At 67.5% G+C, this 114,439-nt stretch carries 101 protein-coding genes and 2 tRNA genes (2 of these 103 running past the window's edge); 65 read left to right on the plus strand and 38 right to left on the minus strand.

Annotation, left to right across the window (positions count from 1 at the left end; all coding sequences use genetic code 11):
* The 3 genes from U4Y91_RS09350 to U4Y91_RS09360 form a co-directional block, all read right to left on the minus strand.
* A protein-coding gene (locus U4Y91_RS09350; RefSeq protein WP_321804830.1) for an ABC transporter permease crosses the window boundary here: on the minus strand, positions 1-290 show its start. Its footprint begins 535 nt before the window's first position; only the first 290 of its 825 coding nucleotides appear in the window; it begins with the start codon at positions 288-290; its stop codon lies off the left edge, out of view.
* 16 nt (positions 291-306) lie between these two features.
* Positions 307-1,335 carry an ABC transporter substrate-binding protein gene (locus tag U4Y91_RS09355; RefSeq protein ID WP_124487543.1) on the minus strand — a complete coding sequence of 343 codons (1,029 nt, stop codon included), beginning with the start codon at positions 1,333-1,335 and terminating at the stop codon, positions 307-309.
* A 65-nt stretch (positions 1,336-1,400) separates the two neighbouring features.
* A complete protein-coding gene (locus U4Y91_RS09360) occupies positions 1,401-2,426 on the minus strand; it encodes a substrate-binding domain-containing protein (protein ID WP_321804831.1) in 1,026 nt (341 codons plus the stop codon).
* Positions 2,427-3,492: 1,066 nt separating this feature from the next.
* Here U4Y91_RS09360 and U4Y91_RS09365 point away from each other — a divergent pair.
* From U4Y91_RS09365 to U4Y91_RS09405, 9 genes are all read left to right on the plus strand, one after another.
* The gene (locus tag U4Y91_RS09365) at positions 3,493-4,641 is read left to right on the plus strand and encodes a porin (RefSeq protein WP_321804832.1); all 1,149 of its coding nucleotides are present in this window, start codon (positions 3,493-3,495) and stop codon (positions 4,639-4,641) included.
* 224 nt (positions 4,642-4,865) lie between these two features.
* The gene (locus U4Y91_RS09370) at positions 4,866-5,492 is read left to right on the plus strand and encodes a flavin reductase family protein (protein WP_321804833.1); all 627 of its coding nucleotides are present in this window, start codon (positions 4,866-4,868) and stop codon (positions 5,490-5,492) included.
* A 435-nt stretch (positions 5,493-5,927) separates the two neighbouring features.
* On the plus strand, positions 5,928-7,160 hold the full coding sequence (locus U4Y91_RS09375) for a 3-methyl-2-oxobutanoate dehydrogenase (2-methylpropanoyl-transferring) subunit alpha (protein ID WP_257775381.1): 1,233 nt from the start codon (positions 5,928-5,930) through the stop codon (positions 7,158-7,160).
* 2 nt (positions 7,161-7,162) lie between these two features.
* Positions 7,163-8,206 (plus strand): alpha-ketoacid dehydrogenase subunit beta, encoded by a 1,044-nt coding sequence (locus U4Y91_RS09380; protein WP_321804834.1) that lies wholly within the window; start codon positions 7,163-7,165, stop codon positions 8,204-8,206.
* Position 8,207: 1 nt separating this feature from the next.
* Positions 8,208-9,545, plus strand: a complete 1,338-nt coding sequence (locus U4Y91_RS09385; protein ID WP_321804835.1) for a dihydrolipoamide acetyltransferase family protein — start codon at positions 8,208-8,210, stop codon at positions 9,543-9,545.
* Positions 9,546-9,550: 5 nt separating this feature from the next.
* On the plus strand, positions 9,551-10,942 hold the full coding sequence (gene lpdA, locus U4Y91_RS09390) for a dihydrolipoyl dehydrogenase (protein ID WP_321804836.1): 1,392 nt from the start codon (positions 9,551-9,553) through the stop codon (positions 10,940-10,942).
* A 402-nt stretch (positions 10,943-11,344) separates the two neighbouring features.
* The gene (locus U4Y91_RS09395) at positions 11,345-12,022 is read left to right on the plus strand and encodes an SOS response-associated peptidase family protein (protein WP_321805078.1); all 678 of its coding nucleotides are present in this window, start codon (positions 11,345-11,347) and stop codon (positions 12,020-12,022) included.
* A 316-nt stretch (positions 12,023-12,338) separates the two neighbouring features.
* Positions 12,339-13,769, plus strand: a complete 1,431-nt coding sequence (locus U4Y91_RS09400; RefSeq protein WP_321804837.1) for a cytosine permease — start codon at positions 12,339-12,341, stop codon at positions 13,767-13,769.
* 177 nt (positions 13,770-13,946) lie between these two features.
* A complete protein-coding gene (locus U4Y91_RS09405; protein WP_257775375.1) occupies positions 13,947-15,005 on the plus strand; it encodes a porin in 1,059 nt (352 codons plus the stop codon).
* A gap of 97 nt (positions 15,006-15,102) precedes the next feature.
* Here the strand turns inward: U4Y91_RS09405 and U4Y91_RS09410 are convergent, their stop codons facing one another.
* On the minus strand, positions 15,103-16,059 hold the full coding sequence (locus tag U4Y91_RS09410; protein ID WP_321805079.1) for a LysR family transcriptional regulator: 957 nt from the start codon (positions 16,057-16,059) through the stop codon (positions 15,103-15,105).
* 166 nt (positions 16,060-16,225) lie between these two features.
* Here U4Y91_RS09410 and U4Y91_RS09415 point away from each other — a divergent pair, with 166 nt between their 5' ends.
* Genes U4Y91_RS09415 through U4Y91_RS09425 form a run of 3 tightly spaced genes read left to right on the plus strand, consistent with a single transcriptional unit; the run spans position 16,226 to position 19,880 of the window.
* Positions 16,226-17,536: an MFS transporter gene (locus U4Y91_RS09415; RefSeq protein WP_321804838.1), complete on the plus strand. Its 1,311-nt coding sequence runs from the start codon at positions 16,226-16,228 to the stop codon at positions 17,534-17,536.
* 30 nt (positions 17,537-17,566) lie between these two features.
* Positions 17,567-18,832 (plus strand): Zn-dependent hydrolase, encoded by a 1,266-nt coding sequence (locus U4Y91_RS09420; protein WP_321804839.1) that lies wholly within the window; start codon positions 17,567-17,569, stop codon positions 18,830-18,832.
* Between the two features lie 25 nt (positions 18,833-18,857).
* The gene (locus U4Y91_RS09425; RefSeq protein WP_321804840.1) at positions 18,858-19,880 is read left to right on the plus strand and encodes a histone deacetylase family protein; all 1,023 of its coding nucleotides are present in this window, start codon (positions 18,858-18,860) and stop codon (positions 19,878-19,880) included.
* Positions 19,881-20,065: 185 nt separating this feature from the next.
* Here the strand turns inward: U4Y91_RS09425 and U4Y91_RS09430 are convergent, their stop codons facing one another.
* Together U4Y91_RS09430 and U4Y91_RS09435 are read right to left on the minus strand one after the other, a co-directional pair.
* Entirely contained in the window at positions 20,066-21,271 is a 1,206-nt protein-coding gene (locus U4Y91_RS09430; RefSeq protein ID WP_321801378.1) for an MFS transporter, read from the minus strand.
* Between the two features lie 791 nt (positions 21,272-22,062).
* Positions 22,063-22,974 (minus strand): LysR family transcriptional regulator, encoded by a 912-nt coding sequence (locus U4Y91_RS09435; RefSeq protein WP_321804841.1) that lies wholly within the window; start codon positions 22,972-22,974, stop codon positions 22,063-22,065.
* Positions 22,975-23,151: 177 nt separating this feature from the next.
* On the opposite strand from U4Y91_RS09435, the gene U4Y91_RS09440 reads away from it, so the two are divergent.
* Positions 23,152-24,072 carry a pyridoxal-phosphate dependent enzyme gene (locus tag U4Y91_RS09440; RefSeq protein ID WP_321805080.1) on the plus strand — a complete coding sequence of 307 codons (921 nt, stop codon included), beginning with the start codon at positions 23,152-23,154 and terminating at the stop codon, positions 24,070-24,072.
* A 265-nt stretch (positions 24,073-24,337) separates the two neighbouring features.
* On the opposite strand, the gene U4Y91_RS09445 is transcribed toward U4Y91_RS09440, so the two are convergent.
* Together U4Y91_RS09445 and U4Y91_RS09450 are read right to left on the minus strand one after the other, a co-directional pair.
* Positions 24,338-25,345 (minus strand): DUF2242 domain-containing protein, encoded by a 1,008-nt coding sequence (locus tag U4Y91_RS09445; RefSeq protein ID WP_321804842.1) that lies wholly within the window; start codon positions 25,343-25,345, stop codon positions 24,338-24,340.
* A 138-nt stretch (positions 25,346-25,483) separates the two neighbouring features.
* Positions 25,484-26,377 (minus strand): LysR family transcriptional regulator, encoded by an 894-nt coding sequence (locus tag U4Y91_RS09450; RefSeq protein ID WP_321804843.1) that lies wholly within the window; start codon positions 26,375-26,377, stop codon positions 25,484-25,486.
* Between the two features lie 108 nt (positions 26,378-26,485).
* Between U4Y91_RS09450 and U4Y91_RS09455 the strand changes: the two genes are divergently transcribed.
* Both U4Y91_RS09455 and U4Y91_RS09460 read left to right on the plus strand, forming a co-directional pair.
* Positions 26,486-27,241: a TerC family protein gene (locus U4Y91_RS09455; protein ID WP_321804844.1), complete on the plus strand. Its 756-nt coding sequence runs from the start codon at positions 26,486-26,488 to the stop codon at positions 27,239-27,241.
* 61 nt (positions 27,242-27,302) lie between these two features.
* On the plus strand, positions 27,303-27,605 hold the full coding sequence (locus tag U4Y91_RS09460; RefSeq protein WP_321804845.1) for a zf-TFIIB domain-containing protein: 303 nt from the start codon (positions 27,303-27,305) through the stop codon (positions 27,603-27,605).
* A 113-nt stretch (positions 27,606-27,718) separates the two neighbouring features.
* Here the strand turns inward: U4Y91_RS09460 and U4Y91_RS09465 are convergent, their stop codons facing one another.
* Positions 27,719-28,132, minus strand: coding sequence for an Hsp20/alpha crystallin family protein (locus U4Y91_RS09465; protein ID WP_321804846.1), 414 nt, complete (start codon positions 28,130-28,132; stop codon positions 27,719-27,721).
* 16 nt (positions 28,133-28,148) lie between these two features.
* Positions 28,149-28,589: an Hsp20/alpha crystallin family protein gene (locus U4Y91_RS09470; protein ID WP_321804847.1), complete on the minus strand. Its 441-nt coding sequence runs from the start codon at positions 28,587-28,589 to the stop codon at positions 28,149-28,151.
* A 245-nt stretch (positions 28,590-28,834) separates the two neighbouring features.
* On the opposite strand from U4Y91_RS09470, the gene U4Y91_RS09475 reads away from it, so the two are divergent.
* Positions 28,835-29,752: a 3-hydroxyacyl-CoA dehydrogenase NAD-binding domain-containing protein gene (locus tag U4Y91_RS09475; protein ID WP_321804848.1), complete on the plus strand. Its 918-nt coding sequence runs from the start codon at positions 28,835-28,837 to the stop codon at positions 29,750-29,752.
* A gap of 39 nt (positions 29,753-29,791) precedes the next feature.
* On the opposite strand, the gene U4Y91_RS09480 is transcribed toward U4Y91_RS09475, so the two are convergent.
* The gene (locus U4Y91_RS09480; protein ID WP_321804849.1) at positions 29,792-30,070 is read right to left on the minus strand and encodes a DUF4148 domain-containing protein; all 279 of its coding nucleotides are present in this window, start codon (positions 30,068-30,070) and stop codon (positions 29,792-29,794) included.
* A 193-nt stretch (positions 30,071-30,263) separates the two neighbouring features.
* Positions 30,264-31,112: a LysR substrate-binding domain-containing protein gene (locus tag U4Y91_RS09485; protein ID WP_321804850.1), complete on the minus strand. Its 849-nt coding sequence runs from the start codon at positions 31,110-31,112 to the stop codon at positions 30,264-30,266.
* A 337-nt stretch (positions 31,113-31,449) separates the two neighbouring features.
* Here U4Y91_RS09485 and madL point away from each other — a divergent pair, with 337 nt between their 5' ends.
* From madL to U4Y91_RS09540, 11 genes are all read left to right on the plus strand, one after another.
* Positions 31,450-31,845: a malonate transporter subunit MadL gene (gene madL, locus U4Y91_RS09490; protein ID WP_044844919.1), complete on the plus strand. Its 396-nt coding sequence runs from the start codon at positions 31,450-31,452 to the stop codon at positions 31,843-31,845.
* Positions 31,846-31,856: 11 nt separating this feature from the next.
* Complete coding sequence (gene madM, locus U4Y91_RS09495; protein WP_044844918.1) at positions 31,857-32,624, plus strand: malonate transporter subunit MadM; 768 nt, start codon at positions 31,857-31,859, stop codon at positions 32,622-32,624.
* 168 nt (positions 32,625-32,792) lie between these two features.
* Positions 32,793-34,466, plus strand: coding sequence for a malonate decarboxylase subunit alpha (mdcA, locus tag U4Y91_RS09500; protein ID WP_321804851.1), 1,674 nt, complete (start codon positions 32,793-32,795; stop codon positions 34,464-34,466).
* A 10-nt stretch (positions 34,467-34,476) separates the two neighbouring features.
* Positions 34,477-34,791, plus strand: coding sequence for a malonate decarboxylase acyl carrier protein (gene mdcC, locus U4Y91_RS09505; RefSeq protein ID WP_321804852.1), 315 nt, complete (start codon positions 34,477-34,479; stop codon positions 34,789-34,791).
* Positions 34,788-35,723 (plus strand): biotin-independent malonate decarboxylase subunit beta, encoded by a 936-nt coding sequence (locus tag U4Y91_RS09510; RefSeq protein WP_321804853.1) that lies wholly within the window; start codon positions 34,788-34,790, stop codon positions 35,721-35,723. Before mdcC ends, U4Y91_RS09510 begins: the two co-directional genes overlap by 4 nt.
* Positions 35,710-36,417, plus strand: a complete 708-nt coding sequence (gene mdcE / locus U4Y91_RS09515; protein ID WP_321804854.1) for a biotin-independent malonate decarboxylase subunit gamma — start codon at positions 35,710-35,712, stop codon at positions 36,415-36,417. The genes U4Y91_RS09510 and mdcE overlap by 14 nt, the downstream gene beginning before the upstream one ends.
* On the plus strand, positions 36,404-37,072 hold the full coding sequence (gene mdcG, locus U4Y91_RS09520; RefSeq protein ID WP_321804855.1) for a malonate decarboxylase holo-[acyl-carrier-protein] synthase: 669 nt from the start codon (positions 36,404-36,406) through the stop codon (positions 37,070-37,072). Before mdcE ends, mdcG begins: the two co-directional genes overlap by 14 nt.
* Complete coding sequence (mdcB, locus tag U4Y91_RS09525; RefSeq protein ID WP_321804856.1) at positions 37,069-37,971, plus strand: triphosphoribosyl-dephospho-CoA synthase MdcB; 903 nt, start codon at positions 37,069-37,071, stop codon at positions 37,969-37,971. Before mdcG ends, mdcB begins: the two co-directional genes overlap by 4 nt.
* A complete protein-coding gene (locus U4Y91_RS09530) occupies positions 37,968-38,900 on the plus strand; it encodes an acyltransferase domain-containing protein (protein WP_321804857.1) in 933 nt (310 codons plus the stop codon). The genes mdcB and U4Y91_RS09530 overlap by 4 nt, the downstream gene beginning before the upstream one ends.
* Before the next feature lie 194 nt (positions 38,901-39,094).
* Positions 39,095-39,616, plus strand: coding sequence for a phospholipase D-like domain-containing protein (locus U4Y91_RS09535; protein ID WP_321804858.1), 522 nt, complete (start codon positions 39,095-39,097; stop codon positions 39,614-39,616).
* Between the two features lie 174 nt (positions 39,617-39,790).
* The gene (locus U4Y91_RS09540; protein ID WP_321804859.1) at positions 39,791-40,459 is read left to right on the plus strand and encodes a phosphoribosyltransferase; all 669 of its coding nucleotides are present in this window, start codon (positions 39,791-39,793) and stop codon (positions 40,457-40,459) included.
* Here U4Y91_RS09540 and phaZ read toward each other — a convergent pair.
* A complete protein-coding gene (phaZ, locus tag U4Y91_RS09545) occupies positions 40,446-41,669 on the minus strand; it encodes a polyhydroxyalkanoate depolymerase (protein WP_321804860.1) in 1,224 nt (407 codons plus the stop codon). The genes U4Y91_RS09540 and phaZ overlap by 14 nt on opposite strands.
* A gap of 170 nt (positions 41,670-41,839) precedes the next feature.
* Between phaZ and U4Y91_RS09550 the strand changes: the two genes are divergently transcribed.
* Both U4Y91_RS09550 and U4Y91_RS09555 read left to right on the plus strand, forming a co-directional pair.
* Complete coding sequence (locus U4Y91_RS09550) at positions 41,840-42,469, plus strand: glutathione S-transferase (protein WP_321804861.1); 630 nt, start codon at positions 41,840-41,842, stop codon at positions 42,467-42,469.
* Between the two features lie 343 nt (positions 42,470-42,812).
* Positions 42,813-43,010: a hypothetical protein gene (locus U4Y91_RS09555; RefSeq protein WP_044844954.1), complete on the plus strand. Its 198-nt coding sequence runs from the start codon at positions 42,813-42,815 to the stop codon at positions 43,008-43,010.
* A 117-nt stretch (positions 43,011-43,127) separates the two neighbouring features.
* Here U4Y91_RS09555 and proP read toward each other — a convergent pair whose 3' ends face one another.
* Entirely contained in the window at positions 43,128-44,612 is a 1,485-nt protein-coding gene (proP, locus tag U4Y91_RS09560) for a glycine betaine/L-proline transporter ProP (RefSeq protein ID WP_321804862.1), read from the minus strand.
* A 539-nt stretch (positions 44,613-45,151) separates the two neighbouring features.
* Here proP and U4Y91_RS09565 point away from each other — a divergent pair.
* Positions 45,152-45,484 carry a YnfA family protein gene (locus tag U4Y91_RS09565; RefSeq protein WP_044844907.1) on the plus strand — a complete coding sequence of 111 codons (333 nt, stop codon included), beginning with the start codon at positions 45,152-45,154 and terminating at the stop codon, positions 45,482-45,484.
* Positions 45,485-45,524: 40 nt separating this feature from the next.
* Here the strand turns inward: U4Y91_RS09565 and dnaQ are convergent, their stop codons facing one another.
* From dnaQ to U4Y91_RS09580, 3 genes are read right to left on the minus strand one after another with little or no spacing between them, the layout of a single operon-like run.
* Positions 45,525-46,259 (minus strand): DNA polymerase III subunit epsilon, encoded by a 735-nt coding sequence (gene dnaQ, locus U4Y91_RS09570; protein WP_321804863.1) that lies wholly within the window; start codon positions 46,257-46,259, stop codon positions 45,525-45,527.
* 50 nt (positions 46,260-46,309) lie between these two features.
* A complete protein-coding gene (gene rnhA / locus U4Y91_RS09575; protein WP_044844905.1) occupies positions 46,310-46,753 on the minus strand; it encodes a ribonuclease HI in 444 nt (147 codons plus the stop codon).
* Entirely contained in the window at positions 46,750-47,562 is an 813-nt protein-coding gene (locus U4Y91_RS09580) for a class I SAM-dependent methyltransferase (RefSeq protein ID WP_321804864.1), read from the minus strand. The genes rnhA and U4Y91_RS09580 overlap by 4 nt, the downstream gene beginning before the upstream one ends.
* 18 nt (positions 47,563-47,580) lie before the next feature.
* Here U4Y91_RS09580 and gloB point away from each other — a divergent pair, with 18 nt between their 5' ends.
* The 8 genes from gloB (at position 47,581) to U4Y91_RS09620 (ending at position 58,099) form a co-directional block, all read left to right on the plus strand.
* The gene (gene gloB / locus U4Y91_RS09585) at positions 47,581-48,387 is read left to right on the plus strand and encodes a hydroxyacylglutathione hydrolase (RefSeq protein WP_321804865.1); all 807 of its coding nucleotides are present in this window, start codon (positions 47,581-47,583) and stop codon (positions 48,385-48,387) included.
* 151 nt (positions 48,388-48,538) lie between these two features.
* The gene (locus U4Y91_RS09590; RefSeq protein ID WP_321804866.1) at positions 48,539-50,107 is read left to right on the plus strand and encodes a transglycosylase SLT domain-containing protein; all 1,569 of its coding nucleotides are present in this window, start codon (positions 48,539-48,541) and stop codon (positions 50,105-50,107) included.
* A 159-nt stretch (positions 50,108-50,266) separates the two neighbouring features.
* Positions 50,267-51,499, plus strand: coding sequence for an MFS transporter (locus U4Y91_RS09595; RefSeq protein ID WP_321804867.1), 1,233 nt, complete (start codon positions 50,267-50,269; stop codon positions 51,497-51,499).
* A gap of 362 nt (positions 51,500-51,861) precedes the next feature.
* Positions 51,862-53,007, plus strand: coding sequence for a glutamine-hydrolyzing carbamoyl-phosphate synthase small subunit (gene carA, locus U4Y91_RS09600; RefSeq protein WP_321804868.1), 1,146 nt, complete (start codon positions 51,862-51,864; stop codon positions 53,005-53,007).
* Positions 53,008-53,044: 37 nt separating this feature from the next.
* Complete coding sequence (gene leuE / locus U4Y91_RS09605) at positions 53,045-53,716, plus strand: leucine efflux protein LeuE (RefSeq protein ID WP_321804869.1); 672 nt, start codon at positions 53,045-53,047, stop codon at positions 53,714-53,716.
* A 60-nt stretch (positions 53,717-53,776) separates the two neighbouring features.
* Positions 53,777-57,031, plus strand: a complete 3,255-nt coding sequence (gene carB, locus U4Y91_RS09610) for a carbamoyl-phosphate synthase large subunit (protein ID WP_321804870.1) — start codon at positions 53,777-53,779, stop codon at positions 57,029-57,031.
* A gap of 118 nt (positions 57,032-57,149) precedes the next feature.
* The gene (gene greA / locus U4Y91_RS09615) at positions 57,150-57,626 is read left to right on the plus strand and encodes a transcription elongation factor GreA (RefSeq protein ID WP_014897431.1); all 477 of its coding nucleotides are present in this window, start codon (positions 57,150-57,152) and stop codon (positions 57,624-57,626) included.
* Positions 57,627-57,640: 14 nt separating this feature from the next.
* The gene (locus U4Y91_RS09620) at positions 57,641-58,099 is read left to right on the plus strand and encodes a DUF4149 domain-containing protein (protein WP_321805081.1); all 459 of its coding nucleotides are present in this window, start codon (positions 57,641-57,643) and stop codon (positions 58,097-58,099) included.
* Positions 58,100-58,157: 58 nt separating this feature from the next.
* Here the strand turns inward: U4Y91_RS09620 and U4Y91_RS09625 are convergent, their stop codons facing one another.
* Positions 58,158-58,685 (minus strand): YhbY family RNA-binding protein, encoded by a 528-nt coding sequence (locus U4Y91_RS09625; protein WP_321804871.1) that lies wholly within the window; start codon positions 58,683-58,685, stop codon positions 58,158-58,160.
* A gap of 193 nt (positions 58,686-58,878) precedes the next feature.
* On the opposite strand from U4Y91_RS09625, the gene U4Y91_RS09630 reads away from it, so the two are divergent.
* The 11 genes from U4Y91_RS09630 (at position 58,879) to phoR (ending at position 71,115) form a co-directional block, all read left to right on the plus strand.
* A complete protein-coding gene (locus U4Y91_RS09630) occupies positions 58,879-59,541 on the plus strand; it encodes an RlmE family RNA methyltransferase (RefSeq protein ID WP_321804872.1) in 663 nt (220 codons plus the stop codon).
* A 166-nt stretch (positions 59,542-59,707) separates the two neighbouring features.
* Positions 59,708-61,603, plus strand: a complete 1,896-nt coding sequence (ftsH, locus tag U4Y91_RS09635; protein ID WP_321804873.1) for an ATP-dependent zinc metalloprotease FtsH — start codon at positions 59,708-59,710, stop codon at positions 61,601-61,603.
* A 28-nt stretch (positions 61,604-61,631) separates the two neighbouring features.
* A complete protein-coding gene (folP, locus tag U4Y91_RS09640; protein WP_321804874.1) occupies positions 61,632-62,573 on the plus strand; it encodes a dihydropteroate synthase in 942 nt (313 codons plus the stop codon).
* Positions 62,574-62,602: 29 nt separating this feature from the next.
* Positions 62,603-63,958 carry a phosphoglucosamine mutase gene (gene glmM, locus U4Y91_RS09645; protein ID WP_321804875.1) on the plus strand — a complete coding sequence of 452 codons (1,356 nt, stop codon included), beginning with the start codon at positions 62,603-62,605 and terminating at the stop codon, positions 63,956-63,958.
* Between the two features lie 455 nt (positions 63,959-64,413).
* Positions 64,414-65,448 (plus strand): phosphate ABC transporter substrate-binding protein PstS, encoded by a 1,035-nt coding sequence (gene pstS / locus U4Y91_RS09650; protein WP_321804876.1) that lies wholly within the window; start codon positions 64,414-64,416, stop codon positions 65,446-65,448.
* A 94-nt stretch (positions 65,449-65,542) separates the two neighbouring features.
* On the plus strand, positions 65,543-66,529 hold the full coding sequence (pstC, locus tag U4Y91_RS09655; protein ID WP_321804877.1) for a phosphate ABC transporter permease PstC: 987 nt from the start codon (positions 65,543-65,545) through the stop codon (positions 66,527-66,529).
* Positions 66,526-67,419 carry a phosphate ABC transporter permease PstA gene (gene pstA / locus U4Y91_RS09660; protein ID WP_321801445.1) on the plus strand — a complete coding sequence of 298 codons (894 nt, stop codon included), beginning with the start codon at positions 66,526-66,528 and terminating at the stop codon, positions 67,417-67,419. The genes pstC and pstA overlap by 4 nt, the downstream gene beginning before the upstream one ends.
* Before the next feature lie 15 nt (positions 67,420-67,434).
* Positions 67,435-68,283 (plus strand): phosphate ABC transporter ATP-binding protein PstB, encoded by an 849-nt coding sequence (gene pstB, locus U4Y91_RS09665; RefSeq protein WP_039319486.1) that lies wholly within the window; start codon positions 67,435-67,437, stop codon positions 68,281-68,283.
* A gap of 18 nt (positions 68,284-68,301) precedes the next feature.
* Positions 68,302-69,006, plus strand: a complete 705-nt coding sequence (phoU, locus tag U4Y91_RS09670; protein ID WP_321804878.1) for a phosphate signaling complex protein PhoU — start codon at positions 68,302-68,304, stop codon at positions 69,004-69,006.
* A gap of 30 nt (positions 69,007-69,036) precedes the next feature.
* The gene (phoB, locus tag U4Y91_RS09675; RefSeq protein ID WP_006750313.1) at positions 69,037-69,738 is read left to right on the plus strand and encodes a phosphate regulon transcriptional regulator PhoB; all 702 of its coding nucleotides are present in this window, start codon (positions 69,037-69,039) and stop codon (positions 69,736-69,738) included.
* Positions 69,739-69,795: 57 nt separating this feature from the next.
* On the plus strand, positions 69,796-71,115 hold the full coding sequence (gene phoR, locus U4Y91_RS09680; protein WP_321804879.1) for a phosphate regulon sensor histidine kinase PhoR: 1,320 nt from the start codon (positions 69,796-69,798) through the stop codon (positions 71,113-71,115).
* A gap of 115 nt (positions 71,116-71,230) precedes the next feature.
* On the opposite strand, the gene ppk1 is transcribed toward phoR, so the two are convergent.
* The gene (ppk1, locus tag U4Y91_RS09685; RefSeq protein WP_321804880.1) at positions 71,231-73,294 is read right to left on the minus strand and encodes a polyphosphate kinase 1; all 2,064 of its coding nucleotides are present in this window, start codon (positions 73,292-73,294) and stop codon (positions 71,231-71,233) included.
* A gap of 279 nt (positions 73,295-73,573) precedes the next feature.
* Between ppk1 and ppx the strand changes: the two genes are divergently transcribed.
* A complete protein-coding gene (gene ppx / locus U4Y91_RS09690; protein ID WP_321804881.1) occupies positions 73,574-75,091 on the plus strand; it encodes an exopolyphosphatase in 1,518 nt (505 codons plus the stop codon).
* 52 nt (positions 75,092-75,143) lie between these two features.
* Here ppx and U4Y91_RS09695 read toward each other — a convergent pair whose 3' ends face one another.
* Positions 75,144-75,593, minus strand: coding sequence for a hypothetical protein (locus U4Y91_RS09695; RefSeq protein WP_321804882.1), 450 nt, complete (start codon positions 75,591-75,593; stop codon positions 75,144-75,146).
* Positions 75,594-75,750: 157 nt separating this feature from the next.
* Positions 75,751-75,827, minus strand: a tRNA-Pro gene (locus tag U4Y91_RS09700).
* A 163-nt stretch (positions 75,828-75,990) separates the two neighbouring features.
* On the opposite strand from U4Y91_RS09700, the gene sixA reads away from it, so the two are divergent.
* Both sixA and U4Y91_RS09710 read left to right on the plus strand, forming a co-directional pair.
* Entirely contained in the window at positions 75,991-76,452 is a 462-nt protein-coding gene (gene sixA, locus U4Y91_RS09705) for a phosphohistidine phosphatase SixA (protein WP_321804883.1), read from the plus strand.
* Positions 76,453-76,611: 159 nt separating this feature from the next.
* Entirely contained in the window at positions 76,612-77,418 is an 807-nt protein-coding gene (locus U4Y91_RS09710; RefSeq protein WP_257775169.1) for a GNAT family N-acetyltransferase, read from the plus strand.
* Between the two features lie 206 nt (positions 77,419-77,624).
* Here U4Y91_RS09710 and U4Y91_RS09715 read toward each other — a convergent pair whose 3' ends face one another.
* A complete protein-coding gene (locus U4Y91_RS09715) occupies positions 77,625-77,795 on the minus strand; it encodes a hypothetical protein (RefSeq protein ID WP_014897413.1) in 171 nt (56 codons plus the stop codon).
* Between the two features lie 135 nt (positions 77,796-77,930).
* Here U4Y91_RS09715 and U4Y91_RS09720 point away from each other — a divergent pair, with 135 nt between their 5' ends.
* Positions 77,931-78,116 carry a hypothetical protein gene (locus U4Y91_RS09720; RefSeq protein WP_321804884.1) on the plus strand — a complete coding sequence of 62 codons (186 nt, stop codon included), beginning with the start codon at positions 77,931-77,933 and terminating at the stop codon, positions 78,114-78,116.
* A gap of 25 nt (positions 78,117-78,141) precedes the next feature.
* Here the strand turns inward: U4Y91_RS09720 and U4Y91_RS09725 are convergent, their stop codons facing one another.
* From U4Y91_RS09725 to U4Y91_RS09745, 5 genes are all read right to left on the minus strand, one after another.
* A complete protein-coding gene (locus U4Y91_RS09725) occupies positions 78,142-79,512 on the minus strand; it encodes an MATE family efflux transporter (protein ID WP_321804885.1) in 1,371 nt (456 codons plus the stop codon).
* 10 nt (positions 79,513-79,522) lie between these two features.
* Positions 79,523-79,849 (minus strand): DUF2288 domain-containing protein, encoded by a 327-nt coding sequence (locus U4Y91_RS09730; RefSeq protein WP_124501004.1) that lies wholly within the window; start codon positions 79,847-79,849, stop codon positions 79,523-79,525.
* A gap of 83 nt (positions 79,850-79,932) precedes the next feature.
* Positions 79,933-81,552: an acyl-CoA synthetase gene (locus U4Y91_RS09735; protein WP_321804886.1), complete on the minus strand. Its 1,620-nt coding sequence runs from the start codon at positions 81,550-81,552 to the stop codon at positions 79,933-79,935.
* Between the two features lie 384 nt (positions 81,553-81,936).
* Positions 81,937-82,638 (minus strand): peptidoglycan DD-metalloendopeptidase family protein, encoded by a 702-nt coding sequence (locus tag U4Y91_RS09740; RefSeq protein ID WP_321804887.1) that lies wholly within the window; start codon positions 82,636-82,638, stop codon positions 81,937-81,939.
* 133 nt (positions 82,639-82,771) lie between these two features.
* Positions 82,772-83,683: an aldose epimerase gene (locus tag U4Y91_RS09745; RefSeq protein WP_321804888.1), complete on the minus strand. Its 912-nt coding sequence runs from the start codon at positions 83,681-83,683 to the stop codon at positions 82,772-82,774.
* Positions 83,684-84,169: 486 nt separating this feature from the next.
* Here U4Y91_RS09745 and U4Y91_RS09750 point away from each other — a divergent pair, with 486 nt between their 5' ends.
* Positions 84,170-85,000 carry an undecaprenyl-diphosphate phosphatase gene (locus tag U4Y91_RS09750; RefSeq protein WP_124487597.1) on the plus strand — a complete coding sequence of 277 codons (831 nt, stop codon included), beginning with the start codon at positions 84,170-84,172 and terminating at the stop codon, positions 84,998-85,000.
* A 186-nt stretch (positions 85,001-85,186) separates the two neighbouring features.
* A tRNA-Arg gene (locus U4Y91_RS09755) sits at positions 85,187-85,263 on the plus strand.
* An 84-nt stretch (positions 85,264-85,347) separates the two neighbouring features.
* Here the strand turns inward: U4Y91_RS09755 and U4Y91_RS09760 are convergent.
* From U4Y91_RS09760 to U4Y91_RS09805, 10 genes are all read right to left on the minus strand, one after another.
* Positions 85,348-85,812 (minus strand): phage terminase small subunit P27 family, encoded by a 465-nt coding sequence (locus U4Y91_RS09760; protein WP_027787855.1) that lies wholly within the window; start codon positions 85,810-85,812, stop codon positions 85,348-85,350.
* Between the two features lie 240 nt (positions 85,813-86,052).
* Complete coding sequence (locus tag U4Y91_RS09765; protein WP_321804889.1) at positions 86,053-87,096, minus strand: hypothetical protein; 1,044 nt, start codon at positions 87,094-87,096, stop codon at positions 86,053-86,055.
* A gap of 121 nt (positions 87,097-87,217) precedes the next feature.
* Positions 87,218-87,913 carry a hypothetical protein gene (locus U4Y91_RS09770; RefSeq protein ID WP_321801469.1) on the minus strand — a complete coding sequence of 232 codons (696 nt, stop codon included), beginning with the start codon at positions 87,911-87,913 and terminating at the stop codon, positions 87,218-87,220.
* 58 nt (positions 87,914-87,971) lie between these two features.
* Positions 87,972-88,403, minus strand: coding sequence for a single-stranded DNA-binding protein (locus U4Y91_RS09775; protein ID WP_321801471.1), 432 nt, complete (start codon positions 88,401-88,403; stop codon positions 87,972-87,974).
* A gap of 143 nt (positions 88,404-88,546) precedes the next feature.
* Entirely contained in the window at positions 88,547-89,659 is a 1,113-nt protein-coding gene (locus U4Y91_RS09780) for a helicase RepA family protein (RefSeq protein ID WP_321804890.1), read from the minus strand.
* Complete coding sequence (locus U4Y91_RS09785) at positions 89,646-90,458, minus strand: toprim domain-containing protein (RefSeq protein WP_321804891.1); 813 nt, start codon at positions 90,456-90,458, stop codon at positions 89,646-89,648. The genes U4Y91_RS09780 and U4Y91_RS09785 overlap by 14 nt, the downstream gene beginning before the upstream one ends.
* Positions 90,455-90,784: a hypothetical protein gene (locus U4Y91_RS09790; protein WP_321801477.1), complete on the minus strand. Its 330-nt coding sequence runs from the start codon at positions 90,782-90,784 to the stop codon at positions 90,455-90,457. Before U4Y91_RS09790 ends, U4Y91_RS09785 begins: the two co-directional genes overlap by 4 nt.
* 1 nt (position 90,785) lies before the next feature.
* Entirely contained in the window at positions 90,786-90,992 is a 207-nt protein-coding gene (locus U4Y91_RS09795; protein ID WP_321801479.1) for a DNA-binding protein, read from the minus strand.
* Positions 90,993-91,084: 92 nt separating this feature from the next.
* Positions 91,085-91,948, minus strand: a complete 864-nt coding sequence (locus U4Y91_RS09800) for a hypothetical protein (RefSeq protein WP_321804892.1) — start codon at positions 91,946-91,948, stop codon at positions 91,085-91,087.
* Positions 91,949-92,036: 88 nt separating this feature from the next.
* Entirely contained in the window at positions 92,037-93,398 is a 1,362-nt protein-coding gene (locus U4Y91_RS09805) for an integrase family protein (RefSeq protein WP_321804893.1), read from the minus strand.
* 799 nt (positions 93,399-94,197) lie between these two features.
* Between U4Y91_RS09805 and U4Y91_RS09810 the strand changes: the two genes are divergently transcribed.
* The 3 genes from U4Y91_RS09810 to U4Y91_RS09820 all read left to right on the plus strand — a co-directional run bounded on the left by U4Y91_RS09810 (position 94,198) and on the right by U4Y91_RS09820 (position 98,358).
* The gene (locus U4Y91_RS09810) at positions 94,198-95,208 is read left to right on the plus strand and encodes a zinc-binding dehydrogenase (protein ID WP_321804894.1); all 1,011 of its coding nucleotides are present in this window, start codon (positions 94,198-94,200) and stop codon (positions 95,206-95,208) included.
* Positions 95,209-95,575: 367 nt separating this feature from the next.
* On the plus strand, positions 95,576-96,037 hold the full coding sequence (locus U4Y91_RS09815; protein ID WP_321804895.1) for a (2Fe-2S)-binding protein: 462 nt from the start codon (positions 95,576-95,578) through the stop codon (positions 96,035-96,037).
* The gene (locus U4Y91_RS09820; protein WP_321804896.1) at positions 96,034-98,358 is read left to right on the plus strand and encodes a xanthine dehydrogenase family protein molybdopterin-binding subunit; all 2,325 of its coding nucleotides are present in this window, start codon (positions 96,034-96,036) and stop codon (positions 98,356-98,358) included. Before U4Y91_RS09815 ends, U4Y91_RS09820 begins: the two co-directional genes overlap by 4 nt.
* Positions 98,359-98,571: 213 nt before the next feature.
* Here U4Y91_RS09820 and U4Y91_RS09825 read toward each other — a convergent pair whose 3' ends face one another.
* Positions 98,572-98,808 (minus strand): hypothetical protein, encoded by a 237-nt coding sequence (locus U4Y91_RS09825; RefSeq protein WP_321804897.1) that lies wholly within the window; start codon positions 98,806-98,808, stop codon positions 98,572-98,574.
* Positions 98,809-99,160: 352 nt separating this feature from the next.
* On the opposite strand from U4Y91_RS09825, the gene U4Y91_RS09830 reads away from it, so the two are divergent.
* The 7 genes from U4Y91_RS09830 to U4Y91_RS09860 form a co-directional block, all read left to right on the plus strand.
* Entirely contained in the window at positions 99,161-99,355 is a 195-nt protein-coding gene (locus tag U4Y91_RS09830; protein WP_321804898.1) for a hypothetical protein, read from the plus strand.
* 149 nt (positions 99,356-99,504) lie between these two features.
* Positions 99,505-100,782 (plus strand): HlyD family secretion protein, encoded by a 1,278-nt coding sequence (locus tag U4Y91_RS09835; protein WP_321804899.1) that lies wholly within the window; start codon positions 99,505-99,507, stop codon positions 100,780-100,782.
* An 11-nt stretch (positions 100,783-100,793) separates the two neighbouring features.
* A complete protein-coding gene (locus U4Y91_RS09840; RefSeq protein ID WP_321804900.1) occupies positions 100,794-103,016 on the plus strand; it encodes a peptidase domain-containing ABC transporter in 2,223 nt (740 codons plus the stop codon).
* A gap of 3 nt (positions 103,017-103,019) precedes the next feature.
* A complete protein-coding gene (locus U4Y91_RS09845; RefSeq protein WP_321804901.1) occupies positions 103,020-104,447 on the plus strand; it encodes a TolC family protein in 1,428 nt (475 codons plus the stop codon).
* The gene (locus U4Y91_RS09850) at positions 104,429-106,027 is read left to right on the plus strand and encodes an acyltransferase domain-containing protein (protein ID WP_321804902.1); all 1,599 of its coding nucleotides are present in this window, start codon (positions 104,429-104,431) and stop codon (positions 106,025-106,027) included. The genes U4Y91_RS09845 and U4Y91_RS09850 overlap by 19 nt, the downstream gene beginning before the upstream one ends.
* A 75-nt stretch (positions 106,028-106,102) precedes the next feature.
* Entirely contained in the window at positions 106,103-112,138 is a 6,036-nt protein-coding gene (locus U4Y91_RS09855) for an SDR family oxidoreductase (protein WP_321804903.1), read from the plus strand.
* Positions 112,135-114,439, plus strand: the 5' portion of a protein-coding gene (locus tag U4Y91_RS09860; RefSeq protein ID WP_321804904.1) for a cytochrome P450. The gene runs 1,880 nt beyond the window's last position; only the first 2,305 of its 4,185 coding nucleotides appear in the window; its start codon is at positions 112,135-112,137; its stop codon lies beyond the right edge, outside the window. The genes U4Y91_RS09855 and U4Y91_RS09860 overlap by 4 nt, the downstream gene beginning before the upstream one ends.

A 114,439-nucleotide genomic window follows, 5' to 3' on the forward strand; every position in this document is an offset into this window, starting at 1 on the left:
GCGAGCAGCACGCGCTTGCCGGCGAATTCGCGGCGCGCGAGCAGCAGGCCCGAGATCGTCGACAGGGCCAGCGTCGCGAGCGTGACGCCGGCCGACAACGCGATCGTTTCACCGAGGCTCGCCATGTAACGCGTGTTGCCGAGCAGCGCCGCGTATTGCGTGAAGAACGCGCCGTCGGCGGACACCCGCGCGAGCGCCGCCATCGGCAGCAGCCAGAACGCGGCGAACACCGCGAGCGCCGGCGCGACGAGGGCGACGCGCCAGCGCAGCGGGAAAGTCAGGTCGAGCATGGCGTGGGTCCGGCGCTTACTGCATCACTTGCAGGTATTGCTGGCCGAACGCTTGCTGGCCGGCCGCCATCTTGCCGAAGTCGACCGATTTCGCCCGGGCGTATTCGCTCGCCGGCAGGAACTTCGCGGCGACGTCGGCGCCGAGCGTCTGCGCGCGCACTGGGCGCAGGTACGCATTGGCCCACAGCTTCTGGCCTTCGTCGGACAGCACGAAGTCGAGCACCTTCCTGCCGTTCGCATCGTGCGGCGCACCCTTCACGAGGCTCATCACGTAGGGCACCGCGATCGTGCCTTCCTTCGGAATCACGAACTCGACGTTCGCGTGATCCTTGTACTTCGCGCGATACGCGTCGAAGTCGTAGTCGAGCAGGATCGGAATCTCGCCGGACAGCACGCGCGCATACGCGGTCTGCTTCGGCACGATCGGCGCGTTCGCCTTCAGCTTGCGGAACCAGTCGAGCCCCGGCTTGAAGTCGTCGAGGCTGCCGCCGAGCGCCTGGTTGACGGCCACCGCGCCCGCATAGCCGACGAACGCGCTCGACGGATCGAGGTAGCCGACCATGCCCTTGTATTCGGGTTTCAGCAGGTCGGCCCACGAGCGCGGGACCGGCTTGCCGTCGAGCGCGTCCTTGTTCACGAAGAAGCCGAGCGTGCCCGAGTGGATCGCGAACCAGTAGCCCTGCGGGTCCTTCAGGTTCGCGGGGATGTCGTTCCAGTGCGCGGGCTTGTACGGCGCGATCACGCCCTTGTCCTTCGCCTGGAACGCCGACGACACGCCGAGATAGACGACGTCGGCGACCGGGCTTTTCTGCTCGGCGATCAGCTGCGCGATCGCCTGGCCCGAGTTCTTGTTGTCGAACGGCACGCGAATGCCGGTCTTCTGCTTGATCGCCGCGATCTGCGCGGCCCAGTCGGCCCATTCGGGCGGGCAGTTGTAGCAGATCGCGGATTCGTCGGCATGGGCCGCGGGTGCGAACGCGACGAGCGCGGCGCAGGCGACGGGGGCTGCGAGCACGCGCAGCAGCGAGGTCAGGCGAAAGGACACGGTGGATCTCCGGGCGGGGTCGGGGTAGCTTGCGCGCGCCGCGCGCGACGGCGCGGCGCGCGCGTTCAGGCTTGGTGCAACTGCAGGTCGGCGGCCGGCGGTGCGACCGTCGCGCCGTCGCGCACCGTATGCGGCAGGATCAGCGACGTGCGCTCGATCGTCGCGCCGCCGATGCATTCGACGAGGCGCCGCCATGCATGACGGCCGATGTCCTGGTTCGGCGTCGCGACGCTCGCGAGCGGCGGCGCGAGCAGCTCGCCGATCGCGATGCCGTCGAAGCCGAGCACCGACAGGTCGTCGGGAATCGAGAAGCCCGCGCGGCGCAGGCCGCGCATCACGACCATCGCGAGCAGGTCGTTGCTGCAGAAGAGGGCGGTCGGGCGCGTGGCTCGCGCGGTGAGGTGCGCGAGCACCGCGTCGGGCAGCTCGGCCGCGTTGAAGTCGACCTCGACCGGCGGCAGCGTCGCGACGCCGGCCTCCTCGAGCGCCTGCGCGTAGCCGAGATGGCGCTGGCGTGCGCGATCCGACGCGGCGAGCGAACCGGCGAGCATCAGCACGCGGCGATGACCGCGTGCCGTCAGCATGCGCACGCCGTCGTAGGCGGCGCTGCGGTTGTCGACCGACACCGACGGGCGGCGTTGCGTGTCGTTGTGCATCAGCACGTAGTGCGGGCCGTCGCGGTCGAGCATGTCGAGCAGCGGATGCGTGTCCGCATCGGCGACGGTCAGGATCAGCCCCTCGACGCGCTGCTCGCGCAGCGTCTCGATCGCGTGGCGCTCGCGCGCCGCGTCGTATTCGGTCGTCATCAGGATCAGCTTGAAGCCGGCCGCGGTCGCGAGTTCGTCGATGCCCTGCAGGCAGTCGGCGAATACCGGGTTCGACAGCGTCGGCAGGACGACGCCGACAAGCCGCGTGCGCTCGCCGCGCAACTGCCGGCCGAGCGGGCTCGGGCGGAACTGCAGCGTGTCGATGGCGGTGCGGATGGTCGCCAGCGTGGCGGGGCTGACGGTATGCGGCGCGTTGATCGCACGCGAGACGGTGGCGATCGAGAAGCCGGCGAGCGCGGCGACGTCCTTGATGGTCGGGGGCATGGAGTTACGCGATGTAAACGTTTTCGGCAGGAGAATTATCGAAAACGTTTGTGACTTCGCGATGACTCACGAGACGTCTGTTTCGTAAAAAATGCGATACAAACATCAGACGGTTGGCGCCCGGCGAGCGGGGCGGATTCGATTGTATCGGCGGATGCTGCGGCGCGGGACGAAATCGACGGCGGCGTCGTATCGATGTCGATTGCGGTGATTGAATTCGGTTATGGACAGGGGCAGGCCGACATGCTGCGTCGCGATGCAATGCGCGCGAATCAGCTAACGCATGCGTCAAGCAATGGTAGAATCGCGTCCGCCCTTTTGCCGGGGTGATGAAATTGGTAAACATAGCGGACTTAAACGATTGAGTGCCCGGCCGGAAACGGCCGGTGCAGAACCCTTCAAATTCGGTGAAACCCCTGACGCGCGCCGTGCGTCGAGGCAACGCCGAGCCAAGCCTCGCGGTACGACTGCGGCGAGGAAGGTGTAGAGACTAGACGGGGGGCGCCTAAGGCGCACGGGCGGCGACACCGCCCGCGCGCGACGGCGAAGGCATAGTCCAGCGCACGAACGGCGTCGTTTCGACGACGCCGGCTTTGAAAGAAGCAGTGTGACGAAAATCCGCCGCCTTAACTGGCTTGCCGGTTCGAGTCCGGTCCCCGGCACCAAAATCGCCTCCGTGCGATTCCATGAAGTTCCGAAAACCCGCGAGAAATAAGCCGCTCGCGGGTTTTTTGTTTTCAGGTCGTGCTTCGATGGCGGCGACCTGTTCCTGCAGATCACCCGCGCTGGCCAAACGTACCGGCGATTGAAATATCGATTCCCCGCGATTTGCTTCAGGCGTCCGCTCGTCACCCGAATGAAGCGCGCTTCAACACCCGGCTATCCGCTTTCTGCGCCGAAAAATAGTCTGCGTTCTGGAGAGCACCTTTCCGCTGCAGGCCGCTAACAGCAGAAAAACGGCTCATTACACTGCGCCCGTCGCATCGCCGGGAAACATCGACGCGACGCACCTTCGCAGCACGCAACCGTTGCGACCAGCAAACGAAAGACCTGGGGGTAAATCGTCATGAACATGCGTTTGGGGATCATCGCACCCGCCGCGTTGCTTGCTGCCGCGGCGCATGCACAAAGCAGCGTGACGCTGTACGGCAAGATCGAGGACGGTATCAACTACACGAGCAACGCGCGCGGCCACGGAACCGTGCAACTGCAAAGCGGCTACGACTACGGCAGCCGCTGGGGTATCAAGGGCACCGAAGACCTCGGCGCAGGCTACCAGGCGATTTTCACGCTCGAGAGCGGCTTCGACGTCAACAACGGAAAAATGAGCCAGGGCGGCCGGGGATTCGGCCGTCAGGCTTTCGTCGGCATCGCGTCGGATCGTTACGGCACCCTGACGTTCGGTCGCCAGTACGATCCGAGCGTCGACATCTTCTCGCCGCTCACCGCCAACGGCAACTGGACCGGCTACCTGTTCTCGCATCCGTACGACAACGACAACACCGACTACTCGTTTCGCGTGAACAACGCGGTCAAGTACGTGTCGCCCGCGTGGCACGGTGTTACCGCGGAGGCGATGTATGGATTCAGCAATCAGGCGGGCGGCTTCGCGAACAACCGTCTATACGGCGCCGCGCTGCAATACCAGCAGGGCGGGCTGACGGTCGGCGCGTCGTATCTGAAGATCAACAACGCACGCAATGCCGATTCGACCGGGGCGATCACCGGCGACAACACGTTCGATGCGTCGTCGCAGCAGAACATCGGCATCGGCGTGAATTATGCGTTCTCGAATGCGCTGGTGGGATTCACGTATTCGCACGTCGACGTCTACGATCCGACTTCGAACGCGTATTTCACCGGTACGACGCAGCCGGCGGGCGGTGCATGGCGGTCGTGGAAATTCGACAACTTCGAGGTGAACGGCCTCTATCACTTCACGACCGCGTTCTACATCGGCGCGGCATACACGTACACCCAGGCCCGCGTCGCGTCGACGGTCGGCGCATTCAATCCGAAGTGGCATCAACTGAGCGCGAAGTTGAACTACGACTTGTCGAAACGCACGTCGGTATTCGTCGAAGGTGTCTATCAGCATGCGCTGAACGCGCACACTGGAACCGACTTCGACTACGCGTACATTCCGGGCGCCGCCGATATCTCGTCAGGCCCGAATCAATACGTCGCGCGTATCGCGCTGCTGCATCATTTCTGACGCTGCTCTCGGGGCGGTTGGTCATGTGTGGGTAAAGAATTCTGAATTTCGGGCTTGAAGGGAAATGTCGGCTCGACGGGCCATGGCGGGTCACTTCGCTGCGACGAAAGCGCCGCCATGTGATACTTGGCACGCACGTCACACTCGACGCCGTCACCGCCATCGCCGCACGTGACGCGGCCGATGGAATCAAACGACGTTTCCCTCCCGCAAGACCACCCGCCATGACCGATTCGAACTACCACTATTACGAACCGTCGCAAGGCCACGGGCTGCCGCACGATCCTTTGAACGCGATCGTGGGCCCGCGCCCGATCGGCTGGATTTCCTCCCGCGGCAACGACGGCACGCTCAACCTCGCGCCGTACAGTTTCTTCAACGCATTCAACTATCGTCCGCCGATCATCGGCTTTTCGAGCACCGCCGCGAAGGACAGCCTGCGCAACGTGCAGGAAACCGGCGAGTTCGTCTGGAACCTCGCGACGCGCGACCTTGCCGACCGGATGAACCAGACCTGTGCCGCCGTGCCGTACGACGTCGACGAATTCGAACTCGGCGGCCTGACCGCGATTCCGTCGCGCCTCGTCAGCGTGCCGCGCGTGGCGGAAAGCGGCGTCAACTTCGAATGCAAGGTGACCGACGTGATCCGGCTGCGCGATCACCGCGGCGTCGAGACGCCGGCCACGCTGGTGCTGGGCGAGGTCGTCGCCGTGCATATCCGTCACGACCTGCTGAAGGACGGCCTCTTCGACACGTTCGGCGCGGGCATCATTCTGCGCGCGGGCGGCCCGTCTGCCTACGTGCACGTGACGCCCGACAGCCGCTTCGACATCGCGCGCCCCGACGCGTGACGCATCGCATCATCGACGCATTGCGCCATCGGGCCATCGCGCGCCGGAACGATCCGGCGCGCGAGCGCTGAAGCACGCGGACGCGCACCGGCAAAGACAAAGACCCCGCCGAAATCCCAGGATTTCGCGGGGTCTTTCCCTTCGTACCCTCCGACAGGCGTGACAGGCGCGCATCGATTCCGCACTCCCGGCGCGTTGACGCATCGCAGCACATGCAAGCGTCCTTCAAAGCCGCCGGCAACACCGATCGCCTATCGTCGCCGCCATGGCAAATCTGCTCACCCCGAACGAGCGGGTTGGGCATCGACGTCCGGCACTGCAAGGCATACATTCCCAAGGTTGGCGTGCTTATCCGCGCGCCAACCCGCGCGTGAGCCGGCAACCGGCCGCGCGTTTCAATCAGCGTGAGACACAATCGAGCGTGGAGACGACACGATGAGCCTGTCAGAGCCATTGCGTCTGCATGTGCCGGAGCCCACCGGGCGCCCGGGCTGCAAGACGGATTTTTCCTATCTGCATCTATCGCCGGCCGGCGCGGTTCGCCGCCCGCCGATCGACGTAGCGCCGGCGGACACCGCCCATCTCGCCCGCAGCCTGGTGCGCGTGCTCGACGATCACGGCGAAGCCCTCGGACCGTGGGCGCCGGATCTCGACGATGCGCGCCTGATCGCCGGGATGCGCGCGATGCTGAAGACCCGCATCTTCGACGCGCGCATGATGATCGCGCAGCGTCAGAAGAAAATCTCCTTCTACATGTTGAGCCTCGGCGAAGAGGCGATCGGCGCCGCGCATGCGATGGCGCTGCGTCACGGCGACATGTGCTTCCCGACCTACCGCCAGCAAAGCATCCTGATCGCGCGCGACGTGCCGCTCGAACGGATGATCTGCCAGCTGATGTCGAACGAAGGCGACCCGCTGAAGGGGCGCCAGCTTCCGGTGATGTACTCGGACCGCGAAGCCGGCTTCTTCTCGATCTCCGGCAATCTCGCGACGCAGTTCATCCAGGCGGTCGGCTGGGCGATGGCGTCGGCGATCAAGGGCGACACGAAGATCTCGTCCGCGTGGATCGGCGACGGTGCGACCGCGGAAGCCGACTTCCACACCGCGCTGACGTTCGCGCACGTGTATCGCGCGCCGGTCGTGCTGAACGTCGTCAACAACCAGTGGGCGATCTCGACGTTCCAGGCGATCGCGGGCGGCGAGGGGACGACGTTCGCCGGGCGCGGCGTCGGCTGCGGCATCGCTTCGCTGCGCGTCGACGGCAACGACTTCCTCGCGATCTACGCGGCGTCGACCTGGGCCGCCGAACGCGCGCGCCGCAATCTCGGCCCGACGCTGATCGAGTGGGTCACCTATCGCGCCGGCGCGCATTCGACGTCGGACGATCCGACGAAATACCGGCCGGCCGACGACTGGGCCCATTTCCCGCTCGGCGATCCGATCGCCCGCTTCAAGCAGCACCTGATCGCGAAGGGCATCTGGTCGGACAGCGCGCACGACGCGCTCACGGCCGAACTGGAAGCCGAGGTGATCGCCGCGCAGAAGGAAGCGGAGAAGTTCGGGACGCTGGCCGACGACCGGATTCCGTCGCCGGCCTCGATGTTCGACGACGTGTACAAGGAGCTGCCCGCGCATCTGCGCCGTCAGCGCCAGGAACTGGGAGCGTGATCATGGCGCAACATGAAACAACGACGGCGTCGGCCCAGCCGATGACGATGATCCAGGCGCTGCGCTCCGCGATGGACGTGATGCTCGGCCGCGACGACGACGTGGTCGTTTTCGGGCAAGACGTCGGCTACTTCGGCGGCGTGTTCCGCTGCACCGAGGGGCTGCAGGCCAAGTACGGCAAGTCGCGCGTGTTCGATGCGCCGATCTCGGAAGGCGGGATCGTGGGCGCTGCGGTCGGGATGGGCGCGTATGGCTTGCGGCCGGTCTGCGAGATCCAGTTCGCGGACTACTTCTACCCGGCCTCCGACCAGATCGTGTCGGAAGGCGCGCGGCTGCGCTATCGCTCGGCGGGCCAGTTCATCGCGCCGATGACGATCCGGATGCCGTGCGGCGGCGGCATCTACGGCGGCCAGACGCACAGCCAGAGCCCGGAGGCGATGTTCACGCAGGTCTGCGGACTGCGCACGGTGATGCCGTCGAATCCGTACGACGCGAAAGGACTCCTGATCGCCTCGATCGAGAACGACGATCCGGTGATCTTCCTCGAGCCGAAACGCCTGTACAACGGGCCGTTCGACGGCCATCACGAGCGTCCGGTCACGTCGTGGCTCAAGCATCCGGGCAGCGCGGTGCCGGAAGGCTATTACACGGTGCCGCTCGACACGGCCGCCGTCGTGCGGCCCGGCAACGACGTGACGGTGCTGACGTACGGCACGACCGTCCACGTGTCGCTGGCGGCTGCCGAGGAGACCGGCATCGATGCGGAAGTGATCGACCTGCGCACGCTGTGGCCGGTCGATCTCGATACGATCGTCGCGTCGGTGCGCAAGACCGGCCGCTGCGTGGTGGTGCACGAGGCGACGCGCACCTGCGGCTACGGCGCGGAGCTGGTGTCGCTCGTCCAGGAGCATTGCTTCTACCATCTGGAGGCACCGGTCGAGCGGACGACGGGCTGGGACACGCCGTATCCGCACGCGCAGGAATGGGCGTATTTCCCCGGGCCGGCCCGGGTCGGCGAAGCGTTGCGACGCGTGATGGAGGCCTGAGATGGGGATTCATGTCATCAAGATGCCGGATATCGGCGAAGGGATCGCCGAGGTCGAGCTGGTGGCCTGGCACGTGCAACCAGGGCAGACGATCGCCGAAGACCAGCCGCTCGCCGATGTGATGACCGACAAGGCGGCGGTGGAGATTCCGTCGCCGGTGGCGGGCAAGGTACTGGAGCTCGGCGGCCGGATCGGCGAGATGATGGCGGTCGGCAGCGAGCTGATTCGTCTCGAAGTCGAAGGCGACGGCAACCTGAAATCGAGCGCGAAAGCACACGATGCAGGCCCGGATGCGGCGCAGCGAGCGGCGGCGGTCGATGTGCCTGCCGAGTCATCTTCCGTCGCTGAGGGATCCGAAACACATGCATCGTCGAAGGCGGCGACGCACGCCGCGTCCCGCGCGCCGGCCGAGCCGCGCCGTGCGGAACACGCGGCGCCGCCGCGCGCGGCGCTCGCGCCGGGCGAGCGGCCGCTCGCATCGCCGGCGGTGCGCCAGCGCGCCTGGGACATGGGCATCGAGCTGCGCTACGTGCGCGGCACCGGCGAGGCCGGGCGGATCCTGCATGCGGACCTCGACGCGTATGCACGCACGGGCGGCGGCGCGGCGCGCGGATCGCAAGCGCACGGCTACGCCGAGCGCAACGACGCAACCGAGGTGCCGGTGATCGGCCTGCGGCGCGCGATCGCGCGCAAGATGCAGGAAGCGAAGCGCCGCATTCCGCACTTCAGCTACGTCGAGGAGATCGACGTCACCGAGCTCGAAGCGCTGCGCGCCGAGCTGAACCGACGCCACGGCGACACGCGCGGCCGGCTCACGCCGCTGCCGCTGCTGATCCGCGCAATGGTGATCGCGCTGCGCGACTTCCCGCAGATCAACGCGCGCTACGACGACGAAGCCGGTGTCGTCACGCAATACGGCGCGGTGCACATGGGCGTCGCGACGCAGACGGACGGCGGCCTCACGGTGCCGGTGCTGCGTCATGCGGAAGCGCGCGACGTATGGTCGATCTCGGCGGAAATCGCGCGGCTCGCCGACGCGGTGCGCGCGAACCGCGCGCAGCGTGACGAGCTGACCGGCTCGACGATCACGATCTCGAGCCTCGGCGCGCTCGGCGGCATCGTGTCGACGCCGGTCATCAACCATCCCGAGGTCGGCATCGTCGGCGTGAACCGGATCGTCGAGCGGCCGATGATCCGCGACGGCGCGATCGTCGCGCGCAAGATGATGAACCTGTCGTCGTCGTTCGACCATCGTGTCGTCGACGGCGCAGACGCGGCCGAATTCATCCAGGCCGTGCGCGAGGTGCTCGAGCGCCCGGCGCTGCTGTTCGTGGAGTGAGCCCGATGAAGAACGAACACACCACGTTGCTCGTGATCGGCGGCGGGCCGGGCGGTTACGTCGCCGCGATTCGTGCGGGGCAGCTCGGCATTCCGACGGTGCTCGTCGAGCGCGACCGGCTCGGCGGCACGTGCCTGAACATCGGCTGCATTCCGTCGAAGGCGCTGATCCACGTCGCGGACGCGTTCGAGCAGGCGCGCGGGCAGGCCGGCGAGGGGATGCTCGGGATTCGCGTGCGCGCGGCGGAGATCGACATCGCGAAAAGCGTCGCATGGAAGGACGGCATCGTCGAGCGGCTCACGCGCGGCGTCGGCGCGCTGCTGAAGAAGCACGGCGTGCGCGTGCTGCACGGCGACGCGCGCGTCGTCGACGGCAAGACGGTCGACGTCGTCGCCGGCGACCACACGACGCGGATCGCATGCGAGCACCTGTTGCTCGCGACGGGCTCGGAGCCGGTCGCGCTGGCGTCGATGCCGTTCGGCGGGCACGTCGTCTCGTCGACCGAGGCGCTGTCGCCCGCGTCGTTGCCGAAGCGGCTGGTCGTCGTCGGTGCCGGGTACATCGGGCTCGAACTCGGATTCGTCTATCGCAAGCTCGGCGTCGACGTCAGCATCGTCGAGGCGGCCGAGCGCGTGCTGCCCGCATACGACGCGGAACTCGCGAAGCCGGTCGCCGATTCGCTCGCGCGGCTCGGCGTCGGGCTATGGACGGGCCACAAGGTGCTGGGCCTCGCGAGCGACGGCGCGGTGCGCGTGCAGGCGCCCGACGGCGCGGAGAAAACGCTGCCGGCCGACCGCGTGCTGGTCGCGGTCGGCCGCCGGCCGCGCGTCGACGGCTTCGGGCTCGAATCGCTGTCGCTCGATCGCAACGGCCGCGCGCTGCGCATCGACGACGAATGTCGAACGTCGATGCGCAACGTATGGTCGATCGGCGACGTCGCCGGCGAGCCGATGCTCGCGCATCGCGCGATGGCGCAAGGCGAGATGGTGGCCGAGCTGATCGCGGGACGGCGCCGCAAGTTCACGCCGGCCTCGATCCCTGCCGTGTGCTTCACCGATCCCGAGGTCGTCACGTCCGGCTGGTCGCCCGACGACGCGAAGGCGGCCGGCGCAGACTGCATCAGCGCGTCGTTCCCGTTCGCGGCGAACGGCCGCGCGATGACGCTGCAGGCGACCGACGGTTTCGTGCGCGTCGTCGCGCGGCGCGATACGCACCTGATCGTCGGCTGGCAGGCGGTGGGGCGCGGCGTGTCGGAACTGGCCGCCGCGTTTTCGCAGTCGCTCGAGATGGGCGCGCGGCTCGAGGACATCGGCGGCACGATCCACGCGCATCCGACACTCGGCGAAGCGATGCAGGAGGCGGCGTTGCGCGCGCTGGGACATGCGCTGCATGTGTGAGCATGTGCCGGCATGCATGGCCGATCGAACCCCGCCGCGGCGGGGCTTCTTGTTTGTGTCGATCGCGGGCGTCGGCTTCGTGTCTCCCGCGCCGGATTCGACACGACGCTTCGCGCTTCGAATATCCGCATTGCCGACGACCGGTCAAGGCGGCGCCGCGGTCGATGCGCGCCCGGGCGTGCAGGTGATCGGATCGGAACGGTTGGCCTGAACCGGAACGGGCGACGACGTGCTGCCGGCGGCACAGCTGAACGAACCGACGGCCTGCGCCGGCGGTTCGCGCACGACGCCATCAAGCGGGCCGACCCGTTGCAAGACTGTTTCGTCACACCAGGCAATAGCGGACATGTCGCGTGCAGGCTGACCTACGATGAAGACATCGCGTCCATCGTCCGCCCAACCATGTGCACCCACTACCGCGCCCCCGATGAAGACCCGGGCATCAGCGAACTGAGGATCGGCATCGGCGACCTGTTTCGCCGCGATCCGTGGGAACCCGACGTGTATCCGGATTATGCGGCGCCCATCGCGCGTGCCGACGGCGACGGTCTCGCGGTCGTCAGCGCTGTGTTCGGCTTCTGGCCGAAGTTCATGCAGCCCGAGCGTCTCGACGAGCACGGCCGCAAGCGAAAGAAGCTCGATACGGTGAACGCGCGCGCGGAAACGGTCGGCGCGTCGCGGCTCTACGGCAACGCCTGGCGCAACGGCCAGCGCTGCCTGATTCCGGTGCGCTGGATCTTCGAGCCGTGCTACGAGACGGGGCGCAACGTGTGGCACCGGATCGGCGTCGACGGCTGGCAACCGTGCTGCGTCGCCGGCATCTGGCGGCGCTACGAAGCGGCCGACGGCCACGAGCGGATCGGCATGACGATGCTCACGGTCAATGCCGACGATCATCCGGTGTTCGCGCGCATGCACCGGCCCGGCGACGAGAAGCGGGGCGTCGTGATCCTGCGTCGCGACGACTACGACGAATGGCTGCACGCGCGCGACGTCGAGGCTGTGCGGCGCATGCTGACACTCCTTCCTGCCGGCGACATGGTCACCGCACCCGATCAGGCGTCGCCCGCCAGCGCCTGAGCTTTCGTTTTTCATACGCCTTTCATACGCGCAACCGACTGCTCCGCAGGTCGGACGTGTCCCGTTTTCTCAGACGATTTTCAAAATTGCCGGATACCGGGTAATTACCGATATCACCCAAGTTGTATATACAAGATCATCCGCTGGCAATGTCGGCACACGTCGTGCCCATTGCGCGCCAGCGTGCAGACCGTGCGTGCGTGGCGCATGCCGGCGATCCACGGCGCCCCGCACCCGACGAGCCGAAAGGGCGGCTCGGCACGTTTTCCGTCTCGTCCCGACCATTTGTGGTCCTCAGTATCTTGGAGATTTACCCGTGTCAACGAATCCCAGTGGAAAAGCCGGCGGTCTGATCGAGGTACGCTCGATCGATTTCATTCCCGATGCCGAACGCCACGGCGGACTGCTGAGCCAGTTCACGCTGTGGCTGTCGGCGAACATGCAGATCACGGCCATCGTCACGGGCGCGCTGGCGGTCGTGCTCGGCGGCGACGTGTTCTGGTCGCTGATCGCGCTGCTGCTCGGCCAGTTCATCGGCGGCGCGGTGATGGCGCTGCACGGCGCGCAGGGGCCGCAGCTCGGGTTGCCGCAGATGATCTCGAGCCGCGTGCAGTTCGGCGTCTACGGCGCGATGATCCCGATCGTGCTCGTGTGCCTGATGTACATCGGTTTTTCCGCGAGCGGCTCGGTGCTCGCCGGGCAGGCCGTCGCGCAACTGCTGCATGTCGACGACGCGGCCGGCATCCTGTTGTTCGCGGCCGTGATCGTCGTGCTGACGGTGTTCGGCTATCGCGCGATCCACTTCGTCGGCCGGATCGCGAGCGTGATCGGCATCGTCGCGTTCGTCTACATGTTCACGCAGCTGTTCGCGAACCACGACGTCGGCGCGCTGCTCGCGAACCGGCACTTCTCGCTCGCGAGCTTCCTGCTGTCGATGTCGCTGTCCGCGTCGTGGCAGATCGCGTTCGGCCCGTATGTCGCCGACTACTCGCGCTACCTGCCGCGCTCGACGTCGTCGGTCGCCACGTTCCTCGCGGTCGGCCTCGGCTCGGTGATCGGCGCGCAGGCGGCGATGGTGTTCGGCGTATTCGCGGCCGCGCTGGCCGGCAGCCAGTTCGCGCACCACGAGGTGTCGTATATCGTCGGCCTCGGCTCGACGGGCGCCGTGGCCGCGCTGCTGTACTTCAGCATCGCGTTCGGCAAGGTGACGGTGACCGCGCTCAACGCCTACGGCAGCTTCATGTCGATGGCGACGATCGTCAGCGGTTTCCGCGGCAAGGGCGCGGTGTCGTCGAAGAGCCGTCTCGTCTACATCTTCGGGATGATCTGCGTGTCGACGCTGATCGCGCTCGCCGGCCGCCATTCGTTCCTGAAGGAATTCACCGCGTTCATCCTGTTCCTGCTCGCGTTCTTCACGCCGTGGAGCGCGATCAACCTGGTCGACTACTACTGCTTCACGCGCTCGCGCTACGACGTGCCCGCGCTGTCCGATCCGGACGGCCGCTATGGCCGCTGGAACGTGATGGCGATCACGATCTATGTGGTCGGCATCCTGGTGCAGCTGCCGTTCATGTCGACGCACATCTACACGGGCCCGCTCGTCGACGCGCTCGGCGGCACCGACATCTCGTGGATCCTCGGCCTCATCGTGCCGGCCGTGCTGTACTACGTCGGCGCGCGTGCGTCGCGGCGCAGCATCCCCGAGCGCCTGATCCTGCCGCTCGAACGCGGCGAGGTTCATCACTGACGCATCGCGTCGTCCGTCGGGCCGGCCTGCAGCCGGCCTGAGCGGCCCGCCGCGCCGAACCGGGCGCGACCGGCAGCCGCGCTACACCTCATCTTCGTTATCCGCGATGCCGGCATGGCAGATCACCGTGCCCGGCATCGTTCCATTCTCCCTTCATTGAATAGTAGGACTAAGCAGATGAACGCACGAGACAATCGTTCCCGGGCGCGATCGGCGCATGCCGGTCTTCGCATGGCCGTTACGGCCGCATGCCTGGGTGGGTCGGGCGCCGCGCTCGCGCAGGACGGCGTCACGCTGTACGGCGTGATCGACGAATTCGCGCAGTACGTGAATACCGGCAACGGCTACACGGCGGCGATCGGCTCGGGCGGCCAGTGGGGCAGCCGCTTCGGGCTGAAGGGCGGCGAGGACATCGGCGGCGGCCAGAAGATCGAGTTCGCGCTCGAGAACGGCTTCAACCCGAACGACGGTTCGCTCGCGAGCTCGGGCAGCATGTTCAACCGGCAGGCGTGGGTCGGCATCGCGGGGCAGTGGGGCAAGGTGCGCGCGGGCCGCCAGAATTCGCCGCTGTTCAACGACCAGGGCGGGCAGGACGCGTTCGGCGGCGTCACGCAGGCGTCCGGCATGGACAACCTGACCGTGTTCGCGTTCCGCACCAGCAATACGCTGTCGTACCAGAGCCCCGAGATCGCCGGTTTCCAGGCCGGACTGTATTTCGGCTTCGGCGACGCGGGCGGCGTGCGCTCGGCAGGCTCGAGCCAGCAGTTCGACGTGACCTACGAGCACGGGCCGTTCGCGGCATTCGTCGCGGGCCAGTGGCTGAAGAACAAAACCGCGACCACGACCGATCGCACGATCATGGCCGGCGCGTCGTACGCAATCGGCAAGGCGACCGTGTACGGCGGCTTCTCCGCGGTGAAGTGGGCCGATCTGGGGATCGATTCGCGCGTGTACGGGCTGTCGGTCAAGTACCAGCTCAACCCGGCGAACTACGTCGCGCTCGGCTATGCGTACCTGCACGACCAGACGTCGCAGGGCGACAACGCGGACCAGTTCGGGCTGATGTACGAATACGACCTGTCGAAGCGCACGAGCTTCTACGGCGCGCTGTCGTACCTGCGCAACCGCAACCAGGCCGGCTACACGCTCGCCGGCGCGGCGAACCCGGGCCTGCCGCTCGCGTATCCGGGCGCGAATGCGCGCGGCGTGCAGCTCGGCATCGTGCATCGCTTCTGACGGTGCATCGGGCGCCGGGCCGCGCGGGCCGGCGCCTGTTTCCCGTCACGGGTGCGCGCAATCGCGCGCCTGCATGCGCGCGCCTACATGCGTACGCCTACATCCCCAGCCGTTCCGCGAGCGAATGACGCTGCATGCAGCGCTCCATCGCGTCGAGGAACGCCTGCTCCGCCGCGTTCATCTTGCGGTCGCGATGCCACAGCAGGAACACGTCGACGTCGACGAGGCCGTCGTCGGGCGGCAGCCGCCACAGGCGTTGCTGCGCGATGTCGTCGCGCACGATGTGCTCGGGCAGGCAACCGATCCCGTAACCGGCGAAGATCAGCCGCCGCACTTCCTCGAGGCTCGGCGACGACGCGACGATGCGTCCGGTGAAACCCTTCTGGTCGCGGAACACGGTGAGCGGCGACAGGCTGTCGCCGATCTGGTCGCTCGTAAACGACACGAAGTTTTCCGCGAGCAGGTCGTCCATCCGCAACTGCGTCTGCCCGAACAGCCGGTGATGGCGGCCGCAGTAGATCGCGTAGCGCTGCCGCAGGAAGCAGCGCATCTCCAGCTTGTCGTGCGGCGTGCGGCACAGGCCGAGCCCGGCGGTGGCCGTCTTCTGCAGCAGAGACGACAGGATGTCCGACGAGCGCATCACCTCGATCTGCAGATCGATGCGCGGATACGCGCGATGGAAGTCGGCGAGGAATTCGTCGTAGACGGGCGACTCGATGCGGCTCACCGTCAGCAGCCGGATCGAGCCGGTGAGGTCGGCCGTGCTGGCGTCGAGCTCGGTTTCGAGCCGCGACACGCCGCCGTAGATGTCGCTCGCGATCCGGTACACGGCTTCGCCGGCCGGCGTCGGGGCGAAGTGCGCGCCGCGCCGCTCGATCAGCTTGCGCTCGAGGGCCTCCTCGAGCCGCCGCAGCGCCTGGCTCACGGCCGGCTGCGTCACGTGCAGGCGCGCGGCCGCGCGGCTCACGCTGCGCTCCTGCATGATCACCAGGTAGGTGCGCAGCAGGTTCCAGTCGAGGCGGTCGTTGAGGAAGGGGGCAAGGTCGGCGCGCATCGGGTCAGTCATTAGCTGAATTTATACGCGAAATAATAACTTGAAATTTGACTAATGATGTGCGGTCGCCGATAAAGGAGGGGCGCCGCACCGTGCGGCGCGAGGCCGCGACAGACGGCCGGCCATCACGATATCGCGCGTGCCGCGGCGCGCGCCAGGAGCCAGCATGACCCAGTCCCTTCCTTCCGCCCGCCAGCCGGCGCGTGCCGCGACGGCCGCGTTCATCGGCACGATGATCGAGTGGTACGACTTCTACATCTACGCGACCGCCGCCGCGCTCGTGTTCGGCGAACTCTATTTCCCGTCGCATGACCGCTTCGTCAGCACGATGGCGTCGTTCGCGACGTTCGCGGTCGGCTTCTTCGCGCGCCCGCTCGGCGGCATCGTGTTCGGCCACCTCGGCGATCGCATCGGCCGCAAGAAGGCGCTGATGACGACGCTGATGATGATGGGCGTCGCGACCGTCTGCGTCGGGCTGCTGCCCGACTATTCGACGGTCGGCATGCTCGCGCCGGTGCTGCTGGTCGCGCTGCGCGTCGTGCAGGGGATCGCGGTCGGCGGCGAGTGGGGCGGCGCGGTGCTGATGGCGGGCGAACACGCGCCGCAGGGCCGCCGCACCTTCTTCGCGTCGTTCGCGCAGCTCGGCAGCCCGGCCGGGCTGATCCTGTCGCTGGTCGCGTTCCGCGCGGTCACGTCGATGGACAAGGCCGACTTCCTCGCCTGGGGCTGGCGCTTGCCGTTCCTCGCGAGCTCGGTGCTGCTCGTCGTCGGCATCCTGATCCGGCTCGGCGTGAACGAGTCGCCGGAGTTCGCGCGCGTGAAGGAGACGAACCGTACCGTGAAGCTGCCGGTCGCCGAAGTGTTCCGCTCCGCATCGGGGCTCGTGCTGCTCTGCATCGGCGCGAACACGATCGGGATCGCGGGCGTCTATTTCACCAACACGTTCATGATCGCGTACACGACGCAGTACGTCGGCATGTCGCGCGCGCTGATCCTCGACAGCCTGTTCGCGGTCGCGATCATCCAGTTCATCGCGCAACCGATCGCCGCGTGGATCGCCGAGCGCATCGGCGGCGCGCGTTTCCTGAAGATCGCCGCGCTGCTCGCGATGCTGTCGCCGTACCCGATGTTCATGCTCGTGCAGGGCGGCACGTCCGCGTCGCTCGTCGCGGGCATCGCGCTCGCGGTCGTCTGCATGGCCGGTTTCTATTCGGTGATCGCGGGCTTCGTCAGCGACGTGTTTCCCGCGCACGTGCGCTATTCGGCGATCTCGCTCGCTTATCAAATCTGCGGCGCGATCGCGGGCGGCCTGACGCCGCTCGTCGGCACCTGGCTCGCGCATCGCTTCGCGGGCCAGTGGTGGCCGCTCGCGGTGTTCTACACGGGTCTCGCCGGCGTCTCGCTGCTTTGTATCGTCGCGCTCGACGCGCGCCGCGCGGCCCGGCCGGCCGCCGCCGAAGCGCTCGGCTCGCGCTGAACCTCGACGAATGAATTCATCGGAGTGCAAATGAAAGACCTGCTGGAAATCGACGGTGCCCGCCTGTGGCAGAGCCTGGCCGACATGGCATGCATCGGCGCGACGCCGCGCGGCGGCGTGCGACGCCTTGCGCTGACCGACGACGATCGGCGCGGGCGCGACCTGTTCGCGCAGTGGTGCCGCGACGCGGGAATGACGGTGAGCGTCGACGCGGTCGGCAACCTGTTCGCGCGGCGCGCCGGCACCGATGCGCAGGCCGCGCCGGTGCTGATCGGCAGCCATCTCGATACGCAGCCCGAAGGCGGGCGCTTCGACGGCGTGTACGGCGTGCTCGCCGCACTGGAGCTCGTGCGCACGCTGAACGACGCGGGCATCGCGACCGACAAGCCGCTCGAGATCGTGTCGTGGACCAACGAGGAAGGCGCGCGTTTCGCACCGGCGATGCTCGGCTCGGCGGTGTTCACGGGCGCGCTGCCGCTCGACGACGCGCTCGCGAAGCAGGATGCCGACGGTGTCACGCTCGGCGCCGCGCTGGACGCATGCGGCTGCCGCGCCACGCGCGCGCCGGGCGGCGCGGTCGACGCGTATTTCGAAGCGCATATCGAACAGGGCCCGGTGCTCGAGGCGAACGGCACGACCATCGGCGTCGTCACGGGCGGGCAGGCGATCCGCTGGCTGGACGTGAGCGTGACGGGCGTGGCCGCGCACGCGGGCACGACGCCGATGCCGTATCGCAAGGACGCGTATTTCGCGAGCGCGCAGATCGCGCTCGAACTGGAACGGATCGTCGCGGGCTACGCGCCGCGCGGGCTCGCGACGATCGGGCAGGTCGGCATCCGCAACGCGTCGCGCAACACGATCGCAGGCGAAGTGACGTTCACGGTCGACCTGCGCCATCACGACGATGCGCAAGTCGATGCGATGGAGCGCGACCTGCGCGATGCCTGCGCGCGCGTGGCCGCCGCACGCGGCGTTCAGGTGTCGATCGAGACCTGCTGGCGCAGCCCGGCGACGCCGTTCGACCGCGCCTGCGTCGAACTGGTCGCGCAGGCGGCGGACGCATTCGGCTACACGAACGAGCGGATCGTCAGCGGCGCCGGTCACGATGCGATCCTGCTCGCGCGCCGCGTGCCGACCGCGATGGTGTTCATCCCGTGCGTCGACGGGCTGTCGCACAACGAGGCCGAAGACGCATTGCCCGACGACGTGACGCGCGGCACGAACGTGCTGCTCAACGCGGTGCTCGCGCGCGCGGGCATCGCGACGCGCGTGGCCGCGGCGGCGCACGACGCATGACACGGCGAATCGACGAGGACCCACGATGAAAACCTATTTCCACCCCGAACAGTTGCTGCACCATCCGCGCACCTACCTGTCGCGCGGCAGGATGCGCGAGCCGCAGGAGGTGCCCGAGCGCGCGGCGCGGCTGGTCGCGGCGGTGCATGCGCTCGACTTCGACGTGCGCGAGCCGGCCGCCCGCGGCACCGCGCCGATCGCGGCCGTGCACGACATGAACTACCTGCGTTTTCTCGAGGAGGCGCACCGCGACTGGAAGCGGATGCCCGACGACTGGGGTGACGAAGTGATGTCGAACGTGTTCGTGCGCGATCCGAATCCGCTGCGCGGCGTGCTCGCGAAGGCCGCGCGCTATCTCGCCGACGGCAGCTGCCCGGTCGGCGCGAACACGTGGCGCGCCGCGTACTGGTCCGCGCAGAGCGCGCTTGCGGCCGCGGCGGACGTGAACGACGGCGCGCGCGATGCGTACGCACTGTGCCGGCCGCCCGGCCATCACGCGCGCCGCGATGCGGCCGGCGGCTTCTGCTACCTGAACAATGCGGCGATCGCCGCGCAGGCGCTGCTCGGCCGCCATCGCCGGGTCGCGATCCTCGACACCGACATGCATCATGGGCAAGGCGTGCAGGAGATCTTCTACGGCCGCGACGACGTGCTGTACGTATCGATCCACGGCGACCCGACCAATTTCTATCCGGTCGTCGCCGGTTACGAGGACGAGACGGGCGCGGGCGCCGGCGACGGCTACAACCTGAACCTGCCGATGCCGCACGGCGCGCCCGAGTCGGCGTTCTTCGAGCGGCTCGACGATGCGCTGCGCGCGCTCGCGCGGTTCCAGCCCGACGCGCTCGTGCTCGCGCTCGGCTTCGACATCTACAAGGACGACCCGCAATCGCAGGTGGCCGTCACGACCGGCGGGTTCGGCCGGCTCGGCGGCGCGATCGGTGCGCTCGGCTTGCCGACGGTGATCGTGCAGGAAGGCGGTTATCACCTCGAGAGCCTCGACGCGAATGCGCGCACGTTCTTCGGCGGGTTCGCCGCCGCGCGCTGAGGCGCTGAGACGTCGATACGTCGATACGTCGATGTGTCGATGTGTCGATGCGTCGAAGCGTCGAAGCAGCGAAGCAGCGGCGCGCGATGCGCGGGCCGCCAACGAGAATGCCCGCGTCGGAATCCCGACGCGGGCATTTTTCAATCGCGGTGCCGCGTATTGGCACCATGCGGATCACCAGGCGCTCACGAATTCGCGGCGACCGGCGCGCGGCGGCGCTGGATCATCTGCAGCGCGACGAGCGCGAGCCCTGCCGCCGCGATCAGCCCGCCGACGAGCGGCACCGCCGCGTAGCCGAAGCCGGCCGAGATCGCCGCGCCGCCCGCTGCCGCGCCGACTGCGTTGCCGAGATTGAACGCGCCGATGTTGACGGCCGAGGCGAGGCCCGGGGCTTCGTGTGCGGCACGCATCACGCGCATCTGCAGCGGCGGGACCACCGCGAACGTTGCGACACCCCAGACCAGCAGCGTGACCGCGGCGCCGGCATGGGTGCGCGCGAGCAGCGGGAACGCGGCCATCGTCACGATCAGCAGCACCAGGAAGCCGATCAGCGTGCCGTCGAGCGAGCGGTCGGCGAGACGGCCGCCGGCGATGTTGCCGATCGAGAAGCCGACGCCGATCAGCACGAGCATCGCGGTGACGAAGCCGGGCGTCGCACCGGTCAGGTGTTCGAGCGTCGGGGCGACATACGTGTACAGCGTGAACATCGCGCCGGCGCCGAGCACCGTGGTCCCGAGCGCGCCGAGCACGACCGGGCGCGTCAGCACCGACAGTTCGGCACGCAGGTTCGGCATCCTGCCGGCTGCGCCCTTCGGCAGCGCGGCGAACAGGCCGGCGATCGCGATCAGGCCGAGCACTGCGGTCGCCGCGAACGACATGCGCCAGCCGATCATCTGGCCGAGCCAGGTCGCGGCCGGCACGCCGCCGACGTTCGCGATCGTGAGGCCCATGAACATCGTCGCGACCGCGCTGGCCTGCTTTTCACGCGGCACGAGGCTGGCCGCGACCACCGAGCCGAGCCCGAAGAACGCGCCATGGTTCAGGCTCGTGACGAGTCGCGCAAGCAGCAGCGTCGTGTAGTCGGGCGCGACGGCCGACAGCAGGTTACCGATCGTGAAGATCGACATCAGCGCGATCAGCGCCGAGCGGCGCGACCAGCGCGCGAGCAGCAGCGTCATCAGCGGCGCGCCGACCATCACGCCGATCGCATACGCGCTGATCAGCATGCCGGCCTGCGGAATCGACACGTGCACGCCGTCGGCGATCACGGGCAAGAGGCCCATCGGCGAGAACTCGGTCGTGCCGATGCCGAACGCACCGGCGGCGAGCGCCAGCAGCGGCAGCGCGGCGCTGCCGCCCGGGCGGGAAGGAGAAGAAGTCGTGGTGTTCACGCGATGCGCTCCGGTAAGCATGGGGCAACGGCACCGGGCCGTTGTGGACAGGGTGAAGTGTGCCTGCGTTACTTTTGCGGAAAAAGCCGCGCTCGGGCGAAATTATCTTGATTTCATGTCAACAATGCGCGATTGGGGCGGCACGCGCGTACGGCCCGCCGGGCGGGGCTTCCCGCGATGCGACGGCCGGCCGCCGGCCGTGCGGACGATCGAACCGTGTCCGGAGCAAGGTTTTCGTCGTCGGACGGAACGCGGTGTCGGGGCAGGTGCGCGATCCGCTTGCGCGTCGCGCTCGATACGCGGCAGGTGTTCGACGTGATGCGGGCGCCAGGCGCGCGCGCGCGGGCGGGCCGGCGCGCGGTGTCGTCAGGCCGGGCGGGCGACGGGCCGGCGCAGCCGGCGGGGCCCGGCGCGAGCGCGTCATCCTTCCCGCCAACCCTTTACCGGCGCGGCTTGCCGCCAAAAAAATCCCCGGTCACAGGGGGACCGTGACCGGGGCGGAAAGGCATCCTCTCTTTGGCACGAGGGTGGGATGCGGGCGCAGTATATTTCGGGGCATAACGTTTCGAAGTGATGTTAAACAGCCCTTTTTGGCGCCAATTTGAAAATTCCGGCGTGATGGCGTCGATCGTCACCCATTCGAAAGATTTGTCGTGCGCTCGGACGGATGTTCTGGGTGCGCGATGACGGCAATGCCGGCCGTCGTCCGAAGCGGCCGCGCGCAGGCGGCCGAATCCGCTGCCGCGCGACGAGGCGGAATCCGTCGGCGTCGCGCGTGCCAGGCCGGTTGGTCAGTCCGCCTGTCCGGCCGTGTCGCGCACCGCCTCGAGAAACCGCGCGACGACGGGCGAAGCCGGCGCCGCTGCATCGTCGAACACGAACTCGATGTCGAAGCGGCTCGCGAGTTCGTCGAGTGCGACGAGCCGGACCGTGCGCGGGCACGTCGGCGACGCGCTTTCCGGCACGAATGCGCAGCCCATGCCGGCCGCGACGAGACCGATCAGCGTCGGGATGTCGCTGCCGACCTGCGCGATGCGCGGCGTGAAACCCGCCCGGTCGCACTGGGCCATCAGGAAGCGGTGGTGCGCGGCGGAGCGCTGCGCGTCGAACCAGACGAACGGTTCGTGCGCGACGTCGGCGAGCGTGCGCGGCGCGTGGAAGCGGCCGCCGGGCGGCGCGGGCATCGCGAGCACGAAGCGGTCGCTCAGCAGCCGCACGCCCGACAGATGCGGCGCCTCGTCGCGGCGCCACGCCATGATGCCGCCGTCGAGCTGGCCGCGCGTCAGCGCCGCCGCCTGTTCGGCCGACAGCATCGGCGCGATCGACAGTTTCACGTCCGGACACGCGTCGCGAAACGCCTTCAGCACGTTCGCGACGACCGGCAGCGGCAGGCAGTTCGGCAGCGCGCCGAGGCGCAGTTCGCCGAGCTGCCCGGCCGCGCTGCGCAACGCGCGTTCGCGGCTGTCCTGCAATGTCGCGAGCAGGCCCGTCGCATCCTGCAGGAAACTCGCGCCGGCCGCGGTGAGCGTGACGCCCGTCGCGCGGCGGATCAGCAGCGGCGTGCCGATCGCATCCTCGAGCTCGCGGATCTGCCGCGACAGCGCAGGCTGGACGATGCCGGCCGCGCGGGCGCCGGCCATCACGCTGCCGGCTTGCGCGACGGCCACGAAGTAACGCAGGTGACGCAGTTCGATCTGGCGCATGCGGTGTCGGCTCCGGTGTTCGGTCTCGATTCGGTGGATATGCCTGTCAAGCATAGCAAGTGCCATCCGATGGTATTGGAAAGCATGGCGGGCGTGCCGTACGATGGTCGTCGTTGCCGGGCCGGTTCAACGGTCCGTGCGTTCTCCTTGCCCCGATTCCCGACCGTGTCCCGCACCATGCCGCTTCATATCCAGACCCCCTATATCCGCTCGCAAATCGCGTCGCGCCGTCTTGGCAAGAACATCCGGCTGAAGCTCGACGCGCTGCAGCCGTCCGGCTCGTTCAAATTGCGCGGCATCGGCGCGGCGTGCGAAGCGCGGCATGCGGCCGGCGCGCGCCGGTTCGTGTCGTCGTCGGGCGGCAATGCGGGCATCGCGGTCGCGTATTGCGGCCGCGAACTCGGCGTGCCGGTGCTCGTCGTCGTGCCGGAAACCGCGTCGGCCCGCGCGCGCGAGCTGATCCGCGTCGAGGGGGCAGAGGTGGTCGTGCACGGTGCGAGCTGGGCCGAGGCGAATGCGTTCGCGCTGTCGACCGTCGGTACGCAGGACGCGTTCGTGCATCCGTTCGACGATCCCGTGTTGTGGCGCGGGCACGCGACGATGATCGACGAGATGGCGGCGGTCGGCCCGAAGCCCGACGCGGTGGTGCTCGCGGTCGGCGGCGGCGGGCTGCTGTGCGGCGTGCTCGAGGGGCTCGCGCGCAACGGCTGGCACGACGTGCCGGTCGTCGCGGTCGGGACGGAAGGCGCCGACAGCTACGCGCGCTCGGTCGCGCACGGGCATCCGGTCGAATTGCCGGCGATCACGAGTATCGCGACGTCGCTCGGCGCGAAGCGGCCGTGCGACGCGGCGGTCGAATGGGCGAAGCGGCACGCGATCCATCCGGTCGTCGTGTCGGATGCGCAGGCGGTGGCTGCGTCGCTGCGGTTCCTGGACGAGCACCGGATCGTCGTCGAGCCGGCGTGCGGTGCTGCGCTGGCCGCGCTCGAACAACCGGTGCCGGTGCTGGCTTCGGCGTCGGATATCGCGGTGATCGTGTGCGGCGGCGTGACGGCGACGGCCGAGCAGATGCGGGCGCTGAACGCGACGCTGCGGTAACGCGCTCGGGCATGTGACGCAGCGCAGCCGGATCGTGATGCGGACGAAGACGTCACGGTGAAGTGACGGCGGGGCGGGACCGATCGCGGGCATCCGCGGAATCGGGGGCGTGTCGTCTGTCGCGACGGACTGTTTCCGCTCGCCGGTTACGTCACGCCGGGCGCGCGCAGCCGGTGGCCGGGTGCAAGATCCTTGGAGGGTGACGGGGCGGGGATCGGCTGGCGCGCCGCGCGGACGGCGCACGGCGCGACGAGGGCGCGCGCGGTCAGTTCGCGGACGGCGCGCTGGCGCCGGTCGGTGCGGACGAGGCGACGGGGTCGGCAGCAGCGGGTGCGGACGTCTTGCCTGCCGGCGTCGGAGCAGCGTTCGAGGGCGTCGGCGCGGACGCCGCCGGCGCAGGCACCACGGCCGATGCCGGCGTGGCAGCGGCAGACGTCGATGTGGCCGGCGTCGAAGCGGAAGCGGGCGCGGCACCCGCCGCAGCCCCCGACCCGACGGCCCGCATCGTCCCCGGCGCGACCACGGCCGATGCCGCCGCAGGCACGGCCGGCACGACCGACGTGCCCGACGTCGGCGCGACGCTCGGCACGGACAGCGGCACCGGCGCTGCCGGCGGCGTCGGCACGACCGGCGTCGTCATCTTCATCGGCTCGCCCTGCGGCGTCGGCGCAGGCTCGGGCAGCGGCGTCACGGGCTCCTTCTCGGCCGCCTTTACGGTCGCGCGATCGCGACGGGCCGGATCGATCTTCAGGAAGTGCTCGACGAGATTGAAGAAGCGCTCGTAGAACACGCCGGCGGGAATCGTCTCGCTCGCGGTCTTCACGAGCGCGTCGTCGCTCGACCCGATCGGCAGCGACAGCGAACCGAACACGCTGAGCCCGACGCTCGCCGACGTATTCGACTTCTTCAGCGTGTAGCGGTCCTGCACCGCGTTCACGTACGCGATGCTCGACGAGCCGTCGGCAGTCGCGTCCGCGCACACGACGTGAAACTCGATCACGACGTGCATGTCGTTGCTCGGCTGGAAATTCTTGCTGCCGTCGACCGCATCGTTGCGCGACGACGACACAACATAGCCCTGGCTCAGCAGCGCGCGCCGCGCGGCTTCGCAGGACGCGTCGGATTTCGAGCGGAACGTGTGCGCATACGGGCTGCTCGTCGCGTCGAACTGCTCCTGCTGGTAGATCGGCTTGGGCGGCGACGAGCACGCTGCCAGCACGGTCGCGGCCGCGAGCGCGCACGAAACGGAAAACAGGCGAAATCGGTTGTGCATGGCGTCTTTCAATAGGCTCGGCGAGATGCCGCGCGGGGCTGCGGGCGCAACGCACGCGGCGGCGGGGCCGGTGCGATGCGCGTGGCAATCTCGTATGGCCGGGGCGTCATTATAGTTTCGTTTGATGTCGCGCTCGCTTCAGCCGGCCGGCGCCGGCCGCGCGGCGGCGAGCAATCGCGACGCCAGCGGGTGGTGTTCGCCGCGCCGCGAGCGGATCGCATGGATCTCCTCGGTCACGTCGCCCGCGCGGCCGAGCCGGCGCAGCCCGCGCAGCAGCGATGCGTCGTTCGCGCCGAGTTCGCTGAGCGGAAACACGCCGAGGCCGCGCGCCGCGAACACGGCCATCAGCGCGCTGTCCTCGAATTCGCCGGCGATGCGGGGCACGATCCGTTCGCGCTCCAGCCACAGGTCCAGGCGCGCGCGCAGCGCCGAATGGGCGGTCGGCAGCAGCACCGGCAGCTCGGCGAGGCACAGCGGAAAGCGCTGCCGCGCGCCCGCCGTGACGAGCGCCGCGGGGCCATACCAGTCGACCGGCGACGCGACGAGCCGCTCGCTCGTCACCCGCAGATTCGACCCCGACGGCGCGCCCTGGCCGGCCAGCACCAGATCGAGGTGATGCAGCGCCAGTTCCGCGAGCAGCGCGTCGTGCTCGCCTTCGTGGCACAGCAGCCGCAGCGTGGGCGTGTCGAGCACCGGCGCGAGGAGCGCATGCGCGGCGAGCTTCGAGATCCCGTCCGCGAGGCCGACCGCGAGCCGCACGGTCGGCTGGCTGGCCGCCGCGCGCACTTCGTCGGGAATCAGCCGGCCCATCTCGAAGATGACCTCCGCACGCGCATACGCGGCCTGACCCGCGTCGGTCATCGCGACACCGCGCCCGGCCGGGCGCAGCAACTGGTGGCCAAGCGACTTTTCCAGCTCGCGGACCTGCGCGCTGATCGTCTGCACGGCCATGTCGAGCCGCTCGGCGGCCCGCGCGAAGCCGCCTTCCTTTACCACGACCCAGAAATAGTACAGGTGTCGAAAATTCAGCATCGGATCATCATTTCGTAAAAACCGAACCAAATATCAGATTCTCTCTGATTTTTTCGAAGTCATGGGGTGGCTATCATCGGGCTTTCCACCTTCGAATCGGCCCTTTTCATGGACTCCCTGCTGACACTTGCCGCCGACCCCGCCGTCTGGGCCGCGCTCCTGACGCTCGTCGTGATGGAAGTCGTGCTCGGCATCGACAACCTGATCTTCATCTCGATCCTCAGCAACAAGCTGCCCGAAGCGCAGCGCGCCCGCACGCAGCGCCTCGGCATCGCGCTCGCGCTCGTGATGCGCCTCGCGCTGCTCGGCAGCGTCGCGTGGATCGCGAGCCTGACCCAACCCGTGTTCATGCTGTTCGATCACGCGTTCTCGTGGCGCGACATGATCCTGCTGTCGGGCGGCCTGTTCCTCGTGTGGAAGGCGACCACCGAGATCCATCACCACGTGTCGCATGACGGCGACGGCGCGGGCGCGTCCGGCGGCGCGGCCGGCCTGACGATGTGGGCCGCGATCGGCCAGATCGTGATGCTCGACATCGTGTTCTCGATCGACAGCATCGTGACCGCGATCGGCATGACCGAGCACGTCCCGATCATGTTCGTCGCGGTGATCGTCGCTGTGTCCGTGATGCTGTTCGCCGCCCAGCCGCTCGCACGTTTCATCGACCGCAACCCGACCATCGTGATGCTCGCGCTGTCGTTCCTCGTCGTGATCGGCATGACGCTGATCGCGGAAGGCTTCGGGTCGCATGTACCGAAGGGCTATATCTACGCGGCCATGGCGTTCTCGGCGTTCGTCGAGGGCATGAACATGCTGGCGCGGCGCGCGAAGGCGAAGCGCGTGGCGCGCGGCGAAGGTCGCTGAGCCGAGCGGGCGGGCCGTGGCCCGCCCTCGATTCGGAATGTCCGACGAAAGGAGAAACGCGATGAAATGTCCGGTCTGCAAGACACCCGACCTGCTGATGGCCGAGCGGCAGTCGATCGAGATCGACTACTGTCCGACGTGCCGCGGCGTGTGGCTCGATCGCGGCGAACTCGACAAGCTGATCGCGCGCGAAACCGGCGATGGGCCGGCGCGCCGCGACGAGGTGCCGGTGCGGCACGATGCGCAGGCGCTGCGCGGGCGTGACGACGGCTGGGGGCGCGACGGCCGCGCGCACGACGACCGTTACCGGCACGACGGCCGGCGTCGCAAGAAGTCGGTGTTCGACCTGTTCGATTTCGATTGAACGCGACGGCGAGCGTGTACTGCTCAGCACGTCGAAAAAAGCCCCGCCGGGCGTCATGCTCGGCGGGGCTTCGTCATTCGTCATGCGCGTCGCGTGATGAACACGCGCCGGCATTACGCGTTGCCGGCCGTCACGTCGATGCGGCGCGGGCGCGTTTCCTCGCGGCGCGGAATCGTCAGCGTGAGCACGCCGTCGCGCAGGCTCGCATCGATCCGTGACGTGTCGAGATCGGGGCTCAGCACGAACGTGCGCACGTAGCGCGGCGCGCGGACTTCGGCATGACGCACGCGCAGGTCGGCCGGCGTGTCGATGCGCGTGTCGGCTTCGATCGTCAGCGTGTTGTCGTGCACCTTCACGTCGAGGTTTTCGCGCGGCACGCCGGGCAGGTCGGCACGCAGCGTGACGCGCTGCCTGTCTTCGACGATGTCGACGGCCGGCGTGATCGCGGGCCGGCGCACGGCTTCGGCTGCTGCTGCTGCCTGCGCGGCACCGGTCTGGCGTTCGGTCAGGGTCTGGCTCGTATTCATGTCGTTCTCCTGAAGGTTACTGAACGGTGATCGCACGCGGCTTCGAGGCCTCGCGCCGGCCGACGCGAATCAGCAGGCAGCCGTTTTCATAGCGGGCGCTGACGTTGTCGGCGTCCGCGTTCTGCGGCAGCTCGACGACCCGGCGGAACGCGCCGTGAAAGCGCTCCTGCGCATAGGTGCGCACGTCGTCGCCGGCATCGTGCGGCAGGCGCTTGCGCTCGCCGCTGATCGTCAGCAGGTCCTTGTCGATCGAGACGTCGAAGTCGGCCGCGGCCATGCCGGGGGCGAACGCGACGATCTCGATCGCGTCGTCGGTCGCGCCGACGTTCAGCGCGGGGAACGCGCTCGGCCGCACCGCGCGGATGCCGGTCGGGGGCTCGCCGAACAGGCTCGCCATCTGCCGCTGCACGCGGGCGAATTCGTCGAACAGGTCGTGACCGAAATGAATACCGCTCATGAGGATCCTCCGGAACATGAAACGCGAAAGACACGATGCCGCGACGCCGATGGCGAGTGCGACGCACGGTTTTTCGCTGAGTCGAAACGGGGGCAGTGCGCGTGACGGGCACTGCCTTGCAACGGGTAATTAGAGGTCGCCGCAGCGGTTTTCAAGAGGGAAAGTGCAACCGGCATCGACGCGTCGTCACGGGGATCGATGCGACAATCGTCGCGCTATCCACAGACCACGGAGACGGAACGGACATGGACATTCAACGCATCGCGATCGTCGGGGCCGGCGTGATCGGCGCGAGCTGGGCGGCTTTCTATCTGTCGAAGGGCTTCGACGTCGTCGCGACCGATCCCGCGCCGCAGGCCGACGCGCGGCTGCGCGACGCGCTCGCCGCCTTCCTCGGCGAGCGGGCCGCCGAACTTTCCGCGCGGCTGTCGTTCGATGCCGATCTCGTGCGCGCGCTCGACGGCGTCGATTTCGTGCAGGAAAACGGCCCCGAGCGGCTCGACCTGAAGCGCGCGCTGTACCGGCAGATGGACGACGTGCTGCCCGCGCGCGTGCCGATCGCGTCGAGTTCGTCGGGCCTGAAGATGTCCGAGATCCAGACCGCGTGCGACAAGCATCCGGAACGCTGCCTGATCGCGCATCCGTTCAACCCGCCGCACCTGATTCCGCTCGTCGAGCTGGTCGGCGGCGATGCGACCGACTCGAGCGTGATCGCGCGCGTGAAGGATTTCTACGACGCACTCGGCAAGCAGACGATCGTGCTCAACAAGGAAATGACCGGCCATGTCGCGAACCGGCTCGCGGCCGCGCTGTTTCGCGAGGTCTATCACCTCGTCGGCGAGGGCGTGGTGAGCGTCGCCGATGCGGACAAGGCGGTCGCGTGGGGCCCGGGCTTGCGCTGGGGACTGATGGGGCAGTGCCTGACCTATCACCTCGGCGGCGGCGCGGGCGGCATCGCGCACTTCCTCGAACACCTGTCGGGGCCGATCACGACGTGGTGGGACGACCTCGGCACGCCGTCGTTCGATCCGGCCGTCGATCGCAAGCTGAACGACGAACTGCGCGCGATCCAGGGCGAGCGTTCGATGCAGGAACTGGCGGCCGAGCGCGACCGGCTGCTCGTCGAGCTGATCGACGCGCGGCGCCGCAGCTTCCTGCCCTGAGCGCGCCGCCGCGCGGCGTTCCGGTCGCGCCGTGAAAGGCTATTGCTGCACGGCCGTTTGCGGTGCCCGCGGCGTCTGCGCGAGCCACGCGGGCTGTGCTTCCTGCACCAGTTCGCGATTGCGCGCGCGCGTCGCGGCATTCGGCGGATAGTTGCCGTCGTTGGTCGGCAGTTCGCCGTCGAGGTAGGCCTGCTTCAACTGGGCGACGACTTCCGCGCGCGTCAGGCCCTGCGCGGGGGCGGCGGCATCGGTTTGCGCAAAGGCGGGGGACAGCAGCGCGGCTGCGGCGGCCGCGACGGCGAATCGCACGACGTTCATGGTGTGCTCCGATCAAGGGGACGGGACAGCGGACGCGCGGCACACTGCCGTGCGTTCCGATGGGGCCCATTGTCGCGAGCGGGGACTGCGCGGACGATGACGCGTTCCGGGCAAGACTGTCAGTTGCGCGCGAACACCGCGCCGCGGCGGGGCGGCATCGGCATCGGCATCGGCCTGACGGCGGCAGCGATCGCTACAGCTCGGCCGCCGCCGCGATCAGCGTCGCTTCGAGCGCGAGCGTCGAGCGCGACGCGGCCGCGGGCCGGTCGATCACGTATTCGAGTTCGCCGAGTTCGGGGAGCCCCGCGTCGAGCCGCGCGAGCCCGGCCGGAATCACGTAGCCGGCGAACGCGCTGACGCCGAGCCCCGCGCTCGCGGCCGCGCGCAGCACCGCGATGCTGCTGCTCACGACGGCGATCCGGTAAGGGCGGCCGACCGCCTCGAGCGACTCGAGCACGCGGCGGCGCGATACGCTCGGCTCCGGATGCATCGCGAGCGGCAGCACGGCCTCGTGACCGGTGATCCGCGAATCGGGGCCGGTGCACCAGTACAGCGGTTCGCTGCGGATCACGCGGCCGCGCCGGCTGCCCGCGACGCGTTTCGCGAACACCAGGTCGTGACGGCCTTCGTCGAGCGCATCGAACAGGTCGCCCGACAGCCCGGTCGAGATCGCGAGCTCGACTTCCGGATTGCGCTGTACGAAGCTCGCGAGCGCGGCCGTCAGGTGCGCGGACGCGAAATCCTCCGACATCGCGAGCCGCACCTTGCCCGACAGCGGCGGGCCGCACACCGACGTGACGGCCTCGTCCATCAGCTCGAGGATGCGCACCGCGTAGCGGAACAGCGCGTCGCCGTGCTGCGACAGGTGCACGTTGCGCGTGTCGCGCTCGAACAGCGGCCGGTCGAGCAGCTCCTCGAGGCGGCGGATGTGCTGGCTGACGGTCGACTGCGACAGGTTTACGCGTTCGGACGCGGCGGTGAAGCTGCCGGACTGGGCGACGGCGACGAAGCTGCGCAGCAGCTCGGGCGGTAATGGACGCATTGCTAAATCCACTGAATCGGTTTCGACAACTTCATAAATGGCCGGATGGTGCGGCGCTAGTATCGGATCACGCCCTGGTGCGGCCCATGCAAACGGCAGGGGCGCACCGGACGCGTAGCCCGTGTCGCGCCGCCGGCTCCATCGGTCAGTCTAAGCCATCCGGCGTCCGGCCCGAAACCGCATCATCCCATCGACCGCCCGAGAACGCGCTCGCACGACGAGCCGCCGGGCCGCGGCGCCCCGCCGCAGGAGACAGATCGTCCGCGCCCGGGACCGCCGCGCGGGCCTGGCTCCCGCACGCGTCAGGCGCCCGTCACGAAGAGACTGGAGACGACTCATGATCATCTACGGAACCGCGCTGCTGGCGTTCTGCCATCTGGCCGGACTGTTCCTCGGCGACCTGCTGGGCGCCGCGATCGGCGTGAAGACCAACGTCGGTGGCGTCGGCATCGCGATGCTGCTGCTGATCTGCCTGCGCCTGTGGCTGCACCGGCGCGGCTGGCTGCCGAAGGAGACCGAGGCCGGCGTCGGTTTCTGGGGCGCGATGTACATCCCGGTCGTCGTCGCGATGGCCGCGAACCAGAACGTCGTCGCCGCGCTGAAGGGCGGGCCGGTCGCGCTGCTTGCGGCCATCGGCGCGGTCGCGATCTGCGCATGCTGCATTGCGGTACTCGTGCGCACCGGGCGCGACGACACGGCCTTCGCGGGCGTGCCGCAATTCGAAGAACAGTAACGGAGGCCGCCATGCTGCAGATGCTCGAAAAAACCGTCGCCCACAACGGGCTCGTCGCGTCGTTCGCGCTGGTCGGCCTGATCATGTGGCTGTCGTCGCTCGCGTCGCGCAAGCTCACCTTCGGCCGCGTGCACGGCTCCGCGATCGCGATCGTGATCGGCCTCGTGCTTGCGTATGTCGGCGGCGCGTTCACCGGCGGCGAGAAGGGGCTGGCCGACGTCAAGCTGTTCGCCGGCGTCGGCCTGATGGGCGGCGCGATGCTGCGCGATTTCGCGATCGTCGCGACCGCGTTCGAAGTGCAGCCGACCGAGGCGCGCAAGGCCGGCCTGGTCGGCGTCGTGTCGCTGCTGCTCGGCACCGTGCTGCCGTTCATCGTCGGCGCGTGCATCGCGCGCGCGTTCGGTTATACCGATGCGGTCAGCATGACGACCATCGGCGCGGGCGCCGTCACCTACATCGTCGGGCCCGTCACGGGCGCGGCGATCGGCGCGAGCTCCGACGTGATCGCGCTCAGCATCGCGACGGGCCTCGTGAAGGCGATCATCGTGATGATCGGCACGCCGGTCGCGGCCAACTTCATGGGCCTGAAGACGCCGCGCTCCGCGATGATCTTCGGCGGCCTCGCCGGCACCGTCAGCGGCGTGAGCGCGGGCCTTGCTGCGACCGATCGCCGGCTCGTACCGTACGGCGCGCTGGTCGCGACGTTCCATACCGGCGTCGGCTGCCTGCTCGGGCCGTCGGTGCTGTTCTTCACGACGCGCGCGCTGGTCGGCGCCTAGCCGCCAGGTGTGCGATCCGGGCGACCGATGCGCCAGCGCCGGCGTGCGCGGGCCGCGGCGGGGCCGCATCCATCGCGGCGTCCTCTGAGTCGCATTCGTCAACATCATCAATCGGCGGCGGCGCCAGGCTTAGAATGCCGCTGAACCATCGAAGCGGGAGAACTGTTCATGACGGGATGGAATCACGCGCGGCAGGCGCGCGATGCACGCCTCGCGGCCGGCGCGGCCTTCGCGTGGCCCAAGGCCACTTCCTCCGGGGCGCGCGGCAAGCGGGTCGATGCGCGCGACACCGTCGCGTTGCTCGAAGCGGTGCTGCGGCCCGGCGACCGCGTTTGCCTCGAAGGCGACAACCAGAAGCAGGCCGACCTGCTCGCCACCGCGCTCGCCGACGTCGACAGCGCGAAGATCCACGACCTGCACATGGTGCAGTCGGGCGTCGTGCTGCCCGAGCATCTCGACGTGTTCGAGCGCGGCATCGCGAAGCGGCTCGACTTCGCGTATTCGGGCCCGCAGTCGCAGCGCATCGCGAAGCTGCTGTTCGGCGGCAAGATCGCGCTCGGCGCGGTGCACACGTATCTCGAGTTGTTCGCCCGCTACTTCATCGATCTCACGCCGCAGGTCGCGCTGATCGCGGCGGTCAGCGCCGATGCCGACGGCAACCTGTACACCGGCCCGAACACGGAAGACACGCCGACCGTCGTCGAGGCCACCGCGTTCAAGGACGGCATCGTGATCGCGCAGGTCGACCGCATCGTCGACAAGGTGCCGCGCGTCGACATTCCGGGCGACCGCGTGCATTTCGTCGTCGAGGCCGGCCGGCCGTTCTACGTCGAGCCGCTGTTCACGCGCGACCCGGCCGCGATCACCGAGACCCAGATCCTGACCGCGATGCTCGCGATCAAGGGCATCTACGAACCGTACGGGATCAAGCGCCTGAACCACGGGATCGGTTTCAACACGGCCGCGATCGAGCTGCTGCTGCCGACCTACGGCGCGAAGCTCGGGCTGAAGGGCAAGGTCTGCACGCACTGGGCGCTCAATCCGCACCCGACCCTGATTCCCGCGATCGAATCGGGCTGGGTCGAGCAGGTTCACTGCTTCGGCTCCGAAGTCGGGATGGACGACTACATCCGCGCGCGCTCCGACGTGTGGTTCACGGGCCCCGACGGGTCGCTGCGCTCGAATCGCGCGTTCTGCCAGACCGCCGGCCTCTACGCATGCGACATGTTCATCGGCTCGACGCTGCAGATCGACCTGTCCGGCCATTCGTCGACGGTCACGGCCGAGCGGATCGCCGGGTTCGGCGGCGCGCCGAACATGGGCAGCGACGCGCGCGGTCGGCGCCATCCGAGCGAACCGTGGCTGAAGGCCGGTGCGGAGGCCGACCCCGGCACGCCGGCGGCGCTCAGGCGCGGCCGCAAGCTGGTCGTGCAGATCGGCGAGACGTTCGGCGACAAGAACGTGCCGATGTTCGTCGAGAAGCTCGACGCGCTGAAGCTCGCCGACAAGCTGCAGCTCGACCTCGCGCCGATCATGGTCTACGGCGACGACGTTACGCACATCGTCACCGAGGAAGGGATCGCGAACCTGCTGATGTGCCGCGACAAGGACGAACGCGAGCATGCGATCCGCGGCGTGGCCGGCTATACGGAAGTCGGCCGCGGCCGCGATCGCAGGCTGGTCGAACGGCTGCGCGAGCGCGGCGTGATCCGCCGCCCGGAGGATCTCGGTATCGATCCGCTCGACGCCGACCGCCGCTGGCTTGCCGCGCGCTCGATCAAGGATCTCGTGCACTGGTCGGGCGGCCTGTATGCGCCGCCGGCCCGGTTCCGCAACTGGTGAGGAAGAGGGCATGGAACAGTTGAACTATCGCTTCACCGCGCGCGAACGTGCGAAGGGCGAGCAGGCCACGGCGCTCGTCGGCGTGGTCGCGTCCGGCAATCTCGAGGTGCTCGTCGAGCGCGTGCTGCCGGGCAACGAATGTGAGATCGACATCCGCACCGCGGCGGTCGGTTTCGGCGCGGTGTGGCAGGCCGTCGTGTCGGACTTCGTCGAACGGCGCGCGCCGGGCGGCCTGAAGCTGTCGATCAACGACGGCGGCGCGCGGCCCGACATGGTGTCGCTGCGGCTCGCGCAGGCCGTGCGCGCGATCGAGGGGGACGCATGACGAACGACGTGATCCACGACGCACCCGCGTTCGTCGCGAACCGCGCGAGCTGGTACGAAGCGTCGGCGCGCCAGCGCGTAGACGGGCTGCTCGACGCGGGCAGCTTCACCGAATTTCTCGGGCCGGGCGAACGCGTGACGAGCCCGCACCTGCCGCTGTTCGACCTGCCGCAGCAGTTCGACGACGGGATGGTGGTCGGCCACGGCCGGCTCGACGGCAAGCCGGTGTTCGTCGCCGCGCAGGAGGGCCGCTTCATGGGCGGCGCGTTCGGCGAAGTGCACGGCGCGAAGCTCACGGGGCTGCTGCGTGCGGCGCGCGACCTCGGCACGCCGGTGCTGATCCTGTTCGATACGGGTGGCGTGCGGCTGCAGGAAGCGAATGCGGGCGAACTGGCGATCGCCGAGATCATGCGTGCGCTCGTCGAGGCGCGCGCGGCCGGCGTGCCGGTGATCGGGCTGATCGGCGGGCGTGCGGGCTGCTACGGCGGCGGCGGCCTGCTCGCCGCGTGCTGTTCGGCGCTCGCGGTGTCCGAGCAGGGGCGCATCAGCGTGTCGGGGCCCGAGGTGATCGAGACCAATCGCGGCGTCGAGGAATTCGATGCGAAGGACCGCGCGCTGATCTGGCGCACGATGGGCGGCAAGCATCGCCGGCTGATCGGCGGCGCGGACCGCTACTTGGCCGATACGCCCGACGCGTTTCGCGCGGCCGCGCTCGACCTGATCGGCCGTGCGCCGAAATTCGACGCAGCGATGCTGCGCGCGGAGCAGTCGCGCCTCGAAGCGCGCGTCGAACGGTTCGACGCATGCAAGGACGCGCTCGACGTGTGGCGCGCGCTCGGCGCGAGCGAGCCGGAAGCGATTCCCGGCATGCCCGACGATGAATTCGCGAAGCTCGCCGATCAACTGCAGGAGTCGCAGCATGACGCTCGATGAAGTACTGACCTCGCTGTTCCCGAACGGCCACTCGATCACGCGAACCGGCGGCTTGCTGGCGGGCCACGCTGATCTGACCGGCACGCGCGTCGACGTGATCGGCGTCGCCGACCGGCTGCCGTTCGGCATCGACGAAGCCGTGACGCTCGCGTCGCACGTGCTCGACACAATCAGGCGCGGCGGCGACATGCCGATTCTCGTGCTCGTCGACAGCGACAGCCAGCGGATGAGCAAGCGCGACGAACTGCTCGGCCTGAACGAAGGCTTGTCGCATCTCGCGAAATGCCTGATGCACGCGGAGCTCGCCGGGCACCGGACGATCGGCCTGCTGTACGGCCATACGGCCGCCGGCGCGTTCATCGCGACCGCGCTGGCGACGCGCACGCTGCTCGCGGTGCCGGGCGCGGAGCCGGAAGTGATGGACCTGCCGTCGATGTCGCGCGTGACGAAGCTGCCGATCGACGTGCTGAAGGAGATGGCGCGCTCGACGCCGGTGTTCGCGCCGGGGCTCGACAACCTCGTGAAGATGGGCGCCGTCGACGCCGTGCTCGACCCGGCCCGCGCGCTCGACGCGCAGGTCGGCGAGTGGCTCGGCAAGCCGGCTGATCGCGACGACGTGCGTGCGGCGCGCGGCCGGCCGGTCGCGGCCGACGTCGCGCGGCGCGTCGAGGCACTCGCGCGTGCCGCACGCTGACACGCCGCTGCGCCGCCACACGCTCGTCACGCTGACGGCGGCCGGGTGGGGCGCGGCCTGCGCGCGCGATCCCGCGCTGGCGGCCGATCCGCTCGCGCAGGCGTGGGCCGCGCACGGCTGGCCGCTGATCGTGCGCCGCGCGTCGCCCGACGAGGCCGATGCGGGGCGCATTCCGCTCGGCTTGCCGCTGCCGCCTTCGGCGGGCAAGCGGCGCATTGCACTGAACGTCGCCGCCGACGCGCTCGCGTCGGTCGGTCCGCTGCCCACGCTCGCCGATGTGCTCGCTGTCGCACCCGACGCATGGCATGCGACGCTGCGCGAACTGGCTGCGCTCGGCGCCCGCTGCGGCGTGCAGGGCCGCGTATTCGGCAGCCTCGCATGGCAGGCGCTGACGGGCGAGCGCTTCCTGAGCGCGTCGTCCGATCTCGACCTGGTGTTTCCGCTGCCGGACGCCGGATCGCTCGCCGCGCTGCTCGATGGCCTGGCGGCACTCGACGCACGCGCGCCGATGCGCATCGACGGCGAACTGCTGCGCGACGACGGCGCGGGCGTGAACTGGCGCGAGCTGCATGCGCGGCTGCCTGAAGTCGCGGTCAAGACGGCGATCGCCGTCGAATTGATGCCTGCCGACGCATTCACCGGAGGCACGCGATGAGTGCGTGGGCCGCCTGCCGCGCGCCGGTGCCGTCCGATGCCGAGCGCATCGCCGAACTCGCCGAGCGCAGCCTCGTGCTGGAAATCGACACCTATCCGAAGCCGGGCCTCGTCAGTCACGTCGACACCGGCAGTCACGCGGACATGGATGCCATGATGTTCGTGCGCAGCGCGGCCGTGCTGCGGCCGTACTTCGCGGAGCTCGCCGAAGCCGGCGCGCGTGACGCGGACATGGCCGTGCTGCGCAAGATCGGGCTGCGTGCGGAACACGCGATGCTTGCCGCGACCGGCGGCGTCAACACGCATCGCGGCGCGATCTTCGGGCTCGGGCTGCTGTGCGCGGCCGCCGGCCACCGCACGGTGCCGGGCACCGCGGCACGCGCGATGACGCTCGGTGCGTTCGTCGCGCGGCGCTGGGGCACCGAGATCCTCGGCGGTCCGCGTCTGCCCGACAGTCACGGCGAGCGCGCGAGCCGCCGCTACGGTGTCGGCGGCGCGCGTCGCGAGGCGGCCGACGGGTTCACGACCGTGTACGACGTCGGGCTGCCGGCCCTGCGCCGCGCGCAGCGCTGCATGCCGGACGATCCGGAGGCCGCGCGCGTCGACGCCTGCTTCGCGCTGATCGCCGCGCTCGACGATACGAACCTGCTGCACCGGGGCGGGCAGGCCGGCCTCGATTTCGCGCGCGCCACGGCACGCGCATTCGTTGCCCGCGGCGGCATCCGCGCCCGCGACTGGCGACTGCGCGCGGCCGCCGCGCACCGCGCGTTCGTCGCGCGCCGGCTGAGCCCGGGCGGCGCGGCCGACCTGCTGGCGATGAGCGTGTTCGTCGATGCGCTCGAGACGGACGAAACGGGCGAGACGGACGAGACGGACGAGACGAACGAGGAGGGACGATGACGCTGGCGATCCTCTGTTCGGGGCAAGGTGCGCAGCGTGCAGACATGTTCGAGCTGACCGGCGCGGTGCCGCAAGCCGATGCGCTGTTCGCGCACGCCGGCCGGCTCCTCGGCGACGATCCGCGCGACTGGGTGCGACACGCCGAACCGGATGCGCTGCGTGAGAACCGCGCTGCGCAGATCCTCTGCACGGTGCAGGCGCTTGCGGCGACGATGTTGCTCGAGGCGATGTGGCCCCGGCGTCGTTGCGTCGCGGGGTACAGCGTCGGCGAAGTCGCATCGTGGAGCGTCGCGGGGATGATCGATCCGCACGACGCGCTGGCGCTGGCCGATGCGCGCGCGCGCGCCATGGATGCCGCGAGCGGCGGCGATGAACGGATGGCGTTCGTGCGCGGGCTGACGCGTGCGCGGCTCGCGCAACTCTGCGACGGCCGCGATGCCGCGATCGCGATCGCCAATCCCGGCGATGCGTTCGTGCTGGCCGGGCGGCAGGCCGACGTCGCCGCGGTGGCCGACGCCGCCGCACGCGACGGTGCGCTGCGTGTCGCGCCCGTGTGCGTGCGGATTGCGTCGCACACGCGCCGGCTCGCGGCGGCGGTGCCCGCGTTTCGCGCATCGCTGGCCGCTGTGAACGTGCACCGGCCGCTGCCCGGCACGCGACTGTTTTCGGGGATCGACGGCGCGTCGGTGCTCGATGTCGACGCCGGGCTCGACAAGCTCGCGCGCCAGATCGCGGAGCCGGTCGAGTGGGCGGCCTGCCTGGCCGCGTGCGTCGAGGCCGGCGCGACCGCGTTTCTCGAACTCGGCCCGGGCCGCGCACTGGCCGAGATGGCGGGTGGCGCGTATCCGGCGCTGCCGGCACGCAGCGTCGCGGATTTCCGTTCCGTCGATGGTATCGCGAGCTGGCTCGCGCGCGTCGCGGCCGGCTGACCGGCGGCGTGCAAGCGGCCGGATCACGCGCCGGAACCGCTTCAAATCCGCTTCGAAATCCGGTTCAAATCCAGTTCGAATCCGCTTCGAATCCGGTCCGAATTCCGCCTGCCGACCGGTCGTTCCGCGCCGGGTGTTGCGCCGGCGCAGCAGTGCTGCAGCAGGCGCTTGTCATGCGAATTGGCGTCGCTACAATGGCGCCCGCCATGAGACCAGCCGCCTTCCTCGTCGCCGCGCTTTGCTGTGCGGCGACCGCCCACGCCAGCCCGATTCCGTCCGACGCCGCATCGGTCGGCAGGTACTTTTCGTATGACAATGCGGCGGCCGACGCGACCGTCGACCTGATCGGTCAGGCACAGCGCCGCGTGCTGCTCGCCGGCTACGCCTACGTGCCGCCCGCGGTCGCGGCGGCGCTGCGCGCGGCGCGTTCGCGCGGGGTCGACGTGCGGGTCGTGCTGGTGCGCTCGTCGCGTGCGGGCAAGTACAGCGGCGCGGGCTTTCTGAAATCGGCCGGCATCGACGTCGCGATCGATTCGCGGCACGGCGACCCCGCACCCCGCTTCGTGATCGTCGACGACAGCGTCGCGCTGACGACGTTGTCCGACGACGCGGCCGCGCACGCGGAAACGGTCAACGTGTTCCAGCGCGCGCCGGAACTCGCGCAGTCGTACGCGCAGTCGTTCTGGCGGCTGTATCGGCAGGCCGGCGGGCTCTGAGCGCTTGACGGCGGCCCGCCCGGGCGAACGCCACCGATCCTTTTTCGAGCCGCGATTGACCTGCCGCGCAGGCCGGTATGACCCCGCTTGCATCGGCGTGTCCGATGAACCATGCTCGTTGAACAGGTGCCGGCGCGCAGGTCGCGCATCCGGCACAACGGCAGGGAGCCGATCTTGACCGAGTGTTTTGCCGATCGCGCCGACGCGGGTCGTCAGCTTGCGCACGCGCTGCACGACTATGCGGGGCGTCGCGACGTCGTCGTGCTCGCGCTGCCGCGCGGCGGCGTACCGGTCGCATTCCCGATCGCGCAGGCGCTGCGCGCGCCGCTCGACGTGCTGGTCGTGCGCAAGCTCGGCATGCCCTCCGATCCCGAATTCGCGATCGGCGCGATCGCGACCGGCGGGGCGATCCACCTGCAGCACGCGGCGATCCGCTCGATGGGCGTGTCCGATGCCCAACTGGCCGACGTGATCGTGCGCGAGACCGCCGAACTGCAGCGCCGCGACACGCTGTATCGCGGCGCGCGGCCGCCGCTGCCGGTCGACGGCCGCATCGCGATCGTCGTCGACGACGGCATCGCGACCGGCGCGTCGATGCGCGTCGCACTGCAGGCGCTGCGCGAGCGCCATCCCGCGCGCATCGTGGCCGCCGCACCCGTCGCGCCGGCCGGTGCCCTGCATGCGTTCGACGATCTGGCCGATGCGTTCGTGACGGTGTCGCAGCCGCTGCGCTTCTTCGGGATCAGCCAGTTCTACGCGCGTTTCGACCAGACCGGGGACGACGAGGTGCGTGCGCTCCTCGATGCGGCCCGCGGGCCGGACGACGACCTCACGTCCGCCTGATCCGGCGCCGGCGCGATCCCGGGCGAACGGCTTCGGCCTGCGCGAACTCGCGCTGCAGCGCCGGATGGACGTTGCCGTGCCAGCGCGCGCCCGTGAACAGCCCGTAGTGATCGCAATCGTCGATATCGAGACGCTGACGCTCGCCGGCCTTGAGGCCGCGACACATGTCGAGTGCCGCATGCGTCTGGCCGGCGCCGGTGACGGCGTCGCAACCGCCTTCGACCGTCAGCAGCGCGACGCCGCGCAGCGCGGCCGGCTCCACGCGCTGGCCGCCGACTTCCCACGTGCCGTTCGCGAGGCACATCCGCTGGAACACGATATCGACGGTATCCAGGAAGTATTCGGCCGGCATGTCGAGCAGCGCCGTGTATTCGCGCAGCGCGCGCCGCGCGTTCGCCAGCGCCGTCAGGTCGAAGTGCGACGCGGCGCGCGCGTAGTCCTCGATCAGCGTCAGGAAGCGTTGCGGATACAGCAGCGCGATCTCGCCCTGCTGAAGATAGGTCGGGAACACGTGCCGGCCACGGCCGGGGAAGCGGGGCGGCACGATGTCGATCAGGTGGCGGCGGTACCACGTGAGCGAACGGGACGCGGCCGTGGTGCCGAGCGTGGTCGGGTTGATGCGTGCGTCGAGCGGCCCGCCGATCAGCGTGACGCTCGCGGGCGGTGCGTGGCCGCGCGCGGCGCGCAGCGCAAGTGCGCCGAGCGCGGGAACGGTGGCCTGGCACACGGCGACGACGTGCAGCGGCCGGTCGTCGCGGGTGAGGGCGTCGACGAAGCCGTCGAGCGTCGCCACGTACTCGTCGAGCCCGAAGCGGCCCGCCGCGAGCGGCACGTCGCGCGCATTGACCCAGTCGGTCACGCAGACGTCGCCGTCGGCGAGCAGCGCCTCGACGGTTTCCCGCATCATCACGGCCGCGTGCCCCGCGAGCGGCGCACACAGCAGCACCGAGCGCCGCGCATCGTCGCGTGCGAAGCGCCGCAACTGGCAGAACGGCGTGCGCGCGATGATCCGCTCGTCGACGGCCGGCCGCCGGATCTCGAAGCGCGGCGGCCCGGCGGCCGGCCCGAGGAGCGGCTCGAACAGGTCGTCGTAGCATGACGACGCGGCGTGCGGCAGCGTCGCGGCGGGCCACACGTCGAACGCGTGGCGCGTCGCGGCGCGCCACGCGCGCATCCATTCCCGCTGCTGCTCGACGACGTCGTACCACATGGCGAACCTCGAGGCGGAAGGGGGGTGAATCTGCATTATGGTCACTCTCGCCGCCAAGCGGGTGTCGGAATCGTGACCGGGTGACGCGCATCAGGCATGCGCGGCGCTAGGCACCGACGCACGGCGCTGCTACAGTCGTCGGTCCCATTCCCCCAAGCGGAGCGTTTGCGATGAAGCTGATCGGCATGCTGGATTCCCCGTTCGTGCGCCGTGTCGCCATTTCGGCGAAGCTGCTCGACCTGCCGTTCGAACACGAGTCGATCTCGGTGTTTCGTCAGTTCGACCGGTTCCGGTCGTTCAGCCCGGTCGTGAAGGCGCCGACGCTCGTGACCGACGACGGTGCGACGCTGCTCGATTCGTCGCTGATCGTCGACTACCTCGACCATCGCGTCGCGCCGGAGCGGCGCCTGTTGCCCGACGCCGCCGACGCGCGGCTGCGCACGCTGGTGCCGGTCGGCCTTGCGCTGGCGGCGGCCGAGAAGACGGTGCAGGTTGTGTACGAGCACGCTTTGCGGCCGACCGACAAGCAGCACGCGCCTTGGCTCGAGCGCGTGCTGAGCCAGCTCGAAGCCGCGTACGGCGAACTCGAGCCGCTCGTCGCGGCCGCGAACGGCTGGTTCGGCGGCGCGCGGCTGCTGCAGTCCGACGTGACCGTCGCCGTCGCCTGGCGCTTCACGCAATTCATGGCCGCCGATTACCCGGCGCTCGCACGGATCGATCCGGCCCGGTATCCGGCGCTGGCCGCGCATTCGGCGCGTGCGGAAGCGCTGCCGGCGTTTGTCGAGACGCCGCTCGCCTGAACCCGGCGTCGATCCCGGCGGCACCGAAACGACGGCGGGCGAGGGCGGCGCGACCGGCCCCGCCGCGTCGGAACCGGGCTGGCATTCGGCGCGTATCGACCCAACCGCAGTCCGCGGCGCGTCCGACCGCGCGTTATTGTTCGGCGCGACGTGCTGAAAACCACGTCGCGCCGCTGCGTTTTACGCGCCCGGGCGACCGCGCGCCACCCGCTCGGCCCCGTCCGGCAAGGACGAGCCGATTGTTCTCCGCCGCTGACAAGTGACTTCGCATTCGCGCTGTTTATCCGGATGCGGGCCGTCCCTAGAATCCACTCCATCGAATATGCATTGCCTGATGGAGCCGATGATGAGAGCGCTGATCGAATCGAGTCTGTACCACCCGTCCGTCGTGTTGCCGCTTGCCGCGCTGACGCAGCTGATGGTCGAGCGCGACTTCAATCTCGGCCAGGTTGGCCTGATCGTCGCCGCGCGGGGCGCGCAGGCAGCCGTGTCGCGTTCGCGTGCGCTGATCTTCTGCCGCCACTGCGAAGCGCACGCATGAACCCGCGTCACATCGACGGATAAAAAAACGCCCGGCCGGCGCAAGCCGGTCGGGCAGATCGGATTCGATCGGGCCCCGGCTTCGGCCGGGGCTTTTTCATGGGCGAGCGGGCGACGCTCAGGCTCGCGCGGGCGACACGACGCCGTAGATTTCCGCGTCGTCTTCCTCGCGCAGCTGGCGCACCAGCTGGTGCGCCTCGCGGCGCGACGCGACGGCCGGCGGCGAGCCCTTGAGCGGCTGGCGCGCGGTTTCGGCGAGTGCGACGACCGACACGATGCCGATCACGGCCGCGCCCATCATGTAGTACGCGGGCATCATCAGGTTGTGGGTCATGTCGACGAGCCACGCGGTGACGAGCGGCGTCGTGCCGCCGAACAGCGACACCGACACGTTGAAGCCGATCGCGAGCGCGCCGTAGCGGATCTCGGTCGGGAACAGCGCCGGCAGCGCCGACGGCATCACGCCGGTGAAGCACGACAGCAGCACGCCGAGGATCAGGAGGCCGCTGAACACCGACGCGGTGGTGCCCGCATGGATCAGCATCATCGACGGGATCGACAGCGCGAGCAGGCCGACGCAGCCGGCCAGCATCACGGGCTTGCGGCCGACCTTGTCGGACAGGCGGCCGGCGGCGAGCGTCAGCGGCATCATCAGCACCATCACGATCAGCACCAGCACGAGGCTGTGCGACTCGTCGAAGTGCAGCGTCGACGACATGAAGCTCGGCAGGTATGACAGCACCATGTAGTCGGTCACGTTGAAGATCAGCACGAGGCCGACGCAGAGCAGCAGCGCGCGCCAGTTGCGCATCAGCGTCTCGCGGAAGCGCGCCTTCGGCACGGCCTTGTCCTGCGCTTCGCGCTCCTCGGCCTGGCGCTTGAACGCCGGCGTTTCCTCGAGCTTCATCCGGATGTACAGGCCGATCAGGCCGAGCGGGCCCGCGATCAGGAACGGCACGCGCCAGCCCCACGACAGCAGCGCTTCCTGCGACAGCGACGCGGTGAGCAGCGCGACGACGCCGGCGCCCATCACATAGCCGATCAGCGTGCCGAACTCGAGGAAGCTGCCCATGAAGCCGCGGCGCTTGTCGGTCGAGAACTCGGCGATGAAGGTGGCGGCGCCGCCATATTCGCCGCCGGTCGAGAAGCCCTGCACGAGGCGGGCGACGAGCAGCAGCACGGGCGCCATGATGCCGATCGACGCGTAGCTGGGGATCAGGCCGATCGCGAAGGTGCCGACGGCCATCATGATCATGGTGGCGGCGAGCACGCGCTGGCGGCCGATGCGATCGCCGAGCGGGCCGAACACCATGCCGCCGAGCGGGCGCACGAGGAACGCGGCCGCGAACGTGCCGAAGGTCGCGAGCAGCTGCGCGGACGGGCTGCTGGACGGGAAGAACACTTTACCGAGCGTGACGGCGATATAGCTGTAGACGCCGAAGTCGAACCATTCCATCGCATTGCCGATGGCCATCGCGCTGACGGCGCGCTTGAGCAGGCTCTGGTCGACGACGGTAATGTCGTCCGCGGCGCGCGTAGCCTCGCCGGACGACGTGGAGGAAGAAGCAGCGGTCGGGCTGACGTGTGTTGCGGTCAAGGTCATGCACTCCTTTGACTGCGCCGGAACGGGCGGGCCGTCCGACACGGTTTGCCGGCGAGCGCGATGTCGTGTGCTGCGCGTCGGGGCAGGCCATTTAAGCGCTTACTGCACATGGGGCGGTAAAGGGCCGTAAGGGACTGCTTCGACGCGGGCCCGATGGGCCGTCGCGACGGTGCGCTCATGAAGAATGGGCCGCGTGATGCGAGCGGCAGATGCCGGCGCGGACGGAGTCCGGCGTTCCGGCAAGTGCCCCGGAGGGGCAACGAAACGAGAAAAGCGGGCCTGTCGGGCGGGCTTTCCTGTGGATGCAATTTCGGTCGAAGCGCCGGCCCGCAATACGCGGACGGACTTCTTGCGAAATCGAATAGACAGAGATTGAATGTTGAAACAGGTGACATGATAGCACGATGACAGACGATCGTGCAAATTGCCCGGAATCGCCCGTCTGGCGGCGGTTCCGGCGGGGCCGGCTCCGGTATGATCGGCGGCGCGCGGCGGGGTCGCGCGGCCCGCCGGATGGGGCCGAATCTGCGAGGAACCGGATGACCGAACTGATCAGGATTGCGGCGTTGTTCGCCGTCACTGCACTGGCCGAGATCGTCGGCTGCTACCTGCCGTGGCTCGTGCTGAAAGGGGGAAGGCCCGTCTGGCTGCTGGTGCCTGCCGCGCTGTCGCTCGCGTTGTTCGCGTGGCTGCTGACGCTGCACCCGAGCGCGGCGGGGCGCACGTATGCGGCGTACGGCGGCGTGTATATCGCGGTGGCGCTGATCTGGCTGCGGGCGGTCGACGGCATCGCGCTGACCCGCTGGGACGTGGCGGGTGCGATGCTCGCGCTCGGCGGGATGGCCGTCATCGCACTGCAGCCGCGCGCTTGAGCGCGGCTGCAGGCACGGCTTCGGCTTGTGAGACGCCGCGTCAGGCGGCTTCGGCAGCGTCCGCGTCGGCGGACTTGCGCCATACGCAGGTGCCCTTGACCGACTTGTCGAGTTCGTCGAGCTGGGTCTGGTGAGCGGCCAGTTCGTCGTCGCTCGCCGCGAGCACCGGCAGGTCGAGCGACGCGAGCGCCACGCGCTGGCCGTTCGCCGCGCCGCCGTCGGCGCCTGCGTCGTCGAGCATGTCGATCACGAGGCTGTCCTGGCCGCGTGTCATCGCGAGATAGACTTCGGCGAGCAGTTCCGAGTCGAGCAGTGCGCCGTGCAGCGTGCGGTGCGCGTTGCTGATGCCGAACCGGTCGCACAGCGCGTCGAGCGAGTTGCGCTTGCCGGGGAACATCTGCTTCGCCTGCACGAGCGTGTCGATCACGCCGCCGCAATGCTCGGTGAACGGCGGCAGGTCGAGCCGCGCGAATTCGGCGTCGAGAAACCCGAGGTCGAACGGCGCGTTATGGATGATCAGCTCGGCGTCCTTCACGAAGTCGCGGATCTGGTCGACGACTTCCGCGAACTTCGGCTTGTCGCTCAGGAATTCGGTCGTGAGGCCGTGCACGGCCAGCGCGCCCGGATCGCTGTCGCGCTCGGGGTTCACGTAGATATGCAGGTTGTTGCCGGTGAGCCGCCGGTTCAGCAGCTCGACGCAGCCGATTTCGATCAGGCGGTCGCCCGTGCGGGGGTTCAGGCCGGTGGTTTCGGTATCGAGAATGATCTGGCGCATGTCGGATAAATCGGGAAAGACAGTAGGGCGGCCTGCGTTCAGGCTGCGATTCAGGCGGCGAGCGATGCGACGCCGCGGTTCGCGAGCGCGTCCGCGCGTTCGTTTTCGGGATGGCCCGCGTGGCCCTTCACCCAGCGCCACTCGACCTCGTGCTGCGCGACGAGCGCGTCGAGCCGCTTCCACAGGTCGGCGTTCTTCACGGGGGTTTTCGCCGCGGTGACCCAGCCCTTCTTCTTCCAGCCGTGGATCCACTCGCTGATGCCTTTCTGCACGTACTGCGAGTCGGTATGGACGATCACGCGGCATGGCCGCTTCAGCGCCTCGAGCGCGGCGATCACGCCCATCAGCTCCATGCGGTTGTTGGTCGTGTTGGGTTCGCCGCCGAACAGCTCCTTTTCGCGGTCGCCGTAGCGCAGCAGTGCGCCCCAGCCGCCGGGGCCGGGGTTGCCCTTGCAGGCGCCGTCGGTATAGATGTCGATGGTGTCGGTGGTCATGAGTGTTCTTGATGGGTGGTCGGGGTGGCTGCCGGCGTCAGGCCCGGCGCGAGCACGGGCTTCTTCATCTTGATCGGGCCGACGAGACGCATGCCGCGCACGCGCTTGACGGCCGTGACCATGTAGACGGCGCCGAAGATCGGCCACCAGCGGTCGCCGGCGGCTTCCATGAAGCCGTAGCGGGCAAGCCATTTGTCGGTGACGAGCGGCGGCCGGTAGCAGCCGAAGCGGCCGCGCTCGAGATCGAAGCCGAGCAGCTTGATCCAGTCCTTGAGCCGGATGAACGCGATCTGGTCGCGTGCGGCCGGCACGAACGGGCGGTTGGCCATGCGCCCGAACGACTGCCGCATGCCCCACAGGCTCAGCGAATTGAAGCCGGTGATCACGAGCTGGCCTTCCGGCATCAGCACGCGTTCGGCCTCGCGCAGCAGGCGGTGCGGGTCGGACGTGAATTCGAGCGTATGCGGCATCACGATCAGGTCGACGCTCTGCGAGTCGAACGGCAGGTCGAGCAGGTCGCACCAGGTCGTGCTGCGATCGGCCGGCGCATGGTCGGGCGCGTGCGCCTCGCGCGCCCACGGATACTGGAAGGGCGCGCTCGCGCCGCTTGCCGGGTCGAGCACGAGGCCGCGATACGGCATGCGGTTCTCGCGCAGCGCGTCGAGCTGCGGCAGGCCGAGCTGCAGCGCGTGGAACCCGAAGACGTCGGACACGATCCGGTCGAGCTGCGCCTGCTCCCAGTCCAGCACGTAGCGGCCGGGTGGCGAGTCGGTCCAGGCGGGCCAGTCTATAATTTGACGATCGGACATAACGATGATTGCGCGCCCATGAACGAGCTGGAATATGTGCCGGTGCCGGCATTCGAAGACAACTATATCTGGCTCGTCTCGGACGGCCGCGATGCGATCGCCGTCGACCCGGGTGAAGCCGCGCCGGTACGCCGTGTTCTTGCCGAACGCGGCTGGCGCTTGACCGCTATTTTACTCACGCACCATCACGCCGACCACGTCGGCGGTGTTGCGGCGCTGCGAGATGGCCAACCGGACGATGTGCCGCTGGTCGTTTATGGCCCGGCGGAAGAATCGATCGACGTGGTCACGCGCCCGCTCGCAGGCGGCGATCGCGTGACGCTCGGCGCACCGGCGCTTGCGTTCGACGTGCTCGACGTGCCGGGTCATACGCGCGGCCACATCGCGTATTTCCAGGCGGCCGGGCAGGGCGCGGCCACGCCTCACGTGTTCTGCGGCGATACACTGTTCTCATGCGGCTGCGGCCGCCTGTTCGAGGGCACGCCCGCACAGATGCTCGCGTCGCTCGACGCGCTCGCGGCGCTGCCCGGCGACACGCGCGTGCATTGCGCACACGAATACACGCTGTCGAACATCCGCTTCGCGCTCGCGTGCGAACCGGGCAATGCCGCGCTCACCGCGTGGCGCGACGATGCACAGGCGCTGCGCGCGCGCGGCGTGCCGACGCTGCCCACGACGATCGCGCACGAACGTGCCGTCAACCCGTTCATGCGGTCGGACAGCGCGGCCATTCATGCGACGCTCGAGGCCGAGCTGCACGAAACGGTGCCGGATCGACTGGCGGCATTCACGCTGATGCGCGAGTGGAAAAACCGGTTCCGATGACGATTTCCGGAGGACTCCAAACCTCAGGTAGCGTCTGTAAAAATTGCTGCAAATGTAGGATTTCGCTGAGTTTTCGGTGTTTTTATTGACGTGAAGCACGCACTTCCGTAGTATCGCCAGCAATTTCCAGCCGTCGGAAGCCGAGATTTTCATGCGACTTATATTGAGTGCGATGGTGGTCCTGCTGCTCGCCGCTTGCGCGAGCCAGGCCCCTGTCGCCAACAACGCCGCCGATTCGCAGGCGACGTCCAACTTTCTCCGTAAATCAGCCACCGCCAAAGAAACTGTCGACGTCGACAAGCAATCCGTCGGCGACCTGACCAGTGCCGACTCCGATCTCTGGGGCCGCATTCGCCGCGGCTTCCAGATGCCCGACCTGCAGACCGACCTCGTCGACATGCAGACGACCTGGTACACGCAACGTCCCGATTACGTGCAGCGCATGACCGAGCGCTCGCAGAAGTACCTCTATCACATCGTCGAGGAACTCGAGGCGCGCCACATGCCGACCGAGCTCGCGCTGCTGCCGTTCATCGAATCCGCATTCAATCCGCAGGCGCTGTCGGTCGCGAAGGCGGCCGGCATGTGGCAGTTCATGCCGGGCACGGGCCGCACGTACAACCTGAAGCGCAACATGTGGCAGGACGAGCGTCGCGACGTGCTCGCGTCGACGAGCGCCGCGCTCGACTACCTGTCGCGCCTGCATGACATGTTCGGCGACTGGTACCTGGCACTGGCCGCGTACAACTGGGGCGAAGGCAACGTGCAGCGCGCGATCGCGCGCAACCAGGCGGCCGGCCTGCCGACCGACTACCAGAGCCTGCGGATGCCGAACGAGACGCGCAACTACGTGCCGAAGCTGCAGGCGGTGAAGAACATCATCGCGAATCCGCAGCAGTTCGGCCTGACGCTGCCGGAGATCCCCAACCACCCGTATTTCGTGACGGTCACGACGGCGCGCGACATCGACGTGGCGGTGGCCGCGAAGCTCGCGAACCTGTCGCTCGACGAGTTCCGCTCGCTGAACCCGTCGTTCGCGAAGCCGGTGATCCTCGGCGCGACCGAGCCGCAGATCCTGCTGCCGTTCGACAACGCGGCGGCGTTCGAGAAGAACCTGAAGGCCTACAACGGCCAGTTGTCGACGTGGACCACCTATACGGTCAGCGAGCGCGCGCGCCCGGCCGCGATCGCCGAGAAGATCGGCGTGGACGCCGACACGCTGATGTCGGTCAACAAGATTCCGGCCGGCATGCGCCTGAAGCCGGGCTCGACGATCGTCGTGCCGCGCGGCGATGACGACGACGAGGACATCAGCGCGGACGTCGCGGAAAACGGCGTGCTCGCGATGGAGCCCGACGTGCCCGACACGCGCAAGATGCTGATCCGCGTGCGCCGCAAGCAATCGATGGCGGCGATCGCCGGCCGCTACGGCGTGTCGGTCGCGCAGCTGAAGGCATGGAACCGCACGCATCGCGATCTCGCGATGCCGGGCCAGGCGCTCGTGCTGCACGTGCCGGTCGGCCGCGCGGTGCCGGCCGAGCCGGGCCCGGAGCGGATCGCGACGTCGACCGCCGGCGCGCATATCGAGCGCGCGAGCCTGTCCGTCGGCGGCAAGTCGCGCGGCGCGAAGCACGGTGCCGCGAAGCCGGCGGCCCGCGCGGCCAAGGCCGCGCCCGCGAAGGCTGCACCGAAGGCCGCTGCGCACAAGGGCAAGAAGTAACGCGGCCGCGATCGTAGCGCGGCGGCCCGGCCGGGCCGCGCGATTGCGTTATCATCTGACGAAACGCGTAGCAACGCCGTCACCGAGGTGACGGCGTTTTCGTTTGTGCGCGGCAGCGCAGCCGCTGCTTCGCGGGGCCCGCAGTCACAAGGAGAAGCGATGTCGTCGGTGCAGGTGAGGGTGCTCGCGCTGTTTGCGGTCGGGTATTTCGTGTCGTACGTGTTCCGCGGCGTCAATCTCGGCTTCGCGCCGTTCGTCACGCACGAGCTCGGGCTGTCGGCCGCCGATCTCGGGCTGCTCACCAGTCTCTATTTCCTTGGCTTCGCCGGCGCGCAGATCCCGGCCGGCGTGCTGCTCGACCATTTCGGCCCGCGCCGCGTGACGGCCGGGATGCTGCTGTTCGCGGCAGCCGGCGCCGCCGTGTTCGGCATCGCGCACGACCTCGGCACGATGATGGTCGGCCGGCTCCTGATCGGCGTCGGCGTATCGGTGTGTCTCGGCGCGGCGTTCAAGGCGCTCGCGCAGCATTTTCCGGTCGGCCGGCTGCCGCTCGTCAACGGTCTCGTGATGGCCGTCGGCGGCCTCGGCGGCGTCGCGGTCGGCTCGCCGCTGACCTGGCTGCTCGGCGTGACGAGCTGGCGCGTGATCTGCGGCGGCCTCGCGGGCCTGACGATCGTCGTCGCGGCCGCGATCGGCTTCGGTGCGCCGGAAGTCGAGCGGCCGCGTCACCAGGGCGGGCTCGTCAGCCAATTCAAGGGCACGTGGCACATCCTGGGCAGCCGTGCGTTCTGGAAGATTTCGTCGTTCTCGATCGTCACGCAGGGCGTGTTCTACGCGATGCAGTCGCTGTGGGTCGGCCCGTACCTGCGCGACGTCGCGGGGTTCGATGCGCAGCACGCCGCGCGGCTCGTGTCGGTGCTCGGCTTCGCGATGATGGCGGGCTGCGTCGGCTTCGGCGCGGCGGCGCGCGTGCTCGAGCGCCGCGGGGTGTCCGTCCAGGCATTTTGCGGCATCGGCATGGCGCTGTTCGTCGCCACGCAGGCCGCGATCGTCACGCGCGTGCCGCTGCCGCCGGCCGTGCTGTGGGCGGCCTACGGGATGTTCGGCGGCGTCGGGATCCTGACCTACGCGGTGCTGGCCGGTCACTTCCCGGCGCATCTGATCGGCCGCGCGAATACGACGCTGACGCTCGTGATCTTCGTGCTGATCTTTGCGTTCCAGATCGGCATCGGCGCGGTGCTGTCGCACTGGCCGGCCGTCGACGGCCATTACCCGGCCGCCGCGCACGACACCGCGTGGAGCGTGCTGCTCGCGCTGCAGCTCGCGAGCGCGGTCTGGTACGTGTGGCCCGCGCGCAGCGCTGGCAAGCACGTTGATCCGGCGGTACGCTGACGGGGTAGGGCGGCTGCGGAAACAGGGCCGCAGCAACCAATATCGTGCGCGATTGCGCGCCTTCACGCGCGCCGCATGCACGATCGGACGGCCATATCGATTGAAGATAAGGTCATTTTCGGGCTATAATTTGAAAGTTTGTGCTGATCAACCTCGCACCCTAGCGCCTACCTCACTCATCCCGTTCATCCGCCGCACGCCGCCTGTCGGGCGATGCCGCGAAGCCTCGTGCGCCACGCGCCGGGTTCGCGTCTCGACAACACAGGTCGCGTCCAGCTAGCGATTCCGCGCGCCTACGCAGCGCGGCGCTCGCGCGGCAGGGTAAACAGGTCGGCAGCAGGGTGTTCCCCAAGGAGCCTCCCGTGTTGCCGTCTTTTTCTCCCGCCTTGCTTGCACTCGCCGACGGCACGGTCTTTCGTGGTTATTCGATCGGGGCCGAAGGCCACACGATCGGTGAAGTCGTGTTCAACACCGCGATTACCGGCTATCAGGAAATCCTGACTGATCCGAGCTACGCGCGTCAGATCGTCACGCTCACCTACCCGCATATCGGCAACGTCGGCGTCAACGCCGAAGACGTCGAAGCCACGAAAGTCCATGCCGCCGGCCTGATCATCCGTGATCTGCCGACGCTCGCATCGAACTTCCGCATGGACCGCACGCTCGGCGATTACCTGCGCGACGAAGGCGTCGTCGCGATCGCCGGCATCGATACCCGCAAGCTGACCCGTATCCTGCGCGACAAGGGCGCGCAGAGCGGCTGCATCCTGGCCGGCTCGGACGACGAGGCGAAGGCGATCGAGCTCGCGCGCTCGTTCGCGGGCCTCGCGGGCATGGACCTCGCGAAGGTCGTGTCGACCACGAAGTCGTTCGAGTGGAAGCAGACCGAATGGCGCCTCGGCAGCGGCTACGGCATGCAGGAAGCGCCGAAGTACCGCGTCGTCGCGTATGACTTCGGCGTCAAGTACAACATCCTGCGCATGCTCGCGGAGCGCGGCTGCCACGTGACGGTGCTGCCGGCCGAGGCGAGCGCGGCCGACGCGCTCGCGCTGAATCCGGACGGCATCTTCCTGTCGAACGGCCCCGGCGATCCTGAGCCGTGCGACTACGCGATCGCGGCCACGAAGCAGTTCATCGAGCGCGGCGTGCCGACCTTCGGCATCTGCCTCGGCCACCAGATCATGGGCCTCGCGGTCGGTGCGAAGACGCTCAAGATGAAGACGGGCCACCACGGCGCGAACCACCCGGTGAAGGATCTCGGCGACGGTCGCGTGGTGATCACGTCGCAGAACCACGGTTTCGCGGTCGACGCGGATTCGCTGCCGGCCAACGCGCGCGTGACGCACGTGTCGCTGTTCGACGGCACGCTGCAGGGCTTCGAGCTGACCGACAAGCCGGCGTTCTGCTTCCAGGGCCACCCGGAAGCGTCGCCCGGCCCGCACGACATCGGCTATCTGTTCGACCGTTTCACCGCACTGATGGACGCGGCGAAGCAGCGCAACGCCTGACGCAACTGAAGCAACCGAAGAACGGGAGATTCGCATCATGTTCGGCCACGCACTCGGCATCACGGATATCTGGACCTACGTGTTCGGCGTGATCTTCATCATCCTGCTGCCGGGACCGAACTCGATGTACGTGCTGTCGCTCGCGGCGCAGCGCGGCGTGAAGGCCGGCTATCGCGCGGCCTGCGGCGTGTTCGTCGGCGATACGGTGCTGATGGTGCTGTCCGCCGCGGGTGTCGCGTCGCTGCTGAAGGCGAACCCGCTGCTGTTCTCCGTCGTCAAGTACGGCGGCGCCGCGTATCTGCTCTACATCGGCGCCGGCATGCTGCGCAGCGCGTGGCAGAAGCTGCGCGCGCCGGCGAATGCGCCGGCCGAGGCAACGCCCGCGGTCGACGGCGAGCGGTCTTTCGACAAGCCGTTCCGCAAGGCGCTGATCGTGAGCCTCCTGAATCCGAAGGCGATCCTGTTCTTCATCTCGTTCTTCATCCAGTTCGTCGACCCGGCATTCCCGCATCCCGCGCTGTCGTTCGTCGTGCTCGGGGCGATCGCGCAATGCGCGAGCTTCCTGTACCTGAGCACGCTGATCTTCGCGGGCGCACGGCTCGCCGAGCATTTCCGCCGCCGCCGCAAGCTCGCGGCGGGCGCGGCGAGCAGCGTGGGCGGCCTGTTCATCGGTTTCTCGGTGAAGCTCGCGCTCGCCACCATGAGCTGAGCGCGGCCTGCCGACCGACGACAACGCCACGACAAAGATTACTTACTGAATTCACAAGCCATGCCAAAACGCACAGACATCAAAAGCATCCTCATCATCGGCGCCGGCCCGATCATCATCGGCCAGGCTTGCGAGTTCGACTATTCGGGCGCGCAGGCTTGCAAGGCGCTGCGTGAAGAGGGCTACAAGGTCGTCCTCGTGAACAGCAACCCGGCGACGATCATGACCGACCCGAACACGGCCGACGTCACGTACATCGAGCCGATCACGTGGGAAGTGGTCGCACGCATCATCGAGAAGGAGCGCCCGGACGCGATCCTGCCGACGATGGGCGGCCAGACCGCGCTGAACTGCGCGCTCGACCTGCACCACCACGGCGTGCTCGAGAAGTTCGGCGTCGAGCTGATCGGCGCGTCGCCGGAAGCGATCGACAAGGCGGAAGACCGCCAGAAGTTCAAGGAAGCGATGACCAAGATCGGTCTCGGTTCCGCGAAGTCGGGCATCGCGCACTCGATGGAAGAAGCGACCCAGGTGCACGCCGAGATCATGGCCGGCACCGGCGGCAGCGGCTACCCGGTCGTGATCCGTCCGTCGTTCACGCTCGGCGGCTCGGGCGGCGGCATCGCATACAACCGTGAAGAATTCGAAGAGATCTGCCGGCGCGGCCTCGACCTGTCGCCGACGCGCGAACTGCTGATCGAGGAATCGCTGCTCGGCTGGAAGGAATACGAGATGGAAGTCGTGCGCGACCGCGCCGACAACTGCATCATCGTGTGCTCGATCGAGAACCTCGACCCGATGGGCGTGCACACCGGCGACTCGATCACGGTCGCGCCGGCGCAGACGCTCACCGACAAGGAATACCAGATCCTGCGTAACGCATCGCTCGCGGTGCTGCGCGAGATCGGCGTCGACACGGGCGGCTCGAACGTGCAGTTCTCGATCAACCCGAAGGACGGCCGCATGGTCGTCATCGAAATGAACCCGCGCGTGTCGCGTTCGTCGGCGCTCGCCTCGAAGGCGACCGGTTTCCCGATCGCGAAGGTCGCGGCGAAGCTGGCGGTCGGCTACACGCTCGACGAGCTGAAGAACGAAATCACCGGCGGCCAGACGCCGGCGTCGTTCGAGCCGACGATCGACTACGTCGTCACGAAGATCCCGCGTTTCGCGTTCGAGAAGTTCCGCGAAGCCGATTCGCGCCTGACCACGCAGATGAAGTCGGTCGGCGAGGTGATGGCGATCGGCCGCACATTCCAGGAATCGTTCCAGAAGGCGCTGCGCGGCCTCGAAGTCGGCGTCGACGGTCTCGACGAGAAGTCGACCGACCGCGACGAGATCGCGATCGAGATCCACGAGCCGGGCCCGGACCGCATCTGGTACGTCGGCGATGCGTTCCGCATCGGCATGACGGCCGAGGAAATCTTCGCGGAAACCGCGATCGACCCGTGGTTCCTCGAGCAGATCGAGCAGATCATCCTGAAGGAAAAGGCGCTCGCCGGCCGCACGCTCGCGTCGCTGACGTTCGACGAGTTGCGCTTCCTGAAGCAGAGCGGCTTCTCCGACCGCCGCCTTGCGAAGCTGCTCGGCGCGACGCCGGAAGACGTGCGCCGCCGCCGCATCGAACTGAACGTGCGCCCGGTCTACAAGCGCGTCGACACCTGCGCGGCCGAGTTCGCGACCAAGACGGCCTACATGTACTCGACCTACGAGGAAGAGTGCGAGGCGCAGCCGACCACCAACAAGAAGATCATGGTGCTGGGCGGCGGCCCGAACCGGATCGGCCAGGGCATCGAGTTCGACTACTGCTGCGTGCACGCGGCGCTCGCGATGCGCGAGGACGGCTACGAAACGATCATGGTCAACTGCAACCCGGAAACGGTGTCGACCGACTATGACACGTCCGACCGCCTGTACTTCGAGCCGCTGACGCTCGAAGACGTGCTCGAGATCGTCGACAAGGAAAAGCCGGTCGGCGTGATCGTCCAGTACGGCGGCCAGACGCCGCTGAAGCTCGCGCTCGACCTCGAGGCGCACGGCGTGCCGATCGTCGGCACGTCGCCGGACATGATCGACGCGGCCGAAGATCGCGAACGCTTCCAGAAGCTGCTGCAGGACCTCGGCCTGCGCCAGCCGCCGAACCGCACCGCGCGCGCCGAAGACGAAGCGCTCGCGCTGGCGGCCGAAATCGGCTACCCGCTCGTCGTGCGTCCGTCGTACGTGCTGGGCGGCCGCGCGATGGAGATCGTCCACGAGCCGCGCGACCTCGAGCGCTACATGCGCGAGGCCGTGAAGGTGTCGAACGATTCGCCGGTGCTGCTCGACCGCTTCCTGAACGACGCGATCGAATGCGACGTCGACTGCATCTGCGACGGCGAAGCGGTGTTCATCGGCGGCGTGATGGAGCACATCGAGCAGGCGGGCGTCCACTCGGGCGACTCGGCATGCTCGCTGCCGCCGTACTCGCTGTCGAAGGAAACCGTCGCCGAGCTGAAGCGCCAGACGGGCGCGATGGCGAAGGCGCTGAACGTGGTCGGTCTGATGAACGTGCAGTTCGCGATCCAGCAGGTGCCGCAGGCGGACGGCTCGAAGCAGGACATCATCTACGTGCTCGAAGTGAACCCGCGCGCCTCGCGCACGGTGCCGTACGTGTCGAAGGCGACCAGCCTGCCGCTCGCGAAGATCGCGGCGCGCGCGATGGTCGGCCAGAAGCTCGCGCAGCAGGGCGTGACGAAGGAAGTCGAGCCGCCGTACTTCAGCGTGAAGGAAGCCGTGTTCCCGTTCGTCAAGTTCCCGACCGTCGACCCGGTCCTCGGGCCTGAAATGCGTTCGACCGGCGAAGTGATGGGGGTTGGCCAGACGTTCGGCGAAGCGCTGTTCAAGTCGCAGCTCGCGGCCGGTTCGCGCCTGCCGGAGTCGGGCACGGTGCTGCTGACCGTGATGGACGCGGACAAGCCGAAGGCGGTCGAAGTCGCGCGCATGCTGCACGACCTCGGCTACCCGATCGTCGCGACCAAGGGCACGGCTGCCGCGATCGAAGCGGCCGGCGTGCCGGTGAAGGTCGTGAACAAGGTGAAGGACGGCCGTCCGCACATCGTCGACATGATCAAGAACGGCGAGATCGCGCTCGTGTTCACGACGGTCGACGAGACGCGCCAGGCGATCGCCGATTCGCGTTCGATCCGCATGAGCGCGCAGGCGCACAAGGTCACGTACTACACGACGATGTCCGGCGCGCGCGCGGCCGTCGAAGGCCTGCGCTACCTGAAGGATCTGGAAGTCTATGATTTACAAGGTCTTCACGCTCGCCTAAACTAAGCAGTCAGTTACCTGTCGAAGCAACACGTGCCGCGATTAAGCGGTGTTTCCGGTTCACCGGAAATACGTTTAATCGCGGTGATTTTTTTTATAGCCGTTTTTAGCGATTGAGCCGTTTATGAGCACCATTCCGTTGACAAAGCGTGGCGCAGGGCAACTGCGCGATGAATTGCAGCGCCTCAAGTCCGTCGAGCGGCCGGCCGTGATCAACGCGATCGCGGAGGCCCGCGCACAGGGCGATCTGTCCGAAAACGCCGAATACGACGCCGCGAAGGAAAAGCAGGGCTTCATCGAGGGTCGCATCGCGGAACTCGAATCGAAGCTGTCCGCCGCGCAAGTCATCGATCCGACCGTGCTCGACGCCGACGGTCGCGTGGTGTTTGCCGCGACGGTCGAACTCGAGGATCTCGAGTCGGGCGACACCGTCAAGTATCAGATCGTCGGCGACGACGAAGCCGATATCGATCACGGCCTGATCTCGGTCAGCTCGCCGATCGCACGTGCGCTGATCGGCAAGTCCGAAGGCGACGTCGCGGCCGTGCAGGCGCCGAGCGGCGTGCGCGAGTACGAAATCATCTCGGTCAGCTACATCTGAAGCGGGGCGACGTGATGCCGCATCGCGTGTTCCGTCTGCTGTCGGCCGTGTGGGTCGGCAGCCTGCTGACGATCGGGTATGCGGTCGCGCCCGTGCTGTTCAAGACGCTGGAGCGGGTGACGGCCGGCTCGGTCGCCGCCCAGCTGTTCCGCATCGAGGCGATCCTCGGTGTCGTATGCGGCGTGCTGCTGCTCGCGCTGTCGAACCAGCAGGTGCGGCGCGGCAGCGGCGATTATCGTCGCGTGCGCTGGATCGTCGCGGCGATGGTCGCGTGCGTGCTGGTCGGGTATTTTGCGTTGCAGCCGTTCATGAACGCGCTGCGGGTGGCCGCGATGGAGGCGGGCACCGATATCGCGAACTCGCCGTATGCGAGCCGCTTCGGGATGCTGCACGGCGTCTCGAGCCTGTTCTATCTTGTCGAGAGCGTGCTGGGGCTGATGCTGATCTGGCGTCTGCCGGCGCAAGACGCCTGATTGGCCTGAGCGCCGCACCGGCAGTGCAGCACGGGGTGCCCCGTGCCGCGCGGCAGGATTACTTGCCCTGGTGCGGCCGCTTCGTGCTGGCCTGACGCTTTTTCGCGCGCTTCACCGTGCCGCCTGCCGTCACGCGCTCGTTGCCGCGCACCGTGACTTTCACCGGCTTCGGACGGCGCACGGGGCTCGCGTTCGGCGACACCTTGACGACCTTGACGGTGCGCGGTGCACGGCCTTTCTTGTCGTCGACGGCTTCGGCCGCGCTCGGCAGCGTGCCGGCACGACGGCCGCGGGCCGGGGTCGCCACGGCGGCCTCGGGCTTCCAGATCACCAGCAGCTTGCCGATGTGCTGGATCGGCGCCGCGTTCAGGCGGTCGCAGATCTCGTCGTAAATGGCGACGCGCTCGTCGCGCTCGTCACCGAACACACGGATCTTGATCAGCTGGTGCGCGGCGAGGTGCACCTTGATTTCCTTCAGCACGGCGTCGGTGAGCCCTTCGGCGCCGATCAGCACGACGGGCTTGAGCGCATGGGCCTGGGAGCGCAGCGCGGAGCGCTCGGCGGGAGAAAGCGAAAGGGCGGGCATGGAAATGTCGAAATCTAAATAGGGGCGCGCTGCGTCAGAAACGAATCGCGGGAAGTTACCGCATCAGCCGCGCGCCGAAACCACGTAAAATCGCGGCTTGGGCCCGGAAGGGGCCGCAGCCGCGCGAAGAAGACGCGTATTATCCGCCAAAAGCACGGCTTCACGAAGCAAATAGCAGCAATCTCTCTCTCGAATGGCAAAAAACCGCTTTAACCAGCACTGGCTGCACGACCACATCAACGACCCGTACGTCAAAATGGCGCAGCGGGAGGGCTATCGCGCGCGCGCCGCGTACAAGCTGAAGGAAATCGACGAGCAGGACAAGCTGATCCGTCCGGGCCAGGTGATCGTCGACCTCGGCGCGACGCCGGGCAGCTGGAGCCAGTATGCCCGCAACAAGCTCGCGCAGGGCAAGAAGCGTGACGCGGAGCGCGAAGGCGGCATCGACGGCACGATCGTGGCGCTCGACATCCTGCCGATGGAGCCGATCGCCGACGTCCATTTCCTGCAGGGCGACTTCCGCGAGGACGCCGTCCTCCACCAGCTCGAAGAAGTGCTCGAAGGTCGCTCGGTGGACCTTGTTATTTCCGACATGGCCCCCAACCTCTCCGGCGTGGCCTCGGCGGACGCGGCGCGCATCGAGCATCTGTGCGATCTGGCGCTCGAATTCGCGCAGAATCATCTGAAGCCGGACGGTGCGCTGCTCGTGAAGTGCTTTCACGGCAGCGGCTACAGCCAGATCGTCGAAAAGTTCAAACAGCAGTTTAAGACTGTCGCGCCGCGCAAGCCGAAGGCGTCCCGCGACAAATCGTCCGAAACGTTCATTTTGGGTCGGCATCTGAAGCATCCGCGGTGACGCGGAGCGGGGTGCCGCAAACGGGCTCCGGCCCTTGCCAGACAAGCGAAGCGCTATCGCGGCGGTTGTCAATCCTTATGGCAGGGGTGGTCGGACTGGATTAGAATGACCGAGGAGCGCCGCAAGGAAAATGTAGGCGCTCGTCTACGAGTGAAGGAGTGGTGCTTTGAACAACAATATGTTTTCGAAGGCAGCAGTGTGGCTGGTGATCGCACTGGTGCTGTTTACGGTGTTCAAGCAGTTCGACAAGCCCCGCGTCCAGGAAGGTGTGTCCTATTCGCAGTTCATGGACGACGCCAAGAACGGCAAGGTCAAGAACGTCATCGTTCAGGGGCGCAACCTCACCGTCACTCCGGCTGATGGCCAGAAATACCAGATCGTGTCGCCCGGCGACATCTGGATGGTCGGCGATCTGATGAAGTACGGCGTGCAGGTCAGCGGCAAGGCCGACGACGAGCCGAACGCGCTGATGTCCGCGCTGTACTACCTCGGGCCGACGATCCTGATCATCGTGTTCTGGTTCTACATGATGAGGCAGATGCAGGGGGGCGGCAAAGGCGGCGCATTCTCGTTCGGGAAATCGCGTGCGCGGCTGATCGACGAGAACAACAACGCGGTGAACTTCTCCGACGTCGCAGGCTGCGACGAAGCGAAGGAAGAAGTGTCCGAGCTCGTCGACTTCCTGCGCGACCCGCAGAAATTCCAGAAGCTGGGCGGTCGCATTCCGCGCGGCGTGCTGCTCGTCGGCCCTCCGGGTACCGGCAAGACGCTGCTCGCCCGCGCGATCGCCGGTGAAGCGAAGGTGCCGTTCTTCAGCATCTCGGGTTCCGACTTCGTCGAAATGTTCGTCGGCGTCGGCGCGGCCCGTGTGCGCGACATGTTCGAACAGGCGAAGAAGCACGCACCGTGTATCGTGTTCATCGACGAAATCGACGCGGTCGGCCGTCATCGCGGCGCCGGCATGGGCGGCGGCAACGACGAGCGCGAGCAGACGCTGAACCAGATGCTGGTCGAGATGGACGGCTTCGAAGCGAACTCGGGCGTGATCGTGATCGCCGCGACCAACCGTTCCGACGTGCTCGACAAGGCGCTGCTGCGTCCGGGCCGTTTCGACCGCCAGGTCTATGTCGGCCTGCCGGACATCCGCGGCCGCGAGCAGATCATGCGCGTGCACCTGCGCAAGGTGCCGATCGCGAACGACGTCGACGCAGCGGTCATCGCGCGCGGCACGCCGGGCTTCTCGGGCGCCGATCTCGCGAACCTCGTGAACGAAGCGGCGCTGTTCGCCGCCCGCCGCGGCAAGCGCATCGTCGAGATGCAGGATTTCGAGGACGCGAAGGACAAGATCTTCATGGGTCCGGAGCGCAAGTCGGCGGTGATTCGCGAGGAAGCGAAGCGCGCGACGGCTTACCACGAGTCGGGCCACGCGGTGATCGCGAAGCTGCTGCCGAAGGCCGACCCGGTCCACAAGGTCACGATCATTCCGCGCGGTCGCGCGCTGGGCGTCACGTGGCAGCTGCCGGAGCATGACAACGAGACGTACTCGAAGGATTACCTGCTCGACCGCCTGGCGATCCTGTTCGGCGGCCGCGTGGCCGAGGAGCTGTTCCTGAACCTGATCAGCACCGGCGCGTCGGACGACTTCAACAAAGCGACGCAGACGGCACGCGCGATGGTGGCCCGTTTCGGCATGACCGACGCGCTCGGACCGATGGTCTACGTCGACGACGAGAGTGACAACGGCCCGTTCGGCCGCGGCTTCACGCGCACGATCTCGGAAGCGACGCAGCAGAAGGTCGACGGCGAAATCCGCCGCGTGCTCGACGAACAGTACGGCCTTGCACGCCGTCTGCTCGAAGAGAACCGCGACAAGGTGGAGGCAATGACGGCCGCGCTGATGGAGTGGGAAACGATCGACGCCGATCAGATCAACGACATCATGGAAGGGCGTCCGCCGCGCTCGCCGAAGAGCTCGCCGGCTGTCGGCGGCGATTCGTCGGGCGGCGGCACCGCCGCCGAAGTGAAGCCCGGCAACGCACCGGCGCCTGCTTCGCCGGCCTGACCTCCGCCGTAGCACCGTTCACGGGCTGGTGTGGCTTCACACCGGCCCGTTTTGCATTCATCAACGCCTCCCGCCCGTGTCCGATTCCGCTGTTTCAGCATCCATTCCCGCGCCGCTCCAGTGCGGCCGTTTCTCCCTGACGTTCGAACGCCCACTCGTGATGGGCATTCTCAACGCCACCCCCGATTCGTTCTCCGACGGCGGCCGCTTCCTCGCGCGCGACGATGCGCTGCGTCAGGCCGAGCGGATGATCGCCGAAGGTGTCGACCTGATCGACATCGGCGGCGAGTCGACGCGTCCCGGCGCGCCGCCCGTGCCGCTCGACGAGGAGCTCGCGCGCGTGATCCCGCTGGTCGAAGCGTTGCGGCCGCTGAACGTGCCGCTGTCGATCGACACCTACAAGCCGGCCGTGATGCGCGCGGCGCTCGCTGCCGGCGCGGACCTGATCAACGACATCTGGGGTTTCCGTCAGCCTGGCGCGATCGATGCGGTGCGCGAGGGCAACAGCGGGCTGTGCGCGATGCACATGCTCGGCGAGCCGCAGACGATGCAGGTCGGCGAGCCCGATTACGGCGACGTCGTGAGCGACGTGCGCGATTTTCTCGCCGCGCGCGCACAGGCGCTGCGCGACGCGGGCGTCGCGCCGGAACGGATCTGCGTCGATCCGGGCTTCGGGTTCGGCAAGGCGGTGGTCGACGACAACTACGCGCTGCTGGCCGCTTTGCCGGATACGGCGCCGGCGCGGCCCGACGGGCGCGCGTATCCGATTCTCGCGGGCATGTCGCGCAAGTCGATGCTCGGCGCGGTGATCGGCGGCAAGCCGCCGATGGAACGCGTCGCGGCAAGCGTGGCGGCCGCGTTGTGCGCGGTCGGGCGTGGAGCTGCGATCGTGCGCGTGCACGACGTCGCGGCGACGGTCGATGCATTGAAGGTCTGGAACGCCGTGCGCGAAGCCGCGCGGCAACGATAAGTCAGAAAGACGAAGGAGGAAGGTTCGCCATGGGACGTCGATATTTCGGCACGGACGGCATTCGCGGCACGGTGGGCGACGCGCCCATCACGCCTGATTTCGTGTTGCGTCTCGGCTATGCAGCCGGCAAGGTACTGGCCGGTGCGGCCGACGTCGCGGCGGGTGCACGGCCGACGGTACTGATCGGCAAGGACACGCGCGTGTCGGGCTACATGCTCGAGGCCGCGCTCGAGGCCGGCTTCTCGGCGGCCGGGGTCGACGTGATGCTGGCCGGCCCGATGCCGACGCCGGGCGTCGCGTATCTGACGCGCGCGCTGCGCCTGTCGGCCGGCGTCGTGATCAGCGCATCGCACAACCCGTACCAGGACAACGGGATCAAGTTCTTCTCCGCCGACGGCAACAAGCTGCCCGACGATACCGAGGCCGAGATCGAGGCATGGCTCGACAAGCCGCTCGAATGCGCATCGTCGGACCGGCTCGGCAAGGCGCGCCGCCTCGACGATGCGGCCGGCCGCTACATCGAGTTCTGCAAGAGCACGTTCCCGGCCGCCTACGATCTGCGCGGGCTGAAGCTCGTGATCGACTGCGCGCACGGCGCCGCGTACCAGATCGCGCCGCACGTGTTCCACGAACTCGGCGCGGAAGTGATCCCGATCGGCGTCGCGCCGAACGGCTTCAACATCAACGACGGTGTCGGCGCCACCGCGCCTGATGCACTGGTGCGCGCGGTGCGGGCGAACCATGCGGACCTCGGCATCGCGCTCGACGGCGATGCGGACCGCCTGCAGGTCGTCGATTCGACCGGCCGGCTGTACAACGGCGACGAGCTGCTCTACGTGCTCGTGAAGGACCGGATCGCGACGGCCGGCAAGGTCGACGGCGCGGTCGGCACGCTGATGACGAACCTCGCGGTCGAGGTCGCGCTGCAGCGTGAGGGCGTGGCGTTCGTGCGCGCGGCGGTCGGCGACCGCTACGTGCTCGAACAGTTGCGCGAGCGTGGCTGGCAGCTCGGCGCGGAAGGCTCGGGCCACATCCTGTCGCTCGACCGCCATTCGACCGGCGACGGCATCGTGTCGGCGCTGCTCGTGCTGGCCGCGCTCAAGCGCAGCGGCCGCACGCTCGCGCAGATGCTCGACGGCGTCACGCTGTTCCCGCAGAAGCTGATCAACGTGCGGATGAAGCCGGGCGCCGACTGGAAGGGCAACGCATCGATTCGCGCGGCGATCGACGCGGCCGAAGGCGCGCTGGCCGGTCACGGCCGCGTGCTGATCCGCGCGTCGGGCACCGAGCCCGTGCTGCGCGTGATGGTCGAGGCCCGGCATGCGGCCGACGCGACGCGTCACGCGGAAGCGATCGCCGACGCGGTGCGCGCGGCGACGGCCTGAACCGGCTCGGTGACGGCGCGCGACGGTCCGGCCGGGTGCGCGCCGCCGCTCCGGTGATTCGACATGCGGCGCCTGCGGGCGCCGCAATTCGTCAGACGCAAAGGTTTGCGCTATTAGATAGAAGGCGATTTCGACGCGGATTTCGTCTGATCAAATAAATCCTCCGACCCTGAATCGTGACCGCTGCGGCAAGGGGGCTTTCCGGTCCGCTTGCGCTGCGATACGATCCGCTCGCACCCCGTATCGGCGGGTGCCGATCTGCCTTCTCCTGACCGGCAATTCTTGCCGCCGATCCCGCCGCGCCGCGCTTGTGCGGCTGCCCGAACCGGGCCCGCCACACCCTTTCAACCAGTCATGTTACTGTCACGCCAGTTTCATCGATTGTCACATTATCGTCATGAGGAGCCCCTAACCTTCGCGGTGCCGTAGTCATCCGCTCACACACTGGAGGTCTCATGAAATTGATGCAAACCGCGATTGCCGGCCTGGCTGGCGCGCTTTTCGCAGTCGCCGCGCAAGCTGCCGACATCACGGGCGCAGGCAGCACGTTCGCGATGCCGATCTATACGAAATGGGCTGCGGACTACCAGCAGTCCGGCGGCGCGAAGGTGAACTACCAGGGTATCGGCTCGTCGGGCGGCCTGAAGCAGATCGTCGCGAAGACGGTCGATTTTGCCGGTTCGGACGCGCCGCTGAAGGATGACGAACTCGCGAAGGAAGGCCTGTTCCAGTTCCCGACGGTGGTTGGCGGCGTGGTGCCGGTGATCAACGTGCCGGGCGTGAAGGCTGGCGAACTGACGCTGTCGGGCCCGGTGCTCGGCGACATCTACCTCGGCAAGATCAAGAAGTGGAACGACCCGGCGATCGCCGCGCTGAACCCGAAGGTCAAGCTGCCGGATACCGACATCGCGGTCGTTCGCCGCGCTGACGGCTCGGGCACGAGCTTCATCTGGACGAACTACCTGTCGAAGGTCAACGACGAATGGAAGTCGAAGATCGGCGAAGGCACGACGGTCAACTGGCCGACGGGCACGGGCGGCAAGGGCAACGACGGCGTCGCGGCGTTCGTGCAGCGCCTGCCGGGCGCGATCGGCTACGTCGAGTGGGCGTACGCGAAGAAGAACAGCATGATCTACACGGCCCTGAAGAACTCGACGGGCACGGTGGTCGAGCCGAAGACCGAAACGTTCAAGGCCGCTGCCGCAGGCGCGAACTGGTCGAAGTCGTTCTACCAGATCCTGACGAACCAGCCGGGCAAGGAAGCATGGCCGGTCGTCGGCGCGACGTTCGTGCTGCTGCACGCGAAGCAGGAAAAGCCGGAGCAGGGCGCCGAAACGCTGAAGTTCTTCAGCTGGGCGTTCAAGAACGGCGAGAAGGCCGCCGACAGCCTCGACTACATCTCGCTGCCGGCATCGGTCGAGACGGAAATCCGCAAGCAGTGGAAGACGAAGGTGACGGACGGATCGGGCAAGCCGGTCGCCGCAGAGTAAGCCATCCAGCGGTTCGCTGCCCGGTCGTGCCGGCCGGGCAGTGTGTGCGGTAAGGCCGGGCGTTACGGCGCCCGGCGATCCAGAACAGGCGCCCATGTCTGATATTTCGTACACGTCCTCCCGGTCCGCCGACGCCGCGTCGCAACGCGCGCCGAGCCGTCTCGGAGACGTTCTGTTCGGTGGCCTCGCCCGGCTCGCCGCGATCGTGACCCTGCTGCTGCTGGGCGGGATCATCGTTTCCCTCATCATTGCGTCGCTGCCGACCATCCAGAAGTTCGGCCTCGGCTTCCTGTGGCAATCCGAGTGGGATCCGAACTCGGATATCTACGGCGCACTCGTGCCGATCTACGGCACGATCGTGACGTCGATCATCGCACTCCTCATCGCGGTGCCGGTCAGCTTCGGCATCGCGCTGTTCCTCACCGAACTGTCGCCCGTATGGCTGCGCCGCCCGCTCGGCATCGCGATCGAGCTGCTCGCCGCGATTCCGTCGATCGTGTACGGCATGTGGGGCCTGCTCGTGTTCGCGCCGATCTTCGCCGAATACTTCCAGAAGCCGATCGGCCGCCTGTTCAAGGACGTGTGGGTGATCGGCCCGCTGACGTCCGGCGCGCCGATCGGTATCGGCATCCTCGCGGCCGGCGTGATCCTCGCGATCATGATCATCCCGTACATCGCATCGGTGATGCGCGACGTGTTCGAAGTCACGCCCGTGCTGCTGAAGGAATCGGCGTACGGGATCGGCTGCACGACGTGGGAAGTGATGTGGAAGGTCGTGCTGCCCTATACGAAGACCGGCGTGATCGGCGGCGTGATGCTCGGCCTCGGCCGCGCGCTCGGCGAAACGATGGCCGTGACCTTCGTGATCGGCAACACGAACCTGCTCGACAGCGTGTCGCTGTTCGCGCCGGGCAACAGCATCACGTCGGCGCTCGCGAACGAATTCGCGGAAGCGCAACCGGGCCTGCATACGTCCGCCCTGATGGAACTGGGCCTGATCCTGTTCGTGATCACGTTCATCGTGCTGTCCATCTCCAAACTGCTGCTGCTTCGTCTCGAGAAGGGAGAGGGCAAGAAATGAGCGAGCCCATCATGAATTTCCCGGGGCCGAACGGCGCCGCGCTCGACGCGATGCGCAACCGCCTGCAGCGCAAGCGCAAGGTGACCAACGCGATCGCGCTGACCGCGTCGCTCGCTGCGATGGCATTCGGCCTGCTGTGGCTGGTGTGGATTCTCTACACGACGGTGCATCTTGGTGTCGGCGGCCTGTCGCTGCAGCTGTTCACCGAATCGACGCCGGCACCGAACACCGAAGGCGGCGGCCTGGCGAACGCGATCGTCGGCAGCCTGCTGCTGTGCGGTTTCGGCACGCTGGTCGGCACGCCGATCGGCATCCTCGCGGGCGTCTATCTCGCCGAATACGGCCAGAAGAACCTGCTGGCGAGCACGATCCGCTTCATCAACGACATCCTGCTGTCGGCACCGTCGATCGTCATCGGCCTGTTCGTGTACGCGATCGTCGTCGCGAAGTCGGGGCGCTTCTCGGGCTGGGCCGGCGTGATCGCGCTCGCGCTGCTGCAGATTCCGATCGTGATCCGCACGACCGAGAACATGCTGAAGCTCGTGCCGAACGCGCTGCGCGAAGCAGCCGTCGCGCTCGGCACGCCGAAGTGGCGCATGGTGCTGAAGATCACGCTGCGCGCGTCGGTCGGCGGGATCGTGACGGGCGTGCTGCTCGCGATCGCGCGAATCGCCGGCGAAACGGCGCCGCTGCTGTTCACGGCCCTGTCGAACCAGTTCTTCTCGGTCGACATGAGCCAGCCGATGGCCAACCTGCCCGTCACGATCTACAAGTTCGCGATGAGCCCGTTCGCCGAATGGCAGTCGCTCGCATGGGCGGGCGTGTTCCTGATCACGCTCGGGGTGCTCGGACTCAACATCCTGGCGCGCTCGATCTTCTCGAAAAAGTAACGGCGGAGCAATCCGATGAATATGGCAGAAAGCCACCTGAATCCCGTCGAGCGCACCGCTGCGCCCGCCGGCACGCACGATGCTGCGCATGGCCGTCCGCTGGCGCCGCTGAACGCGAAGATCGAGGTCAACAACCTCAACTTCTTCTACAACAAGTTCCATGCGCTGAAGAACATCAACCTGCGCATTCCCGAAGGGAAGGTGACGGCGTTCATCGGCCCGTCGGGCTGCGGCAAGTCGACGCTGCTGCGCACGTTCAACAAGATGTTCGCGCTCTATCCGGAGCAGCGCGCCGAAGGCGAAATCCTGATGGACGGCGAGAACCTGCTGACCACCAAGCGCGACATCTCGCTGCTGCGTGCGCGGATCGGCATGGTGTTCCAGAAGCCGACCCCGTTCCCGATGTCGATCTACGACAACATCGCGTTCGGCGTGAAGATGTTCGAGAAGCTCACGCGCTCGGAGATGGACGATCGCGTCGAGTGGGCGCTGACGAAGGCCGCGCTGTGGAACGAAGTGAAGGACAAGCTGAACCAGAGCGGCTACGGGCTGTCGGGCGGCCAGCAGCAGCGTCTGTGCATCGCGCGCGGCATCGCGATCCGTCCGGAAGTGCTGCTGCTCGACGAGCCGTGCTCGGCGCTCGACCCGATCTCGACGGGCCGCATCGAGGAGCTGATTGCCGAGCTGAAGAGCGACTACACGGTCGTGATCGTCACGCACAACATGCAGCAGGCCGCGCGCTGCTCGGACTTCACGGCCTACATGTACCTGGGCGAGCTGATCGAATTCGGCGAAACCGAAAAGATCTTCATCAAGCCGGTACGCAAGGAAACGGAAGACTACATCACCGGCCGTTTCGGCTGATGACGGAGAATCACAACCATGTCGGATAAACATCTGTCGAGCCAGTTCGACGCGGACCTGAATGCCGTGTCGTCGAAAGTGCTGGAAATGGGCGGGCTCGTCGAGTCGCAGATCGTCGGCGCGATGCATGCGCTGAACGAATTCGATCGCGAGATGGCCGAGAAGGTGATCACGGCCGAGGAAACGCTGAACGCGATGGAAGTCGACATCGACCAGGAGTGCGGCAATATCATCGCGCGGAGGCAGCCTGCCGCGCGCGACCTGCGTCTTCTGATGTCGATTTCGAAAACGATTACGAACCTCGAGCGCGCCGGCGACGAGGCCGAGAAGATCGCGAAGCGCGTGCGCCGCCTGATCGAAGAGCCGGCCGCGCGCACGGTGAACATTGCCGAGATCAAGGTGTCGGGCGAGATGGCCGTGACGATCCTGCGCCGCGCGCTCGACGCGTTCGCGCGCCTCGATACGGTGGCGGCCGCGCAGATCGTCAAGGACGACAAGGAAATCGACCTCGAATTCCGCGCGTTCGTGCGCAAGCTCGTGTCGTACATGCAGGAAGATCCGCGCACGATCTCGGTCGGCCTCGAGTACCTGTTCATCGCGAAGGCGATCGAACGAATCGGCGACCACGCGAAGAACATCGCCGAATTCATCATCTACATCGTGAAGGGCACCGACGTGCGGCACCAGCCGCGCGACACGCTCGATCGCGAAGCCAACAGTTAATCGACTCCGTAAGGAAGAACAGAGGTGCCGATGCCCAGCAACATTCTCGTCGTTGAAGATGAGCCAGCGATTTCCGAACTGATCTCGGTGAATCTCCAGCATGCCGGTCACTGCCCGATCCGCGCGTACAACGCGGAGCAGGCGCAGAACCTGATCAGCGACGTGCTGCCCGATCTCGTGCTGCTCGACTGGATGCTGCCGGGCAAGTCCGGCATCGCGTTCGCGCGCGACCTGCGCAACAACGAACGGACCAAGCACATCCCGATCATCATGCTGACCGCGCGCGGCGACGAGCAGGACAAGGTGCTCGGCCTCGAGATCGGCGCGGACGACTACGTGACGAAACCGTTCTCGCCGAAGGAGCTGATGGCGCGCATCAAGGCCGTGCTGCGCCGCCGCGCGCCGCAGCTGACCGAGGACGTCGTGTCGATCAACGGGCTGCGCCTCGATCCGGCCACGCATCGGGTCGCCGCGCACGGCGACGGCAGCGAGATCAAGCTCGATCTCGGCCCGACCGAATTCCGCCTGCTGCATTTCTTCATGACGCATCCGGAGCGCGTGCATAGCCGCACGCAACTGCTCGACCAGGTCTGGGGCGATCATGTGTTCGTCGAAGAACGCACCGTCGACGTCCATATCAAACGATTGCGCGCGGCCTTGAAACCGGCCGGCTGCGATGCGATGATCGAGACCGTGCGCGGCAGCGGCTACCGGCTCGCCAAGCACGCGTAACGTATCCGGACATGCCGTGTGCCACGGCATGCCGTTCATTCTTTCGGACGCTGAATCATGAACATCATCTGGGCGCGCTTTCTGGTGTCGCTCGTGCTGCTCGTGCTGATCAGCGTATTGGTCGGCGTATTCGCCGGCCCGATCACGGCCCTCGGGTTCGCGGTCGTGATGCTGGTCGCGCAGGGCTTCTTCAGCACCTTCCATACGCAACGCCTGTGGCGTTTGCTCGATGCGCCCGTCTACGGCGAGGTGCCGAGCGCACCGGGCATCTGGGGGGAAATCTACTACCGGCTGCACAAGCTCGCGAAGCAGTGGCATGCGCAGGTGCGGCAGGTCGAGCAACAGCATTCGCGCTTCATCCAGGCGATCCAGGCGTCGCCGAACGGCGTCGCGATGCTCGACGACCATGACCAGATCGAGTGGTGCAACGCGATCGCCGAAGTGCACTTCGGCCTCGATGCGAAGCGCGACCTGCGCCAGCACGTCACGAACCTGGTTCGTCATCCGGAGTTCGTCCGTTACCTGAACGCGCAGCATTACGACGAGACGCTCGTGATGCGCGGGATGGGCGACTCGCGGCAGAACGTGCTGGAAGTGCAGGTGTTCCCGTACGGCGAGAACCGCAAGCTGCTGCTCACGCAGGACATCACGGAGCTCGAGCGGACCGACGCGATGCGGCGCGACTTCGTCGCGAACGTGTCGCACGAACTGAAGACGCCGCTCACCGTGCTGTCGGGCTTTCTCGAGACGATGCGCGAACTGCCGCTGAACGAGGAAGATCGCGCGCGCTATCTCGAGATGATGGAGCAGCAGGCGTCGCGGATGCGGCACATCGTCACCGACCTGCTGGTGCTCGCGAAGCTCGAGGGCGAAAGCAAGCCGTCGATGGATCACGCGATCGACATGCGTGCCGTGTTCGACCATCTGAAGGAGGATGCGCAGACGCTGTCGAACGGGCATCACGAGATCGCGTTCGCGATCGACGAGACGCTCGGCGTCACGGGCGCGCAGACCGAAGTGTTCAGTGCGTTCGCGAATCTCGTGACCAACGCGATCCGCTATACGCCGGACGGCGGCAAGATCCTGGTGTCGTGGCGGCGCGAGGGCGCGCAGGGCGTGTTCTCCGTCACCGACAGCGGCTTCGGCATTCCGGCCGCCGACCTGCCGCGGCTGACCGAACGCTTCTACCGCGTCGACCGCAGCCGCTCGCGCGATACGGGCGGCACGGGGCTCGGCCTCGCGATCGTCAAGCACGTGCTGCAGCGGCACGACTCGCACCTGTACGTGCAGAGCGAGGAAGGGCGCGGCAGCACGTTCACCGCGCGCTTCCCGGGCTCGCGGATCATTGCGATCCGGCCGGCCGCGTTCGAGGCGTGAGCGCGTAACGCGAAGCGGTGCCTCACGTCGGCACCCCGGCGGAAACAAAAAAGCACAGCCCTCGGGCTGTGCTTTTTTGCTTGTTGCGCGGCACGCGAAACCGCGCGCCGTGTGCTTACGAACAGAACTTCGCGAGCAGCCCGAGTTGCGCGTTGCGGATCGTCTTGCCCGCGCGCCGCCGGCGGTAGTGGCCGTCGCTGAGCATCTGCCAGGCCGACTGGTTGTCGCCGAGGCAGACCGACAGCCCTTCGGCGATCACGCGGCGCTTCAGCTTGCGCTCGCGGATCGGGAACGCGACTTCGACGCGGCGGAACAGGTTGCGGTCCATCCAGTCGGCGCTCGACAGATACACGTCCTCGGCGCCGCCCGCGTGGAAATAGTAGATGCGGTGGTGTTCGAGGAAGCGCCCCACGATCGAGCGCACGGTGATGTTGTCCGACAGCCCCGGCACGCCCGGCTTCAGCGCGCACACGCCGCGCACGATCAGGTCGACCTTCACGCCGGCCTGCGACGCTTCGTACAGCGCGGCGATCACCGACGGCTCCAGCAGCGCGTTCATCTTCGCGACCACGCGCGCGCGCTTGCCGGCGCGTGCATTGTCGATCTCCGCGCGGATCGATTCGATGATGCGCGGATGCAGCGTGAACGGCGACTGCCACAGCTCGTGCAGCGTGAGTTCGCCGCCGATCCCGGTCAGCTGCTGGAAGACGTGGTGGACGTCCTCGCAGATCTTCTGGTCGGCCGTCATCAGCCCGAAGTCGGTGTAGAGGCGGGCGGTGCGCGGGTGATAGTTGCCGGTGCCGAGGTGCACGTAGCGGCGCAGCGACGCCTTGCCGTTCTGCACGACGCGCCGCACGATCAGCATCATCTTCGCGTGGCACTTGTGGCCGACCACGCCGTACACGACGTGCGCGCCGACGGCTTCGAGCTGCGACGCCCAGTTGATGTTGGTTTCTTCGTCGAAGCGCGCGAGCAGCTCGACGACGACGGTCACTTCCTTGCCGTTGCGGGCGGCTTCCATCAGCGCGTCCATCAGCGGCGAATCGGTACCGGTGCGGTAGATCGTCTGCTTGATCGCGACAACGCTCGGGTCCTTCGCGGCCTGCTGCAGCAGTTCGAGCACCGGCTGGAAGCTTTCGTACGGGTGGTGCAGCAGGATGTCGCCGTCGTCGATCGCGTCGAACATCGTCGGCGCGCTCGCGATCGCGGGCGGGATCGATGCGGTGAACGGCGCGAACTTCAGGTCGGGTCGATCGACGAGATCGGGGATCTGCATCAGCCGCACGAGGTTCACGGAGCCGGCCACGCGGTAGCAGTCCTTCTCGCCGAGCAGGCTTTCCTCGAGCAGGCGTCGCACGATATGCGCCGGCGTGTCGGCCGACACCTCGAGCCGCACCGCGTTGCCGAGGTGGCGCGCGGGCAGTTCGCCCTGCAGCGCGACGCGCAGGTTGGTGATTTCGTCCTCGTCGACGAACAGCTCGCTGTTGCGCGTGATGCGGAACTGGTTGCAGCTCTTCACGACCAGTTGCGGGAACAGTTCGCCGACGAAGCGCTGCATGAACGAGCTGAGCAGCACGAAGCCGTGCTCGAAGCCCGACAGCGCCTGCGGCATGCGCACGACGCGCGGCAGCGCGCGCGGCGCCTGCACGATGCCCATCACCGCCTGGCGGCCGAACGCGTCGCGGCCTTCGAGCTCGACGACGAAGTTCAGGCTCTTGTTCAGCACGCGCGGGAACGGGTGCGCGGGATCGAGGCCGATCGGCGTCAGCACCGGCAGCAGTTCGTCGAAGAAGTAGCGGCGTGCCCATTCGAGCTGCTCGTCGTTCCACGCGTCGCTCGCGTGGAAGTAGATGCCTTCCTGTTCGAGCGCGGGGAGCACGGTTTCGTGCAGCATCGTGTACTGACGGTGCACGAGCCGCTGCGCGCGCTCGACGACGAGATCGTAAGCGTGCTGCAGCGACATGCCGTCGGGCGTCAGGGCGCCGGGGTTGTCGCGGATCTGTTCCTGAAGGCCGGCCATCCGGACTTCGAAGAACTCGTCGAGGTTGCTGCTGGTGATGCAGATGAAGCGCAGTCGCTCGAGCAACGGAATGTGCGGGTCAGCCGCCTGGGCCAGCACGCGCTCGTTGAAGCCGAGGATGCCGAGTTCACGATTGAGAAGCGGATAACGGACGGACATCGGCAGAGTAGGGGGTGATTCAGGCGATGATTCGAAAGGACGCTCGGAAACTCTCACGGTACGATGACGTGCTGATGACGATAATGTATTTATATCGGGAAATTCTACGCTTGAACCGATTCGTCTCATAAATGTTTCGGCCATATACTTTCTACCCGTGTACATGCCCGTGAAGCGTGGCAATGGCAAGCGTTCCACGCTTAAAATGTCGCCTTTGATTGATCGTCCAGCGAGGCCGGAGCGGCTGCCGCGGGCGAACGCGCACGGAGCTCCCTTCTGATGGTTACATCCCCCCATTTGCTGGCCGCCGTGGATCTCGGCTCGAACAGCTTCCGGCTGATCGTCGGGCGCGTCGAGGAAACGTCGGCGGGCAGCCAGATCTATCCCGTCGATGCGCTGCGCGAGCCCGTTCGACTGGCCGCGGGCCTGTCGAGCGACAAGATGCTCGATCGCGCGTCGCAGGAACGTGGCTGGGAGGCGCTCAAGCGGTTCGGCGAGCGCCTGCGCGATTTCCATCCCGATCATGTGCGCGCGGTCGCGACCAACACGCTGCGCGTCGCGAAGAACGCGGGCGAATTCCTCGGCGAGGCCGAAGCGGCGCTCGGTTTTCCGATCGAAGTGATCGCGGGCCGCGAAGAGGCGCGCCTGATCTATGCGGGTGCTGCGCATTCGGTGCCGGCGAGCGCGGGCAAGCGGCTCGTCGTCGACATCGGCGGCGGCTCGACCGAATTCATCATCGGCTCGCACTACACGCCGCTCGTGATGGAGAGCCTCTACATCGGCTGCGTGAGCCATAGCCGGGCGTTCTTCCCGGCCGGCAACGTCGACGAATACACGATGCGGCAGGCCGAACTCGCGGCCAAGCGCGAGATCCAGATCATTTCCAGCGAGTACAAGAAGGCCGGATGGGACCAGGCGATCGGTTCGTCGGGTACCGCGCGTGCGCTCGCGGAGCTCGTCGAGGCGAACGGCTTCAACGACGCCGGCATCACGCACGGCATTTCGCGCGGCGGGCTCGAACGCCTGAAGCGCGCGCTGATCAAGTCCGAGAACGTGAACCGGCTGAAGCTGATCGCGCTGAAGCCCGATCGCGTGCCGGTGCTTGCCGGCGGCCTCGCGATCATGCTCGCGGTATTCGAGGAACTGGGTGTCGACTACGTCGACACCACCGACGGCGCGCTGCGTCTCGGCGTGCTGTACGACCTGCTCGGCCGGGCCCAGCACGAGGACATGCGTGCGGTGACCGTCGAGGGTTTCACGCGCCGCTACGGCGTCGATCGCGCGCAGGCCGGGCGGATCGCCGCACTGGCAGTGCGGTTCTACGACGAGCTCGAGCCGTCCGACGACGACGAAGCGCGCGAGGAAGGCCGGATGTTCCTCGGCTGGGCTGCCGCGCTGCACGAGATCGGCCTGTCGATCTCGCACAGCTCGTATCACAAGCATTCCGCGTATATCGCCAGCAACGCCGACATGCCGGGCTTCTCGCGCACCGACCAGGCGCGCCTTGCCGCGCTCGTGCTCGGGCATGCGGGCAAGCTCGGCAAGCTGTCGCAGGCGCGCGACGTCGAATGGCCGCTGCTGTTCTGTCTGCGGCTCGCCGCGCTGCTGTGCCGGCGCCGGACCGATGCCGGGCTGCCGGACATTTCCGTGTCGCAGATGAAGAAGGGCGGGTATGAAGTGCGCTTGCCGGGCGCATGGGTCGAGCAGAACCCGTTGACCGACTACAGCCTCAGCCAGGAAGCGGCCGAGTGGGAGAAGGTCGGGATTCCGTATCGCGTGGTTTATACGGGCGCGTAACGCGACGCTACCGAGGGCGCGGCGCCCTCGCGCCGCTTGCCTCGCGGTGTGCTCAGTCGGAGCACACGATCGCGGTCAGGAACGGGAACGCCTGCTTGACGGTTGCGTCGCTGCCGGCATTGCGAACGGCCTGTTCGACTGCACTCTTCGTGCCGCGTACCACGACGCCGTACGCCCATTTGCCGATCGGCGTGCCGTCGCCCGGCTGGAAGATCGGGTCGTTCGCCTGGTAGCCGAGCACGACGTAGACGCCGAAGCCGTAGGCGGTCAGCGGATGGTTCGTGCGGAACGCGTTCACCGAATTCGCTTCGACGTGCATCGGCTCCGACTGGATGTCGCCGGCCGCGAGCAGCGGTGCGACGAACTTGTGGCCGTTCGAATGGCAGTCGAGCGCGTCGTCGAGCGACTTGGCCGACGCGGCGCCGGACGTGCCGAGGGTGCCGAATGTGCCGATTGCGAGCAGCGCGCCGAGCAGGGCGGTCTTGAAAACGTGGTTTTTCATGCGCGGTTGCGGGTTGGGTCGCGGACATTATCGCGTGTTCCCGCAAGATTCGTGCGCGGGCGGGGAATGGGGCGGCAGCGGGATGAGAAGGCGCACGGCGGACCAAACGAAAAAGGGCTGCAAGCGCGATGGCTTGCAACCCTTATCGTGTATATCGTGGTCGGAGCGATAGGATTCGAACCTACGACCCTCTGATCCCAAATCAGATGCGCTACCAGGCTGCGCTACGCTCCGACGAGCCGAAGATTCTATCGTCTAATGGGTGACGGGGTCAATCACGTTTTGCATACGGCGCACATCATCACGAACCGCGCACGATTGGCGACAATTCGAAGTGTGTTCGTCCGGCCCGTGGGTGGGCGGCCGAACCATTCGTCGAAGCATGGAGGGAGACATCATGATGAACCTGATCCTGTGGCGCCACGCCGAAGCCGAAGACTACGCGGCAAACGACCTCGCACGCCAGTTGACGGCCCGCGGGCGCAAGGAAGCGCAGGCCATGGCCAAATGGCTGCGCGGCCGGCTCGAGCCGAACAGCGTGATCCTCGCGAGCCCGGCGGCGCGCACCGTGCAGACGGTCGAGGCGCTGACCGACCAGTACCGGACCGTCGATGCGCTCGCACCGGGCGGCAGCGTCGACGACGTGCTGGCGGCCGCCGGCTGGCCCGACGGTATCGCGTCGACGGTCGTGATCGTCGGACACCAGCCGACGCTCGGCAGCGTCGCGGCGCAATTGATCGCCGGCAACGACGACAGCTGGAGCATCAAGAAGGGCGGCATCGTGTGGCTCGCGAGCCGCACGCGCGACGGCAGCCGTCAGGCCGTGCTGCGCGCGGTATTGACGCCGGAGCTTGCCTGAAGGGGTTTGCGGGCTTTGATCATACGGTTTCGCAAGCTTTCTGCTAAAGTCAATTCGGCGACACGTCATTGAAAGGACACGGTCGTGCCACAGAACGGTAACGACCGGTTACTACATTGGCTGGCATGTCGTCCTATTCCTTACGATCAGGAAAGCCTAATGCGAGAACTGCCGACGCCTACGCTCCCTTTTGCCTCGCTTCCCCTCGACACGACGCGGCGTCACCTGCCGCGCGCTGCTGAAACCGTCACATCCGAGTACCGTCTGCGTGCCGCCTGGGCGCGCACGGAAGACGAGCTGCGCGAGGCCCAACGCCTGCGCTACACCGTGTTCGCCGAAGAGATGGGCGCGCAGGTCAGCGGTCCGTCCGGTCTCGACGTCGATCCGTTCGATGCCTACTGCGACCACCTGCTGGTGCGCGATCTCGACACGCTGAAGGTGGTCGGTACGTATCGCGTGCTGCCGCCGCACGAGGCCGCGCGGGTCGGCCGCCTGTATGCCGAGGGCGAATTCGACCTGTCGCGCCTCACGCACCTGCGCGGCAAGATGGTCGAGGTCGGCCGCTCGTGCGTGCACAGCGACTACCGCAGCGGCGCCGTCATCATGGCGCTGTGGGGCGGTCTCGGCGCATACATGATGCAAAACGGCTACGAGACGATGCTCGGCTGCGCGAGCGTGTCGATGGCCGACGGCGGCCATTATGCGGCGAACCTGTATCAGTCGCTGCCGGCGAACTCGCTGACGGCACCGGAATACCGTGCGTTCCCGCATACGGCGCTGCCGGTCGACGAACTGCAGACAGGCACCGTCGTCGCGCCGCCGCCGCTGATCAAGGGCTATCTGCGTCTCGGCGCGAAGATTTGCGGCGCGCCGGCGTGGGATCCCGATTTCAACTGCGCGGACTTCCTGACGCTGTTCCGGCTGTCGGACATCAACGCCCGCTACGCCCGGCATTTCCTGGGCTGAGCCATCCCGATCGCGGCGCGCTGCCCCGGGCGCGCGCAAGCGAACGCCGTCGCGCGGCAGGTTGTCGCGCGACGGCGTTCGACCATTCCGAGGATGTTGTCCTGTCCGACCCTGTTAATTTGAGCGACATGCGCCGACCACCGTGCGGGTGGGCGCACGTTCGGAGCGGGTCGCGCGCGGCGGCCCGGACGACAGGGCGGGCTTGCCTAGTGCTTGCGCCGCCAGTCGAGCAGATGGTGTTCGGCCATCCAGTGATGGATCATCCCTTCGCCGCCATGGTTGCGCTTGTATTCGCGCGACTCGAAATAGGACAGGGCGACGAGCACCATCAGGCCGATGAACAGGCCGATCAGGCCGGCAATCTCTTCAGACGACATGGCAGCCTCCTTTCAACGGCACAGCGCCATGGGTACATAGTAGGACATGCGCGGAACGACCCCTAACCCGGAATTCCGCTAGACTCGGCGCGGTCCTGGCGCGCGATGGGCGCGCCGTTTTACGGAGCCTTCCCGATGACCCGTTTCATGCTGGCCGTGCTGGCCGCGTCCATTCTTGCCGGCTGTACCAGCGATCCCCGCCAGGCCCGTCGCGGCCACCCGCCGCAAGATCCGGCCGATTACCACGGTGTGCCGACCGACATGACGCCGCCGTCGATGCTCGGCGAGCCGGCGCCGTCGGCACCCGCAGCCGTGCAGTAACGATAGCGGCAGGCCTTCGCGGCCGTCAGGTGCCGGCCGTGAAGGCTTCGGCGCCGATCCGCCGCATCAGCGCCGGCAGGTAGCGCGCGAGCGTCGCGCCGCGCGCGACCATGAACAGCAGCAGCGCGAACCAAAGCCCGTGATTGCCGAACGGACCGACGGCCGCCAGCGTCGCGGCGATGAAGATCGCGAACGACGCGACCATCGCACGCATCAGCGATTGCGTTTGCGTCGCGCCGATGAACACGCCGTCGAGCAGGAATCCCCACACGGACACGATCGGCGAGACCGCCGCCCAGGGCAGGTAGCGCAGCGCGACCGCGCGGATCTCGGCCTGGTCGGTCAGCCGCGCGACGATCCAGCCGCCCGCGACCCAGTAGACGAGCGCGAACAGCAGCGCGCCGAGCGCGGACCACAGCAGCGTGACGCGCACGGCCTGCCGGAAGGCGGCGCGGTCGCGCGCGCCGGCTGCGGCGCCGACGAGTGCCTCGGCCGCGTGCGCGAAACCGTCGAGCCCGTAGGCCATGAAGGTCTGGAAATTCAGCAGCAGTGCGTTGGCCGCGAGCGTCGCGTCGCCTTGTCTGGCGCCGAGGTGCGCGAACCAGCCGAACGCGCCGAGCAGGCACAGCGTGCGCAGGAAGATGTCGCGATTGAGCGCGATCAGCCGCTTGAGTGCCGCACGGTCCGCGAGCGCCCGCGCGGCCAGCGGCGCGACGCCGCGCGGCCGCAGCCGCCACAGCATCCAGGCGCCGAGCGCGAAGCCGCATGCGTCGGCGGTCGCGGTCGCCGCACCTATTCCGGCGATGCCCCAGCCGAAGCCGTACACGTAGAGCAGCACGGCCCCGATATTCACCGCGTTGATGAAGACCTGCGCGACGAGCGCGAGCCGCACGCGTTGCACGCCGAGCAGGTAGCCGAGCACGACGTAGTTCGCGAGCGCGAACGGCGCGCTCCAGATCCGTGCGTGGCCATAGGCCAGCGCCGTCGTGCGCACGGCCTCGCTGCCGCCCAGCGCGGTCAGCGCGAACGACAGCAGCGGCACCTGCAGCGCGAGCACGGCGGTGCCGAGCGCGAACGCGACGATCAGCGCGCGCAGCACGTTCAGCCGGATGCCGGCGGCGTCGCCGGCGCCGTGCGCCTGCGCGACGAGGCCGGTCGTGCCCATGCGCAAGAAGCCGAAGCCCCAGAACACGAAATTGAAGAACAGCCCGCCGAGCGCGACGCCGCCGAGATACTGCGCGCCGTCGAGGTGGCCGGCGACGGCCGTGTCGACCGCGCCGAGGATCGGCTGGGTCAGGTTTGCGAGGACGATCGGGAAGGCGAGCGCGAGGACGCGCCGGTGCGAGACGGCGGCCGATCCGGCGCCGGCCCCGTGCGGTAAGGCGGATTCGGACATGGCGAACGCGTCAGGCGCGTTCCTGCACGCAGACCCACGGCGACACGACGACCGCCCACAGCTCCGGATTGCGCGCCGCGAAGTCGGCGGCGGTTTCCGCCGGCATGCGTGCGACGAGGCCGGACGACAGCCAGCGCGTGACCTGTTCCGCGTCGTCGCCGGCGATCGCTTCCGCGACGCTCACGAGATCGAGATCGCGTGCGACCGACAGCAGCTTGCCCTGTGCGAAGAAGCGCTCGAGATCGCACCAGTCGATCTTGGCGGTTTCGCCGAGGAGTTTGGCGTAAAGCGGGCTGTGCGACGCGCCCGCGGCGGATTCGTGTTGGTGGGAGGACATCGGTTGTGTGCTGGAAAGACTGCGTGGCGCCACTATAAACCATCCGGGCGCGCGGCCGCCCGCCCGGTACGGCCACGACCGTTTCAAGCGTCGCGCAACGCGCGCCGCACGATCTTGCCGGTCGCCGTCATCGGCAGGCCGTCGACGAACGCGATCGCGCGCGGGTACTCGTGCGCGGCCAGGCGCGTGCGCACGTGTGCCTGCAGCGCCTGCACGAGCGCGTCGTCGCCGACGTGGCCGGGGTTCAGCACGACGAACGCCTTGACGATCTCGGTGCGCGTCGGGTCGGGCACGCCGACGACGGCCGCCATCCGTACCGCCGGATGCGTGAGCAGGCAGTCCTCGATCGGCCCCGGGCCGATCCGGTAGCCGGCGCTCGTGATCACGTCGTCGTCGCGGCCGACGAAGCGCACGAAGCCGTCGGCGTCGATCGTGCCGGTGTCGCCGGTGAGCAGGTAGTCGCCCGCGAACTTGTCGCGCGTGGCGGCGGGATTGCGCCAGTATTCGATAAACATCACCGGGTCGGGGCTGCGCACCGCGATGCGCCCCTCGACGCCGGGCGGCAGCGGCGTGCCGTGCTGGTCGACGATCGCGATCGCGTGGCCGGGCACGGCCTTGCCGATCGCACCGGGCTGCGCATCGAACAGCGCCGCGCACGACGACAGCACCATGTTGCACTCGGTCTGTCCGTAGAACTCGTTGATCGTCACGCCGAGCGCGTCGCGCCCCCAGGCCGTCAGCTCGGTGCCGAGCGATTCGCCGCCGCTCGCGACCGATTTCAGCGCCAGCGCGTGGCGCTCGCGCGGCGCCGGCACCGCGCGCATCAGCTTCAACGCGGTGGGCGGCAGGAACGCGTGGGTCACGCCGTGCCGCGCCATCAGCGCGAACGCGGCTTCGCCGTCGAACTTCTCGAAGCGGCGCGCGAGCACGGGCACGCCGTGATGCCATGACGGCAGCAGCACGTCGAGCAGCCCGCCGATCCATGCCCAGTCGGCGGGCGTCCAGAACAGGCGTGCGTCGCGCGGGAAGCATTGCTGCGACATCTCGACGCCCGGCAGATGGCCCAGCAGCACGCGATGCGCATGGAGCGCGCCTTTCGGCTTGCCGGTCGTCCCGGACGTGTAGATGATCACTGCCGGATCGTCGGCCGCGGTGTCCGCCGGCACGAAATCCGGCGATTCGGCGGCGAGCGCGGCGTCGAAGCGCAGCACGTCAGGCGCGTCGGGTGCATCGTCGCCGATGCAGTAGCACGTGCGCAGCATCGGCAGTTGCGCGCGCAGCGGCGCGATCTTCGCGTAACCGGCTGCGTCGGTGACGAGCGCGGCGGCTTCGCTGTTCGCGAGCCGGTATTCGAGGGCGTCGGCGCCGAACAGCGTGAACAGCGGCACCGCGATCGCGCCGAGCTTGTACGCGGCGAGATGCGCGATCGCTGTTTCCGGACCCTGTGCGAGGAAGATCGCGATCCGGTCGCCGCGTTGCAAACCCGCCCGCGCGAGGCTGTTCGCGAAACGGTTAGAAGCATTCTTCAGGTCGTCGAACGTGAGGCGCGACACGTCGCCTTGCGCCGTTTCGTGGATCAGTGCGAGCCGTCCGCTGCCGTCGGCCCACTTGTCGCAGACGTCCACGCCGATGTTGTAACGGGCCGGAATGTCCCACCGGAAGCGGGAGAGCAGGTCGTCGTAGCGGTCGGCAGCGGGCAGCATGCGAGTCTCCTTGGCGTCGATCGTCGGCATCGGTCGATAGATTACATCGGCATTTCACGCGACCGAAACCACAATGGCGTCTGATAGATAGGGAATGTGCGGACTCGTGCAACGGGTGCGGCTCAGTGCACGATTCCGTAATGACGCATAAGATCACGAGAAAACAGTGATATGACCATGGATTTGCTTCTGATAGCTGCGGGGTTCAGCCTCTTCGGAATCGGGGCGCTGGTGGCGTTCGCCAGCCGTGTCGATCCGCTGTCCGGCCGGTTCACCGGCCGTCTGCGCAAGCGCTGACACAACCTTCCCGATCTCCCTCGCGACGACATGCGATGCGTGCCGGCATCGCGTGTCGTCTATCGCCTGCCGTCGACGCTGGCGCGCTCAGCGCGCCGGCAGGTAGCGTGCCGGATCGATCGAGCGGCCACCGTAGCGCAGCTCGAAGTGCAGCGCGGTGCGATCGCTGTCGCTGTTACCCATCTCTGCGATCGTCTGCCCCTGCGTGACCGGCTGGCCTTCCTTCACGAGCAGCGCACGGTTGTGCGCGTAGGCCGTCAGGTAATCGGCGTTGTGCTTGAGGATGATCAGGTTGCCGTAGCCGCGCAATCCGTTGCCCGCATAGACGACGGTGCCCGGCGCGGCGGCCAGCACCGGCGTGCCCGCAGCGTTCGCGATATCGATGCCCTTGGATTTCGAGCCGTCGAAGGTGCGCACCACGTTGCCGGCGGCCGGCCAGATCAGCGCAATGCTGGTGGCCGGCTTGACCGCCGATTCGACCGGCGCGGAAGGCGCCGGGCGGCTGCGGCCCGCGCTGCCGGTGCCGGTGGTCGACGCGGTCGACGCGGTCGTCGTGCCCGGCGGCGGCGCGACGCGCAGCACCTGGCCGACCTCGATCGCGTCGGGGTTCGTGATCTGGTTCCAGCGCACGATGTTGGCCGTCGACGTGCGATTCTCGCGCGCGATCTTGTAGAGCGTGTCGCCGCGCTCGACGCGGTAGTAACCCGGGCCGACGGGAGCGGAGCCGCACGCGACGAGCAGCGCGGCGCAGGCGGCCGCGAAGAGCCGCTTCGTTGTTGTTCCGATCATTGAACCTCGCAAAACCCCGCCGCGCGCGACGCGGCAGGCGATACAAAACGTCCGATTTTAACGGGTTCGACCCGCGCACCGCAGTTTCGGGCCGCGGGCGCGGCCGGCGCGCACCGGTTCGGTGCGGCCGATGTCAGCCGGCGAGCGGCAGCACGCGAATCCGCAGCGTGGCCGATTCCGTCGCGCCCGGTGCGAGCATGCGCAGCCCGAGGCCGTTGTGGATCGCGTCCGGCAGGCCGAGCCATGGCTCGACGCAGTAGAAGTCCGATTCCGGTTTTTCCGTCCAGGTCGTGACTGCGTACCACGGGATCGAGCCCGGTACGTCGAGCGCGATCTCGATCGTGCGGCGGCGGCCCGGCATCACGATGCGTACCGGCGTGGACGGCGCGCCGTCGAGACAGTGGAAGCGGTCGAGGATCTCCGGATCGCCGAGGCTGTACGACGCTGCGCCGGGCTCGAGCGGGCTGATCGAGCCGTCGGCGCGCTGCATGCACAGGCGCGTCGGCGGCAACTCGAGCGTGGTTGCCGCGCGTTCGCCATGCGGCAGCGCGAAATAGAAATGATGGCCCGCGTAGTAGGGCAGCGGCGTGTCGCCGCGGTTGGTCGTGGTGAGCGCGACGTCGAGCGTGTGCGCATCGGCGAGCCGGTAGGTCGTCTCGAACCGGAAATCGAACGGATAGCTGTCGCGCAGCGCGTCGTTCGCGTCGAGCGTCATCGACAGCGCGGCGCCGTCGGCCGACGGCCGTGCCGCGAACGGCAGGTCGCGCGCGAAGCCGTGCATCGGCAGGTCGCGGACCACGCCGGCGGCATCGCGCCAGCGGCCCAGTTCGCCGTCGACGCGATGGCGGCCGAGGAACGGAAACAGCAGCGGATTGCCGCCGCGCACGCGCGCGAGGTTGCTCCAGTCGGCCGTTTCCGGCCAGAAGATGACCGGCTCGCCGTCGACGTGCCACGACAGCAGGCGGCCGCCGAATTGCGGGGCGACCCGAACGAGCGACGGGCCGGCGTGGAGTTCATGAATGTCGTGCTGCTGGAAGATCGGCATGGCGAATCGGTATGAACGGGTGGGCGGGGTGCGCGATGGCGCGCTCCATTATCGGGTTGCGAGGCGGTCGGGGAAAACCCTTCTCGGGGAAATTGCGAGTTTTTCAACCTGCCGACGGTCTGGATAATGCCTCTAAACCGGTGATGTTGCCGGGTCATGACACTTCGTGGAGGGGGCCATGGATCTGGCAATGGCAATGGGAATCGCACTGTTCGGCATGTTCACCGGCAGCACGGTATTGTTTTTCTATCAGCTCGGCCGCTGACGGCAATTTCTGCCGGAATCGCAAGGCCCGCCATGCAAATGGCGGGCTTTTTGCTTTCTGCGCGCTTACAAATTGCAAGCGTTTGTGTGCATTGCCGCAATAACCAGTCAAATGCCTTGGCGCAGTAATCTGGGCTGGGCATAATCGGGGCGCGTTTTTTCGGACGCGCGATGCGTCGTCCGCTCTTCTACCCGACTGATCACCACCAAAAGGACCGACGCGTGAGTCTCTGGTTTCTGGTATTCCTGAGCGTCCTGCAGGGCGTCACCGAACTCTTCCCCGTCAGCAGTCTCGGCCACACGCTGCTCGTGCCCGCGCTGTTCGGCATGCACATCGACAAGCATGCGCCGCAGTTGTTGCCGTTCCTCGTCGCGCTGCACCTCGGCACCGCGCTCGCGCTGCTGTGGTATTTCCGCGCGCGCTGGATCGCGCTGATCAGCGGCTTCTTCGCGCAGCTCGGCGGCCGCAAGAACGACGACGGGCACCTGATGTGGGCGCTGATCATCGGCACGATCCCGACCGGGATCGTCGGCCTGCTGCTCGAGAAGCGCATCGAGCGCGTGTTCCACGACCTGCGGATCGTCGCGATCGCGCTGATCATCAACGGCGTGCTGCTGTGGATCGGCGACCGGATCCAGCGCAGCCGTGCGCATCAACCGCCCGAGAAGATGACGTTCAAGCAGGCGTTTTTCGTGGGCCTGGCGCAGATCGGCGCGCTGATCCCGGGTTTCTCGCGCAGCGGGCTGACCATGATCGCCGGCAACGTGGCCGGCCTGACGGCGGAGAAGGCGGCGGAGTTTTCGTTCCTGCTCGGCACGCCGATCATTTTTGCCGCGGGCGTGCTCGAACTGCCGAAGCTGTTCCATGCGCGCGACCAGCTCGCGGATGCGCTGCTCGGCGGCGTGCTAACGGCGATTGCGGCTTATCTGAGCGTACGGTTCCTGATGCGCTATTTCGAAGGGCGCGGGCGGCTGGCTTCGTTCGGCGTGTATTGCGTGATTGCCGGGGTGTTCTGTCTCGGCTGGTTCATGCTGCATCCGCAGCCGGTTTGAGGGTTGCGGTGCCGCCGGTCGCGCGTCGCGCGTGATGTGACGCGATGATCGGGTATAATTTCGGGCTCGGCTTCATGCCGGGCCCGTTTCGTTTCGGGGCTTCGAGTTTTGGGTTGTCGTGGTGGTGCTCGAAGCCTTTCGCGTGAAATGCGGTCCGGGTTTTGTCGCCGTGTCTTTTCCCCTCGACCGCCCTTAGCTCAGTTGGATAGAGCAACGGCCTTCTAAGCCGTAGGTCACACGTTCGAATCGTGTAGGGCGGGCCAGTGAAATCAATGCGTTAGCCCGATTTTTATGGCCGGGCTTTTTGCTTCTGCGGATGGCCGGAACCAATCCGGAACCTAGTTCGCTCAACGTTGCGGTCGAACCGACTTCACGAACGCGGCATAGGGATTTTCAGCGGGCAATGGCGGCGGCGCGTCGATAGCTTGCCGTCCGCGCGGACTCAGGCCGAACGCATCCAGTAGCCGGGCCGCTTGGGCGCGCGCATCGCTCAACGCGCGCAGCGCCGGATGTGCCTTGCTTCCGCCCGTCCCGGTCGCAATCGTCAACCCTTCACGGTCCAGCGTCTCGCGCAACTGCGCCTCCGTTGCCAAAGTTTCGGCAAGCAGTTCGAGCGCGCGTAGGTCGGACGCGCTCAATAGACCTAAGCTCACGACGAGCGGCGCGACGCGGACCCATTCCGCAGCCGCACGCGATGACATGCCGTCAGGCGGTGGCGGCGCGACGGTCAATTGATCGGCCGCGATGCCCTTAAGCCGGTCGGCACGCAACGTACCCGAAAGTGCCTTCGCGGCGTTCGATTTCTGCGGCATGATTCGCTCCCGAAAAATGGTTTTGGCGCTGGCGTTGCAAAAATTCGCGTTGCGCAACGATCACCGGCACGGCGGCGGCCGGGATTGAATGCCCCCTGGGGTATGATCGGATGCCTCGCAGACCCGTCATACCGGCCGCTCTGATTGCCTACAATCGAGTTGAATCGCGACACGCTGTTGTCGCGTAATGCACCCCAGAGCGTCGCATGATCCAAGCATGCGATCCGGCTACGCGGCTCACTAAATCGTCGTCGTCACGATCAATTCATCAAACCCCAATTTGATGATCCTCTTCTTAATCAAAGCCTGAATTGTCGTTATGAGCAAGGCGGCGCCGAACTGAATAAGCTCGTAAAAGTCGCGCATGTGATCGTCCAAACTACGATCGATTACTTCACTATTAATTGGGTGTGGAACTGCATACCCTCCATGCACAAACGAACTACGTAAATCGTAAAGTTTTCGCAGCCGTTGATTCAGTATTTTCTGCGTTCGCGTGTCCAAGTCGAGCACCACCCCTAGACGTCGAACCATTCCGGACACACTCTCGCCGACTCTTGTCGAGACCAAAGCTTCAAGTCCATGGAATATCCATGCAACTGAGTCGATCCGCGTCTCGCCGTTGGCCATGTGCAATAGCACATACAACGCCTTTTCGATTCCCGTGCCGGCTCGTTGTTTATAGCCGATGTCCAGCGCCTTGAACCACTCACATACATCCTCTCTTGGCAAAGCCTGCACATTCGGCCAATTTCCGTCTAATGAATCTACCCATGCACATTCGAATGCGTATTGAGAAAGTCTTACTTCGATTGGCGATCGATCTTCATGCCTTGAAATCGACAGGCTATAGAAATTGGCCGACCCCGGTACCGCTAGGTTGGCAACAAGAAATACCTCATGGACAAATGTTTCGGCGAAAAAAGATGGGTACCATTGATATGACGAGGTATCGTTTTCACCAGAAACCGTGACTTTCGCTGGTATTTTTAATGGACGGGAAACCCTTTGGTGCACGCTATTATTCGGCGGAAGGCCTCCTGTCGATGCAGGACGCCAAGCCTCATTAAAGCTGCGAATTCGGTTCGCCAAGCGCTGCCAGTTGATATCAACCCTGATGGTACATCCGTTATGCTCATATTCGCGCTGGCGCAGCGCTTCGGGTGCCTTGTGCCAAAAATTTTCGATTAGTGGGTCAATGATTCCACCATGCTCGTCGCCATCTCTAGTGCAACGCTTAAATTCCAATACATGCTCATATGAAATTGGCTTCGTTTTCTTCATAGTGGGGTACCGCATTTTGAGGTGATATATCCTGCCACAACTATCCGGTTCGACCATAGAAGAACGGCAGGCGGCGTGCAGCAACGGCACGCACCGCCGATGCACGCCGCCGAACGCACGCTTAGCTTTGATAACCCGCGACTTCGCTCAACAGGTCGCCGTGCGGCCGCGAACGGCGAGTTTCCCACTTCTGACGCGGCACGAAGCTGAACAGCGGTTCCAGCGCCGCATCTACGAGCATCCGCGCACGCGATACCAGTTCGTCGCGTGGAATTGACCCGTCATGAACAAGCGCGCGAACGTCGCGTTGTGCCTCGGCGATTTTCGCGCGAGCCGCCTTGATTTGGGGCATGTTCGTCGTAACGTTGCCGACGCGAGCGCCCAGCCAGTTTTTCTCCGTGAATACGTCGGTCCGAACTGCGGCGCGCAACAAATCATCGGCGCTCGACAATTCGTCGAGCGCCTCGCCGACTTCCGGCGGCGCGGTGCGTTCGAGTTCAGTCAAGATGCGCTGCCGCTTCCCCTCGTGCATCTGCGACATAACAACGTGCCGGGTACGCGCGTCCACCATCGCGCGTTCGGCATCGCGGTAAGCCATTTCGGCCTTGATGAAATCGGATTCCGTCCGCGTCGCTTCCTTCGCCGAGGCGGAAAGCTCGCGTTCGGGATTCGGCACCGCCTTCAGTTCGCGCGCCAGTTCGGCGCGACGCGCATCGAGCTTCGCCCGTTGCTTCGCCGTGAGTTCGTCGGCGAGGCCGGTATCGGCGACGAGCGCGTCGAGGATTTCCATGCGCTCGGAAAGGGAGCGTTTCATCATGATTTTGTACTCCTATTTACTGAAGTAAAACACCTTCACAATGCGGGTTCCCCCGCGCCTAAAAATCGTCCTGCATATCCGACGTGTCGCCGCCGTAGAAGGCCGTTGCTTGTCCGGACCCATCCATAGCCGGCCGTCCGCTCCCGCGTTCGTTGCCGTCGTTCGAACCTCGCATAGCGACCCGCTTGCGCTTCACGTGGTAAGCGGTCAGCACCGCGTGCGCGACCATGTCGAGCGCCGGTTTAGCGTCGCCGTTTCGGTCGGTCCAAACCTTCGGCGTCAGCGTGCCGGCCAGCGCGACCGAATCGCCGTCATCGAGCGCCAACAGACCCGCCTTCGCGCCGTCCGAGAACGCAATCACGTTCACGAACAGCGCTTCGCTGTCGCTAACGGCAGCGCGTACCTTCGCCGTCACGAACGAGCGACCGCTCGCGCCCATGCGCTCTGCCGGCTTGCCGTGCAGCTTCCCGCTAACCAAACCATCAATCATTTTGCGCCTCCTGTTTTTATCAACCGCGCTCGGCACAGCTAGGTACGCGTGGTACCCCCCTTAAGGGGGGTGTACCTAAACGTACCTATCGGGTTAGGTACCCGACAGGTACGCGTACCTAAACGTACCTTCGCGTACTGCCCTTACTTGGCCGCATTCGCGATGCAGACAATCCCGGCTGCCTCGTGAATGGCATTCGCCTCAACCAAGGTTTGCATCGCGCGATAAACCGGACCGCTTTTGTATCGGCCAGCGAGGTGCTTAACCACGTTGCTTTTTTTGATCCCAACCTTATGCGAAGCGAGGAATTCCAAGACTGCCCCCTCAACAGCCCCGTAACGCTTCTCGCTTTTGGGCTTCTCGGGTGCATTGGCCGGAACCACGACGCAACTCGTCGCGAGCTTCCCCCATTTCGTCGTGCCGAGCCCTACAACGTCGAGTCGAAAGCCGATACGCTCACCCTTGGTCGGCAAGTCGCGCTGTTTTGTAATTTCGGCACAACGGCCGCCTGCACCGTCCGTTACCTCAATTTCGGTATCGACGGCCGCGCGCACACCGGACCATCCGCGCGCGCCGGCGGCGGCGTTTTTGCCGCTGTGGTGAATCAGCATGAAATGGGCTTCGCACTCCGTACGGATGCGGTCGAAGCGCTTGATGACGAGGCCCATATCTTGCCCTGCGTTCTCGTTCGCACCGGCACTCAGGCGAGCGAGGGTGTCGCCCACAATCAGGCGAACTTTCATTCCTCGTTCAGCCTCCAAGCGTTTCACGGTCGCGATGATTGCCGATGCATCGAAGTCGCTTTCGAACAGGTTCACCGGGCTTTGGATGATGGCGAAGTTAGGGACGCGCAGGCCGTAATATTTTTGGTACGCCTGAAGCCGGGCGCAAACCGATGCGGGAGATTCGACCGCCAGGAACACGACGAGGCCCTGTTCCGTTTGGCGTCCCATCCAAGGCACGCCGCGCGCAACGGCCGCAGCCACGTCGATGCAAAAGAACGTCTTGCCGCAGTTGGTATCGCCGTATAACACACTCCCGCCGTCTGCCGTGAGCACACCTTCGATCAATTCGTCGGGCGGTTCGTAATCGACCGGCAATTCATCCGCAAAGGCAACGTTGAGGGGCAATTCATCGCCCACCGAAATCGCCTCACGCTCGGATTGCTTCGGGACGTGCCTGCCGTTTGCAACAGCAACGCGTACAGCATCCGCGCCGCCTTTGGCCGCCACATCGTTCAAATCACGCCCCGTCATGACCGACCTCCACAAGCGTAACCTCTCGATCAGCGAGCGCCCACCGCTCCGCACACGCATGCCCGGCTGTTACTCCGGCCGGGTCATTGTCCGCGCCGATAACGAGGCTTTCGACGCCGGACAGGTGCGGGAACGCCGTGAGATTGCCGGCGTCGATGAGCGCCCAAACCGGCGCATAACCCCATGCGAGCGAAAGCGCCGATTCAATGCCTTCCGCGACGCCGAGCCCGCTCGTTACGGCCTCGTCGGGCCACAAGCGAATGACGCCGCCCGCCTTGCGATGCCCGCCGAGCAGCAGACGCGGCGGGTCAACGTCAGCCTTGCGGCCATCGGTCCGAATCCAAGTTTTGTGCAAGGTCATGAATTCGCGCGTTACCGCGTGCGTCACGAGTCCGACAAGCGCCGGGCCGACATAGCCGGTCGGATGCTTCAGCGAGGGATGCCAGCGCAAATCGCCATCGGCGGGCGGGATGCGGCAGTGCCGAGCGTCGAGATAGGCCAGCGCGTCGCCGGAAATGGCGCGACACGCGTTCCAAAGGTCGAACCCGTAGTTAGACAGGACGCAATGCTTCGCGAACGGCGTAACGGCCGGAATGCGCGCCATGCTATGCGCAGAGCCGCACACGCGGCGTTCGGGGCGGTACGTTTCCGTGTACTCGCAGCGGAAACAGTGCGCGACGCCCGCACCGCTCGCTGCGATGGTCAACCCGAGCGTCTTATCGCGTTCGCCGCGTCCGCAAACGGGGCAACTCACGCGGTAGTTGCCGGTCGCGTAGTGGCTCCATGCAATCGCGCTCATGCGACCTCCCGCGCTTTGAGCCAGCGAGCGACCTTGCGGCGGTCGGTGGTCGTGAGGCGATACACGCCTCGCCGCACTTCGCGGCCGTCGCGGTCGATGTACTGGACGCGCTCGCACGGCAGCACGAGGCCCTTCGCGCGCAGGCTTGCGATGAGAGCGGGGGAGTTCGAGCAGCCGGCGAAATGGTCGAGTTCTTCACGCGACATCGGGCGGCGTTGCAGCACGGTCAGCGCGCGCAGGTGACGGTGATTTTTCGTTCCGGTAAACTTGCGGCGTTGGTTCGCGCTCGACTGATTGTTATTGGTCGGGCGATTTTTTTTGCTCATCTTAGATGCCCTCCGCCAGCTTTTCGAGGGCATCGGCGGGCCACATGAGGCGACCGTTCGGCAGCTTGACGGGGCGGAGCGTGAAGTACGCACCCGTTTGGCAATAGCGCTTGCGGATGGACTGCGGGCGAAGCGAGAGGAGTTCCGCCAACTCCTCGGTAGTCATCGGGCGGCGGGCTTGAGTCGCAGAAAATTGCTGCATCGTCATCTGTATCACCTTGCCGTTCGGCTTGAGTTAAGGCGATACAGATTTTTTTGCAGGTTTCCGAGTTGACCGATAGATGCGCCCGCAACCGCCCGCTATTGCCCGTTTCCGCCCGTTGCCGCCCGCTTACGGGGCTTGAGCCGGTGACGCAACCTTTCCGAGTTCAGGTAGTCGAGTTCATCATCAAGGGTCGTGTAGAACAGCTTCCCGCCCTTTACTTCGCCGGTGAACGGCGTCTCGGCAGCCAACGCAGCCTCTTTGAGCACCAGAAACACGGCCTGAGTATCTTCGCTTCCGACGCTCGCTACCGCCCGGTCGATCAACCGGTCCAGCACGTTGCGGCGCGCTTTGATGGAGTGCTTTGTCACGGACCGATTTTCGACGGCGGCGGGTGCTGCATCCTCCACTTTGACGCGGGAGTCGGGCGGCGGCGTAGCGCTCGTCACTTTGGGGCACTCAGCCATGACGCGCGCGGCGAACTCTTGCAGGCCGGCCGCGCTCATGCCGATCGATGGCAAAGCGACTGTTAGCGCTTCCTCTGGCGGTTCGATGAACACATATTCGCCCGGCCGTCCGTAATCGTCTTCGGGGCGTTCCGCTATCGAAATAGCGGCTTCGCCCGTTTTCAGCAGCTCGTCCACCTGAGCCGGATAGAGGGCCACGGTTTGATACGGCGCGGCACACACATACACGAACGGATTACTCGGCGTCCCGTTCTCGGTATCCCATTTGTACCGGGCGAACTTGGTACTGCGCGGCGGCGCGCATCGCAGGCAGGTCGGCGGCTGGGTCTTGCCTTGCGGAACGCGATACCCGTCTAGTACGTCGCTCAGGATGCGGCGCGGCGTCCATGCTTCGCCCGTCAGAGCCGAAAGCAACGACGCGGCATCGTCGAGCGTATTCCAGCGCAATACCTTATCGAGCGTACGCGTGTCGCTTGTAAAATCGAACGTAGCCATGCTGCGCGCCTCCCTGAAGGCCGTTCGTGGTTAGGCGGGTCCGGTGCGTCAACATCGTTCCCGCCGTCAAGCCTGATTCTAATGGCTCTTACTTCAGGGCATGCAAGCCCGGTTGCGCGGCGCTCGCGTCGAATTCGACGGCGGCCTGTTCTAACAACCACGCTTCGATTTTGTCGTGCCACTTGCGGAGCAGGTCGAGCGGGCGGCGACGGTAGTGCTTTTCCGCGATGGCGGACGGCTTGTGACCTTGAATTTGGGCGATGACACCGACCGGAACCTCGACCCACTCGGCCAGCGTCCCGAATGAACGCCGAAGGCCGTGCAGGCTCAGATGAGGAAGGCCGGCTACCGCGAGTGCTTGGTTATGCGCGATGCGCGGCTCGGCGATTTTTCCGTCCGCCGATTTTTTGCTCGCGAAAACCCACGGGGAGGGCGACCATGATTCGCCTTTGGCGGTCAGGTCACGCATTTGACGGACGTTCGGCGGCGTGTCGTTCAAGCGTTTGAGTTCCCGTAGGATGCTCGCGAGGTACGGCGTGAGAGGGATGACGCGCGAACCTTCGACCTTGTCGGCGATGGACAGGCTGCGCCACTGGAAATCCACGTCGACCCATTTGAGCGCGGCCATTTCCTCTCGGCGTGAACCCGTAATGAGCAGCGCTTGCAGATATGTCGCGATGACCGGGTTGCCTAGCGTGCGGACGGCGTCGAACCAAGCTGATAGCTGCTCCCGTTGCAGGCAGTCATCTTTCGCCTTGGTGCGCGGCACGGCGGCGCGCACGGCGCGAGCGGCGTATGCGTTCGATGCAATCAGCCCGGAATATTCCGGCTTGTCGCCGCACCAACGGATGAAGGCACGCAGCTTGCGGTAGCTTTGCTCCGCGTTCGTCGGGCGCGTCTGCGCCTCGGTTTCGAGCCATGACGCGATGGCCTCAGCGGTCAGGTGCGACAGCTTCAACTCCATGAGCGCGGCGAGCGGCCCGGCAACCGTCACGCCTTTTCCGCGCTTTCGCGGCTCGCCGCCAGCGTGGGCCAGATTCTCATGGTCGAATAGATGGCGGTCGCTCCATCGCGACCGGTTTGCGTCAAGATAAGCCGCCCACGCTTCGCGCATGGTTACATCTTGTCGCTTGGCTTCGGCTTTTCGCGCTTCGTAGGCGGCGGCCTGTTCTGCCGCCTGTTCACGCGGATCTACGCCACTGTCGAGAAGCGTCTTCAGGCGGCGTGCTTCAATGCGTGCTTTCTCGATGCTCCACGCGGATGGGTCTCCAATCGAGATGCGCACAAGCGAGCCGCGCAACTTCGCTTGGAGCACGTACCGTTTTGTGCCGCCTGCGTTTGCGCGGAGGCCAAGACCGGGCGCGCCGCTGTCCCACAGGAAGGCTTCGGATTTGCCATCGGGGCAGGTGTGTGCCGCTATCTTGCCCGCCGTGAAATTGACCTTTGCCATTGTCGCCTCCCTCACTTAGGGCAGATTCCGGAACCCATCCGGAACCCGATTCTGGCAATTTTGGTCAACTCGTGTCAACGGGCAGGCGAGGTGATTTTTTGATGAAATCCTTATCCGGATTAGGTTTGAGGGATTTTTGGCAACGTTCGTCAACGTCAATAAATGTCCACTTTTTCGGCCTTCTAAGCCGTAGGTCACACGTTCGAATCGTGTAGGGCGGGCCAGTCAAACCAAGTACTTGCATCCCGTATCTCGCCGCATCACCCATCAAGATATTGTCCGTGTAACCATGGTGTAACCGGATTTGGTTAATCAATGGGGATTCGCAACGATACCCGCTTGACGAGGCAGTTTCTCACCGGTGCCAAAGTTCAAGTCCGCCGAGGATGATGGCACTCCACCAAAGTTGCATGGAAAGGGCCGCCACTTGGTCCTTGGCGTTAGTGACCGTCGCTGCAACTTTGTCGAGCATTGCCGCATCCGTCAGCGGCGTTGACTCTGCCGTCTCTCCTGTCGCGTCACGGGATACACGTGCGCCCCCAGTGCGTTGCACATTCTGCAGAAAATGCGAATGTCCCCCCGGATTCAAAAGTGTTTTCGCGGAATAGCCCTTCCGCGACACAGCGTCGGCCACGGATACTGACGGCCATACACGTTCCGCATCCGCGGACGCCACACCGATCCCTGCATGATCGATGCCGCGGACATACCGCGTCCTGGCCGGTCGTCCTCACGGCGCATCCGGCATGACCGCCATGCCGCAGGCATCGCCGCGCACTCGAACCACAAACCCCCACCCATGACCCAACCCCTCCACCACGAATCATTGCCGACCTGCTATCGCGCATGGACCTGGCATGGCTGCGAGCATCCCGAACAACTGCGTCTCGAACAGATCGCGATGCCGGCGCTCAAGCCCGGCCAGGTGCTGGTACGCAACCACGCGATCGGCCTGAACCCGGTCGACTGGAAAGTGCTCGGCGGCGCGCTGGTGAACTGGTCCGACGGGCATGTGCCGGGCGTCGACGGCGCCGGCACGGTCGTCGCCGTCGCGGACGAGCATGCACGCCATCTGCTCGGCCGCCGCGTTGCGTACCACCAGGGCCTCGACGGACACGGCAGTTTCGCGGAATACACGCCGATCGCCGCGTCCGTGCTGCTGACGGTGCCCGACGCGCTCGATTTCGAAACGGCCGCGAGCATGCCGTGTCCCGCGCTGACCGCGTGGCAGGCGCTTGAGAAAGTGCCGTGCCGCACCGCCCGCGAAATTCTCGTCAGCGGAGCAGGGGGCGCGGTGGGCAACTATCTGGTGCAGATCGCCGCCGACCGCGGGTTCGAGGTCACGGTATCGTGCAACGAGCGTCATTGGGCGCGTCTGCGTGCGCGAGGGGCGACCCGTTTCGTCGCCGGCCCGATCGGCGAGACCATCGACGCCGGGCACGAACTGGCCCGGCGTTTCTACGCAGTGTTCGACAGCGTCGATGCGCAAAGCGCGGCCCGCTGGGCCCCGGCGGTGTCCGCCAACGGGCATGTCGTGTGCATCCAGGGCCGGTTCGACGCACAGCCGCTGCCGCCGTTCACGACGAGCGTATCGCTTCATGAAGTCGCGCTGAATGCACTGCATACGTACGGCGATGCGGCGGCATGGCTCGAGACGACCACCGCGGGCAGCATGCTGCTGGCCGGTATCGCGAACGGCACCCTTCAACCCGAAGCGCGCGTCACGGGTGATTTCGAGCATCTGCCCGAGCAACTGGAGGGGCTGCGGCATCGCCGGTTCTCCGGCAAACCGGTGGTGCGCGTCGGGTAAAGAGCGTACGACGGAAGGAAGCATGCCGGTTGCCCGTCCGTCGGCGAGACCGGCATCACCGCGTCGCGCTGCGCCGAAGTGGTTCAAGCACGTTGATACCCCGGCCACCCGAATCCCCCGATCCGACGAAAAACCGGAATTCGTCTGATAATACGAGCGGCGATCCCCGCGAACGAGCAATCGTCCGAATCCCGCCGAACCGTTGCACACGCAACCAGACGGCAACATTGCCGCGATCGCGTCGTTCTCCGACGCAATCCGGAAACGAAACGGCGTCAGGCCCACCTGGTCGTTCGGAATGTGCCCAGCGCCGTTCAAATCCCCACACGACGCCCGCGCGACGCGGCGCCGACACAGGAGGTGAACGATGATCACGCTGACCGTCAACGGTAGCGAACAGCATTTCGACGGCAATCCCGACATGCCGTTGCTCTGGTATCTGCGCGACGTCCTCGGCCATACGGGCACCAAGTTCGGTTGCGGGATGGCGCAGTGCGGCGCGTGCACCGTGCATCTCGACGGCACGGCGATTCGCGCGTGCATCACGCCGGTCGCGGTCGCTGCCGGCAAGCGCGTGACGACGATCGAAGGGTTGTCGACCGACCTGACCCACCCGCTGCAGCAGTCCTGGCAGGAACTGAACGTCGCGCAATGCGGCTACTGCCAGTCCGGCCAGATCATGCAGGCCGCGTCGCTGCTGAAGACGAACCCCCATCCGAGCGATGCCGACATCGACGACGCGATGTCCGGCAACATCTGCCGCTGCGGCACCTATACGCGCATTCGCGCGGCGATCCGGCTGGCGGTGCGCCGCGAAGGTGCCGCATGAACGCGCCCGAACTCTCCGTCCACAACGAAAGCCGCCGCGCTTTGCTGCTCGGCTTCGCCTCCGGCGGGCTGCTGCTCGCGTTCGGCATGCCGTCGCTCGCGCGTGCGGCCGTGACGGTGCAGCCGCCGGTCAGCCCGAATCCTCAGTACGGCGGCGCGGGCATGCCGCACGGATTGCGCGACGATCCGAACCTGTTCGTCGCGATCGCGCCGGACGGCACGGTCACGGTGACCTGCATCCGCTCCGAGATGGGGCAGGGTGTGCGCACGAGCGTCGCGCTCGTGGTCGCCGACGAACTGGGCGCGGACTGGGCGCGCGTGAAGGTCGCGCAGGCGGTCGGCGACGAGCCGCGCTACGGCAACCAGAACACCGACGGCTCGCGCAGCCTGCGGCAGAGCTTCGCGGCGCTACGCCGCGCGGGCTCGGCCGCGCGTACGATGCTCGAGCAGGCCGCGGCGGCGACGTGGGGCGTCGACGTGCGTCAGGTGAAGGCGACGGTGCACGAGGTCGTCGATACGAAATCCGGGCGCAAGCTCGGCTTCGGCGAACTGGCCGCGAAGGCGGCTGCGCTGCCGGTGCCCGATACGAAAAGCGTGCCGTTGAAGGCGCCGGCCGAGTTCCGCTATATCGGCAAGGGCGAAACGGCGTTGATCGACGGCCGCGACATCGTCGGCGGCCGCGCGCGCTACGGGATCGACACGCGGCTCGACGGGATGCTCTATGCGGTCGTCGCACGTCCGCCGGCTTATGGCGATACGGTCGCATCGTTCGACGCGTCGGCAGCGGAGAAGCTGCCGGGTGTCGTCAAGGTCGTGCAGCTCGCTTCGACGCCGCTGCCGTCCGGGTTCCAGCCGCTCGGCGGCGTAGCGGTGATCGCGCGCGACACGTGGACGGCGATCCAGGCACGCGCGCAACTGAAGATCGACTGGAAGCACGGACCGCACGCAGGCTACGACTCGGCCGCCTACCGCAAGACGCTCGAAGCGGCGGCCGCGCAGCCGGGCGACGTGATCCGCAACGACGGCGATACGGCCGCGGCGCTCGCGAGCGCCGCGAAGCGGGTGCGCGCGACGTACTACATTCCGCATCTCGCGCACGCGACGATGGAGCCGCCGGCGGCGGTCGCGCGCGTGGCCGACGGCCGCTGCGAAGTGTGGGCCTGCACGCAGGCGCCGCAGACCACGCGCGACGAGATCGCGAAGGCGCTCGCGCTGTCGGCCGAGCGGGTGACGGTCAACGTGACGCTGCTCGGCGGCGGCTTCGGCCGCAAGTCGAAGCCCGACTACGTGGTGGAGACCGCGCTGCTGTCGAAGGCGGTCGGCGCGCCCGTCAAGCTGACCTTCACGCGCGAGGACGACATCGCGCACGACTATTTCCACGCGGTGTCGCTGGAAGCATTCGAAGGCGGCCTCGACGCGGCGGGGAAGGTGGTTGCATGGCAGCATCGCACGGTCGCGCCGTCGATCCAGTCGACCTTCAGGGCCGGCGTCGTGCACGAGCAGCCGGGCGAGCTCGCGCAAGGCATCGCGGATCTTCCATTCGCAGTCCGGAACGTGCGGATCGAGAACCCGGCCGCGGAAGCGCACACGCGGATCGGCTGGTTTCGTTCGGTGTACAACATTCCGCACGCATTCGGGATTCAGAGCTTCGTGGCGGAGCTCGCACACGCGGCGGGCCGCGACCCGAAGGACTTCCTGCTCGACCTGATCGGGCCGGCGCGACGTTTCGAGCCGCACATCGCGGTGAAGAACGTGAACTACGGCGAGGATCCGGCGTTGTATCCGGTCGATACCGGACGGCTGCGGCGCGTGATCGAGACGGTCGCGCGCGAAGCCGGCTGGGGGCGCAAGCTGCCGAAAGGGCAGGGGCTCGGCATCGCCGCGCATCGCAGCTTCGTGTCGTACACGGCGGCCGTGTGCGAAGTGCAGGTCGGCGCGGATGGCGCGATTACGGTGCCGCGTGTCGACATCGCGATCGACTGCGGGCCGCAAGTGAACCCGGAGCGCGTGCGCTCGCAGCTCGAAGGCGCGGTGGTGATGGGGCTCGGCATCGCGCTGCACGGCGAGATCACGTTCAAGGACGGGCGCCCGGAGCAGAGCAATTTCAACGGCTTCCAGGTGCTCCGGATGAACGAGGCGCCGCGTGAAATCCGCGTGCACCTGGTCGCGCCGGACGACTACGCGACGCCGCTCGGCGGCGTGGGCGAGCCCGGCCTGCCGCCGGTCGCGCCAGCGCTGACCAACGCGATCTTCGCGGCGACGGGCACGCGCATCCGCAGCCTGCCCGTCGCGGACCAGCTCGCGAAGCCGAAAGCGGGGTGATGCGGGGCTGCGCGCCGGGCCGTCTGCAAGGCCCGGTGCGTATATCTGCTCGCGCGCCCGGGCCGTTGCGCGCGGCCTGTTCATGCCCTCCATTTGCATATCAATTCGACGGATTCCACCGGGCCGTTCGGCTGCCACGACAATCGCTTTCCAGCATCAACTGCGGGAATTCAATCTCGACATTTACGCCCTGAATTCCGCCTGAAAATAGAATCAATAGCCCTCTGACATCGGGTTTGCCCGATGGTGCGGTATCGTACAAAGAGGGGCCGGAAAGTGTCGGATCATTGGCCCGTCGAATTCATTTTTTGTAAGAAATTCATTGAGAAAAACCTGACGCGGTTCAACCATTTCCTTGAGGGTTGATTGGGCGGCCGGTAATCGGTGCGTATCTGCTTTTTGTCGATTATCAGGCGGGTATTCATTCTCGTTTTCATTCTTTTGTTCCATGACGTGCACGGTGCCGTGAGGTCTGTGCGCGGGGTGTCTGCTCGTCTGCAGATTGAAGTCGTCGAACCGGATGCTGGGCGGCGCGAGGATTAATTGCATATCGACAAACAGCCGGTTTGTCGAATGCTGATCGATCGTGAGGGTGTTGCGATAAATTCATCGGAATATTCGATCCGATGGGACGTCGCACGCCATCTCACTGGCTGGAATGATCGATGAAATACAAGCGGGAGATGGACTCGTTTCGTTTGCAAATTTAACTTATTTAACGTATTGATCTGCGTCGCGATCGCGGCGTGGTTCGATGCCTCGCTAGATGGGTTATCTAGCATTCTCAATCTGGAGAAACGCAATGCAAGAACTGAATCAGCAGGAAATCGCACAAGTTTCCGGCGGCTACTACGGCGGCGGCTCGATTTTCGACACGCTGGGCAACGTGGTCGAGCTGTACGGCCAGACGCTCTACAACGTCGGCGAAGCGCTGACGACGGCTGTCGTGGGCACGGGCAACGCACTGCTCGGCCTGCTGGGCGGTCACCACGCGTAAGCCGGACGCGATTTCCGTGCGATGGCGCGCGCTGCGCCGCCATCGCGTGAATCGCGGGGCCGCTGCGGCACCGGAGCGGGGTGCCGCGGCGATCTTCCCGGGCGGAAGGTATCCCGTCAAACCCAACTGACTGTCTGTCATCCCGTATCTTGACGAACCCGACTTCTCTCTTCCGGCACGAAGCGCAACAGGCGCAGCGCGCCGGCGCGCTGGGCGAGATCGTGCTGGTGCGCCCCGTGTCGCTGACGCTGCTGGCGGCCGCCGCGGTCGCGATGGCCGCGTGCGTGCTGCTGTTCTTCGCGTTCGGCACCTACACGCGTCGCACGACGGTCAGCGGCGTCGTGATGCCGGATGCGGGGCTGGTGAAGGTCTATGCGCTACAGCCGGGGATCGTCGTCGAGCGCGACGTGAAGGAAGGGCAGCACGTCGCACGCGGGCAGACGCTCTATACGGTGTCCACCGACCTGCAGAGCGCGGCGCAAGGCGCGACGCAGGCCGCGCTGATTGCGCAGGCGCGGCAACGCAAGGCGTCGCTGCTCACGGAAATGGACAAGACGCGCAGCCTGCAGCAGGACGAACGCGCCACGGTGCGCGCGAAGATCGCGAGCCTGGGCGGCGAGCTTGCGCAGATCGACGATCAGCTCGCGGCGCAGCGGTTGCGCACGTCGATCGCGGCCGACGGCGCGAAACGTTATCGCAGCCTGCTGGCCCAGGACTACATCTCGAAGGATCAGGCGCAGCAGCGCGAAGCCGACCTGCTCGACCAGCAGTCGAAGCTGAACGGGCTGCTGCGCGAGCGTGCGTCGACGGCGCAGTCACTGACGGAAGCGAACAACCAGCTGGCCGGCCTCGACCTCAAGCAGCAGAACCAGCTCGCGCAGATCGACCGCAACGTGATCGACGTCGACCAGAACCTGATCGAAAGCGAGGCGAAGCGCCGGATCGTCGTCACCGCGCCGGAAGCGGGCGTAGTGACGGCGGCGATCGCCGACGTCGGCCAGTCGGTCGATACGTCCCGGCCGCTCGCGAGCGTGGTGCCGGGCGGCGCGCGCTGGCAGGCGCACCTGTTCGTGCCGAGCACGGCGATCGGCTTCGTGCGGGTCGGCGAGCCGGTGCTGGTCCGCTACCAGGCGTTCCCGTACCAGAAATTCGGCCAGTATCGCGCCGAGGTCGTGTCGATCGCGCGCACGGCGCTGTCGGCGGCCGAACTCGCGAACGACGGCGGCCCGGCGGCGACGCCGGGCGAGGGGCGCGACGCGACCTTCTATCGCGTGATCGTCGCGCTCGATGCGCAGCACGTCACCGCGTATGGCGCGCAGCAACCGTTGCAGGCGGGCATGACGCTGCAGGCAGACATCCTGCAGGAGCGCAGGCGCCTGTACGAATGGGTGCTCGAGCCGCTTTACAGCCTGACCGGCAAACTCTGACGAGGTCGCGCATGGCATTACTCGATCGACTCTCGTTCGGCCTCGGCCGCCAGCTGCCGATGATCCTGCAGACCGAGGCCGCGGAATGCGGGCTCGCGTGTCTCGCGATGGTGGCCGGCTATCACGGCCATCACGTGGATCTCGCGACGCTGCGCGGGCAATTCCCCGTCTCGCTGAAGGGCGCGGGGCTCGGGCGCGTGATCGAGGTCGCGCAGCGCCTCGCGCTCGGCACGCGCGCGGTGAAGCTCGACCTGACGCAGCTCGGCCAGCTTCGCCTGCCGTGCCTGCTGCACTGGAATTTCAACCACTTCGTCGTACTGAAGGAAGTGAACGGCAAGACCGCGACGATCCACGATCCGTCGCACGGCATTCGCAAGGTGCCGCTCGCCGAAGTGTCGCGTGCGTTCACCGGCGTCGCGGTCGAGCTGTGGCCGGCTGCCGGGTTCGCGCCGCGCGCGGCACGGCCGGCGGTGAAACTGCGCGAGCTGCTCGGCCCGGTGTCGGGGCTGTCGCGCTCGCTCGCGCAGATCCTCGCGCTCGCGATCGCGCTCGAAGTCTTCATGCTGGTGCAGCCGTTCTTCCTGCAGTGGGTGATCGACGAGGTGATCGTCAGCGCCGATCGCGACCTGCTGACGGTGCTGGCGCTCGGTTTCGGCCTGTTGCTGCTGATGCAGCAGGCGACCGGCACGATTCGCGCGTGGGCGCTGATGTACGTCGGCGTCACGCTGAACATCCAGTGGCGCGCGAACGTGTTCACGCACCTGCTGAGCCTGCCGGTGCGCTACTACGAGCGGCGCCATCTCGGCGACGTCGTGTCGCGCTTCGGTTCGATCGACACGATCCAGCAGACGCTGACCACGTCGTTTCTCGGCGCGGTGATCGACGGGCTGATGACGATCGTGACGCTCGCGATGATGTTCGTGTACAGCCGCGTGCTCGGCCTGGTCGCGCTGGCGACGATGGCGCTGTACGCGCTCGTCCGGTGGCTGTGGTACGGCCCGCTGCGGCGCGCGACCGAGGACCAGATCGTGCACGCGGCCAAGCAGCAGAGCCATTTCCTCGAAACGGTGCGCGGCGTGAAGACGATCAAGCTGTTCAACCGCCAGACGGAGCGCCGCGCGAGCTGGATCACGCTGCTGGTCGAGCAGGTCAATGCGAGCCTGCACGTGCAGAAGCTGCAGATCTTCTACCAGCAGCTCAACGGCCTGCTGTTCGGCATCGAGAACGTGCTGATCATCTGGCTCGGCGCGCGCATGGTGATGGACGGCCAGTTCACGGTCGGCGTGCTGATGGCGTTCAACGCGTACAAGAACCAGTTCGACAGCCGGGTCGGCAGCCTGATCGACAAGTACTTCGAAGTCAGGATGCTGCAGCTCCAGGGCGAGCGGCTGGCCGACATCGTGTTCGCGCAAAGCGAGCCGGACGCGAGCCTGCGCAACGTGCCGGGCGAGGCCGACGCGCTCGACGCGAGCATCGAGATCGACGCTTTGTCGTTCCGCTACGCGGAAGGCGAGCCGCTCGTGCTGGACGGCGTGAGCGCGACGATCGCGGCGGGCGAGTCGGTCGCGATCGTCGGGCCGTCGGGTTGCGGCAAGACGACGCTGATCGGCGTGCTGCTCGGCATCCACGAACCGACGGGCGGCACGGTGCGGATCGGCGGGCTCGACGTCGGCCGGCTCGGCATCGAGCGGCTGCGCGCGCTGGTCGGCACGGTGCTGCAGGACGACGTGCTGTTCGCGGGCTCGATCGCGGACAACATCAGTTTCTTCGACCCGGACGCGGACCCGCGCTGGGTCGCCGAATGCGCGCGTATCGCGGCCGTGCACGACGACATCGCCGCGATGCCGATGGGCTACAACACGCTGGTCGGCGACATGGGCACGGTGCTGTCCGGCGGGCAGAAGCAGCGCGTGCTGCTCGCGCGTGCGCTGTACAAGCGGCCGGGCATTCTGGTGCTCGACGAAGCGACGAGCCATCTCGACATCCAGCGCGAGATGCAGGTCAACGCGGCCGTCACGCAGCTCGCGATGACGCGGCTGATCGTCGCGCACCGGCCGGAGACGATCGCGTCCGCGCAGCGCGTCATCATGCTGCAGGGCGGCAAGGTCGTGCTCGACCAGTCGACCGCCGCGATGCGCGCGGCGATGGCGGCAAGGACGTCCGCCGCTGGACCCGTCGCGCCGCAGCCGGCGACGCATGATGCCGGTGCGGCGGAACCGGTCGCGGGGCGCTGAGCGATGAAGCATCCCCTCGCTACCTTGCTGGCTGTCGTCGCGCTCGCGGTGTCCGCGCTGCCGGCACGCGCGCAGCTGCTCGACGTGTACGGCACGCGCAATGACGTCGCGGCCACGCCGGCCGGGTCGATGGCGTCCGCCACCGCGTGCGGCGCACAGCCTGTCGACGCGCGGCCGCTCGCGCTGGAGGACGCGATCCTGCTGGCGATCTGCTCGCATCCGCAACTGAGCCGGACATGGTCGGATGCGCGCGCGGCGGCGGCCGAGGTCGGCGTGTCGAAGGCCGCGTACTGGCCGACGCTCAATGCGACGGCGGGTGTCGAACGCGACAACCTGACGACGAACTACAGCGGCGGCTATTCGCAGGACCAGCGCAGCACCAGCCGCTACGGCATGCTCAACCTGAGCTGGGTGCTGTTCGATTTCGGCAAGCGCGGCGCGACGCTCGACCGTGCGCGCGCGCTGCTGCGCGCGGCCAACGCGGCGCACGACGATGCGCTGCAGAGCGTTTTCTACGATGCGGCGCAGGCGTTCTACGCGCTGCGCGACGCGCAGGCGGCACTCGCCGCGGCGCAGGCGGTCGAGCACGCGGCGCAGGAGAGCCTCGCCGAGGCGAGCGCGCGGCACGACGGCGGCGCCGGCACGCTCGGCGACGCATTGCAGGCGCAGACCACCTACCGCAAGGCGCTGCTCGATCGCGTGAGCGCGGAGGGCGACCTGCAGAGCGCGATCGGCACGCTCGCGACGACGCTGGGCGCCGACGCCGATACGCCGCTGCGCATCGCCGACGCGGAACCGTCGCCCGATCGCGACGACTTCACGCGCGGTGTCGCCGACCTGATCGCCGAAGCCAAGCGCCATCACCCGAAGCTGATCGCCGCGCGCGAAAAGCTCGAAGCGGCGCGCGACGAGGTGCGTGCGGTGCGCGCGCAGTCGTTGCCGACGATTTCGCTGACGGGCAGCCTCGCGCGCAACAACCCGTCCTACCAGCAGCAGGCGTCGTTTCTCCAGTTGCAGAGCAGTCACAGCAACTCGATCGGCATCCAGGTCTCGATTCCGCTGTTCGAAGGGTTCGCGTCGGGCTACCGGGTCGCGCAAGCGAAGGCGCAGGCGGACGCACAGGAAGCCGACGTGCGCAATACCGAACTTAAGGTGTCGCTCGACGTGTGGAAGAGCTACCAGAGCCTGCAGACCGATACGACGAACCTCGACAACTCGCGGCATCTGCTCGATACCGCGCTGCATTCGCTCGACATCGCACGTGGCCGCTACAAAGCCGGCGTCGGCACGTTCACGGAATTGCTGAACGCGCAGTCGGCGCTCGCGGATGCGCGCCGGCAGCGTGTGCTCGCGGTGTCGAAGTGGCGGATCGCGAGACTGAAACTGGCGGAGAGCCTCGGGAGGTTGGGATTATGGAACGACGCGGGCTGAACGGCGCCGGGCCGGACGCGAGCGGCGCGCAAGCGCGCGGCTGCGCGTTCCTGTTCCCGGGACAGGGCGCGTTTTATGCGGGCGCGCTGCGGCAGCTGGGCCGCGAACACTCGAGCGTGCGGCTGACGCTCGACCTGCTCGACGCGGTCGCGAGCGAGCGCCTCGGCCGCCCGCTGACGGGCGCGCTGTGGCGTGACGATGCCGGGCTCGACGTCTGGCTGCACGAAGCGCCCGATCTGCTGCAGCTCGGGATTTACGGCGCGTCGGTCGGGATGTTCGGCGTGCTGCGCGAGCGCGGCGTGACGCCCGACGTGCTGATCGGACACAGCTTCGGCGAGATCGCGGCGCTGGTGTGCGGCGGCATGTATTCGATCGAGCAGGGCGCGCGGATCGTCTGCGACCGGATTGCGTCGTTGCAGGCGGCGGCGCCGGCCGACGGGATGATGGCCGCGATCGCCGCGGGTGCCGACGCGACGCGCGAGCTGATCGACGCGAGCGCCGTCACGCACGCGGTGCGCAACGTGTGCGTCGCGGTCGAGAACCATCCGTCGCAGACCGTCGTGTCCGGCCCGCGCGACGCGCTGGAGCGCTTCGTCGCGGCATGCGCGGCACGCGGCGTGACAGCACAGACGCTCAGGTCTCCGTATGGATTTCATCACCCGGATCTGGCCGGCGCGCGCGAACAGTTCGCCGCGCGGCTCGCCGCGTATCGGCACGGCCCGCTCGCGATTCCGGTGTATTCGCCGATCCTCGGCCGCCGCTACAGCGGCGCCGACGATCCGGGCGCGCGGCTCGCGTCGCATTTCGTGCTGCCGGTGCGGTTCGCCGATGCGATTCGCGCCGCGTGCGCGGACGGCATCGGGCGCTACGTCGAATGCGGCGCGCTCAACGCGCTGGCGCGCATCGTCGTGCGCATCGCGGGGCCCGGCACGGTCAGGACGTTCGGCGGCCCGTCGAACGCGACCGAGGAATCGAGCGTTGTCACGACCATCACCCGTTATTTCCAGGAGGACAGCATCATGAAGGACGATATTCGCATCGGCAACGCCGGCTCCGGGTTCGACGCGTTCTGGCATGCGCGCGGACCGCACATCGTCGACTGGCTCAAGGGCGAGCTGCGTCACGCGTTCGATGCGGCGAGCGCGGCGCCGGCCGGCGCCGCGCCGGTCGCGGCACCGACGCTCGCCGCATTGGCACCGCAGGCCGAGCCGCTCGTCGCATCCGCGCCGCGCCTGGCAGCCGTGGCCGCGCCGACCCTGACGGCGGTGCCGGCGCCGTCGGCGCCTCACGAGCCGCTCGCCGCGGCGAAGCCCGCCCACGTGCCGCGCGAGCGGCTGTTCACGGAGCTCGTCGATATCTACGCGCAAGCGATGGAGTATCCGGCCGAGGTGTTCTCTGAAACGATCGAGCTCGAAGCCGAGCTCGGCATCGATTCGGTCAAGCAGACCGAGATCATCCAGCGCATCACCGCGCGCTACGCGCTGCCGCCGCTGCCGGCCAATTTCCGCAGCGGCGATTTCAAGGCGATGGGGCAGATCGTCGATTTCGTCTACGAGAACCAGGGGAAGGCGGTCGCCTGACGGCCGTGGGCTGAAACGTTGGTCGGCAGGGGGGGCCCTGCCCGTAATGACAAGTTCTCGATAGGCAGGCGATCCATGTCGAATACCAGCATGCGCGGCAAGCTCGTTCTCGTGACGGGCGGTGCGAAAAACGTGGGCAAGGCGATCTGCAGGCGTTTCGCCGAGCAGGGCGCGCACGTGATCCTGAATTTCTTCCACTCGCTCGACGCGTCGAAGCAGACGGCCGACGAACTGCGCGCGCTCGGCGCGACGGTCGACGTGATCCGTGCGTCGGTCGCGCAGCAGGCGCAGGTCGACCGGATGTTCGACGAGATCGAACGGCGCTACGGCCGGCTCGACGTGCTCGTCAACAATGCGGCGTCCGGTGCGCTGCTCGGGGTCGACGAGATCGGCGCCGAGCATTTCGATCGCGCGCTCGACACCAACCTGAAGGGCGCGTTCTGGTGCGCGCGCCGTGCCGCGGCGCTGATGGCGCGCTCGGGCGGCGGCGCGATCGTCAACGTGTCGTCGGTGGGCGCGACGCTCGTGCCGGCGAACTACCTGGTCGTCGGCACCGCGAAGGCGGCGCTCGAATCGCTGACGCGCTATCTCGCGGTCGAGTACGCGGGACGCGACATTCGCGTGAACGGCGCGTCGTCGACGCTGATCGACGGCGACGTCGCCGCGCAGTTTCCGGACCCGGAGAACACGAAGCGCTCGAGCATCGCGGCGACGCCGCTGAAGCGGCTCGCACGCGCGGAGGACCTCGCCGATCTCGTCGTGTTTCTCGCGTCGGATGCGGCGCGCTGGATCACCGGGCAGGTGGTCGTCGCGGACGGCGGGCTGTCGCTGTGCAGTGAAGGGTTGTCGCCGCGCGCGGAATGGGCGGGCGCGGCGCGTGCCGAGGGCGAGGGCGAGGCGGTGCCGGCCGCGGTGCCGCCCGTCTCCGTGAACGCACCGCGGGCCGCCGGTCCCGCCGCGCCGCCCGACGACGCGCCGGACAGCGACGACATCGCCGTGGTCGGCATGGGTCTCGCGTTGCCCGGCGCGAGCGACCCGGACGCGTTCTGGCGCGCGCTGCTCGACGGCCCCGAACTGTTCGGCAACGTGCCGCCGGATCGCTGGGATTACCGCTCGTTCTATTCGCCCGACACGTCGGCCGAGGACAAGAGCTATCAGTCGCGCTCGGTCTTCATCGAGCAGTTCGAGCCGTGCCCGACGGTGCGCGCCGAACTCGACGCGGGCACCGCGCCGCACGAGCTGACGACGCTGTGGCTGCGTCACGCGCTGTGCCAGTCGCTCGACGGCGTGACGCTGCGCGACGCCGATCGCGTGGCGTTCCTCGTCGGCTACACGGCGGACGGCAGCCAGCATCTCGAGGAGGGGATGGTGCTGGCCGCCGCGCGCGAACGCCTGAACGCGGTGCTGATCGAGGCGGGCGTGGACGCGGTCGAGCGCGAGCGGCGCGTGGCCGCGATCGATGCGGTGCTGAGCGCGCGCTATGCGCGCGGCGCCGGCGATCTCGCGTCGTTCTTCCCGCACCGGGTCGGCCTGAACGCGATGCAGGGCGTGCTGCCGGACGACGCGCAATGCATGATGGTCGACACCGCGTGTTCGTCGTCGCTGTATTCGATCGATCTCGGGATCAAGGCGCTGCTGCTCGGCAAGCAGGACGTGGTCGCGTGCGGCGGCGCCTTCGCGCTCGCGCCGCGCGGCTCGGTCCTGTTCTCGAAGCTGCACGGGCTGTCGCGCAGCGGCGAGGTGCGGCCGCTCGATCGCAACTGCGACGGCGTGCTGTTCGCGGACGGCGCGGGCGTCGTGATCCTTAAGCGCGTCGCGCGGGCGCGCGCGGACGGCGACCGCATCCTCGGCGTACTGAAATCGTTCGGCTCGTCGTCCGACGGCAAGGGCAAGGCGATCTACGCGCCGAATTCGGCCGGCCAGCGCATCGCGATCGACCGCGCGTATGCGCGTACCGCGACGGTGCCGGCCGACGTCGACTGGGTGGTTGCGCATGCAACTGGCACGCCGGCCGGCGATCTCGCGGAGTTCCAGAGCCTGCGCGACGCGATCCGGCGCGACCGCCCGGTGCAGGTGACGTCGAACAAGTCGCTGGTCGGGCATACGGGGTGGGCGGCCGGCGTCGTGTCGGTGATCCAGGTGCTGCTCGGGTTGCGGCATCAGGTGATCCCGCCGCAGCACCGCTTCAGCGAGCCGCCGCCTGAGTTCGACATCGCCGGCACGAACCTGCGGATTCCGGTGGCGCCGGTATCGTGGCCGGTCCGGCGTGAATCGGCACGCGTCGCGGCGGTGTCCGGGTTCGGCTTCGGCGGCACGAACGGCCACCTGATCGTGTCGGAATACCGCGCGGATCTGCCTGCCGGCCAGGCGAGCGGGCGGTTCGAGCGCGAACCGCTCGCGATCGTCGGCTGGTCCGCGAAGTTTCCGGGCCTCGACGGCGACGCCCAGGTCGCCTCGTGGCTGCGCGGCGACGGCCGTGCGCCCGACACGAGCTTCGGGACCGGCTACCCGCTGCCGAGCTTCGCGCGCGTGAAGATGCCGCCGGCGGTGCTGCGCGCGCTCGATCGCTGCCAGCTGATGGCGCTCGACGCCGCGCACGACCTGCGCGAATGCCTCGGCACGTTCTGGCACACGCATGCGGACACGATCGGACTCGTGATGGGGCACATGGGGCCCACGCGCAATGCGGCGCTCTACGCGAGCCGCTGCTATCTCGACGACATTGCGGCCGCGGTGCTCGACGCGACGCGGCCGGACGAACGCGCGGCGACCGAACGCTTGCTGGACGGCTTGCGCGAGGCGACGAAGCAACTCGTCGCGCCGACGACCGAGAATTCGTTTCCGGGAATGATGCCGAACGTGATCCCGGCGCGCGTCGCGAACTATCACGACCTGCACGGGATGAACATGACGGTCGATGCGGGCCACGCGTCGACGCTCGCGGCGTTCGAGGCGGCCGAGCGTTTCCTGTGCAGCGGCGAACTCGACATGGCGATCGTCGGCGGCATCAACGGCAACTCGGCGGAAGAGGTGCGGCCCGCGTTCGGGCTGCCGCTCGCGGAGGGCATCGTGCTGTTCGCCGTCACGACGGTGCGGCGTGCGCAGGCCGAAGGGCTGCCGGTGCTTGCGGTGGTCGGCGGCGGCGACGTGGCGGCTGCGGTCGAACCGGCCGCGCCGTGCGACGCGACGGGCCGTGCGGTCACGTATGCGGGGGCCGACTCGGCGATCGACGTGCTGCGCGCAATCGTCGCGCGTGATGCCGGCACGACGCTCACGCGTGACGGCGGCGGCGACCGCGCGCGCTACGCGCTGCACGTTGCATGCGAGCCGGCCGGCCCGCACGGGACCATGCCGCACGAGCCGCATCGCGACGCGCTGCTTGTGCCGCCCGCCCATGCGACGGCGCCGGCCGCCGCGACCGCGGAACCGGCCGCATCGACAACCGCGGCGACTGCACCGGTTGAACCCGGCACCCTGATACCCGGCCCGCTGCGCCGGACCGGCGTCGCGGCCGACGGCGAGCCGCTCGGCGTCGCGCGTTACCGGATCGAATGGCGCGACGCGCCGTGGCGGCCCGCGGGCCGGTCGACGCCGTTCATCGCACCGCGCTGTGTGATCGTGACCGACATGCCGGACGCGCTGGCCGCACAGGCCGATGCGGGTCCCGGCTGCGTGGTGCTGTCGACGCGGCCGTTCGCCACGCACAGGCCGGGCTGGCACTGGATCGAGCGGATCGACGCGGCGGCGCTCGACTTCCTGCCCGACGACATCGGCCACGTGCGCGTGCTCACGTCGCTCGACGCCGGCACGCTCGCCCCGGGCGCCGCAGCGCCGGCTGCGTCCGCGCGGCTCGCGCTGCACGACCTGGCGTTCCTCGCGATCAAGCGCTGCCATGCGGCACTCGAGCGTGACGGCAGCTTTATCGCGTTGCTGCTCGACGCGCTCGCGGGCGACGTGCCGCATCCGGATGCCGGCCTGTTCACGGGCCTCGTGAAGGCGCTGGCGATCGAGATGCCGGAAGCGCGCCCGGTTGCCGTGCTGACCGATGCGCGCGCGCTGCCGGACGCGCTGCGCGACGCCGAGCGGGAAAGCGGCGCCCGTCACTGGCTGCCGGTCGTCGCGCTGGGCGCCGGCCGGCGTCGCACGCCGCGCGTGATCGCGGACGCGGGCGAACTGCGCGCGGACGAGCGGCTGTCGCTCGGCCAGGATTCGGTCGTGGTCGCGGTCGGCGGTGCGCGCGGGATCACCGGCGAGCTGATGAAGACGCTCGCCGCGCAGGTGCGCCCGACGCTGTACCTGATCGGCAGCAGCGCGCTGGACACGATCGACGCGGAACTGCTCGCGATGGATGACGAAACGTTCGCGAAGAGCCGCCCGGACTACATCCGCCAGCAGAAGGCGCGGCATCCGGAACGGCCGTTGCCCGAGATCATCCGCGCCTTCGAGCGACGTGCCGACGCGCGCACGGCCTGCATGAACATCGAGGCGATGCGCGCGTTCTGCGGCGCGCACCGCGTGACCTACCTGCGCGCCGACGTGCTCGACCCCGACAGCGTGAAGACGGCCATCGACACGATTCTCGCGCGCGAGCCGCGTGTCGACCTGCTGGTCAACGCGGCCGGACTGAACCGTTCGGCATCGGTGCGCGTGAAGTCGCTGGACGATTTCGTCGCGGTGCGCGACATCAAGGTGCGCGGCTACTGGAATCTGCGCCGCGCGTTCGGCACGCGGCAGCCGCGCCTGTGGTGCAACTTCGGCTCGTTCATCGGGCTGACCGGGCAGGCGGGCGAAACCGACTACGCGTCGGGCAACGACTTCCTGAACACGCAGGCGTCGTATCACCGCGCGGCGCTCGGTCACGACGAATTCACGATCGGCTGGACGCTGTGGCGCTCGGTCGGGCTCGGCGCGAACCCGGTCACGCGCGCGTTTCTCGAGAAGAGCGGGCTGTTCACGAGCATGCGCACCGCGGAGGGGCAGCATCACTTCATGCGCGAACTCGGCCTCGGCGAGCGCGCGGCGATGTCCGTGCATCTCGGCGACGCCGAGCGGCGCGCGATCGAAACGCATCTGCCGGGTTACTTCGACCTCGACGAAGGCGCGCCGGCCGCCGTCGCCGCGTCGCGCGATCCCGATTTCTATCTCGGCGCGGAACGCGCGCGGACCGACGACAGCGTGACGTTCGAGCGCGTGTTCGACCTCGAGCGCGACGCGTACCTGCAGCATCACGTCGTCAACGGCTTTCCGACGCTGCCGGGAACCTTCGTGCCCGAAGTGGCCGCCGAGGCCGCGCTGCGGCTCGTGCCGGGGCTCAAGGTCGTCGGCTTCGCGGATGCGGCATTCCTGCACTTCCTGCGTGTGTACGACGCGAAGCGGCCGAGCGTGAAGCGCATCCACGCGTGGATCGCGTCGCGCGACGGCGACGCGGTGCACGTGCGCGTGCGGATTTCCGGCGACGTGCTGGCGCCGGGCGGGCAGGTGCTCGTGCGCGACAAGCCGCACTTCGAGATCACCGTGCGCCTGGCCGACGCCTACGCGCCGGCGCCGGTGTGGCACGAACCGGCATTGGCGGCGTTCACGCCCGTCGCCGATCCGTATCACTTCGACGCGGCGCCGGTGCGGCTGACCGGTATGTTCGTGTCGACGACCGACACCGGCATGAGCGACGCGGGCAAGCAGGCGCTTTTCCGGCTGAACGTGCCGGACGGCGATCCGGTGTTCTCGCGCTTCGTGGTGCCGAGCATCCTGCTCGACGGGCTCGCGCGCGTGGCCGCGCTCGATCACGTCGCAGGCGACTACATTCCGCTCGCGGCGCCGATGTCGATCGGCCGCATCGATATCTACGAAGCCGGCAACGACTGCGAGCTGGCGAGCCGCCACGCGTCGATCGCGCTGCGCGTGAGCCCGCGCGCGTTCGCGCTGGAAGGGCCGGCGAGCAGCGGCAACCGGTTCGTCGCGGCGCGCCCGGACGGCAGGATCCTGATGCAGATGCGCGACGTGACGGGCATCGTGATCGGTTACGTGCATCGCGTGACCGGCGCGTTCGCCGCGCGCGGCGAGATCGACGCGCGACTGGCCGGGCGCACGCCTTCCGAACAGGTGTCCGCATGAGCATGAAGCGACTCGCGCCCGGCCCGCGTGGCAGCGTCGTGATGGGCAACCTCGCGGCGTACAAGCGCAATCCCGTCACGATGCTGCTGAAGCTGCAGCAGCAGTACGGCGACATCGCGCGCAACCGTCTCGGCCCGTTCCTCACGCACGCGCTCGCGCATCCGGACGGCGTGCAGCACGTGCTGCAGGACAACCACCGCAACTACGTGCGCGGCCGCTTCTACGACAACTTCAAGATGTTCTTCGGCGACGGCCTGCTGACGACGGACGGCGAGTTCTGGCGGCGTCACCGCCGCGTGGTGCAGCCGCTGTTTCACCGCAAGCAGGTCGAGTCGCACACGGCCGCGGTCGGCGCTGCGGCGCTCGCGCTTGTCGATGCGTGGCTGAAGCGGCCGGCGCATGCGCCGTTCGACGCCGTCGAGGAAATGATGCGCGTGAGCCTGCGCATGCTCGGGCTGATGCTGTTCAACGCGGACATCTCGCAGCATGCGGACGACGTCGGGCCGGCCGTGCGCTTCGGCATCGCCGCGATGATGCCGCAGGGCAACCTGAACGATTTCGTGCCGCGCTGGATGCCGACGCCGTTCAATCGCCAGATCGCGCATGCGCGCCGCGGGATCGACACGATCGTGGACGCGATCGTCGCCGAGCATCGCGCGGGGCGCTGCGACACGAGCGACGTGATCTCGCTGCTGCTCGCCGCGCGCGACCCGGACACAGGCGCTCCGCTGACCGAGCGCGAGGTGCACGACGAGGTGATGACGGTGTTTCTCGCCGGCCACGAAACCACCGGCAGCGGGATGGCGTGGGGGCTGTATGCGCTCGCGCAGCATCCGCACGTGTTGCGCCGCTTGCGCGAGGAGCTCGATGCGGTGCTCGGCGGCCGCGCGCCCGATGCGGCCGATCTCGAACGCCTGCCGTACCTGGCGCAGACCGTCGACGAGATCCTGCGGCTGTACCCGCCGATCTGGGGCTTCACGCGCGATCTGGTCGACGACGACGAGATCGGCGGTTATCACGTGCCGGGCGGCTCGTCGGTGTTCATGTCGCCGTACGTCACGCATCGTCATCCGGCGCTGTGGGCGAACCCCGACGCGTTCGATCCGGAGAACTTCGGATCGCATGCGCCGGAGCGCCACAAGTACGCGTACTTTCCGTTCGGCGGCGGGATGCGCAAATGCATCGGCTATCAGACCGCGTTGCTGCAGATACGCGTGCTGATCGCGGTGGTGGCGCAGCACGTCGACCTGAGCGCGGTGCCCGGCCATTCGCTCGACACCGGCGCGACGATCTCGCTGCGTCCGCGCGACGGGATCCGGTTGATCGCGAAGCCGCGCTTGCGCGAGCGGGTGTCCGCGGGGCAGGCGGGGGGGGATGCAAGCGCACCGGCTGCCAGGACATCGGTGTGTCCGTTTACGGGCACGGAAGCGCTGGGGTCTACATCGTTGCCAGTGCCAGTGCCAGTGCCAGCGCCAGCGCCAACGCCAGCGCCAACGCCAGCGCCAACGCCAGCGCCAACGCCAGCGCCGACACCGACACCGACACCGACACCGACACCGACACCGACACCGACACCGACACCGACACCGACACCGACACCGACACCGACACCCGGCGCCGAGCACCCGGCGAACGCGGCATCGCCCACGCCCGTTCGTTCCACCGGCCCCACGCTGGCGCCGGACGTGCTGGCCTTTCTGCAGCGCGACGCGATCGCGGACGACGCGCCGCAGCGCACCGACGCCACGCCGACGCACCGCTTCACCTGGCGGCCGGTCGAGATCGAGCCGCTGCCCGACCTGCCGGCGGCGGAGCTGAGCGGCAAGCGGATCGCGATCGTCAACGGCCGTGGTCGTACGGTCGAGCGCGTGGTGGCGACGCTCACGCGCGCCTGTGCGAAACCGGACGTGTTCGCGCCGGCCGACGTCGCCGACCCGGCGGCCGCCGCGAGCGCGTTCGTCGCGCAGTCGGGCCCGTTCGACGGGATCGTCGATCTCGGCATCGAAGCGCCGTTCTCGCTCGACGCGCGCGATCAATGGGAAGCGCCGCTGCGCCGGACGGTCGCGCTGCTGCAGGCGTGCTACGGCGACTGGTGGCAGGAAGAATCGACGTCGCGGCTGTTCTATCTGGCGCTCACCTGGCAGGACGGCCTGATGGGCCATGGCGACGGCCCGCTCGTGCAGCCGCTCGGCGGACTGTGGGCCGGCCTCGCGAAGACGCTGCCGCAGGAATTGCCGAACTGCAACGTGCGCGTGCTCGACATCGCGCCCGACGAAACGGGGCGCGTCGATCAGCTGATCG

The sequence above is a fragment of the Burkholderia sp. BCC1993 genome (assembly GCF_905339865.1).
GTDB lineage: Bacteria > Pseudomonadota > Gammaproteobacteria > Burkholderiales > Burkholderiaceae > Burkholderia.

Excerpts from the sequence above, each read along its gene's own strand:
- U4Y91_RS09745 (WP_321804888.1), bottom strand. The coding sequence starts at position 83,683 with ATGCCGATCTTCCAGCAGCACGACATTCATGAACTCCACGCCGGCCCG.
- U4Y91_RS09425 (WP_321804840.1), top strand. The coding sequence starts at position 18,858 with ATGAAAACCTATTTCCACCCCGAACAGTTGCTGCACCATCCGCGCACC.
- U4Y91_RS09555 (WP_044844954.1), top strand. The coding sequence starts at position 42,813 with ATGATGAGAGCGCTGATCGAATCGAGTCTGTACCACCCGTCCGTCGTG.
- dnaQ (WP_321804863.1), bottom strand. The coding sequence starts at position 46,259 with ATGCGCCAGATCATTCTCGATACCGAAACCACCGGCCTGAACCCCCGC.
- U4Y91_RS09790 (WP_321801477.1), bottom strand. The coding sequence starts at position 90,784 with ATGAGCAAAAAAAATCGCCCGACCAATAACAATCAGTCGAGCGCGAAC.
- mdcC (WP_321804852.1), top strand. The coding sequence starts at position 34,477 with ATGGAACAGTTGAACTATCGCTTCACCGCGCGCGAACGTGCGAAGGGC.
- madM (WP_044844918.1), top strand. The coding sequence starts at position 31,857 with ATGCTGCAGATGCTCGAAAAAACCGTCGCCCACAACGGGCTCGTCGCG.
- U4Y91_RS09815 (WP_321804895.1), top strand. The coding sequence starts at position 95,576 with ATGATCACGCTGACCGTCAACGGTAGCGAACAGCATTTCGACGGCAAT.
- U4Y91_RS09830 (WP_321804898.1), top strand. The coding sequence starts at position 99,161 with ATGCAAGAACTGAATCAGCAGGAAATCGCACAAGTTTCCGGCGGCTAC.
- U4Y91_RS09795 (WP_321801479.1), bottom strand. The coding sequence starts at position 90,992 with ATGACGATGCAGCAATTTTCTGCGACTCAAGCCCGCCGCCCGATGACT.
- U4Y91_RS09850 (WP_321804902.1), top strand. The coding sequence starts at position 104,429 with ATGGAACGACGCGGGCTGAACGGCGCCGGGCCGGACGCGAGCGGCGCG.
- U4Y91_RS09440 (WP_321805080.1), top strand. The coding sequence starts at position 23,152 with ATGCCGCTTCATATCCAGACCCCCTATATCCGCTCGCAAATCGCGTCG.
- U4Y91_RS09625 (WP_321804871.1), bottom strand. The coding sequence starts at position 58,685 with ATGCCCGCCCTTTCGCTTTCTCCCGCCGAGCGCTCCGCGCTGCGCTCC.
- carB (WP_321804870.1), top strand. The coding sequence starts at position 53,777 with ATGCCAAAACGCACAGACATCAAAAGCATCCTCATCATCGGCGCCGGC.
- U4Y91_RS09485 (WP_321804850.1), bottom strand. The coding sequence starts at position 31,112 with ATGCGTCCATTACCGCCCGAGCTGCTGCGCAGCTTCGTCGCCGTCGCC.
- U4Y91_RS09595 (WP_321804867.1), top strand. The coding sequence starts at position 50,267 with ATGTCGTCGGTGCAGGTGAGGGTGCTCGCGCTGTTTGCGGTCGGGTAT.
- U4Y91_RS09455 (WP_321804844.1), top strand. The coding sequence starts at position 26,486 with ATGGACTCCCTGCTGACACTTGCCGCCGACCCCGCCGTCTGGGCCGCG.
- mdcA (WP_321804851.1), top strand. The coding sequence starts at position 32,793 with ATGACGGGATGGAATCACGCGCGGCAGGCGCGCGATGCACGCCTCGCG.
- U4Y91_RS09740 (WP_321804887.1), bottom strand. The coding sequence starts at position 82,638 with ATGATCGGAACAACAACGAAGCGGCTCTTCGCGGCCGCCTGCGCCGCG.
- U4Y91_RS09805 (WP_321804893.1), bottom strand. The coding sequence starts at position 93,398 with ATGGCAAAGGTCAATTTCACGGCGGGCAAGATAGCGGCACACACCTGC.
- U4Y91_RS09720 (WP_321804884.1), top strand. The coding sequence starts at position 77,931 with ATGACCCGTTTCATGCTGGCCGTGCTGGCCGCGTCCATTCTTGCCGGC.
- mdcB (WP_321804856.1), top strand. The coding sequence starts at position 37,069 with ATGAGTGCGTGGGCCGCCTGCCGCGCGCCGGTGCCGTCCGATGCCGAG.
- U4Y91_RS09550 (WP_321804861.1), top strand. The coding sequence starts at position 41,840 with ATGAAGCTGATCGGCATGCTGGATTCCCCGTTCGTGCGCCGTGTCGCC.
- U4Y91_RS09535 (WP_321804858.1), top strand. The coding sequence starts at position 39,095 with ATGGCGCCCGCCATGAGACCAGCCGCCTTCCTCGTCGCCGCGCTTTGC.
- U4Y91_RS09725 (WP_321804885.1), bottom strand. The coding sequence starts at position 79,512 with ATGTCCGAATCCGCCTTACCGCACGGGGCCGGCGCCGGATCGGCCGCC.
- U4Y91_RS09405 (WP_257775375.1), top strand. The coding sequence starts at position 13,947 with ATGAACGCACGAGACAATCGTTCCCGGGCGCGATCGGCGCATGCCGGT.
- phaZ (WP_321804860.1), bottom strand. The coding sequence starts at position 41,669 with ATGTGGTACGACGTCGTCGAGCAGCAGCGGGAATGGATGCGCGCGTGG.
- proP (WP_321804862.1), bottom strand. The coding sequence starts at position 44,612 with ATGACCTTGACCGCAACACACGTCAGCCCGACCGCTGCTTCTTCCTCC.
- U4Y91_RS09810 (WP_321804894.1), top strand. The coding sequence starts at position 94,198 with ATGACCCAACCCCTCCACCACGAATCATTGCCGACCTGCTATCGCGCA.
- gloB (WP_321804865.1), top strand. The coding sequence starts at position 47,581 with ATGAACGAGCTGGAATATGTGCCGGTGCCGGCATTCGAAGACAACTAT.
- U4Y91_RS09510 (WP_321804853.1), top strand. The coding sequence starts at position 34,788 with ATGACGAACGACGTGATCCACGACGCACCCGCGTTCGTCGCGAACCGC.
- phoR (WP_321804879.1), top strand. The coding sequence starts at position 69,796 with ATGAACATCATCTGGGCGCGCTTTCTGGTGTCGCTCGTGCTGCTCGTG.
- ppx (WP_321804881.1), top strand. The coding sequence starts at position 73,574 with ATGGTTACATCCCCCCATTTGCTGGCCGCCGTGGATCTCGGCTCGAAC.
- U4Y91_RS09730 (WP_124501004.1), bottom strand. The coding sequence starts at position 79,849 with ATGTCCTCCCACCAACACGAATCCGCCGCGGGCGCGTCGCACAGCCCG.
- U4Y91_RS09365 (WP_321804832.1), top strand. The coding sequence starts at position 3,493 with ATGAACATGCGTTTGGGGATCATCGCACCCGCCGCGTTGCTTGCTGCC.
- leuE (WP_321804869.1), top strand. The coding sequence starts at position 53,045 with ATGTTCGGCCACGCACTCGGCATCACGGATATCTGGACCTACGTGTTC.
- phoB (WP_006750313.1), top strand. The coding sequence starts at position 69,037 with ATGCCCAGCAACATTCTCGTCGTTGAAGATGAGCCAGCGATTTCCGAA.
- U4Y91_RS09710 (WP_257775169.1), top strand. The coding sequence starts at position 76,612 with ATGCGAGAACTGCCGACGCCTACGCTCCCTTTTGCCTCGCTTCCCCTC.
- U4Y91_RS09840 (WP_321804900.1), top strand. The coding sequence starts at position 100,794 with ATGGCATTACTCGATCGACTCTCGTTCGGCCTCGGCCGCCAGCTGCCG.
- ppk1 (WP_321804880.1), bottom strand. The coding sequence starts at position 73,294 with ATGTCCGTCCGTTATCCGCTTCTCAATCGTGAACTCGGCATCCTCGGC.
- U4Y91_RS09735 (WP_321804886.1), bottom strand. The coding sequence starts at position 81,552 with ATGCTGCCCGCTGCCGACCGCTACGACGACCTGCTCTCCCGCTTCCGG.
- U4Y91_RS09845 (WP_321804901.1), top strand. The coding sequence starts at position 103,020 with ATGAAGCATCCCCTCGCTACCTTGCTGGCTGTCGTCGCGCTCGCGGTG.
- lpdA (WP_321804836.1), top strand. The coding sequence starts at position 9,551 with ATGAAGAACGAACACACCACGTTGCTCGTGATCGGCGGCGGGCCGGGC.
- madL (WP_044844919.1), top strand. The coding sequence starts at position 31,450 with ATGATCATCTACGGAACCGCGCTGCTGGCGTTCTGCCATCTGGCCGGA.
- U4Y91_RS09630 (WP_321804872.1), top strand. The coding sequence starts at position 58,879 with ATGGCAAAAAACCGCTTTAACCAGCACTGGCTGCACGACCACATCAAC.
- U4Y91_RS09435 (WP_321804841.1), bottom strand. The coding sequence starts at position 22,974 with ATGCGCCAGATCGAACTGCGTCACCTGCGTTACTTCGTGGCCGTCGCG.
- sixA (WP_321804883.1), top strand. The coding sequence starts at position 75,991 with ATGATGAACCTGATCCTGTGGCGCCACGCCGAAGCCGAAGACTACGCG.
- U4Y91_RS09385 (WP_321804835.1), top strand. The coding sequence starts at position 8,208 with ATGGGGATTCATGTCATCAAGATGCCGGATATCGGCGAAGGGATCGCC.
- pstA (WP_321801445.1), top strand. The coding sequence starts at position 66,526 with ATGAGCGAGCCCATCATGAATTTCCCGGGGCCGAACGGCGCCGCGCTC.
- U4Y91_RS09590 (WP_321804866.1), top strand. The coding sequence starts at position 48,539 with ATGCGACTTATATTGAGTGCGATGGTGGTCCTGCTGCTCGCCGCTTGC.
- U4Y91_RS09445 (WP_321804842.1), bottom strand. The coding sequence starts at position 25,345 with ATGCACAACCGATTTCGCCTGTTTTCCGTTTCGTGCGCGCTCGCGGCC.
- U4Y91_RS09470 (WP_321804847.1), bottom strand. The coding sequence starts at position 28,589 with ATGAGCGGTATTCATTTCGGTCACGACCTGTTCGACGAATTCGCCCGC.
- U4Y91_RS09695 (WP_321804882.1), bottom strand. The coding sequence starts at position 75,593 with ATGAAAAACCACGTTTTCAAGACCGCCCTGCTCGGCGCGCTGCTCGCA.
- glmM (WP_321804875.1), top strand. The coding sequence starts at position 62,603 with ATGGGACGTCGATATTTCGGCACGGACGGCATTCGCGGCACGGTGGGC.
- U4Y91_RS09760 (WP_027787855.1), bottom strand. The coding sequence starts at position 85,812 with ATGCCGCAGAAATCGAACGCCGCGAAGGCACTTTCGGGTACGTTGCGT.
- pstS (WP_321804876.1), top strand. The coding sequence starts at position 64,414 with ATGAAATTGATGCAAACCGCGATTGCCGGCCTGGCTGGCGCGCTTTTC.
- U4Y91_RS09415 (WP_321804838.1), top strand. The coding sequence starts at position 16,226 with ATGACCCAGTCCCTTCCTTCCGCCCGCCAGCCGGCGCGTGCCGCGACG.
- U4Y91_RS09420 (WP_321804839.1), top strand. The coding sequence starts at position 17,567 with ATGAAAGACCTGCTGGAAATCGACGGTGCCCGCCTGTGGCAGAGCCTG.
- U4Y91_RS09380 (WP_321804834.1), top strand. The coding sequence starts at position 7,163 with ATGGCGCAACATGAAACAACGACGGCGTCGGCCCAGCCGATGACGATG.
- U4Y91_RS09450 (WP_321804843.1), bottom strand. The coding sequence starts at position 26,377 with ATGCTGAATTTTCGACACCTGTACTATTTCTGGGTCGTGGTAAAGGAA.
- U4Y91_RS09620 (WP_321805081.1), top strand. The coding sequence starts at position 57,641 with ATGCCGCATCGCGTGTTCCGTCTGCTGTCGGCCGTGTGGGTCGGCAGC.
- U4Y91_RS09825 (WP_321804897.1), bottom strand. The coding sequence starts at position 98,808 with ATGGAACAAAAGAATGAAAACGAGAATGAATACCCGCCTGATAATCGA.
- U4Y91_RS09375 (WP_257775381.1), top strand. The coding sequence starts at position 5,928 with ATGAGCCTGTCAGAGCCATTGCGTCTGCATGTGCCGGAGCCCACCGGG.
- U4Y91_RS09765 (WP_321804889.1), bottom strand. The coding sequence starts at position 87,096 with ATGAAGAAAACGAAGCCAATTTCATATGAGCATGTATTGGAATTTAAG.
- U4Y91_RS09820 (WP_321804896.1), top strand. The coding sequence starts at position 96,034 with ATGAACGCGCCCGAACTCTCCGTCCACAACGAAAGCCGCCGCGCTTTG.
- U4Y91_RS09410 (WP_321805079.1), bottom strand. The coding sequence starts at position 16,059 with ATGCGCGCCGACCTTGCCCCCTTCCTCAACGACCGCCTCGACTGGAAC.
- U4Y91_RS09780 (WP_321804890.1), bottom strand. The coding sequence starts at position 89,659 with ATGACGGGGCGTGATTTGAACGATGTGGCGGCCAAAGGCGGCGCGGAT.
- greA (WP_014897431.1), top strand. The coding sequence starts at position 57,150 with ATGAGCACCATTCCGTTGACAAAGCGTGGCGCAGGGCAACTGCGCGAT.
- U4Y91_RS09480 (WP_321804849.1), bottom strand. The coding sequence starts at position 30,070 with ATGAACGTCGTGCGATTCGCCGTCGCGGCCGCCGCAGCCGCGCTGCTG.
- U4Y91_RS09395 (WP_321805078.1), top strand. The coding sequence starts at position 11,345 with ATGTGCACCCACTACCGCGCCCCCGATGAAGACCCGGGCATCAGCGAA.
- pstC (WP_321804877.1), top strand. The coding sequence starts at position 65,543 with ATGTCTGATATTTCGTACACGTCCTCCCGGTCCGCCGACGCCGCGTCG.
- phoU (WP_321804878.1), top strand. The coding sequence starts at position 68,302 with ATGTCGGATAAACATCTGTCGAGCCAGTTCGACGCGGACCTGAATGCC.
- U4Y91_RS09855 (WP_321804903.1), top strand. The coding sequence starts at position 106,103 with ATGTCGAATACCAGCATGCGCGGCAAGCTCGTTCTCGTGACGGGCGGT.
- U4Y91_RS09715 (WP_014897413.1), bottom strand. The coding sequence starts at position 77,795 with ATGTCGTCTGAAGAGATTGCCGGCCTGATCGGCCTGTTCATCGGCCTG.
- U4Y91_RS09775 (WP_321801471.1), bottom strand. The coding sequence starts at position 88,403 with ATGATTGATGGTTTGGTTAGCGGGAAGCTGCACGGCAAGCCGGCAGAG.
- pstB (WP_039319486.1), top strand. The coding sequence starts at position 67,435 with ATGAATATGGCAGAAAGCCACCTGAATCCCGTCGAGCGCACCGCTGCG.
- U4Y91_RS09580 (WP_321804864.1), bottom strand. The coding sequence starts at position 47,562 with ATGTCCGATCGTCAAATTATAGACTGGCCCGCCTGGACCGACTCGCCA.
- U4Y91_RS09770 (WP_321801469.1), bottom strand. The coding sequence starts at position 87,913 with ATGATGAAACGCTCCCTTTCCGAGCGCATGGAAATCCTCGACGCGCTC.
- U4Y91_RS09370 (WP_321804833.1), top strand. The coding sequence starts at position 4,866 with ATGACCGATTCGAACTACCACTATTACGAACCGTCGCAAGGCCACGGG.
- U4Y91_RS09800 (WP_321804892.1), bottom strand. The coding sequence starts at position 91,948 with ATGGCTACGTTCGATTTTACAAGCGACACGCGTACGCTCGATAAGGTA.
- U4Y91_RS09565 (WP_044844907.1), top strand. The coding sequence starts at position 45,152 with ATGACCGAACTGATCAGGATTGCGGCGTTGTTCGCCGTCACTGCACTG.
- U4Y91_RS09530 (WP_321804857.1), top strand. The coding sequence starts at position 37,968 with ATGACGCTGGCGATCCTCTGTTCGGGGCAAGGTGCGCAGCGTGCAGAC.
- U4Y91_RS09360 (WP_321804831.1), bottom strand. The coding sequence starts at position 2,426 with ATGCCCCCGACCATCAAGGACGTCGCCGCGCTCGCCGGCTTCTCGATC.
- U4Y91_RS09465 (WP_321804846.1), bottom strand. The coding sequence starts at position 28,132 with ATGAATACGAGCCAGACCCTGACCGAACGCCAGACCGGTGCCGCGCAG.
- U4Y91_RS09785 (WP_321804891.1), bottom strand. The coding sequence starts at position 90,458 with ATGAGCGCGATTGCATGGAGCCACTACGCGACCGGCAACTACCGCGTG.
- rnhA (WP_044844905.1), bottom strand. The coding sequence starts at position 46,753 with ATGACCACCGACACCATCGACATCTATACCGACGGCGCCTGCAAGGGC.
- U4Y91_RS09460 (WP_321804845.1), top strand. The coding sequence starts at position 27,303 with ATGAAATGTCCGGTCTGCAAGACACCCGACCTGCTGATGGCCGAGCGG.
- U4Y91_RS09475 (WP_321804848.1), top strand. The coding sequence starts at position 28,835 with ATGGACATTCAACGCATCGCGATCGTCGGGGCCGGCGTGATCGGCGCG.
- mdcE (WP_321804854.1), top strand. The coding sequence starts at position 35,710 with ATGACGCTCGATGAAGTACTGACCTCGCTGTTCCCGAACGGCCACTCG.